Origin of the sequence: Natrinema salifodinae (assembly GCF_900110455.1) — an archaeon.
Taxonomy (GTDB): Archaea; Halobacteriota; Halobacteria; order Halobacteriales; family Natrialbaceae; genus Natrinema; species Natrinema salifodinae.
On sequence record NZ_FOIS01000002.1, the window covers coordinates 730,167 to 842,758 of the forward strand.

A 112,592-nucleotide genomic window follows, 5' to 3' on the forward strand; every position below is an offset into this window, starting at 1 on the left:
GAGCGCCTCCGGGTTCTCGATGCTGCTCATGTCGCCCAAGTCCTCGCCCGTGTAGGTGGCCTCGATGGCCCGGCGGATGATCTTTCCCGACTGGGTCTTCGGCAGTTCGTCGACGAACAGCACCTCGCGCGGGCGGAACGGCTTCCCCAGTTCCTCGCCCACCTGCGCGCGCAGTTCCTCGCGGAGGTCGTCGCTCTCCTCGGCGCCGTCGAGGACGACGTAGGTGACGACCGCGGTCCCGGTCGTTTCGTCCGGCGCGCCGATCGCGGCGGCCTGGTTGACCGCGTCGTGATCGATCAGCGCCCCTTCGACCTCGGCGGGGCCGACCTTGCGTCCGGCGACGTTGAGCGCGTCGTCGGCGCGGCCGTGGAGGAACCAGAAGCCGTCCTCGTCCTTCTGGGCCCAGTCGCCGTGGTTCCACAGGGGCGGGTCCTCGAAGGTCGACCAGTACTCGGTCAGGTAGCGCTCGTCGCCCGACCACAGCGACTTGGTCATCGACGGACAGGAGTCCCTGGCGACGAGGAAGCCCCGGCGGTGCTCCTCCGCGACGGAGGTCCCGTCGCGGTCGACGATGTCGATGTTCATCCCGAGCCCGGGGCCGCCGAGCGTGCAGGGCTTGAGCGGCTGGGTCGGCATCGGCATCAGGAAGCAGCCACAAATCTCGGTGCCCCCGGAGATGTTGATGATCGGCGCCTGGCCGCCGCCGACGTTCTCGTAGAACCAGCGCCAGGACTCGGGGTCCCAGGGCTCGCCCGTCGAGCCGAGTAGCCGGAGCGACGAGAGGTCGTGACCTTCGAGCCAGTCGTCGCCGTGCTTCCGTAACGCGCGGATCGCGGTCGGCGAGATGCCGAACTGGGTGAGGTCGTGTCGGTCGATCATCTCCCAGAACCGGTCGGGTTCGGGGTGGTCGGGCGCGCCCTCGTACATGAAGACGGTGCCGCCGAAAGTGTGGGTCCCGATCAGCGTCCATGGCCCCATCATCCAGCCGATGTCCGAGACCCAGAAGAACCGGTCGGCCGGCTTGAGGTCCATCCCGAAGTAGACCTCCTTGGCGCACTGGACCTGCACGCCCGCGTGGGTGTGGACGATCCCCTTCGGCTTGCCCGTCGTCCCCGACGAATAGAGGAGCATCGACTCCTGATTCGAGGGCAGCGACGCCGTCTCGTACTCGTCGTCTTGCGCCGCCACGGCGTCGTCCCACCACTCGTCGCGGTCGTCGGTCCAGGGGATCTCGGTCTCGCTCCGCCGGTCGCTCGAGCCGAGCCGATCGAAGACGATCGCGTGCTCGACGTGCCCCGCTTCCTCGATCGCCTGGTCGGCCGAGGACTTGAGGAAGACCGGATCGCCGCGTCGATAGAACCCGTCGCCGGTGAACAGCACCGCGGGCTCCGAGTCCTCGATCCGGGTCGCAGCCGCGTCGACGCCGAAGCCCGAGAAGATCGGCACCGCGATCGCGCCCACCTTGAAACAGCCATAGAGGATCGAGACGACCTCGGGTACCATCGGCATGTACAGTCCGACCGTGTCGCCCGCGCCGACGCCGCGTTCCTCGAGGGTGTTCGCGACCTGGTTCGCCTGGCGACGGAGTTCGTGATAGGTCACCTCCCGGACCTCGCCGTCTTCGCCCTCCCAGATGGTAGCGACTTTGTTGCGCCGCTCCTCGTCGCGGGCGGCGTGGCGGTCGACGACGTTGTGTGCGATGTTGAGTTCGCCGTCGACGTACCAGTCGGTGAACTGCGGCCCCTCGCTGCTGTCTCGGACCTCGTCGTAGGCCTCGTAGAACTCGATCCCGAGGTAGTCGACCAGCTCGTCCCAGAACCAGTCGAGGCCGCTCTCGGGTTCGCCCTCGACCTCGGTCGTCGTCCGCTCGATGAGGTCGTCGTAGTCGTCGATCCCGTACGTCTCCATGAAGTCGTAGACGTTGGTAGATTCGACGAACTCCCGGTCGGGTTCGTGGACGATCTCGTCGACATCCTCGAGACTGGGGCTCGTGTTCTCGGACATTGTTACTCGTAGGTAAGGGTCATGCCACCATCAAACAACAGGTCGCCGCCGTCGAGGTGCCGGCCCAGATCCGAGAAGCCGAGCAGGAAGAGGTTGGCGACGTCGACCGGCTCCATCATCTCCTTGACGCGGGACTGGCCGAGCATGACGTCCTCGATTACCTCGTCGACCGAGATCCCGCGCTGTTCGGCGGTGTCCTCGAGTTGGTCGGTCACGAGTGGCGTCTTCACGTAGCCGGTGCTGACCGAGAACGAGCGGATCGCCCCCTCACCCTCGGCGGCGATCGACTGGGTCAGGCCGCGCAGGCCGAACTTCGAGACGTTGTAACCGACCTTGTCGCTGGTGACGTAGTGGCCGTGAACCGAGCCCATGTTGCCGACACAGCCCTCCCCATCCTCGGTCTCTCGGAAGTGCGGGATGCACAGTTTCGAGAGGTACAGCGGCGCGCGGAGCATGATCCGGTGCATCGTATCGTAGGTCTCCATCGGAAAGTCCTCGATCGGGTCGATGTGTTGCATCCCCGCGACGTTCGCGAGGTACTTGATATCACCGAGTTCCGCGGCCTCGTCGACGATTCGCTCGAGGTCGCCGTCGTCCGTGAGGTCGCCGGGAATCGACTCGATCGTTCCCCCGAGGTCGAGTTCTTCGCCGCGGTCGACCGTCCCGTCGAGCCCCTCCTCGTCAACGTCCGTCGCCGCGACGGTGAGTCCGTTCCCCGCGGCCGCCAGCGCCGTCGCTCGACCGATACCCGAGGCCGCGCCCGTCACCAGGCAGACGTTGCGATCGGTGAACGAGTCGTCGTCGAAGTCGTGAATGTCCTCGCGCGCGACCGTCGGTGGGGTGACCTGATCCTGTGACATACTGTTATGAGACCAGACACCGAGGATCACGATAAAAGTGATCAGTGGCCGGCCCGATGTTCTCACTCCGATGAGTGTCACGGATACCGATCGATCGCACGATCGGTCGCTCCGTAGGGACGATCGATCGGCGCCGAGCAGGCCGATTTCCGCCGACGCGGCGCGATAATTGTAATCTAACTTATAGTCGTCTGACGTACGTTTATGTGGCCCGACGGCCCCATAGCGGATATGCCGAACAACCGCGTCGAGGAACTCGAATCGACGGTCGCGAAGCTCGAGTCGACGGTAGAGGGGCTGACAGATGAACTCATCGAAGCGAAGGAGCGCATTCGCGTCCTTGAGGCCGAACTCGACACCGAGACGCCGACGCGCGTCCCCGAGCGTCGGAGCGGCGAGCCCGCCGCGGCGGTCGACGAAGACGAAACGCCCGACGCCGAGTCCGACGACGTCGCCGAAGCGGCGGCCGACGCCGAGGACGACGGCGACGCTGCCGGCGACGAAGCGGAAGACTCAGGTAGCGACGACATTATTGTCGCATAACTGCGGCCGACGCCGTCGGCGAGGCTGGGGGAGCGCCGACGGAGCGATCGTCTCCGCTCTCGCTCCGCCCGGTCCCCACCCCCACCCCGCACCGACGGCCGACGCCGATTTCGCCCCGGAGGCCTCGCAAAGAGAATGTACATCAAGTCGCTCGTCTTAGACAATTTCAAGAGCTTCGGTCGGAAGACGAAGATACCGTTTTATGAGGATTTCACGGTCGTCACGGGCCCGAACGGCTCCGGCAAATCGAACATCATCGACGCCGTGCTGTTCGCGCTCGGCCTGGCCCGCACGCGCGGGATCCGCGCCGAGAAGCTGACGGACCTGATCTACAACCCCGGTCACGAGGACGGCGACGCGTCCGCCGGACCGCGCGAGGCGACCGTTGAGGTTATCCTCGATAACTCGGATCGGACCCTCGAGCGCTCGCAGGTCGTCAACGCCGCGGGCAGCGAGGACGTCGGCGACATCGACGAGGTCCGCATCCGCCGCCGGGTGAAAGAAACCGAGGACAACTACTACTCCTACTACTATCTGAACGACCGCTCGGTCAACCTCTCGGACATTCAGGATCTGCTCGCCCAGGCCGGCGTCACGCCGGAGGGGTACAACGTCGTCATGCAGGGCGACGTCACCGAGATCATCAACATGACCCCCCACGCCCGCCGGGAGATCATCGACGAGATCGCGGGCGTCGCGGAGTTCGACGCCAAGAAGGAGGACGCCTTCGAGGAACTCGAGACCGTCCAAGAGCGGATCGACGAGGCCGAACTCCGCATCGAGGAGAAGCGCGAACGCCTCGAACAGCTCGCGGACGAGCGCCGCCAGGCGATGCGCTATCGGCGCCTCCGCCGCGAGAAAGAGGAGTACGAGGGCTACAAGAAGGCCAGCGAACTCGAGGAGAAACGCGACGAACTCGAGTCGGTCGAGGCGACCGTCGACGACCTCGAAGACGAACTCCGCGAACTCCAGCGCGAACTCGACGAGCGCGAGGGGAAGGTAGTCCGCCTGCAGGAGGATCTCGAGGACTTAAACGCCGAGATCGAGCGCAAGGGCGAGGACGAGCAGCTCCGGATCAAAAGCGAGATCGAGGAGATCAAAGGCGACATCTCGCGGCTCGAGGACAAGATCGAAGCCAGCGAGGAGCAGATCGAGGACGCCGAATCCGAGCGCCGCGAGGCGTTCGTCCAGATCGACCGCAAGCAAGAGCAGATCGAGGAACTCGACGACGAGATCCGCGAACACAAGCTCGAGAAGGCCTCGATCAAGACCGAGATCCAAGAGCGCGAGGCCGAACGCGCGGACCTCGAGGCCGAAATCGAGGCCGTCGACACCGAGTTCGACGAGCTCAAGGCCGACCTGGCCGAGCGCAAGGACGACTTAGAGGCGGCCAAGACCCAGAAGAACGACCGCCAGCGCGAGCAGGACCGCCTGCTCGACGAGGCCAGGCGGCGCTCGAACGCCATCGACGAGAAAGAGGACGCGATCGAAGAGAAACGCGAGCAGCTCCCCGAGATCGAGAGCGAGCGCGGCGACCTCGAGCGGGAACTCGAGAAGGCCGAACAGAACCGCGACAACATCGCCGAGGTCGTCGACGACCTGAAGGCCGAGAAGCGCCGCCTCCAGTCCGACGTCGACGAGCTCGACGACGAGATCCAGGCCAAACAGCAGGAGTACGCCGAACTCGAGGCCAAGGCCGGCGAGAGCGGCGACTCCTCGTTCGGCCGCGCGGTGACGACGATCCTCAACTCGGGGATCGGCGGCGTCCACGGCGCGGTCGCCCAGCTCGGCACCGTTTCGGGCGAGTACGCGGTCGCCTGCGAGACCGCCGCCGGGGGTCGCCTGGCGAACGTGGTCGTCGACGACGACGTCGTCGGCCAGCAGTGTATCGAGCACCTCAAGTCCCGCAACGCCGGCCGGGCTACCTTCCTGCCGCTGACGGACATGAGCCGGCGCCGGCTCCCCAACGCCCCCAGCGATCCGGGCGTCGTCGACTTCGCGTACAACCTGGTCGATTTCGACGACCAGTACGCGGGCGTCTTCTCGTACGTCCTCGGGGACACCTTAGTCGTCGAGGACATCGAGACCGCGCGCTCGTACATGGGCGACTACCGGATGGTCACGCTGGACGGCGACTTGGTCGAGAAGAGTGGTGCCATGACCGGCGGCTCCGGCGGCGGCTCGCGGTACTCCTTCACCGGCGGCGGCGAGGGCCAACTCGAACGCGTCGCGAAGCGGATCACGGAACTCCAAGAGGAACGCGAGGAGCTCCGCGAGGAGCTCCGCGGCGTCGAGGAGCGTCTCGACGACGCCCGCGACCGCAAGAGCGACGCGGCCGACGAGGTGCGTTCGATCGAGTCCGAACTCGAGAAGCTCGACGAGCGGCGCGACCGCATCGAGACGGAGATCGAGGACTTCGAGAGCGACCTCGAGGAACTCCGTGAAGAGCGCGAGTCGGTCGACGAGCGGATGAACGAGATCGCCGACGAGATCGAGGCGAAGACGGCGACGATCGAGGAGATCGAGGCCGACATCGCGGACCTCGAGGGAGAACTCGCGGACTCGAAGATTCCCGAGCTGACCGATCAGATCGAGGAACTCGACGCGGAGATCGACGAGCGCGAGGCCCAGATTCAGGAGATCGACAACGAGCTCAACGAGTTGAACCTCGAGAAGGAGTACGCCGAGGACGCCATCGAGGACCTCCACGACGACATCGAGGCCGCCCAGAACCGCAAGGCCGAGCACGAGGAACACATCGAGGAGTACGAGACCGAGATCGAGGGCAAGCGCGAGACCCTCGCGGAAAAGCGCGAGGCCGTCGAGGAGTTGGAAGCGGAGCTCGCCGAACTGAAAGACGAGCGCAGCGATCGCAAGGAGGAACTGGCCGAGGCCAGGACGGCCCGCGACCAACAACAGGACCGGGTCAACGCTGTCGAGAGCAAACTCGAGGACGCCAGCGAGCGCGCGAGCAGCCTCGAGTGGGAGATCGAGTCCCTCGAGGCCGAGGTCGGCGACTACGACCCCGAGGACGTGCCCGATCACGACACCGTCCTCGAGATGATCGACCTCCTGCAGACCGACATGGAGGCGATGGAGCCGGTCAACATGCTCGCGATCGACGAGTACGACGAGGTCCGCAGCGACCTCGAGGAACTCGAGGACGCAAAGGCCACGCTGGTCGAGGAAGCCGACGGGATCCGCGACCGAATCGAACAGTACGAGACCCAGAAGAAACGGGCGTTCATGGACGCCTACGACGAGATCGCCGCGCACTTCACGGAGATCTTCGAGAAGCTCTCGGAGGGGACCGGCTCGCTCCACCTCGAGGACGAAGCGGACCCGTTCGACGGCGGGCTGACGATGAAGGCCCAGCCGGGCGACAAGCCGATCCAGCGCCTGGACGCGATGTCCGGCGGCGAGAAGTCGCTGACCGCGCTGGCGTTCATCTTCGCGATCCAGCGGCACAACCCGGCGCCGTTCTACGCGCTCGACGAGGTCGACGCCTTCCTCGACGCCGTCAACGCCGAACGGGTCGGCCAGATGGTCGAGGAACTGGCCGGCGACGCGCAGTTCGTCGTCGTCTCCCACCGCTCGGCGATGCTCGACCGCTCCGAGCGGGCGATCGGCGTGACGATGCAACAGGACAACGTGAGCGCGGTGACCGGGATCGACCTGAGCGACGGCGTCGACCCGAGCGGCGAGGAGGTGTCCGTGAGTGACTAGCGAGTCGCCACCCGACTCGGAGAACGCGAGCGCCGAAGGCGCGAGCAGGGAGTCGCGAAGTGATTCCGACTCACGAGACGCTGATCGCGACGAGTTCTATACCGACGGCGGGAGCGACGACATCCCGCTGAACATCGCCGGCCACGAGGACCGCGAGCGGCCGGGGAAATCGGACGCGAGCGAAGAGAGCAACTCGAGCGGCGAGCGCTCGCCGTCCGGCGAGGAGTCGGTCCTCGAGTTCTCCGAAGACGACGGTCTCGGCTCGAGCGCCGGTGACGACCCGGACGTGGACGCGGACGATGACGCCGAAGCGGACGAAGTCGAACCCGTCGAACTCCTCGTACAGCTCGCGAAGGACGGCGAGATCGATCCGTGGGACATCGACGTCGTCCGCGTCACCGACAAGTTCCTCGAGGCGCTGGACGACGCCGACCTGCGGACCTCGGGGCGGGCGCTGTTCTACGCCAGCGTCCTCTTGCGGATGAAAAGCGACGAGCTGTTCGCTCCCGACGAGCCCGAGGAAGAGGAGCTGCCGCCGTGGGAAGCGCCCTTCGCCGACGACGGGGCGATGGACGCGCAGGGCGACGACGGCGCCGGATCCCACCCGCCGGGGTTCGATCCCGTCGAGAACCTGGAGGCGGAGATGGAACGCCGGTTAGAGCGCAAGCACGCCCGCGGAAAGCCGGAGACACTCGACGAACTGGTCCGGGAGCTTCGCACCGCCGAGCGCGACAGCCGGTGGAAGGAGTCGCGCAGCTACGACACGAGCGACTCGCCGAAGGGGTACGACCGCGGCGTCCAGGAGCTGAACTACCACTCCGGCGACGACTTCCGGGTCGACGACGAGCCGACCAGCGACGACGTCACGCACACGACCCACGAGGAGGACATCGAGTCCGTTATCGACGACGTCGAGGCGGAGCTCGAACGCCACTACGAGAACGGGCGCGACGAGGTGCTGTACGCCGAGATCGACGAGGTCGGCGGCTCGCGCGTGATGACCTACCTCGCCTTGCTCTTCCTGGCCCACCGCGGGCGGCTCGTCCTCGAACAGGACGAACTGTTCGGCGACCTCTGGATTCAGGAGGCGACGGTGGACGCGGAACCGGACGAAGCCGACGAAGCGATCGCTGACTGAGCCGTCCCGGTTTCTCGCGGTTCGCGTCGAAACGGTTATTCGTCCGTCACGAGTACCGTTCGACGAATGACACGACCGGACCGCCGTCCGAACGCGGCGCGCGGACTGCGGCGCCTGGCGGACCACGTCGGGTTCGCGCTGCTGTGGTGTTGGATCCTCGTCTCCCTGTTTTTCGTCCCGACGTGGCTCGGGTACTGGTGGGTCGGCGCGCTCCTGTTTGTCGTTGGACTCGTCGTCTGCTGGCAGGCGGCCGGCGCGACGACCGACCCGGTCTACACCGTCGGCACCAAACGCGAGGTCCGGACCGGCCGCGTCGAGTCCGAACGCGTCGACTGCGACGAGTGCGGTCGGCCGGCCGCGGGCGGCGAGTACCGCCGCTACGAGCGCCGGCGCGTCCTGTTCGGCACCACCGTTTCGATTCCGGAATTGGGCGAGAACGTCTACTGCCAGCGGTGTGCGTACGATCCGCGCGATCCCGATTTGATCGCGGGTGAGGAAGCCGCTACCGGCGCGCTCGAGAGCGAGCGGCTAGGCGTCGGTCCGAGCGCCCCCGAGACCGACGGACGGTCGGCGCTCGAATCGGAGCGCCGGTGAGCCGCGCCGTCGACCGAAAGGGCGCGAGCGAGTCGGTGCGAGTAGCAGTAAGTCGAGGAGCCGGTCCGATCAGTCGTCCAAGTAGTCGCCGGCCAGCAGGTCGACGCGCTCGCGGGTCTCCTCGGGGATCGCCGCTTCGGGCGTGTTGATCGTCCCTTCGAGGGCGGACCAGGCGTCGCTCTCGAAGTCCTCGGGCATCGTCCGGATGGCGTGCTCGACGACCTCGTTGATCGCGTCCTGGTTGGCTTCGGCGTTCTCGAGGACCTCCTCCAAGGTGACCTCGTTGTCCGCCTTCCAGACGTCGTAGTCGGTGACGCCGGCGACGGTGGCGTAGCTCAGTTCGGCCTCGCGGGCGAGTTTGGCCTCCGGGATTGCGGTCATGCCGACGATATCCCAGCCCTGATCGCGGTAGAACTCGCTCTCGGCGCGGGTGGAGTACTGCGGCCCCTCGATGCAGACGTAGGTGCCGCCCTTCTCGGTCTCCGTGTCCTCGGTCACCTCCTCGGCTGCGGTCGCCAGGTGGTCGACCATCTCGGGACAGTAGGGGTCGGCAAAGCCCATGTGGACGACCATGCCGTCGCCGAAGAAACTGGACGTGCGGTGTTTGGTCCGGTCGAAGATCTGATCGGGGACGACGAGCGTCCGGGGCGGCAGGTCCTCGCGGAGGCTGCCGACCGCGTTCGTGGCGATGACCCGGTCGACGCCGACGGACTTGAGCGCGTAGATGTTCGCCCGGTAGGACGCGTCGGTCGGCGCGTGTTGGTGGTCCTCGCCGTGGCGCGGGAGGAAGGCGACCTCCTTCCCGGCGAGTTCGCCGAGGGTGACGGCCTCGCTGGGCTCCCCGTAGGGCGTCGAGATCTCCTCCGTGCGGGTGTTCTCGAGTGGCAGTGCCTCGTAGATGCCGCTTCCGCCGATAACGCCGATCGTCATGCGACTACCTCGGCGGACCAGTGCCGTAAACGGCCCGATTGTCTCTCGAATTCGGCGGTCGGTCCCGTCCGTAGGCGCCGGTCAAGCCCGGGAATCGGCGTCGCCTATTCCTGTTCCTCGTTATCACGGTTCACGAGGGCCCAAATAGCCCCGTCGTTACTGTTCGGTTATGGCAATCGGTGAACAGTCGGAGTCGACCGACGGGGACCTCACCGAGGGCAACCTGGTGCGACCGATGATCCGCCTGGCCTGGCCGCTGGTAGTCATCCAACTGCTGCAGGTCGCCTACAACGTCGGCGACACCTTCTGGCTCGGCGCGCTCTCGCCCGACGCGGTCGGCGCGGTGAGCCTGGCCTTTCCGCTGCTCTTTTTGCTGATCGCGATCGGCGGCGGGTTCACGACGGCCGGCGCGATCCTGATCGCCCAGCACACCGGCGCGGAGAGCGGCGAGGCGGGCCTGATCGCCGGGCAGACGCTGTCATTTGTCTCCATCGTCGCCGCGGGGTTGGGGCTGCTCGGGTTCGTCGCGACCGAGCCGATGCTCGCCGCCCTGCCGGCCGACCCCGAGACGCAGGCGGCGATCCTCCCGCTGGCCGCCGGCTACCTCAAGGTGTTCTTCCTCGGCCTGCCCTTCCTCTTCGGCTTCTTCGTCTTCGTCGCGCTCATGCGGGGCTACGGCAGCACCCGGGCGCCGATGCGGGTGATGGTCGTCAGCGTCGCGATCAACCTCGCGATCGACCCGCTGTTCATCTTCGGCGTCGGGCCGGTCCCCCGCCTCGAAGTGCAGGGGGCCGCCGTCGCGACGCTCATCTCGCGGGCGATCGCGACGGCGATCGGCGTCTACCTGCTGTACTACACCGACGTCGGTCCCGACATCCGGGCGGCCCACCTCCGCCCGCGACGCGAGTACATCGCGAAGATCACGCGCCTGGGCATCCCGACGGCCCTCGAACAGTCGATGACGGCGTTGGCGCTGGTTGCGATGACGGCCATGGTCGTGACCTTCCCGCCCGCGGTCGTCGCGGCCTACGGGCTCGGGAATCGGCTGATCTCGCTGGCCTTCCTGCCCGCGCTCGGCACGGGCCAGGCGACGGACACGATCGTCGGCCAAAACTTGGGCGCGGGCAAACCCGATCGCGCGGGGCGGGCGGTCCGGATCGCGGCGAGCGTGATCGCGGCGGTCATGCTCGCGGCGGGTGCGCTGGCGGTCCTCTTCCCGGAGCCGTTCGTCTCGGTGTTCGTCACCGCCGACGAGGCCGGGAAGGAGGCGACGATCGAGTACGGCGTCACCTACCTCCGGTTCGCCGCGGTCGGGTTCGCCTTCATGGGCGTACTCCAGGTGATCCAGGGCGCGTTCCGCGGAGCCGGAAACACGAAGACGGCGCTGGCCTTCGCCGTGCTCGGGCTGTGGATCGTCCGCGTCCCCGTCACCTACGGGCTGCTGTTCGTCGCCGACTGGGGACCGACTGGGATCTGGACGGGCGTCGTGATCGGTGACGTCGCCGGCGCGCTCGCGGCCCTCGCCTGGTTCACCCGCGGGACCTGGAAGAAGTCGATCGTCGACGAGGCGGACGCAGGGACGGAATCGGACGACGCGGATGCGGATGCTGACGCGGACGACCAGGCGGAACCGAACCGGATCGACGCGGATTCGACCGCCGAATAGGGACAGTGCGGAGGGATCGGAGAGAAAATAGCCGCGCCGCGCGACTCGCACTCGAATCGAATTCGATCGAACGCGGATTCGATCCGACTCGATCGGATGCGGTACCGTCTATCCGTCGGCGAGCGACCACTCGCCGGGCCCGGCCGAGACGATGACGTCGCGGCGTTCCATCTCGTTCAAGACCTCCGGCAGCCGGTCTGGCTGGGCGATCTCCATCTCGATGCGCTGGACGCCGTGGTACTCCGTGAGGTAGTGGCGAATCTCCTCCTGGGTGAACGTCGCCTGGTCGGCCTGGTCCATCACGCCGGAGATCAGGTCGACCATGTCCTCGATGAAGTTCCAGGGGTAGACGATCCAGGTCCACTCCTCGAGCTGCTCGCCGACGTAGTCGGGCTGGAACTCGCTGGTGCCCAATAGCTGGAGCGTCGCGGTGCGGACCTCGCCGGCCTCGCGGTCGTCGACGTACTCGTAGGCGCGCTTGATCGACCCGCCGGTGTCGGCGATGTCGTCGATGATGAGCACGTCCTTGTCTTCGACGCTGCCCTCGGGCATCGGGTAGCGGACGGTCGGCTCGCCGGACTTCTGGGCGGTGCCGACGTAGTGTTCCATCTTCAGGCTCGTCAGGTCGTCCAGGCCGAGGAAGTCACAGAGACACCGGCCCGCGAACCAGCCGCCCCGCGCGAGCGCGACGACGACGTCCGGTTCGAACTCGTCGTCGCGCACGTCGTCGCTGACGTCCCGACACAGGCTGTAAATGTACTCCCAATTGGTTATCGTACAGTCGAAATCGTCCGGTAGGTCGGACATCTGATGGCCACCTACGGGGTACCTGGAGCGCGGCCCTCTTAAGTTGGCTGAAACCCGTTTCACGTCCCGCGCCGGCGGGCCTCATAGAATAGTGAACAGTAATTTCTACCGGACTGTCGAACGGTCCGAACTGTAGATGCCCTCGACACGAGACTACGAGTACCTCCTCGAGTGCGAGAACGTGATCGGCGTGGACTACGACGAGGAGGTGGACCGGGTGACGGTGTTCGTTTCGCAGAAACGACCGCGGGACTGCCTCGACGACGCGGACGACGTGGAAAAGCGCGTGGCCGACGCGGGCGACGACGTCGACGTCAGCGTCGTCGACTCGGGGTACGACGAGAAGCGAGAGGGGTTCGACGCCCTCTCGACCCTCGATCCGATGCCCGAGGCCGCGGCGGGACGACAAGAGTGCCACCGCCCCGTCCCCGCCGGCGTCAGCGAGATCAACGCGAACTCGACCGCCGGGACCGGCGGCCCGTATCCGGCTCGCGTCGATCGCGCGAACGGCGACGGGAACGACGACGGCGACGCCACCGACGCTCGCTGGCGCGACGACGTCGCGGACGGCGACCTCGTCCGCCTGTCGAACAACCACGTCTACGCCCGCTCGAACGAGGCGGCGTTCGGAGAGTCGATCCTCCAGCCGTCGCCAGCCGACGGCGGCGACGCGGACGACGAGGTCGGCCAGCTCGTCGGCTACGTCCCGATCGAAGACGACGGCCTGGTCGACGTCGCCGCCCGCTCGGCCGATCCGGACCGGGAGTCCGCGATCTACTACGGGCTGGACGAGGCCTGGCCGACCGGCGTGCGCCGCGAGGGGTACGACGACCTCCGCGGCGAGACGGTCACCAAGACGGGGCGCACGACGGGCGTCACGAGCGCCGCGATCGAGGCGGCGAGCGCGACCGTCCGCGTGGAGTTCGGCGATCGAGGGACGGTCGAGTTCCGCGAACAGCTCGTCGCCGGCCCGATGTCCGAGCCCGGCGACAGCGGCTCGCCGGTCTTCCTCGCGGACGGCCGCCTGGTCGGGCTGCTCTTCGCCGGCTCGAGCCGACAGACGATCTGCAACCGGATCGCGAACGTCGAGCGGGAGTTAGGCGTCGAGATACTCACCGCAGCCCCGAGCGAAGCGCCGGACGACGACGATGACGCGGTCCCGGTTTACAGGACGACGATGGAGCACGCGCTGGCGGTCGAGTTCGACGCGCCGACCCTCTCGCTCGAGTCGATGACGTTCGAGGACGAACTCCGGCCAGGCGAGACCGTCGACGTCGCCGCGACCGTCGCCGCCGAACCCGGCACCTACTGGCTCTCGATCGGCGACCAGCGGGCGACGGTGTCGATTCCGGGCGGCGAGGAATCGGACGGCCTGGCGACGGTGACGCTTTCCGTCTCGGTTCCCGACGACGCGGCGTCGTCGCTTTCCGTCCGGATTCGGGGCGGTCCGGTCGCGACGCTCGAATAGATCGGTCAGTGGTCGAATCGCTCTCACTCTCTTCCGATCCCGGCGGTAACGACCGCCGTAACGGCGTCTCCGAGCGTCGATCGCTACCGTCGAGGTACGCAGTCAGTTATTTATAACTCGATCATACAACCTAGTTATCGATGGCACGAACGCAGATCCAGGCCGCCCGCGACGGAGCGATCACCGAGGAGATGGAACGCGTCGCCAAGCGCGAGAACCGCGATCCGGAGTTCGTCCGCGAGCAGGTCGCCGACGGCCAGGCGGTGATCCCGGCGAACGTCAACCACGACACGCTGGATCCGATGATCATCGGCCGCGAGTTCGCGACGAAGGTCAACGCCAATATCGGCAACAGCGAGACGACCAGCGACGTCGAAACGGAACTCGAGAAGCTCCACACCGCGGTTCACTACGGCGCGGACACGGTGATGGACCTGGGGACCGGAAGCGATCTCGACGAGATCCGGGAGGCCCACGTCGACCACTCGCCGGTCCCGCTCGGGACGGTGCCGCTGTACGAGGCGGTCAAACAGGCCGGCAGTCCCGAGGATATCACGAAAGACCTGCTGCTGGAGATCATCGAGAAACAGGCCGAGCAGGGCGTCGACTACATGACGATCCACGCGGGTATCCTCGCCGAGCACCTGCCGCTGACCGACGGCCGGAAGACCGGGATCGTCTCGCGGGGCGGCTCGATCATGGCTTCGTGGATGGAGGAACACGGGGAACAGAATCCGTTCTACCAGGTCTTCCCCGAGATCTGCGAAATCTTCGCCGAGCACGACGTCACCTTCAGCCTCGGGGACAGCCTCCGACCCGGCTGTCTCGCCGACGCCTGCGACGAGGCTCAGTACGCCGAACTCGACACACTGGGCGAACTCACCCGGATCGGCTGGGACCACGGGGTTCAGGTGATGGTCGAGGGACCAGGTCACGTCCCGATGCACAAGGTCGCCGAGAACGTCGAGCGCCAACAGGAGGTCTGCGACGGCGCGCCCTTCTACGTGCTCGGACCGCTGGTGACCGACGTCGCGCCAGGCTACGACCACATCACCAGCGCGATCGGCGCCGCGATGGCGGCCCAGGCCGGCGCCGCGATGCTGTGTTACGTCACGCCGAAGGAACACCTCGGGCTCCCCGAGGAGGAGGACGTCCGCGACGGCCTGGCGGCCTACCGGATCGCCGCCCACGCCGGCGACGTCGCGAACGAGCGGCCGGGCGCTCGCGACTGGGACGACGCGCTCTCGGAAGCGCGCTACGAGTTCGACTGGCGCGAGCAGTTCCGCCTGGCGCTCGATCCCGACCGCGCGCGGTCGTTCCACGACCAGACGCTGCCCGGCGACAACTACAAGGAGGCCCGCTTTTGCTCGATGTGCGGCGCCGAGTTCTGTTCGATGCGGATCGACCAGGACGCCCGTGCGGACGGCGAGATGGAGACGCTCGTCGACGACGAGGAGGGCACCGACCTCGAGTCCTCGCCCGCGGCGGAGGTCAACCGGCCGCCGGTCGGGACCCACGAGTCGGGCGACCTGCCACCGATGGCGGACCACGATCACGCGGACCCGCTCGAGGAACTCGGGGACAACTGATCGCCGGCGACACCCCCGAGACGGAGGGAGCGAAGTGGCGAGCCACCCCGACGACAGGTCGCTGGGCTTCGTATATCAAGATCGAATACAGTCACAGAGAATCGACCTCGTCTTTATCCGACAGAAGGTGGTCGGTCCGCTATCGATGGCACCCCGACGGCGGACCCTACTTGCGGCGGTATCGACGGCAGCCGCGTCGACGGCGGCCGGCTGCGCCGACCTACTCGCCGGCGACACCGACGAGGAAACTTCCGACCCGGTCGACGACATCGCGACGGCGCTCGTCGAGGACCTGGCGAACGGGCGATTCGAGGAGGCCGGTGAGCGCTTCGCGTCGAACGAACAGGCACGACGCGGCGATCCCGGCCGACTCGAGCGGCTCTGGATGGCCTACACGTCGGTCGGCGGCGACTTCGAGGAGATCGGCGGCACCGACGTCCGAACCGAGAACGGATACGAACTGGTCGACGTCACCCTCTCGTTCGACGGCGGCGACCACGGCTGCGGCGTCGTCGTCGACGGGGACTCGAACGTCGTCGACTGCGGCGTCACCGACGAGTACCAGCGTCCGTCGTACGTCGACTCGGACGCGATCACCGACGCGGACGTGACGCTCTCGGTCCCCGACTGCTCGCTCCCGGGCGTCGTAACGACGCCCGCGGGCGACGACGGGGACGGGGGCGGCGTCCCCGGCGTCGTCCTCGTTCACGACTCCGGGCCGGTGACCAAGGACTCCCCTAACGGCGGAACGAAGGCCTTCGCGGATCTGGCCGAGGGGCTCGCCACGCGGGGCGTCGCGACCCTCCGATACGACAAACGCATCCCCACGTGCGACGTCGCGCCCGGCGAATACACCCTCGACCGCGTCACCGTCGACGACGCGCTCGTCGCGGTCGATCGCCTCCGGGGCGTCGACGGCGTCGATTCGAATCGGATCGTCGTCGTCGGCCACGGCCTCGGTGGCCGGGCCGCGCCCCGGATCACCGCCCGAGACGGCGACCTCGCTGGCGTCGTCGGCCTGGCCGCGCCGGCACGGCCCTACCACGACCTGACCCTCGAGCAACTCGAGCACAAGGTCTCGATCGGCGACCACGAGTGGGACGACCTGGCGAACGTCCACGAGGCTTGGGCCGACCAGATCGAGCGTGTCCGCGAGGGTGAGTACGAAGCGGACGAACAGCTACTCGGTAAGCCGGGCGCGTTCTGGGACAGCCTGGCGGCCTACGATCATCTCGAGGCCGCGGCGGGTCTCGAGACGCCGAGTTACTTCCTGCAGGGTGAGCGCGACTTCCAGGTCTCCGTCGGCGACGACCTGGAGCTGTGGGAGGCCGAACTCACGGGTGATGCGAGCGTCGAGACCTACGAGGGACTCGATCACCTGTTCATGCCGGGCGAGGGCGAGTCCGTGGAGTTCGCGTACGCCCTCCGGAACAACGTAGCCGAGCGGGTCGTCGACGACCTCGCGGCCTGGATCGGGGAGCTGTAGTCCGTCGCTCCGCGAGACCGATAGCGGCGAGCCGTCGGTCCGACGGCCGCCGACACGACCGAGGATTGATACGTCGGTCGCCCCACCCACGCCGTATGGGAACGGAGACGATTCGAGTCCTCCAGGTCGACGCGTTTACCGACGAACCGCTGACGGGGAACCCGGCAGGAGTCGTCCCGGACGCGGACGGCCTCTCGGCCGACCAGATGCAGGCGATCGCGGCCGAGATGGCCGTCAGCGAGACGGCGTTCCTCCGATCGAGCGCGGACGCCGACCGCCGGGTGCGGTACTTCACGCCGACCCAGGAGGTCGACCTCTGCGGGCACGCGACGATCGGGTCCTTCGCTCACCTCGCCGACGAGGGGCTCGAGCCAGGGACGACGACCCTCGAGACGAACGTCGGCGTCCTCGAGATCGAGGTCGGATCGGACGGCACGGTCTGGATGACTCAGGACGAGCCGACGATCCGCGAGGTCGACGTCGGCTACGACCGCGTCGCCGACGCCCTGGGCGTCGACCGGGCCGCGCTCGAGGGTGCGAGCGCGGACATCCCGCTCGCGGTCGCCTCGACCGGCCTCCCCTTCCTGATCGCACCGATTACCTACCTCTCGGACGTCGGCGACGCCGACCCCGACATGGCGGCGATCGAGGCGCTCACCGACGACGTCGACGCGGCGGGCGTCTACCTCTTCACGTTCGACGCGCTCGACGCCGCGTCGACGCTGCACGGCCGCATGTTCGCGCCTGGCGCCGGCGTCCTGGAAGACCCCGTCACCGGCACTGCCAGCGGCGCCGTCGCCGCGTACCTCGACCGCTTCGGCGCGTTCGACGACGACCTCCCCGAGGAACTCCGGCTCGAACAGGGCCACTACGTCGACCGGCCCGGCCTGGTCCGCGTTCGCCTCGACGATTCGGTGCGGGTCGGGGGCCGCGGCGTGACGGTACTGGACGGGTCGATCGCCGTCCCCGCGGACGACGAGGACGAGATTCTCGAGGCCTGATCCGAATCGGAGTCGGCATCAGCGTCGGCGCCGGCGTCACACTCAGGCGAGTGGATCGTCGCGATCGTCGTCGGTACTGTGGCTGTCGACGCTGGCACCGTCAGCGCTGTCCCCGCCGTCGCCGCTACCGGCATCGGTGTCGGCGGCATCGACTGGCGCGTTCGACGGACTCGAGGGCGGCAACGGCGCCGTCTCGGACGATCTCGATTCCACCCCCGATTCTAACTCCGGCGTCTCGTTTCCGGCGGCCGCGTCCTGCACGCGGTCCTCGTCGAACGTCGCGACGCGCTCGTCCGTCTCGAGCGCGTCGACTGTTCGCCGAGTCGCTTCGACTTCGGCTTCCAGTTCGGCCAGGCGGTCGTCGAGACCGTCGCGGACCTCGCTCGCGAGCCGCGTCGAGTCGAGCTGCTGGGCGGCGGCCCGTCCCGTCGCGCGGGGAAGGGTCACGAACAGCGCGTAGGTCTTCCCGAGTTGCCAGACCACGACGCCGAGGACGGTGAAGGCGACGGTGATCGTCGGATCGGCTCGCTCGAGGGCCGGACCGGGGTTCAGCGGATCGGCGAGTAGTGCAGTGATCGAACTGCCGAAGCCGACGAGCAGTCCGACCGCGACCAGCGCCAGGCCGAGTCCCAGCGCGCCGACGGCGATTGCGCGATAGACGAGCGTCCACCTGAGAGGATTTCGAAGATCCATACCGGCGACAGATACTGGAATTGTATAATCGCTACGAACGACAAATCGGGAGCGTGAAACGTTCGACCGTTCGCGACGAGGTCGTCGTTTGCCAGCAGTTCACGGTGTGAGGCCGCGATTCCTTCGAAGTTACATTCGTCCAATAGTGCCCCGGGATGGCCGCGGACGGTAGAAACTAATTCACTTGTGAGTTGCGATTTCGCGCAATTGTTCGCAACCTTCTTTATTCGGTCCAGTGACCACGCAGGTAGAGATGGCTGTACTCTGGCTGGACGAGATCGGTGCCGGTGACCTGGAGAAGGTCGGCGGTAAAGGTGCTTCCCTGGGCGAGCTCACGGGCGCGGGGCTCCCCGTCCCATCGGGATTCGTGGTGACCGCTGGGACCTATCGATCGTTCATCGAAGCGGCCGAGATCGACGAGGAACTGTTCGAGGTCGTCGACGTCGACGTCGAGGACTCGGCCGCGTTGGCCGAGGCGGCCGACCGCGCGCAGGAACTCATCCTCGAAACGCCGTTCCCGGACGCGCTCCGCGAGGAGATCCTCGACTCCTACCACGAGATCGACACGGACGGGGCGAGGTCGTCCGATCGCGAGACGTCGTCCGGCGCAGGCGACGCGTTCGTCGCCGTGCGCTCGTCGGCGACGGCCGAGGACCTGCCCGATGCCTCCTTCGCTGGGCAACAGGAGACGTTTCTCAACATCACCGAGGAGGACTTACTCGACCGAGTTCGGGAGTGCTGGGCCTCCCTGTTCACCCAGCGAGCGATCTACTACCGCCAGGAGCAGGGCTTCGACCACTCTGCCGTGAACATCGCGGTCGTCGTCCAGCAGATGGTCGACGCCGAGAAGTCCGGCGTGATGTTCACGAGCCACCCCTCGACGGGCGATCCGACGATGATCATCGAGGCCGCGTGGGGGCTCGGCGAGGCCGTCGTCTCGGGGGCCGTCTCCCCGGACAACTACGTCGTCGACCGCCAGGACCGCGACGTCGACGTCACCGTCGCCGAGAAGAAGGTGATGCACGAGAAAGACGAGGAGACCGGCGAGACGGTCGAACGTGAGGTCCCCGAAGACAAGCGCAACGCGCGAGTCCTCGCCGACGACGAGATCGACGCCCTCATGGACCTCGGCGAGCGCGTCGAGGATCACTACGGCGAGCCCCAGGACGTCGAGTGGGCCGTCTTCGAGGGAGACGTCTACATGCTCCAGTCGCGTCCGATCACGACGATCGACGAGAGCGGCGACGTCGCGGTCGATGCGGACACCGGCAGCGTCGACGCCGCGAAGGGGCTGACCGACGGCAGCGGCGGCGTCAAGGCCGCTGACAGCGGGAGCGCCGACGCGGCCGACGCGGGCTCGAACGGCTCCGGCGAGGTCATCGTCGACGGTCTGGGCTCGAGCCCTGGCACCGTCAGCGGAGCCGCGCGGATCGTCACTAAGCTCGACGACCTCGACAAGGTCGGTGAGGGCGATATCATCGTCACCGAGATGACGATGCCCGACATGGTCCCCGCGATGAAACGAGCCTCGGGGATCGTCACCGACGAGGGCGGCATGACCAGCCACGCCGCCATCGTCTCGCGGGAACTGGGCGTTCCCGCCGTCGTCGGAACGACCAACGCCACGACCGTCCTGGAGGACGGCCAGGTCGTCACGCTCGACGGCGACAAGGGCCAGATACTCGAGGGCGCGGAGATCGAACCCGAAGAGGAGACCGAGCCGGTCGAGGAGGTCCGCCCGCAGTCGCCGGTCAAGCCGATGACCGCGACGGAGGTCAAGGTCAACGTCTCCATTCCGGAGGCCGCAGAGCGCGCGGCCGCGACCGGCGCCGACGGCGTCGGCCTGCTGCGTATGGAGCACATGATCCTCTCGCTGAACCAGACCCCGGCGAAGTTCATCGCCGAGAACGGCGAGGACGCCTACATCCAGGAACTCGTCCAGGGGGTCCGCAACGTCGCCGACGAGTTCTATCCCCGGCCCGTCCGCGTGCGCACCCTCGACGCGCCGACCGACGAGTTCCGCCAGCTCGAGGGCGGCGAGGACGAACCCAAAGAGCACAACCCGATGCTCGGCTACCGGGGGATCCGGCGCTCGCTCGACCGGCCCGACGTCTTCGCCCACGAGCTCGAGGCGTTCCGCCGGCTCTACGAGATGGGCTACGACAACGTCGAGATCATGTTCCCGCTGGTCAACGACGCCGAGGACATCTATCGCGCGAAGGACCTGATGAAGAAGGCCGGGATCGACCCCGAGAAGCGCAAGTGGGGCGCGATGATCGAGACGCCCGCCTCCGCGCTGTCCGTCGAGGAGATGGCCAAGGCGGGCATCGACTTCGCCTCCTTCGGCACCAACGACCTCACCCAGTACACGCTCGCGGTCGACCGCAACAACGAGCACGTCGCCGACCGCTTCGACGAACTCCACCCCGCCGTCTTGCGCCTGATCGGCGACGTCATCGAGACCTGCCGCGAACACGACGTCGACACCAGCATCTGCGGCCAGGCGGGCTCGAAACCGGAGATGGTTCAGTTCCTCGTCAACGAGGGCGTCAACTCCATCTCGGCGAACATCGACGCGGTCCGCGACGTTCAACACGAGGTCAAGCGGGTCGAGCAGAAGCTCCTGCTCGAGTCGGTTCGGTAACGGAACCGGTCTGCCCTCGTTCCCGGGTTCGGTTTTTCGCGGTTGCAGCGGTTGTACTCGCGTTCGCGTCCCTCATCGCCGCCTGCGACTACTGTAGCCACGGCGACGGCCACGTCCCAATCCCCGCACTCACCCCCGCCGACGAAACGATACCGATGAGGACCAGGCCGAGGCCGGTGAGCATGAGAATCGCCGCGATCAGTGCGGTCAACAGTTGCAGGGACCGGCGCGCCTCGGGTGGCACCTCGAGCCGGGGGTAGAGCCGGCGGCCGGCGACGAGAAACCCGATTCCGAGCGCGAGGGCCCCGAGCCCGAAGGCGAGAAGTTGCGCGTCCATGCCACCCGTCTACCAGCGGTAGTGTCAAAAAAGGGTACTGCGCTCTCGATCGGACGCGGACGCGAACGCGAACCCGACCGTGGACTCACCCGCTGGACGCCTGGCCCTCGATGCCGAGACCGGCCGGCGCCCCGACGGCGATCGTGCAGGCGTCGATTGCGACGACCGAGAGCGGGGCGAACGCGGCCGCCGAGGTTCAGGTTCCAGGCCAGCGCATTCGTTGGTCGGTCGCTCACCCATCCCTGCGGCCGGCACACGAGAGGGACAGGTGACGGGGAAAGGTCCATGATGCAGGCCGGCCTGCGTTCTGGTATGAGCGACCGTTCGGACGAGGTGACGCGGACCCGGGACCGAGAACCGGAGCCGAACCCGGACCGGGACGCCCCCGCCACCGACGACCTCCTCGAAGAGACGGATCGCCTGCTTTCCGAAACGGGGGCCGGGACGGATCCGGGAACGGGTGGGAGCACCGAACCCGGCGACGCGTCCGCCGCGTCCTCGACCGCCCCGAGTTCGGCCGGCGGAGATTCCCTGCTGGGTTCGAGTGCCGGTGCCGGATCCGAGTTCGAACCCGACTCCGGAACCGAGCGCGACGATAGCGACTCCAGCGGAAGTACCGTGCGGTCTCTCCTGTCCCCGCTTGCGTCGCGGCTCTCGCTCGGGCGGTACTTCTCGCCGAAGGCGTATTTCGCGCTCGTGCTCCTCGTCGGTGTCGGCTTACTCGTCGGCGCGACCGCGCTCCCGTTCGCCGGCCGCATGCTCGGCATGTTCGCCACCGCCTTCGCCGTCGGCCTGGTCACGTCGAAGCGGCGCTATCTCGAGATGAGCGCCGCCGGCCTCTCCGTCGGCGGCGTCGCCGCCGTGCTCAACCACCTCGTCTTCGCCGTCGCCGGCGCCGGCCAGGCCGTCGTCGCCGTCGGCGCAACGGTCGGCCTGGTCGCGTCCGTCGGGGGGTACTACTTCGGTCGCGACTTGCGGGACGGACTGCAACGAGATATCGATTGAGAACCGTCCGGTGCCCGGTGGTCGAAGTCCGCGGCTCGGCGTTCGGCTCAGCCGGTCATCGTCAGCTCCCAGCCGCGCTCGGTCCGGCGAACCACGCCGTTGTCGGCCATCACTTCGAGCAGTTCGGCGACGACCTCGCGGGGGGCGTCGACGTCCTCGCTGAGTTCGCCGACGGACTTCGGATCCGAGCGAACGCTCGCGAGCACGTCGGCGTAGATCCGGCTCTCCGGGCCGGCGCCGACGGTCTCCGAGACTTGATCGAGCACGTCGCAGAGCCGGCCTTGAACCCATCGCTGGGCCAGCGACAGTTCGTTCTCGAGCTGTTCTAACTCCTGTAACACGGCGAGTAATTCGTCGAGATCGTTGGTTTCGCCCCAGGAGATATCGAGCGAGAGATGGCGACACGTCGTGATGTCGAAACTGTTGTTGGCCGGGTAGGCGCTCTTGCTCGCGAACCCGTACGGCGAGACGGAGACCTCGAGTCGGATGTTGCGGGCGATATGGAAGTACTTCCGCCGCTGGTCGTCGACGCGGCTCTCGATCAGTCCCGCCTCCTCGAGTTTCCGTAAGTGTTCGATAACCGCCTTGGGACTCACGCCGAGATACTCCGAGATTTCGGTGACATAACAGGGTTTGCGGGCGAGTAACCGGAGAATCCGCCTCCGGTTTTCGTTCCCGAGCAAATCCAACAACGCGGCGGAGTCCATCGAGAGGCCGTTAGTGGTCGCCGCTGAAAAGCGTGTCTGCTCGTTGGAATTGGTGTGGGAGACGTCCGCAGAAGGTGTGAGGGCAGTCGTCCGCCGGTTATTCGTCGGCGTCGGAGTTGCCGGTTCCGCCGTCGTTTCCGTTCCCGTTATCGGTTCCGTCTCCACCGTTCCCGCTCCCGCTCCCGTTGCCGTTTGAGTGATCGCCCGCCGATCCGGAATCAGAATCGGAGTCGGCAGCCGGCGTTCCGGCTCCCGGCTCCGCCTTAGATCCGTTTCCCGGCGACGAATCGTCAGCGCGCGTCTCGTCGGTCGGTTTCTCGGTCGGCCCCTTCGGCCCGTTTCCCGGGTGTCCTTCGCCCTCGCCGACGCCAGGCGGGCCGCCGCCCGCCAGGCCGCGGGCGACCGCGGCGGCGTTCTCGCCGGCGTGGTCCGCGGCGCGTTGCCGGTCCGCCGTCGCGTGCTCGCGGAGTTCGGCGAGCCGGTCCTCGCCGACGCCGACCTCGGCGGCTCGGCGCTCGGTCCGCTCGATCGACCGCTCGAGACTGGCGATTTCGACCGTCAGCTTCGCCATCCGTGACCGGTAGGCACCCTGCGAGAGCTCGCCCGCATCGCGTCTGTCCTCGAGCGCGGTGCGCTCGGCCTCGAGGGCGTTTAACTGCGCCTCGAGGTCGTCCGTGCGCTCGCGGACGATCTCGTCTCGGTCGTCGTCGGTGCGCTCGTAGGCCGCTTCGAACATTCCGGACTCGACCGAACCCTTGGTCTCGGCCGCGCTCGCCTGCATCAGCGTCCCCACGGATGCGTTCGACGTTTCCGATTGGGCCGCGGCGTCGGTTCCGGTGCCGGCGGTGCCGGCCTCGGTAAACGGCGCGGCGACGGCACCGCTCGCGAGCGGTGCAACCGTGAGTCCGACGACGGCGAGCGTCACCAGAAGGGCGACCGACCGAGTGGCTGTCATCGTCTTTGTTGTCTACCCGAATATACTAAAAAGACTGACCTTCGTTCGGACCGTTTAATCGCTTCCGCCGACCGTTAAGATTCGTTTTGAGCGTTCAAGGCGGCCGCAGTTCTCGCGAAAGCGGGAGATCGGTCCGGATAATCGAGCCGATCGAATCGTGCGGTCGTGCGACCGTTCGCGACGGTTTCCGCGTCGACAACCGAATAAGAACCGTCTACCGCGCGCCCGCTCGTTCGAAGGGATCGGCACCGTCCGGTGAATTCGACGGCGCATAGATCGACCGGCGACGTTGAAAGCAATCTGATAGCGCGTCGGTTTAAACGTATCCGAAAACAGTTATATCGCTGCAGGCCGTGCTACTAGTTAGCATGTTCGAGGTGTTTTCGCGGAGCTACTATCTCGGACGACTCTACGTGGCCCCCGCCGACGGGGACCGCGCACTCATGCACCGCGAGCAACACGAGCGCATCAACGAGGAAGTCTACGCGACCGGCGACGGGCTCGAACGGCTCGATACCCCGCTGGTGATGAAACTCGAGACCCGGCACTTCCCGGTCCACGGGGCCGACGACGTCCCGACGAACACGCTCGCACTGCCGGAATCGATGCTCGAGGGGACTGACGTCCGGAACCCGCCCTCCCTCCGCGAGGTGTTCCTCGCCAGGCGCGAGCGCGCCCGCCAGTTGCTCGAACTCGCCGGCGGGTGGCGGTCCGAGGACCCGGATCCGACCGACGACGGGCCGCCGAACGCCGGAACCTAGAAGTAGGCTCGCTTCGCGTTTTCCGGCGGATGCTCGACGAGTTACTCGGCCGCGCGTCGCTCAAGGACCGCATCGACGAACTCGAGGACGAGAACGAGCGACTGCGCGAACGGTACGAGGCCGAATCCGAGCGGCGATCTGAAGCCGCCACCGCCAGGCAGGAGGCCGAAGAGCGGAGCAACCGGCTCGAGGACCGAATCGCCCAGCTCGAGGGCGAACTCGAGCGGGTCAACGACGAGGAAACCGGACTCGCCGTCTGCCGCCGCGACCAACTGCGAGGCACACGTCTCGACGCCGTCCTCGATCGGCTACAGTCGTTTCGGACCGGTCCCGAAGGCGCGCTGACGGTTAGCGTCGGCGAGGGCGGGCTCTCCGACGACGTCCGCGAGGACCTGGCCAATCCCCTCGGCGACCGCGCCGCGCTGGTCGACGACGCCGCGCCCTGCCTGTGTTGCGTCGACGACGCCGGCCTGGTCGCGGTAACGCTCGATCCGCCGGTCTCCCCCGACACCGAGGCGACCTGGGCCGACGCGTTCGCCCTCGAGCGCGAGTGGTTCCTGCCGACCGGTCAGCACGCGCTCGCGCTGGTCCGGACGGACCTGTTCGCCCTCGGGATCTACGACGGTGACGACCGCGTCGACTACCGGGGCTTCGAGAGCGACGTCAAGGGCGGCCACTCGAAGGGCGGGTTCTCCCAGGCTCGGTTCGAACGGATCCGCGACGAGCAGATCGACGACCACCTCGAGCGCTGTCGGGAGGCGCTGGCCGACTACGAGCGCGGGGGCGACCGGGCGGACGTGCCGCTGTATCTCGTCGGTCAGCGCGGCGTCGTCGACGCGCTCGTCGAGGAATCTACGCTCGAGCCGGCCGCGACGGCCGCCGTCGACGCGACCGGCGACCCGAAACCGGCGCTGGCGGACGCCGCGCGGTCGTTCTGGACGACGGAGCTGCGGGTCCTGTGACGCCGCGGTCGCTCCCGGTCGCGGCGCAGTCCGTCTCGACTATCAGTAGCCGTCGTCGTCAGTGAAACAGCGATCGCACCGATTCGCGTCGCCGTCGAGCGCCTGATCGACGGAGATCAGTCGGAGATGCTCGTGTGCGACGTGGGCGGTCGCCCCGCAACTCGTCTGGAAGTCCGAGCGGCCGGGTTCGCGCTTGTGGAGACTGTTTGTCGTCTCGTCCAACACGCCTTTCATGAGGCACGCTATCACGGAACTTCCACATAAACGCACCGACCGTTGCTGCCGTCCGCCGGGGCGGGCGCCGCGAGCGAAGTGACCCGATACCGCCGACGAAACGAGTCGAAACAGTCGGTTGGCGATCGGGAACTGTTTCGATACGGTTCCGAGACGTTTTCCCCTCCGAAGACGACGATTCAACCGAGTATGCCCGACTTCGAAACCGTCACGTGCGTGCAGTGTGGTTCGGAGTTCAAAGCGTCCCCCGACGCGAACGCGGCCCGGCGCGGGTTCTGCAGTCCCGCCTGCGCCCTCGACACGAACTGATCGTCGGCCGATCGATCGACGGCCGATCCTTTTTCGCGAGTGCGCGCCGTCCGAGAGCCCAGGAGCCAGGCCGATCGAATGACAGCGGAGTGATCGATCTCGGCGGCGCTGGACGGATATAAATACTCCCTCGCCCATGCTCCGCGTATGCGCATTGCGATTCTTGCACACGAGAAGTTCCCCGACCGGGCCAAGACCGCCCTGGGCGTCCTCCGGTACGGCGACCACGACGTCGCCGCCGTCCTCGACCGGGACACCGCCGGAAAGCGCGTGTCCGACTTCGTCTCCGACGTACAGGACGCGCCGATCGTCGCCGAGCTGGCCGACCTCGAGGACGAGGCCGACGAGCTCGACGCCCTGCTGATCGGCATCTCCCCGATCGGCGGCGAGTTCGACGAGAGCTGGCGCGACGACGTTCGGACGGCCCTCGAGTACGGCTGCGACGTCGTTTCCGGGCTGCACTACTTCCTCGCCGAGGACGAGGAGTTCGCCCGCCTGGCCGAGGAAAACGGCTGCGAACTCCGGGACGTCCGGAACCCGCCCGAGGACCTCACGGTCGCCGACGGCGTCGCCGGCGAGGTCGACGCCGAGGTGATCCTCACCGTCGGCACCGACTGCTCGGTCGGCAAGATGACGACGACGATGGAGTTGGCCCGCGACGCCCGCCAGGCCGGCTTCGACGCCGCGGTGATCCCGACCGGCCAGACGGGCATCATGATCGAGGGGTGGGGGAACCCGATCGATCGCGTCGTCAGCGACTTCACCGCCGGCGCGGTCGAGGAGATGATCACGGAGTTGGGCGACGAGTACGATTACCTCTTCGTCGAGGGACAGGGCAGCATCGTCCACCCAGCGTACTCGCCGGTCACGCTAGGCATCCTCCACGGCTCGATGGCTGACAAGCTCGTGCTCTGTCACGAGGCCGGCCGGGAGGCGATCCACGGCTACGAGTCGTTCTCGCTGCCGTCGATTCCGACCTACGTCGACCTCTACGAGAGCATCGCCGAACCGGTCGCAGAGGGGCGGGTCGTCGCCGGCGCGCTGAACACGGCCGGGCTGGACGACGACGCGGCCCGCCAGGCGGTCGACGAGTACGCCGAGACGCTGGGTGCGCCCGCGACCGACGTGATCCGCTTCGACACCGACGACGTGCTCGAGGCCCTGCGCTGAGATGACGCTCGAAACGACCGTCGAGCGGCGTTCGCTCCCGCTCGAGTACCCGTTCGGCATCTCCCGCGGGACGACGACCGAGACCGAGGTCGTGACGGTCCGCATCGAGGACGCGGACGGGACGACCGGCCTCGGCGCCGCCAGCCCGTCGCCTCACTACGGCGAGACCCCGGCCACGGTCGAAGCCGTCCTGCCCGACCTGCTCGCGGTCGTCGAGGACGTCGGCGATCCCCACCAGCTCGAGCGGATCGAGCGCCGCATGCGCGAGACCGTTCGGCGGAATCCGGCCGCCCGCACCGCGGTGAGCATCGCCGTCCACGACCTGGCCGCGAAACGACTCGACGTGCCCCTCTACCGATACTGGGGGCTCGATCCCGCGGAGACGCTCGAGACCTCCTACACCATCGGACTCGACGACGTCGAGACGATGCGCGAGAAGACCGAGACGGCCCTCGAGCGCGGCTTCGGCACGCTGAAGGTCAAGCTCGGGACCGACCGCGACCTCGAGATCGTCCGGACGATCCGGTCTGCCGCCCCCGACGTCGACCTGTTCGTCGACGCCAACGAGGCCTGGTCGCCCCGCGACGCCGTCGACAAGATCGATCGCCTGGCCGAGTTCGACCTCGAGTTCGTCGAGCAGCCGGTTCCCGCCGAGAACCCCGAAGGACTGAAGTTCGTCTCCGAGCGGTCGGCGCTGCCGATCGCGGCCGACGAGTCCTGTGTCACGCTCGCAGATATCCCCCGAATTGCCGACCGCTGTGACATCGCGAACCTCAAACTGATGAAGTGCGGCGGACTGCGGGAGGCCAGGCGGATGATCAGCGCCGCCCGAGCCCACGGGCTCGAGGTGATGTGCGGCTGCATGACCGAGTCGAACGCCTCGATCGCGGCGGCCTGTCACCTCGCGCCGCTGCTGGACTACGCCGACCTCGACGGCTCGCTGCTGCTGGCCGCGGACCCCGCCGACGGGGTCCCGATGCCCAACGGCCGGATCGATCTCGTCGGCCTCGACCGGCCAGGGACGGGTGCCGTCCTCCAGTCATAACCGCGTCCGCGCCCCGTTCTACCGCGAGTGACTGTCAGTCCCGTCCGGGATATGGTTTCATACCGGTCGTCGGTGTGGAACCGGTGATATGCACGACGGTGACGGCGACTCGAACGTGTCCCGCCGAGCGCTATTGCGGGCCTCGGCCGGGACGGTCGCACTCTCGACGGTCGGAAGCGCACGGGCAACCGGCGACGGGAGAACCGACGACGCCGCCCGACGGTTCGATCAGGACTGTCCCGACGCGACGATCGAGCCCGGAATGACCCACTGTGAAGGGACGAGCAGGGAGGGCTGTGCGGACGATCATCCCGCGACGGCCGAACTGCAGTCGGCGGTCGCGGAGTCGCTCGAAACCCAGTTTTCCGACGTCGACGCGCTGATCGACGCGGGGTTCAAACCGTACTTCGACACCCTCGAGGTCGGCGACGACAGCTGGTCCCACTGGATCCACCCGGAGTTCGTCGGCGACGACGCGACGCTCGACCCCGAACGGCCGGAATCGGTACTCGTCGACAACGAGACCTGGCGCGCGATGGGGGTCATGTTCGTCGCAACGCGCGACGGCGAGCCCGTCGAGCCGCCGGCGGTGTACGGCACCGACGCGGGCGACGGTGACGGCGACGACGCCGATGCCGACGCCGAAGACCTGTGTTCGCCCTGGCACGCCCACACCGGCCTCCCCGGCCGGTTCGCCTGGTGGTACTACCGCCAGGCCTACGAGCGCGACTACGAGGAGGGCGACCTCTCCTTCCCCTGTCAGACTCCCTGTATGCTTCACGTCTGGACGCTCGATCACCCCGAGAGCGTCTACGCACACGACGCGCCGCCGGCGGAGTATCGCGATCTGGACCCCGCCGACAAGCCGGACTTCGAGACCGACGCCGTTCCGGGCGAGGACACGCTCGGCTGGGAGGTTCTCCCGGACGACGTCGTCCCCGAGCGGCGGCCCGGAGACTTCTCGCTGCTCGATCCGTGGGGGATCGATCTGGCTCCGTAGGCCGCCGCCGACGACGGAACCGAAGGTGCCTGGCGCGGGGCGCAGCGCTCGAACCGCGGTCCGCGATTACGAGTCGAGCCAGGCGTCGATCGCGGCGACGATCCGATCGGTCGCTTCCGCGGGGCCGCAGCGGTCGGTGTCGATCTCGAGGTCGGCGTCGGGCTCGTCGAACTCCCGGTAGACGACGTGGACGCCTTGCTCGTCGATCGGATCCGCGCGATCCCGATTTCGCTCCAGACAGGTCTCGAGGCTCGCGGTCACGAGGACGAATCGGACGTCGCCGAGCGTCCGGAACTGCGTCTGCCACTCCCGGCGGTAGAAGGTGCCGTCGACGAGCGTGATCCCGGTATCGGGCCGGGTTTCGGTCCCGGACCCGGTCGGAGGTCCGTCGACGACCCGCTCGGCCAACTGCTCGTAGGTCCGACTCGAGAAGTCGTCGGAGTGAAACGACTCCACCCGCCGACCCCGTTCCTGAAGCCGGCGGCGGACGCAGGTCGCGATAGACGTTTTGCCCGCGCCTGGCGGCCCGCAGATGACGACGATCACGGTACCGGGTAGGAACTACGGCTACTTCCGTCGTCCGTTGTCGTCGCGAACCGACTGACGACTTCTCGGTGGAATATGGAATCTGCTCGGCATCCGCTTCGATCAACACAGGCGACGGAGGAACGTGCTGGTCCCGCGGGCGGAAGCGCGACTGGTCAGAGGCCCGTAATCGGGGCATTCCGTCACTCCCAGTCGATCTCCTCACCGCGGCTCGACTCCCGGAGGATGAACGGGCCGATCGCGAGCGTCCGCTTCGCCATCGTGGCGATCCGCAGGATGAAGGCGATCAACAGCAGGAACGGCATCACGGCGACGGTCGCCGCCACCGCGACGATCCAGACCATGTAGTCGAGCCCCAGCAGCGAGCCCGTGACCGCGCTCGGCTCGAAGAAGAGGATCATCGACATCGTGACTACAAGCGCGGGGACGGCGACGTACATCATCGCCCGCGAGAGGTTGATCAGCTCCCACTGGAAGTACAGCGTCTTGAAGTGCTCGCGGGCGAGACCGAACAGCTTCAGCGACTCGAGCAGGTCGTCGTAGGCCGCCTGGGCCTCGTCGGTGAAGGAGTCGGCGTGGGCGTTCCGGATGCGGCGGGCCCGGAAGATCTTCCACGAGTAGTTGTAATCCAGCGCCGCTTTGACGACGTCGTAGGTGCCGAACTGGGCGTCCGCGAGTTCGTCCCGGATCGAGTCGGCGTGGGTCGTGAGGTTGTCGACGAAGTCGTCGACGCGCTCTCTGAGTTCCTCGTCCTGACTGTCGGAGACCGCCTGGCAGAAGTCGGTCGCGCGGTCCTCGGACGACGCCACGATCGCCCGGACGAACGAGGACGGTTCCGGCGGGCTGATCGGCGCGTCGATCGACTCCTCGATGTCCGACCGGAACTCGAGCGCACCGTCGAGTCGCTTGCGCTGGTCCTCGACGGCGCCCAGCTCTTGGGAGAGCACCAGCGAGTTGATCGTCACGACGAGCGTGACGCCGGTAATCAGCGCCGTCGTCAGCGCCTGGAACAGCGTCTGGACCGGGTCTTTCACCCCCGTGAGCGCCCGGAGCGAGACGGGACTGAATCGGGCGACCGCGAGGAGGCCGACGAAGACGAACAGCATGAGCGCGCCCGCGACGACCCAGCGGTTGGCGCCCAGCAGCAGCCAATACTTCCACGTCGGATCCTCGCTTCGCTCGGCCATCGTGTCGCCTGGCTGGGTGCCGTCGCTCTCACTCATCACTCGAGGCCGACGATACCAGCCCGGCGGGGAAATAGCTCCGGGAGTCCGTCGTCGCCTGCCGTCGGCGGCCGTCGCTCAGCCCAGATCCTCGTCGCGCTCGGACTCCCGGAGGATGAACGGCCCCATCGCGAGGGTCCGCTTCGCGACGGTCGCGATCCGGAGGATATAGACGGTGAAAACGACGAAGGGCGAAATCCCGACGACGAAGCCCGCGCTGGTCACCCAGACCAGGTTGTCGATGCCCAGTACCGAGCCGGGTAGCGCTTGCCCGTCGATGTACATCAACAGGAGCGCCATCGCCGCCAGCGCGGGCACGGAAACGTACAGCAGCGCCCGCGAGAGGTTGATCAGTTCCCACTGGAAGTACAGCGTCTTGAAGTGCTCGCGGGCCGGCCCGAAGAACTTCAGGTTCACGATCATGTCGTCGAGTTCGTCGTCGGCGTCGTCGGACAGCTCTTGGCCGTGCTTGGCGCGGATCTCGCGGGCGTCGTAGATCTTCCGGGAGTAGTTGAAGTTGAGCGCGTTCCAGATCACGTCGAAGGTGCCGAACTGGGCGTTCTCGAGGTCGTCTTTCACGACCTGCGCGTTTTCGACGATGTCGTCAACGTAGTCGGCGATCTTCTCCTCGAGTTCGTCGCCGTGATCCCCCGTCACCGTCTCTTCGAGGTCGTTCGCTTCCTCTTCGACGCCGTCGACGAGTTCGTAGAGAAACGCCGCGGGCTCGGGCGGCGTCACGTCCTCCTCTGCGAGTTGCTCCTCCACGTCCTGTCGGAAGTCCATAGCGTCTTGCATGCGATCTCGCTGCTCGCCGACCGCGCCCAGTTCTTGCGAGAGGACGAGCTGGTTGATCGTGACGACGATCGAGGTTCCGGTGATGATCGCCCCGATAAATCCGGAGAAGATCCAGAAGGTGCCGTTGTGTTGCTCGACGATCGTCCGCAGGGGCGTGAGTCCGAGCAGGCTGCAGGCGACCAGCACAGTGAACACGATCGCGAGCACGGCAGCCGAGAACACCCAGCGGTTCAATCGAAGCAACACCCACAACCGCGGACCACCGACGCCGGCCCGCTGGCTCAATACGCCGTTCGAGTCCGAATCGCTCATTCCGATACGAAACGGACGACGGCGCCGAACAAAAAGCTCTCTCCGGGAGTGAGCAAACCGGGGGCGGGATCGCCGGTCGCTCCCGTCAGTGTGAGCGACAGAAACACTTGTCCGAACGGCCGTGGTACCCCGGAGACGAATGAGCGAGTCCGGTCGGAACGCGAGCGAGGAGACGGCCGACACCATGGTCGAACGTGTCCACGGCGGCCGTCCCGCGCTGTGGTTTCTGGTCAAGGGCAACCGAATCCTCGTGGCCGGCGCGATGCTTGCCGCCGCGTACGCCGTCCTCGTCGTCCTCGGCGAGTTCGGCCCCGGTTCGATCGCGAAACTGTTCGAACCCGATCCCGTCTTCGCGCTGTTCACGCCGATCATCATCGGGATCATCATGGGCGTCAGTCTGGTCCTGACTTTCAACCAACTCGTCCTCTCCGAGGAACTCGGCCCGCTCGGCGACCAGCGCGAACGCATGGTCGAAGCGATGCGCTTCCGAGAGGACGTCGAGGCGGCCGTCGGCCGCAATACCAGCCCGCCGGAGCCCTCCGTCTTCCTCCGCGGCCTGGTGGAGGCGACCGGCGAGCGGGCGGAGGCGCTCATAGTGGCGCTCGAATCCGAGCCGGGAATGGGCGAGACCGCCCGACGAGAGATCCGCGAGTACGCCGAGGGGCTCGCCGCCGACGCCGATCGGGTCGCCGGTGATCTCGAAGGCCAGCAGTTCGGCCAGTTCGAGGTCGTCCAGTCCGCACTGGAGTACAACTACTCCTGGAAGATCTATTCCGGACGGCGCGTGCGAAACCGCTACGAGTCGACGCTGCCGGCGCCCGTCGCCGAGGAGTTCGACGGGTTGCTCGACATTCTGGAGTTTTTCGGCCCAGCCCGCGAGCACTTCAAGACGCTGTACTTCCGCTGGGAGATCATCAACATCTCGCGGGCCCTGGCGTACATCGCGCTGCCCGCGCTGGCGGTCGCGGCCTACATGATCCTGGTCTTCGAGACGGGCGACGTGGCCGGGACGACCGCGGGGATCGACCACGGGTTGCTGGTCGTCGGCCTGGGATTCGCCGTCGGTGTGACCCCGTTTGCGATCTTCCTCTCGTACATCCTCCGGATCGTCACCGTCGCGAAGTGGACGCTCGCGATCGGTCCGTTCGTCCTCCGAGAGACCGACCGAGGGAACGATGTCGAGTGGGAGTGACGACCGTAGTGACTCCTATCTCGAGTTCCGTTCGCCGGCGGTCACGTCGAACGGGCCCTCCTCGGGGTCCTTCTGTGGAATCATCGGTCCGATCGACACGGTGCGGCGCGTGACGGTCGCGGTTCGGAGGATGTAGGACACGAGGAGGGCCAGCGGCGACAGTCCGACGACGATTATGACACTCACGAGATAGGGGAGCACGGTGGCGCTGACGGTCGGTCCGGTGACGTCGGCATAGAGGAGGCCGAGCAGAATCACTGACAGGATCGACGGGACGCCACAGTAGATCGTCAGCTGCGAGAACCTGGTGAGTTCGCGCTGTAGGTAGGTCGTCTTGAACTGCTCGCGGGCCACGCTGAACAGTTGGAGGGAGTCGATCAGCTCGTTGAGGCGCTCTGTCGCGGCCGGCGACAGCGCGTCGTCGTACTCGCCGCGTAGGTGGGTCCCGGCGTAGAGGTGCCAGGCTTCGTCGTAGTTGATCGCCGCCGAGACGGCCGTAAACGACCCGAACTCTGCCCGCTCGAGCGTCTCGTCGACGCGCTCGGTCCGCGATTGCACGTCGTTGGTGTACTTCATGATCGTCTCTCGGACCTCGTCGTCGTGATCCGCTACGGCGTCGGCGAGGGCGTCGGCCTCGTGGCGGATCGACTCGACGATCAGTTCGAGTACTCGCGTGGGGGTGGCCGGGCTCGCGGGGACGGCCGCGTCCTCGGCCACGTCTCGCCGGAATTCGATGACGCCTTCGAGCTGGTCACGGGCCTTGCCGGCCGCGCTGAACTCCTGAGAGAGAATGAGCTGATTGACCGAGACGACCAGGGTGACCAGCGAGAACGTTCCCGCGATCATGCCGCTTGCCACGCGGGTCACGGAGTTCGGGTTGGTAAAGGAGACGACGCCGAACTGGAGGAGAACGAGCAGCAGCGCGAAGACGAGGACGGACAGGAGCGCCGCGACGACGATGCGATTGCCTTCGACCACCACCCACTCGCGAACCCGGGGCAGCACGCCCGATTGCGCGCCGATATCGGCCCCGTAGGACTCGAACGTTTCGTCGGTCTCGGAGGACCCCATAGCGATACGTTCCACGGACCCGGCAATAAGGGCCTGCGTTGCACACATCGTCGGCGGGACGTGACACGCGAGAACTGTCGCTTCAGGGCCTACACTGAAATGCGTCCGCGGTGTCGATCCGACATATGTCCAGTGACGGAACCGACCCACAGACGGAGACGGGGTGCCGGCGGCGATGACTCGGTCGACGACGAGCCGGCGGCGCGTGCTCGCGTCGCTGGGTGCGGGCATCGCGGCCGCGGCCGCCGGCTGTACGGGCAGCGGGGGAATCGACGGTAAGCCAGCCTACGAGGACGGGAACATGGGCGAGGTCAACGCCAGCAACGCCTCCAACCGCACGGCGGCCGAAATGTCCGCGGCGGAGGCGCTCGCCGAACAGGAATCCAACACCTCGGTGACGCCGCTTAACTCCCTCTCGGTGGCCGACCACGAGTTCGTCGTCGAAGACGGCTACCTCGGTGCGACCGTCCAGGGGACCGTCGAGAACACGGGATCCGACCGTATCCAACTCGCCGAAGTCCGGACGCGCGTCTACAACGATGCCGGCGACATGCTCGGCCAGTATCTCGCGACGACCGGCGACCTCAACGGCGGCTCGACCTGGGAGTTCCAGGTAATCATCCTCGAACCGCCCGCCGACGTCGCCGACTACGACATCACCGTTCTCGGGACGCCCTCGTGACCGCCGACGGCCGCGACTCGCTCCCCGTCCCGGCCGCGTCGCCGCCCCCGCCGACAAGGCTGACTGGCTGACTATCGGTCCGGCGCGAAGCGTCCGGATCCCGTCGAATTGACCTGCCTCAGTCCGGATTCCCCATCCCGTCGCGGAGTTCGCCAGGGACCCCCTCGTAGACCGTGTCCGGGTCCACGGCGAGCGTGTACGCCGGCCGCCCCTTCCCCGTCGGCGACGTCTCCGTCGGGTCGACCTCCTCGACGAGCTCCGCGGCCTCCAGTCGATACAGCGACCGGATGACGTCCGCCTCGGTCAGCGTCCCGACGACCTCTGTGTCCGAGTCGCCGAGTCGCCGTTGGCAGTGCTTGCGAACCTCGTGGGTCTGGATCGGCGTCTCGCCCTCGCCGGCCAGGTGGGCCACGCCGAGGAGAACGGCCTGGTCGGTCAACGAAATGGAGTCGAGCGGTGCGGCGTCATCCATATGTGATACCACACCACAGACAACGGTAATTGTTTCTCCGAGTTGGCTCGGGAAAATCGGCGTCTGGCCCGACGATCGCGAGGACGCGGATGAAAACGGTGACGGCTCTACAGGTGGAACAGGCCGAGGGAGTCGCGGGCGTATCCGGTTCCGCCACGGAAAGCTTCGAGGTCGAGCGGTTCGAGAGGCCAACGGTCGCTCGGTATCGCGGAAATAGTTGATTACCGTCTGACCCCGCGGCGGGTCACGCGTTTTCTTCGTCCTGCAATTCCGCAAGTTCGGCCTCGACGTCCGCCTGGTCGTCGTCTTCGAGTTCGGTCAGTTCCTCCTCGTCGAGTTCGGCGGCCTCGGCTTCCTCCTCGGCGTCCGAGTCGGCTTCCGTCTCGGTCTCGCCGCCGACCTCGGACCTGAGCGTCTCGAGTTCGGCCTCGACACCGCTGTCGGTCGAGAGCTGTTCGAGTTCGCGGTCGATGTTGTCCTTATCGGAGAGGACGTCCTCGAACGCGCCGGACTCGTGGAGTTCATCCATCGCGGCGGCACGGGCCTCCATGTCTTCGGTCTGCTCCTCGGCGCGTTCGATGGCGCGGCCGACGTCCTCGAACTCCTCGCCGGTGGCCGTGATCGCTTCCGAGACCTGCGAGCTCGCTTTGGCGGCCTCGTGGCGGGCCTTCATCGTCTCCTTCTTGGTGCGGAACTCCTCGATGCGGCTCTGAAGCTCGTTTTTCTGGTCGATCAGCTGGTCCTGTTGGCTCTGCAGATTCGAGATCTGGCGCTCCATGTCCTCGATCTGGTTCATCTTCGTCTTCTTCTTCTCCAAGGCGCGTCGCGCCAGATCCTCTCGGCCCTGCTGGACGGCGGTCCGGGCCTGGTCGTTGTGTTTCTCGACGTTGTCCTCGAGGCGGCGTTTCCGCATCTCGAGGCGCTTTTTCTGGGTGGTGAGATCGGCGATGCCGCGTTTGACCTGCTGGAGCTGATCGCGCATCTGCTCGTAGGAGTAGTCCAGCGTGTCGGTCGGGTCCTCGGCCCGGTTGAGCACCGAGTTGAGCTTCGACCGGATGACGTAGGAGGTCCGAGAGAGGATGCCCATACTCGCTACGTATCGTTCGCCGGCCTTAAAAACATCACCTCGGCAACAGTCGGCGACGAACGCACCGCGGTTTCGCCACAGCGCGCGTCTCGCGGTCGATTCAGCTCGACGAATCGACCGAGCACCGTCGCCGCCCGAGCGGTTCGCCTGGTCGATCGCGAGACGGGGCGGCTCGGCGACGGGGACGAATCACTAACTTCGGCGGCCGAGAACGGACGTACCATGACCGACACCGATATCGACCTCACCATCCCGGAGGGGTGGACCGAGGGCGACGTCGCGGTCAACGGCGTCCGACTGCACTACTACCGCAGCGGCGGCGCGGGCCGCCCGCTCGTAGTCGCCCACGGGATCACCGCCGACGGCCGCTCGCGGATTCCGCTGGTCGAGCCCCTCGCCGACGAGTACGACGTCGTGACCTACGACGCCCGCGGCCACGGCCGCTCGGCGGCCCCCGACGGGGGGTACACATATTCCGACATGGCGGCCGATCTCGTCGGCCTGGTCGACGCGCTCGGACTCGCGGGGCCCGACGCCGACCCCGATCCGGTGCTGTACGGCCATTCCATGGGCGGGACGGCCGTCGCCGTGGCGGCCGCCGAGAACCCGGCGCTCCCGCACGCGGTCGTGCTGGAGGACCCCGAGTTGCTGCTGCCGCTGGACGGCGAGACGGACGACGCCGACGACGCGCCCGGCGACGAGAGCGACGACGTCGACGTCTCGGCCATGATCGAACGCATCCGCGGTCGACCGGCTCCCTCCCGCGAAGCGCTGCTGACCGCCGATTCCGAACTGCAGGCCTTAGTCGACGCGGGCCGCGAGCGCCTGGCGACGCTGCTGGCGGACGCGTACCTGGACGTCGATGCCGCCGTCGAGGGGGTGCTGGCGGCCGAGCGGGTCGATCCGGCCGACGTCTTCCCCGAGATCGAGGCGCCGACGCTGATCCTCAAGGCCGACGCCGATCCCGAATCCCGGACGCGCCACCGCGAGGCCGCGTCGCACCTGCCGGACGGCAGGCTGGTCCACGTCGACGGCGCCGGCCACTGCGTGCTCCGTGAGGAACCCGACCGGGCTCTCGAGATCATCGAGGAGTTCCTCGACGAGCGGTGAGAGCGCGCCTTGACCGCGGCCAGTCCGGGTCCCGACCCGGGTTCGGGCCCGAACCCGGAACCGGCCCTTGATTACCGGCCGCGTGCAACGACCGCCCATGAGCGACGTGTTGGTTCCCGGCGCCCGCGACGTCCGCGGAACGCTCGACGAACCCGAGGGCGACCCGAGCGCGATCGTCGTCGCCTGTCCGCCCCACCCCCAACAGCGGGGTTCGCGAAGCGATCCGCGCCTGGTCGCCGTCGGCGAGGCCCTTCGGGAGGTCGGCATCGCCTGCCTGCGCTTCGATTACGGCGCGTGGGACGAGGGCTACGGCGAGCGGGCGGACGTCCGCAACGCGGTCCGGTGGGCTCGCGACCGGGACGATACTCTCCCGGTCGGCGTCTTCGGCTACAGTTTCGGCGCCAGTCTGGCGCTGCTGGCCGCGGCGGACTCCGAAGCCGTCGACGCGGTCGCCGCCCTCGCGCCGACGGCCCGCCTGGCCGCGGATCTCGACGCGGTCGACGCGCTGGACGACCTCGCGGTCCCCGTCTGCGTGCTCTACGGCGAGCGGGACGCGACCGTCGACTGGGAGCCGGTCGTCGACCGCGCGAGCGCGCGCGGCGACGAGGTGACTGCGCTGTCGGGCGATCACTTCTTTGTCGGAAAACACGACGCCATCGCGGACGACGTCGCGGCGTTCTTCGAGCGGACGCTCAGCGACCCGGCGTGACCCGATCGCTGGTCCGCTGCGAACCGGTCGACGCGCTCCGCGATGGGTGATCCCGTCCGCCGCGGCGGAGAGAAGCGCAGGTGCTATCGACCGCGAAGCCAGACTTCGGCGTCGGGCCTGTTATCGAACATGTGTGACGTGACGTTCGATCCGACCTCCTGAACGAGGTCGTCGACCGAGAGGTTCGTAATAACGCTTTTCGGTTGGACGATCGCCATGTTCGCGAGCGAGGTTTCGAACGCCCGGGGGTGCCAGACGTCTTGCGTCCACTGCTGGTCTTCCTGCGTGACGGTGCCGAGGTCCCGGAGATCGGCGAGCCAGTTGCTGGCCTCCTTTTCGACGACGAGCTTCAACCCTTGGTTCAGTCCGTTGCGATAGACCTCACTCTGGGCGAAGTCGTGCCAGTTCATCACGACTGCCTCGAGTTCGGGGTCCCACTCGACCGTCAGCACGTCCGAATCGTAATAGTTCATTACGTGTCCGTGGGCCGTCTTCGCTGTAACTACTTTCGATTATAAGATATGATAATTAGACCAGTAACAATGCCCATGCGACGCTATTACATCACTAACGAAAGCAGACATATCGTTCCGAAACACTACCTATATCCGCCGAGGGAGAGTGGATGTACACGATGCAGTTAGTCGAGAACGATGTCGCAGTCATCACAGGCGCAGCGTCTGGAATCGGACGAACGACGGCGAAGACGTTCGCCGATCACGGTGCATCCGTCGTCGTCGCCGACGTAGACGCCGACGCCGGCGCGGAGACGGTCGCGGAGATCACCGATGCGGGCGGGGACGCGACCTTCGTTCGCACGGACGTTTCCGACCCCGACGACGTCGAAGCGATGATCGAAACCGCGGTCAGCGAGTACGGTGGACTGGACGTCCTCTACAACAACGCGGCCATCGAGGGGCCGGTCGCCCGACTCGGCGAGTACGACGACGACGCCTTCGAACAGGTCATCGACGTGAACCTGAAAGGCGTCTGGTACGGGATGAAGTACGGTATCGACGCGATGTTGGCGGACGACGGCGGCTCGATCATCAGCGCCTCGTCGATCGGCGGCGAGGTCGCGGTCCCGCAGTACGGCGGCTACGGGGCGGCGAAGGCGGCCGTCAGTCACCTCACGAAGTACGCGGCTATTGAGTACGCAGAAGAGGGAATCCGCGCGAACGCCGTCGCACCGGGTATCGTCCGCACGGACATGATCGAGCGGACGATCGAAGAACATCCCGAGATGGAGGAACAGTTCCTGAACACCGAGCCGATGGCGGGTCTCGCGGATCCGCAGGAAATCGCGAACGCAGTTCTCTTCCTCGGCTCCGACCTCTCGTCGCGCGTCACCGGCGTAACACTGCCCGTCGAAGGCGGCTACCTCGCGCAGTAACGCCCAGTGGGTGACGCGGACGAACCCCGTCTCGCAATCGGTCGGTCGTCCGACGCGGGTAATCGTTTTCCGCACGCCCCGACTACCCCGAGACGTGGGATCGACGCACGACCGAGTCCGGCGTTGCCGCAGGCACCGATGACCAATGACCGCTGAGCACGCGCCTACCGTTCACCGCGCCGAGACGTGGACCGAACTCCAGGAACTGCTCTCCCGGGAGATGTGGATGCCGGATATCGAACGCCACCGCTCGCGGTACGTGTTCCGCGGGATGCCCGACAAATCGTTCAGCCTCGAGACGCCGATCAAACGGTTCGTCGGCGACTCCGGCAAGTGGAACCTCGAGCCGCTATTGCTCCGGAACTTTGCCCAATACGCGATGAGCGAACTCGACGATCCCCGCTCGGTCTGGCACCTGGTCTCGATCGCCCAGCACTACGGGCTGCCGACCAGGCTGCTCGACTGGTCGTTCTCGCCGCTGGTGGCAGCCTATTTCGCCACCCAGACCGGCGACACCGACTACGACGGGGTGATCTGGGCCGTCGACTACCAGAAGCTCCACGCCGATCTGCCCGACTACTACCAGGAGGTTCTGGAGATGACGGAGACGCACATGCTCGACGTCCACCTCCTCTCGAACGCGACCCTCGAGTACGAGCTCCGCGAGGACCGGATCGGCGACGAGGGCCTGGCGCCGGCCCGGAACCTCAACGACGTCTCTCGGATCACCGAGCTCTGGCAGGAGTTGTGGGCACCCGACGACGATGATCCGGCCGACCAGTACACCATGTTCTTTCGGCCGCCGGCGATCGACGACCGCATCGTCAACCAGTCCGCGGTCTTCTCGTTTCAGTCGGATCCACGCCTCACACTCGACGAGTGGCTCGAAGACCGACCCGACTGCTACCGAAAGATCGTCATTCCGGGCGAGCGCAAGCTCGAATTCCGCGACAAGCTCGATCAGATGAACGTCAACCACCGGACGCTGTTCCCCGGGCTCGAGGGGTTGACGACCTGGCTCAAGCAGTACTACAAGCCGAAATCTGGAGAGTAACCGGCGCTCGATCGATTCGCTGCAAAGCGCACACGACGGCGGAACTGCGCGCCGCCGGCTCGCGGCGGCTCAATCTCGGCCGTGCCTGGTCAGGCACTTCGGGAGGCCGATCAGTTCGACCGGCTCGGAGTTGTCGGGCGAGTAGACGACCATCTGGCCCTTCTCCATGTACGGGACCTTCGATTCGAGGTTGCTCGGGATGTTGACGCTCTTGATCGCGTCCTCGTCACCCAGGTTCAGGACGACGGTGGTGTTGAGCTGCTTGAAGACGGCGTCGTGGATGTCCTGGGGGTCCTGCGTGATGAGGAACAGGCCGAGTCGCTCCTTGCGGCCCTGTTTGGCGGCCTCGGTGAACTTCGTGATCACCTTCCCCGCCTGAACCGAGTCGGCGTCGGTCAGGAAGTTGTGAGCCTCGTCCATCCCGAGCACGAGCGGGGTCTCCTTGATCCGGTCGTAGGTCGGGTCGTTCGAGAGCTTCTGGTCGATAATGAGCGACGAGACCGCGAGCACGATCGCCTCGGTCGCCCGGCTGTCGTTGATGTGGTAGGTCGGGACTACCGTGAGCCCGCCAGGCCGGACGAACTCGTGGACCAGGTCGGTGATCGGCCGGGCGTCCTGGTCGAAGACGTGGTCGAAGCCGAGCACGCGCCGGCGGACGGCGTCGAAGGTCGCCTCGTGGACCCGACCCGATTCGTCGAGTTCCTCGCGCAGCGCGGGATCGTCGAGGAAGGAGGTGAATTCGTCGTAGGTACCGTCCGCGCCGTACTGCTTGCGGAACCGCGGCAGGAGCACGCTGACGAGCGCGCCGTACTGGTTATCGTTCAGTCCGCTGCCAGCGACCAGCCACGGGTTGTCGTGGACCATCGAGAACGGGATCGTGAACTCGACCTGCTTCGCGCGGTGGTGGCCCGCCGCGTACGACGACGACCCCACCTTCGGCACGAACGCGGTCGTGTCGTCGTGGCCGCCGTAGGCGATCCCCTCGCGCTCGAGTCGGCGCGCGAACTCGTCGTCCAGATCGGGGTTGTCGTCGTGCATCTGGGCGTACTCGTCCTGCGGATCGAACTGGACGACGGCGGGGCTGACTTCGCGGCCGTCGTCCATCGGGTACGCGCGGTCCTCGGCGAGGTACTGCCGCAAGATGTTCTTCGCGCCGTGGGTCTTCCCCGATCCCGTCCCGCCGGCGATCAGCGTGTGCCGGAAGACGAGCGGATCGCCGGCCTCGTAGTCGTCTTTCAGCCGGTAGTCGATCGTCGGCGGCGAGGCCGCGGTCTTGACTTTCTCGCCGCCGACCGAGAGGTGCCCCAGGAAGACCCCGTCGTCGGGCATCTTCAGTCCGGTCTTGATCTCCTCGGTGTCGTCGGCCTGGCGGATCACCGTCTGGGGTTTGGGCACCCGGTCGGTCATCCGCCGTTTGAGTTCGCCGTCATCCTCGTAGAGGACGGCGACGGGTTCGAGGCTCGCGACGAACTTGTAGTCGGACTCGTCGATCCCGTCGCGTCGCATCGCCCGCCTAGCGTGGATCTCCGTCGCGTCGTCGGCGTGGTACTGCTGGGCGTACTCCAGGCCCGTGATGCGACAGAACAGCGTCTCGCCGTCGGGGTAGGGTGCAAGCAGATAGCTTCCGATGCGGATCGACGAGCGGTTGCCGCGGGTGACGTAGGCCCGCAGGGTGGTGTCGTCCTCCTCTTCGCCGACGCGCAGGCCCTGGGAGACGCAAACCGTCCCGATACCGACGTCTTCGCCGCGGGGTTCGACGGGCGTCGATTCGAAGTCGTCGGTCGTTCCGTCTGTCGTCGAACGGCGGCTCGCGGCACGGTCAGGGTCTGATGAGGCCGTCGACGAGTCCGCCGAATCGGCCGCCGCGCCGTCGTCGGAGCCGGCGTCGGCGTCGAAATCGCCGAAGTCTCCCAGATCGGTCATATCAACGCAATTCAGCCGGGTCCTAAAACGCGTTTCCCTCCACCCGTCCGGACTGTTTATTTGGAGTGACCGTCGCGGCGGACCGCGAGCCAGAGGCTGCCGAGCGCGACGGCGGCGAGCGCGGGCCCGGCCGTAAAGCCCGGGACCGTCTCGTCGTCGTCGCTCCCGTCGGTTCCGTCGCTCTCGTCATCTGCCGTCTCCCCGTCCGATTCCGAGAGATCGAGGTCTAGCTCGTCGGGATCGGTGTGGTCGAACGAGTCGAGCGACTCGTCGCCGCCGTCGATCGCGACGGTCGCGGACTCGTCGCCGACGGCGATCGGCCAGTCGCCGGTGACGTCGACGTCGCTCTCGGCGAAGGAAATCGTCGTCGCGCCGGCCGGCGCGTCGTCGGCGATCCGAACGGTCAGCGTCGCGACGGTCCCCACGCCGGCCGTCCCGTTGGCCGCCGGCTCGCGGCGCTGTTCGAGCACTGCCGTCCCTTCCTCGTGGGCGATCGCGTCCGCGGTTCGGACCTCGGTGTCGTCGCCCTCGAGCCACGGGCCCCGTTCGACGGCGACGATCTCGACGTATTCGGGATCGTACTGCGCGACCAGCGTCACCGCTTCGATCCCCTCGTCGCCGTGCCCACCCTGGCTCTCTAAGACGACGTCGACGTCGACCGTCTCGCCGGGGTCAGCCTCGACCGGCGACCGATCGGGCGAGAAGAACGCGACCTGATCGATCGCGGCGACCGATCCCGCGGCGCCGACGATCGAGACGGCGAGCAACACGGCCGCGCCGGTAACCAAGAGGGCGGTCCGGATGTCGATCGAGGCGGCCTGGCGGCGGTGACGCGGGTCGTCGTCACGTGGCGGCGTCATACGGGTTCGTTTCCGTTGTCGGACCGGAGCGTCCTTACCGTTTCGTGAACGGAACGCGAACCGCGACCGGTCGACCGAACCGGTCGGACGGTAGAGCGTAGAAAAGTAGGGCGGCGATTCGGCTGGATGGCCGGCACCGGGCCGAGGCCCGGTCGGACGGTGTCGGTACTCACGTCGCTCTGCGCCCGGGTCGATCGCGCCGTTACTGGACGATCGAGACGGCGTGGTCGTATCGAGTGACCAGGCCCGAGTCGTGATCGTAGCTGAGGACGCCGACGTCGGCCAGTGCGGGCAGGTGGGAGTGGTGCAGCGCGATCTTCGCCTGGTTGGGGTCGGAAAGCGGGCCGTCGCGGGAGCCAAGTTGCGCCGCGAGCTGGTCGATCGACAGCGGCCGATCCTCGTTCTCGAGGAGGAGGAGCAGGCGCATCCGGACGGGGTCGACGACCGTCTCGAGCAGGCGTTCGGCGTTCTCGCTGTCACACAGCTCGAGCAGTACCGAGATGTCGGCCGGGTGGACCGGCGGCTCGTCGACGAGCGCGATGCCCTCGTCGGTCCAGTCGACGATGTCGTAGTCGTCGAGTCGCGGGAGGTGGTTGTGGGCGAGGGTGATGCGAATCTCCTGGCGCGCCTGGCCGTTCGAGCTGTCGCCGGTCGTCCGCTCGAGGAGTTCCGTGGTCAGTTCCGACAGGTCGAGCCGCGTCTGTCGAGTACCCAGGACCTCGAGGATGCGGAGCCGACGGGGGTGACGGAGGATCTCGTAACACTCCGTCGGGACGTCGGCCAGTGGGTCGGGGGTGCTGTCGCCGCCGAGGTGAGCGTCCGAACTCATTACACACACCAACCCCTGCATTGGGGATAAGCCCGTTTCCAAAACGATTTGGCTCCAGAATCGGCTGTTACTCGCGTAATCTCGTTGTAACCCGCTATCGGTGCCGAAAACCGCACAGAGAGGTAATTACCTGTGGAAACATGAGTTTCGGCGGCTCGAAACCGTCGCTCGAAATTGACGATTCACCGCCGGTTCGAAGGTGGCATCGGGTGGTGATCGCCGCGGACAGCGGACGACCGCCCTCGCCGCCGATCCGTCGCGGGCGGTTTGCGTCCGTTCCCGGCGTCCGTGGCTGCCGCCGTTTTCACGCGCTACACGGCGCCACGCCCTTTTTGCGTGTGCGCGGCATACGGTAGCTCATGCTTATGGTACGCGGTCGTGCTGGCGGGACGGAGCTCACCGGCACACTGTACGAACGGGGCGAACGGGCCCCCTCGTTCCGCGGCGCGCCCGACGAGGACGCCGCGTACGTCTGGGTCTGTGATGAGTTCTACGAGGTCGACAGCGGGGGGTCGACCCAACGGGTCGACGGACGGGAGGTCAACCTCGCGTTCGAGTCGCCCATGCCGCGAGGGTTCGATACGCGAGAGCAGGCCCTCAAGGGGGCAAAGGAACACGTCCGGACGCAGTTCGCCCGAATCGGCGTCGATCCGACCGACGTCGTCCTCGAGGTCGAGAAGAACGACGTCGATAGCGCTCGCGGGATCGAGCGCTAGTAGGGCTGGTCCTCCCAGCGGTGGTCGTCGTAGGATCGGTCCTGGGCCGCGTCGAACCGTTCTTCGAGCGTCTCTCGCAGCGATGCCTTCTCCGAACGGCCGATCCGGGCGAGTTCGTCGGCCTTCTCGACGATCGTCGGCGGGCCGTGCGCGACGGCGACGTCCTGTAACAACTGCATCGTCAGCCGCTCGCGGATCTCCGGGTCCTTCGTGAACGCGTAGGGCGCCTCGATCCGGTAACAGAGGTCGTCGCGCGGATCGTAGACGACGAAGAACGTGACCTCGTAGGCCTCGCGATCGAGCCGACGGTCGACACCGAGCGCGTCGCCCTCGACGGAGAGCGGCCGGTCGACGCCGCCCCGCGAGCGGAACCAGTTCGTATAGGTTAGCGCCGAAGTGTCCCGCTCCCAGCGCTCGCCGTCGACGTCGTCGACGTACTCGCCGCGCTCGAGCAGCCGGGTGAACAGCGCCGAGTCGTCGGTCCACGGGGCGTCGCCGTCCTTCTCCTTGAGCGTTCGAGTGATCACGCGCGTCGCGGGGTTCTTGACGAAGCCCACTAGCGGGACGTCCCGGTCGACGAAGTCCTCGACCAGGCGGACGTAGTTCTCGAGTACCGTCGTCGGTCGAGGGTCCTCGAGCAGGAAGTCCGCGAGGTCGGGGTGTTGATCCGCCCAGCGCAGCAAGCCGCGTGGATACAGCGGTCCGTCGAGCACCAGGAGATCCTCGACGTCGTCGCCGTGCTCGCGGGCGTGTTCGCTCTCGGCGAGGTACAGCGCCAGGGCGTGGACGACACCCTCGGCGAAGCGGGGCAGCGGCGGGACCTTCACTGCACGGCTCCGGCTGTACCCCTCGTCGAACCGATCCCACTCCTCGTGGACCGTCGCCGTCTCGTCGTTCGAGTGGACCGTCGCCACCACGGTCCGCGAGCGGTGGAGGTCGAGGTCGCTGGGGGTCGCGCTCATCGCCGCCTGCGCGACGTCGATGACGAGCCCGTTCTTGAACGTCGTCGGGTTGATCGTCCCCGCGTCCAGGCCGTGTTCGGTCGGAAACGGTCGATCCCGAAGGGCGACGTCCTCGCAGTCGACGAGCTGGCGCGCCTGGTCCCCGAGCGGGTCGACGAGGGTCCGCCCCTCGTGAACCAGCGGGTCGAGGAATCGCTCCCAGACGGTCTCGGCGAAGGCGCGGCGATCGCGCTCGTCGGTCCCGTGATCGATCCGCCTGGCGAGTCGCGCGATCCCCTCGAAGTGGACCGGGTCGAGCGTCATGCAGGGAGGCTCCCACCCGATCCGCAAAAAGCCAGTGGTCGCGGCGCAAGCAGACGTTAACTCGGGGGCGGGTAAATAACTATCAGAAAACGTATATGTGGGAACGTTGTGGCTGCGGATAGCCCGATGTCGAAGCGAGAAACGAGGGTCGACGACCGCGACGATCGCGTCATTAACTGGCGACAGAATAGTTCCGGCGTCACCCTCTACGACGAGCGCAATCCCGACGCCTGGATTCACGCCGAATTCGAGGCCGGCGTCGCCCCTGAGAACCGACTCTACATGATCTGCGACGAGTGCGGCGCGGTGTTCGCCCAGCGAGTCAAGCCGGGGAAGGGATCCGTCTGTGGCGACTGCGGGGCGACGTTCGAGCACGACGAGGACGCGAGGCGGTCGTCGCACTGACGGCGCGCAAAACTCACTCGCTTTTTTGACACTATTCGGAGTTGTTGCGGTGGGTGCAGCCTCGACAAGTGTCTCCCGGTCACGGTTCAGTCGTCCTTTCACCATACAACAAACTTATGCCGAACGACACGAGAGCGAGAGCCGAACACGCGGGCACAGACGATGAACCAGGAAACCCCCACCGCACGAGATCGGCTATCAGAGACGCTGGATCGGGCTTCGCACGCCGTCGAGCGCCGGTTCGCGATCGATCTGCGAGCGCTGGCCGCGTTCCGCGTCGCGGTCGGGACGCTGTTGCTCGTCGATCTCCTGTTGCGATCGCGGAACCTCACGGCGTTCTACACGGACGACGGCATCCTCCCGCTGGAGGCGCTGTTTTCCGACTACTCGTCGGTCTACTCCCTCCACGCCCTCTCCGGTGAGGCGTGGGCACAAGCGCTGCTGTTCTGTGTCGCGGGCGCGTTCGCGCTCGCCCTCCTCGTCGGCTACCGGACCAGGCTCGCGACGATTGCGTCGTGGCTCCTGCTGGTCTCGCTGCACATCCGGAACCCGATGATCCTCAACGGCGGGGACGTGCTGTTGCGGATGCTGCTCTTCTGGGGGATCTTCCTGCCGCTCGGAGAGCGGTGGTCGATCGACGCCAGGCGGATCGATCGGGACCGCGCGACGGTCTCCTCGGTCGGGACGATGGCGATCCTCCTGCAGGTCGCGTTGATGTACGTGACAAACGCCGTCCACAAAACCAGAAGCGACGCCTGGCTGTCCGGGGACGCGGTCGTCGGAATCTTCCAGGCCGACCAGTTCACGATCCTGCTGGGCAACGTCCTCGCGGACTACGTCGGCCTGTTGCAGGCGTTTACGTACGTCTGGATGGCGCTCATCCTGCTGTCGCCCCTGCTGATCGCGCTGACCGGCTATCGGCGGGCGCTGCTCGCCTCGCTGTTCGTCGGCATGCACCTGGGCATGTTCGTCACGATCCAGATCGGCATCTTCCCCCTCGTCTCCGTCGCCGGCCTGGTCCTCTTCACCCCGCCCGTCGTCTGGGACGGCCTGGCGACGGTCGCGACGCGCGTCGGGATCGCGTCCCAACTCCGAGACGGCCTGGCGGGCCTCCAGCGAACCGCCCCGCGGCTCTCGCTGCCGCTGCCCCTGACCCTCCCCCGGTCCCTTCCCCTCCCCCGACTCCCGTCGGAGCGCGGGGACGTTCCCTCGCCGACCGCCGTGGCGGCCCGCTCTCGCGTCCTGCTCTCGACGCTCGTGCCGTGGCTGTTCCTCGTCCTCATCGTCCTCGCGAACGCCCAGGCGGTCGACTACACCGAGGTCCCCGATCCCGGCGAGGAGGTACTGGATACGGTCAAGGCCGACCAGAGTTGGCGGATGTTCGCGCCGAATCCGATCTCCAACGCCCGCTGGCTCGTCGCGCCTGGCGAACTCGAGGACGGACGGGAGGTCGACGTCTATCACGACGGGGCGGTCGACTGGGACCGGCCCCCGTCGGTCGACGAGACCTACGAGACCTCCCGGTGGCGCAAGTACGTCTCGAACATGCGCTACGCCGGCAACGAGAACCACCGGTCGTACTACGCCAACTACCTCTGTGGCCGCTGGAACGCCACCCACGATACGGGCGTCGAACGGGTCAGCGTCTACGGGCTGACCGACCGAGCCGAGCCGACCGACGACGAACCGGACATCGCCGAGTACGAACTGCTCGAGTACGACTGTTCGGGCGAGTTCGTACAGAACGACTGATCGCCCCGCGCCACGAGGTCACGAGGAACAACGACAGCTAGTTAGGCCGGGCCGGCGACCGGCCACACATGGAAGCTGCGCTGATCGTCCTCGACGGCTGGGGACTCGGTGACGGCGGCAGGGATGCAGTTGCGGCGGCCTCCACGCCCGTTTTCGACCGGCTCGCCGATGCCGGCGCGTACAGCACGCTCGAGGTGGCGGGCCGGCGCGTCGGCCTCCCGGACGGCCAGATGGGAAACAGCGAGGTCGGCCACCTGAACATCGGCGCCGGCCGGGTCGTCTACCAGGAGTACACTCGCATCTCCGACTCGATCGCGGACGGCTCCTTCCGGGAGAACGACGCCATCAACGCGGCCTTCGATCGCGCGAGCGAGAACGACGGTCGCGTCCATTTCCTCGGACTCGTCAGCGACGGCGGGGTCCACTCCGATCACGAGCACCTCCACGCGCTGATCGAGCTGGCGGCCGACCGCGGCGTCGAGGCTGTCACCCACGCCATCACCGACGGGCGAGACACCTCGCCGACGGGCGGTCGGGACTATCTCTCGACGCTCGAAGACGTCGTCGACGAGCACGGGACGGGCCACGTCGCGACGGTCTCGGGCCGGTACTACGCGATGGACCGCGATCAGAACTGGGAGCGGACGAAACGGGCCTACGACGCGATCGTGAACCGCGAGGCCGAGCACTCTGCGGAATCTGCCGTTGCTGCCGTCGAAGAATCCTACGAGCGGGACGTAACCGACGAGTTCGTGGAACCGACGCTCGTTGAGGGCGAGGCGCACGGCGCCTCGGAAAGCGAACGGCGACGCCGTGAGCGGGGCGGGCCGGCCCTCGACGACGGCGACTCCGTCGTCTGGTTCAACTTCCGCTCGGACCGGGCTCGTCAGCTGACCCGCATGCTCGCGGACATTCGGAGCGAGGACTGGGCTGACGAGTTCGAGACCAGGCCGCCCGAGGCGGAGGTCGTGATGATGACCCAGTACGACGAGACCTTCGACCTTCCCGTGGCCTACCCGCCGAACCAGCCCGAACAGGTGTTCGGCGAGGTCTTGGCCGACGCGGGCCGGACGCAGCTGCGGATCGCCGAGTCCGAGAAGTACGCCCACGTCACCTACTTCCTGAACGGCGGCCGCGAGGTCGAGTTCGACGGGGAGATCCGCGAGATCGTCGAGAGCCCGGACGTGCCGACCTACGACCGGCAGCCGGAGATGAGCGCGCCCGAGGTGACCGACACCGCGATCGACGTCATCGAAGCGGACGATCCCGACGTCCTCGTGCTCAACTACGCGAATCCGGACATGGTCGGCCACACCGGCGACTACGAGGCCGCGATCGAGGCGGTCGAAGCGGTCGACGAGCAACTGGGCCGACTCGTCGAGACGCTCGAGGACGCCGGCGCACACGTTCTGGTCACCGCCGACCACGGCAATGCCGACGACATGGGAACCGAGGAGGACCCCCACACCGCCCACACCTACAACGACGTGCCCCTGATCTATCTAGCGCCCGACGGCACGGACGGCGGGCGGACGGTCCGCGCGGACGGCACGCTCGCGGACGTCGCCCCCACGCTGCTCGAAGTAATCGACCTCGACCAGCCGCCGGAGATGACTGGCGAGTCGCTGCTGGAGTAGGGACGCTCGTCGGGAACCCGGCCGGAAACGGGGACGCGACCCGGACCGGACGGTAGCGGTACGACCCGTTCACGAGCGCAATATAGATCTCATATACACGTTCAATACCGCGACGGGTCCGCGTACTGGCAGAGAGGCTCATGTCCACGTCCGACACCGCCACCGACTCCGATCTCGACGGCCGCGTCGTCGACGAATACGTCCTCGGCGTTCGCATCGTCGACGACGAGACTGACGAGCCCGGCGAGCGCTACCGGTTCGAGGCTCCCGAACACACCGATATCGCGTTCGACACGCTCGAAGACGCGCGGCTCTACGCCGACGTCTACTTCGACGTCAACGGCTTCGTCGAGGAGGGCACCGGCGAGCGCGGCGTGCCGCCGGAGGTCGTCCAGTCCGGGAAAGACACCCTCGCCGCGTACCTCATCACGTGCCCCTGGGCGGACGTCAACTGGGTCGCCTCGTTCTACGGGACGACGCCGACCGAGATCGAACGCTACTGCTCGTGGGTCCGCGACCGCGCCGACGAGATCCGATCCGAAGCGAAGCGACGCGGGCACGACTAGGACGACCGTCGCCCCCTGATCGTCTTCGAACCATCCCTATTCTCCCGTCGTCACACCCCGACTCCGGTTCTCCCGTCGCCACGACCGCGTTTCCTCGCGCCGTCCGGGGCCGTTCGGTCGTCGGTATGGCTACGTCCCTCACACACGACTCTTTTCGTCAGTATAGCTATATCACGTTCCGTTTCTAGAATTTATCCTATAGTATACTATTATAAATCCTGACTATACGGCGGTGGGATCCTCCGCCCGCATGGTCGAATTCACCAGGCGAACGCTGATCGCGTCGTCGGCAGCGGCGGCGATGGGCATCGGAGCGGTCGGGGCAGCGAGCGCGAACGACCGACCTGACGAACACGACACGCCGGCGGCACCGTACATCGAGGGATCGATCGATAGACTCTCGACGACGGCCTTCGGCGCGGAGGTCACCGGCCCGTTCGTCTTCGAGACGGGCGAACTCCTCTATAGCCTCCAGGGGCCGAGCGACGACAATCCCGAACCGTTTAACGAGGGCGGCGTCGGCGTCATCGACGACTTCCAGTTCACGTTCAACGGGAAGAACGACGAGTTCGACGAGCTGGAACCGCCGCGAACCAACGCGGAACAGGGCGAAGTGCAGTCCGCCGTCGGTCAGTACCGACTCCTCGTACAGACGGGCGACGAGATCAACGGCGGGACCGAGCGGTTCGGTCACCCGCAGACGCCGGCCGGCGAGGACCTCGCTGACGTCGTCGAGGAGAGGTACGAAGGGGTCGGTGACCAGGCCGACATGAACTTCTTCGTCCCGACGAACGACGAGGGGACCGAGGGCTACCTCTTCACCAACAACGAGACGCGGCCAGGCGCGATTTCGCGGACGCCCCTGTCCCGCGACGAGGACGGGTACTGGCAGGCCGACCTCGAGAACGCGATGGAACTCGAGAACACCGCGGCGTTTCGCGAAATCGGCGGGACGAAGGTCAACTGTTACGGCGATCTGAGTCCGTGGGACACGCCGCTGTCGGCCGAAGAGGAGTACGGCCACCCGCGGGTCGGCGGCCTGGCGACGGTGAGCGACATCGTCGAGCGCGGCAGCGGCGTCGGTCTCCGCGGTTCGAGCGAGTTCTGGAACCGTCCGAATATACTGGGTATCGAGCACGCGCTCGCGGAGATCTTCGGCGAGGCGGACAGCTGGTACCCGATGGGGCTGAGTAACAACAGGGGCACCGAGAAGATGGCTTACCACCTCGGCGCCGAGCCGGTCGACATCGCCGACGGCGAGGACACGCCGCAGCCGATCGCCGACGAGGCGTTCCCCAACCGCTACCGCTACGGGAAGATCGTCGAGATCACCGAGCCGACCGCCGACGAACCGGTCCCCGTCAAACACCACGTCTTCGGGCGGGCCGCCTGGGAGTGTCCCGAGGTGTTGCCCGACGAGCGGACGGTCTACCTGGCCTCCGACGGCGGCGCGAAGGGCATCTACAAGTTCGTCGCCGAGGAGCCGATTCCGAGCTACGACGACCGCACGGACGTCCGCGGGACGCTGTACGCGATGAAGGCCAGCGAGGTCGGCGAGGGGCCGGTCGCCGAAACCGATCTCAAGGTCGAGTGGGTGCCGCTGGGAACCGCAAGCAACGCCGAGGTCGAGTCCTGGATCGCCGACTACGACGACGTCACCCAGGTCGACTACCTCGAGACTCACGCCGAGACCGACTGGAAGGACGACCTCGACCGGGCGCTGCGCGAAGCGGACGAGGAGGTCGCGATCAACGGGAACCGGGATTACGTCACCGACGAAGAGGTCGTCGAGTGGGCCGCGCAGTACGAAGAACGCGGCCCCGCCGGCGTCGACGAGGACCTCCGCCGGATTCCGTTCCTCGAGACCCGCGCCGCGGCCAAGGAGGTCGGCGCCAGCGTCGAGTTCAACAAGGCCGAAGGGATCGACGCCCGCGACGACGCCGAGCCCGGGGACTTCATCTACTTCGGCATCTCCGCGTTGGGCGGGTACATGACCGACGACGAGGGCGACCTCCAGTTCGATCGGGTCGACACCGGTGTCGTCTACCGGGCGGAACTCGAGTCCGGCTACGACGTCTCTCGGCTCGAACCGGTCGTCGTCGGTCCGAACGACGGCGACCCCGAATCGATCCTCGACGAGTCGCTCATCAACGTGGACAACGTCATGGTCATGGACGACGGTCGCGTGCTCCTCTGCGAGGACAAGGGCTCCTTCGGTCGGTCCTACCCTAACGATGCGCTGTGGGTCTACGAGCCCCCGACGTCGTTGCACGTCGATTCCGTGGCGGTCAGCCACGGCGGGACCGGGACGGCGGACCTGACGCTGTCGTCGGTGCCCGACGGCCTGGCGGGCGGTCGCGTCACCGTCTCGGTCGAACACGCCGACGTCGCCGCGATTACCGACGCGAGCTACCACGACGCGCTCGAACTCACCGCCGGCCCGACGATCGCGGACGACGGGTCGACCGTCGAATTCCGGTTCGCCGATCTCGACGCGGAGATCGAACCCGGCGCGATGGACGTTCGCCTGGCGTCGATCGAACTCGAGGGAACCGGAACGGGGACGACGGATATCACGGTCGACGTGCACGCCTTAGACGCCGACGACGGCACCGCCATCGAACCGCAGGCCCGACCCGGCGTCGTCGTTACCGGCCCGCCGCCGATCGGCGGTGGTTCCGGCGGCCGCGCGCCGACCGATCTCGACGGCGACGGTAAATTCGAGGACGTCAACGGGAACGGCCGACTGGACTACGACGACGTGGTCGCGCTGTTCGATTCCATCGAGGACGAGTCGGTGATGTTGAACGTCGATGCCTTCGACTTCAACGAGAACGGACGCATCGACTACGACGACGTCACCGTCCTTTACGACGAGATCTGAGGTTCGACGACGAACCGTGGTCCGTGGTCGGATAGACGCGCTCGGACGGCACCGAACTCGCTTTCGGCCGGCTATTTTTGCAGACCGTCAGTCACTCGGAGCGACGGCGGCGCCGACGGACCTCTCGGTAGCGCTCCGGACGGCTACATAGCCACCATACCGGTACGTTCGCCTAGGACCGCTACAACCCACCCACCTTGGATTCCGTCTTCTTTGTACGAATATTATAAAATCTGACTATACGACGATGGGTTCATCCGCCCGCATGGTCGAATTCACCAGGCGGAAGCTGATGGCGACCTCGGCGGCGGCCGCCATCGGGATCGGAGCGACCGGAGCGGCGAGCGCACGGGACGGCGTCGACGACCCCGACACGCCCGGGGCGCCGCGGATCCGTGGAGACATCAAACGGCTCGCGACCACGGCCCACGGCGCGGAGGTCACCGGGCCGTTCGTGTTCGAGACCGGCGAGGTGCTGTTCAGCCTCCAGCACCCGAGCCGGGACAACCCGGCGCCGTACGACACGGCGGCGGTCGGCGTCCTCGCGGGCCATCAGTTCACGTTCAACGGGAAGAGCGACGAGTTCGACGAGCTGGAAGCGCCTCGATCGACCGCGGCCCAGGGCCGGGTGCAGGTCGCCGGCGGCGAGTACGACATCCTCGTCCAGGAGGGCGACGCGATCAACGGTGGCACGGAGCGCTGGGGACACCCCCAGACGCCCGACGGCACCGACATCGCGGACTTCGTCGGGAGCCGCTACGGCGACGTCGGCTACAACCCCGACATGAACTTCTTCGTCCCGACCGACGACGAGGGGCTCGAGGGCTACCTGTTTACCAACAACGAGACGAGTCCGGGTGGCATCAGCCGGACGCCGATCAGCCGCGGCGAGGACGGCTGGGAGGCCGACCGCGAGAACGCGATGGAACTCGAGAACCGCGATTCGTTCCGCGAACTCGGCGGCACCCGGATCAACTGTTACGGCGACCTGAGCCCCTGGGGAACGCCGCTGTCGGCCGAGGAAGACTACAGTCACCCGCGCGTCTCCGGGCCGGCGACGGTGAGCGACGTCGTCGAGGCGGGCAGCGGCGTCGGCGTCCGCGGCGCGGCGGCGTTCTGGAACCGCCCGAACCCGGCCGACGTGTCGGGCGCGCTGAGCGACCTGTTCGACGATGCCTGGTCCCCGCAGGGGAGCTGGGCGCTGGGCGGCCTCGAGATGCAGGCCTACTACCTCGGCGCCGAGCCGGTCGACCAGGCCGTCGGCGAGGACGGCGAGACCGAAAACACGCTCGACCCCATCGGCGAGGGGTATCCCAACCGCTACCGGTACGGCCACATCGTCGAGATCGCCGAGCCCGCGAGCGAGGAGCCGACGCCGGTCAAACACTACGTCTTCGGGCGAGCAGCCTTCGAGTGCCCCGAGGTCATGCCGGACGAACGGACCGTCTACCTCACCTCCGACGGGGCGAGCAAAGGCTTCTACAAGTTCGTCGCCGACGAGCCGATTCCGAGCTACGACGACCGGATGGACGTCCGCGGCACGCTGTACGCCGCCCGCGTGACCAACGACCAGGCCGCCCGAAATACCCCGCCGGCGGCGGTCGACCTCGAGATCGAGTGGCTCGAACTCGGGACGGCGAGCAACGCCGAGATCGAGTCCTGGATCGCCGACTACGACGGGATCACCCAGGTCGACTACCTCGAGACCCACGCCGAGACCGACTGGGAAGCGGACCTCGAGACCGCCCTGGCGGAGGCCGACGAGGAGGTCGCGATCAACGGCAACCGGGACTACGTTACCGACGCGGAGATCGTCGAGTGGGCCGCCCAGTACGAGGAACGCGGCCCCGACGGCGTCGACGAGGACCTCCGCCGGATTCCGTTCCTCGAGACCCGTGCCGCGGCCAAGGAGATCGGCGCCAGCGTCGAGTTCCGAAAGGCCGAAGGCGTCGACGCCCACGACGAGGCCGAACCCGGCGACTTCCTCTACGTCGGCATCTCCGAACTCAACGACGGGATGAGCGACGACGAGGGCGACATTCGGCTCGAGCGCGTCGACGGCGGCGTCGTCTACCGCGCCGAACTCGAGGCCGGCTACGACATCTCGACGCTCGAACCGGTCGTCGTCGGCCCCGACGCGAGCGACGCGGAGTCGACCCTCGATTCGGCGCCGATCAACGTGGACAACGTGATGGTGCTCGACGACGGTCGCGTCCTCCTCTGCGAGGACAAGGGATCCTTCGGTCGATCCTACCCCAACGACGCGCTGTGGGTCTACGAGCCCCCGACGTCGCTGCACGTCGACTCCGTCGCGGTCGACCACGGCGGGACGGCGGCCGTCGATCTGACGCTGTCGTCGGTCCCGGACGGCCTGGCGGGCGGTCGCGTCACCGTCTCGGTCGAGCACGCCGACGTCGCCGCGATCACCGACGCGAGCTATCACGACGCGCTCGAACTCACCGCCGGCCCGACGATCGCAGACGACGGCTCGGCCGTCGAGTTCCAGTTCGCCGATCTCGACGACGAGATCGAACCCGGCGCGATGGACGTCACGCTCGCGTCGATCGAACTCGAGGGGACCGGCACCGGAACGACGGATATTACGGTCGACGTCCGCGCGTTGGACGACGACGACGGCGCCGCCATCGAACCGCAGTCCCGGCCAGGCGTGGTCGTCACCGGTCCGTCGCCGATCGGCGGGGGCTCCAGCGGCCGTCCGCCGACCGACCCCGACGGCGACGGCCTGTACGAGGACGTCAACGGCAACGGTCGGCTCGACTACGACGACGTCGTCACCCTGTTCGACCACATGGACGACGACTCGACGACCCTCGCCGTCGACTACTACGACTTCAACGAGAACGGGCGTATCGACTACGACGACATCACCGACCTCTACGACGACCTCTGAGCCGATGGCACGGCACGACGCTGCTTCGGCGACTCGAGGGCAAACGCGGACGACCGAACCCGACTCGGACCCGGACCGTCGGCGACGAGCGCACGACCGTCGATCACGATCCCGGTCGCGACGGTGGCGCCGGCCCGCCGCGGCGCTGCTCGTCGCGCTCGCGGTCGGTCTGGCGGCCGTCCCGATCGGTCCGGCGGCGGCCGCGAGCGGCGGTGCGGACACCGACGCCGCGGGAGCCGTGACCGCGACCACGACGGCCACCGAACCAAGCCTCATCGTCGACGACGCGACCGTCGAACCCGGTGAGACGGCGACCCATCGGCTCGCGCTCACCGACGCGCCGGACGGGTTGGCCGGCTTCGAACTCACCGTCGAGCTTTCAGGCGACGACGGAACCGCAACCGTCGCGAACGCCAGCTACCCCGACGAGTACGGGATGACGACCGATCCCATCGTGAGCGCCGACGAGCATCGATCACCGTCGAAGCCGTCGACCTCGGCGACGAGGTGACGCCTGGCGCGACCGACGTCACGCTCGCGACGGTCGAGGTCAACGCGACCGATGCCGGCTCGGCGACGCTGGACGTGACGGACGTCCAAATCGACGACGACAGCGGCGACGCGGTGGTCCCGTCGATCGAGGCGGGGACGCTGACCGTCGGCGACGGCGGAAACGGATCGCAGAGCGACGGCGCGGAGTCGGACGACGGAGCCGACGGTGACGGCGGGGCCGATGCGGAGTCCGTTCCCGGCTTCGCCGCCGGCGCTGCACTCGCCGCGCTCGCGGCCCTCGTGATCACCCTGTTCGCGCGGCGCTAACTCGCTCCGCACGCTCCATTTTCTCCGAGCCGTTAGTCCCCGGCGACGGCGTTCGCGTACCCGGCCGCCCGACTGCCACCGATACCGGCGCGCGTTCAGGGAAATTTACAGTTCCGCGCGGGAAGGAGACGATCGTGGACGAACCGAGCACGCGGCGGCGGGATCGAATCGCCGGCGAAGGCACGCGGTCGGAACCCCGTAGCGATCCGCCATGATCGAGGTTCTCGGACTGCTCGCGCTCGCCGCCGCCGGTACGGCGGTCGTCTGGAAGGGCAGCGTCTGGCTCGAGGACTCCGCGAACGCTCTCGCGGCCAGCTACGGCCTGCCGATGGTCGTCCAGGGAGCGGTCGTCGCCGCCGCGGGCTCGAGCATGCCCGAACTGGCGAGCGTGCTGCTCGCGACGCTGCTGCACGGCGAGTTCGAGCTCGGCGTTGGGTCGATCGTCGGCTCGGCGGTATTCAACCTTCTCGTGATCCCCGGCATGGCGGTGGTCTACGGCGGCGGGATCGACACGACTCGCGAACTAGTTTACAAGGAGGCGCTGTTCTACATGCTCGCCGTCGCGACGCTGCTGTTGACGTTTTCGCTGGCGGTCATCTACAACCCGGTCGACCGAGCCGACACACTCGTCCGCGGGACCGTCTCGCGACAGCTCGCGCTGGTCCCGATCGTACTGTACGGGCTCTACCTGTTCACCCAGTATCTCGATGCCAGGGGCGCCGACGTGACGGCCGATACCTCGGTCGACCGCGCTCGCTCCTGGCTCTGGTTCGGCCTCGGCCTGGTGTTCATCATCGGGGGCGTGGAGGGCCTGGTCCGGGCGGCGATCGGACTCGGTGACGCCTTCGGGACGCCCTCGTTCCTCTGGGGGATGACTGTCGTCGCGGCCGGCTCGAGCCTACCCGACACGTTCGTCAGTATGGCGGCCGCGCAGGCCGATCGGCCGACGGTAACGTTGGCGAACGTCTTGGGAAGCAACACGTTCGACTTACTCGTCGCCATTCCCGTCGGGGTGCTCGCAGCGGGGTCGCTGACGGTCACCTTCTCACACGTCGTCCCGATGATCGCTTTCCTAATTGCCGCGACGATCTTCTTCTTCGCGATTTCGCGGACCGGAATGTATCTCTCCCGCCGGGAGGGGTGGGCGCTGCTCGCGCTGTACACGGCGTTCGTCTGCTGGCTGCTCCTCGAGAGTCTCCGGATCACCAGCGTCCTCGAACTCTGAGGGCGGGTCCAGCTATCGATACTCGACTCGGACCCGGACCCGGTTCGCCTCATGGCGTCGAAGAAGAAGTGACGGCACCCGATACGTGCCAGCGAGAGCGATCTGTCGTACCGATCAGGGATCGGCGGGAGTCGGACGGTCGACGTCGCGATCGTCCGCGACGGCGTCTCGGTCGTCCTCTTCGTCGGTATCAGAATCGCCATCGGCACCGGTGCCGGCGATCGGCAGCCCGGTACCGTGGTCGCCGTCCGTTCCGAGGAGGCGAGCGAATCGACGACGTTCCGCGGCGTGTCTGTCCAAACTCATACCCCAAAACGATGGCCGTGTCCCTTGTAGTAATAGAGCTCATTTACGGTCGAAACCCATCGCTTCCTCGCGAAACGGTTCCGATGCCGGACCCGAAATTCCCGTCATTGACCGCGCTCTCGTCGAATCGCTCGAAACCGATCCCGAACCGGGCCGGACGCTGTCAAAACAACGTAACATCCTTTTCCGTCACGCCCCTGTGCCGCTATAATGACCGACCTTCCAACCCCCGTCGAACGCGAACTCGAGTCCCACGACGCGTTCGCGCGGACCGACGAGGGATACGACCTCACGACGACCGTTTTCGACACGACTGTCACGGCCGATGACGCCGACGGGAAGCGCGACGGCCGATTTCGCGTCACCGTCTTCCTCCCGACGCTCGACGCCGCCGTCGCCGACGAAGTCGTCGCGAACGTCGTCGAGGACGGCTGGTTCGAGACCCTCGAACGCCGCCTGCAGGATGTCTTCGGCGTCGCCCACACGAGCACCCACGACGACCCCGTCGTCGAACGCGACACCGACGAGGTCCGCGTCCGCCTCGAGTACACCGCCTGGGACGCCGGCGAGGGCGCCGAGGACGCCAAGGCTCTCATCGAGTTCGTCGAGGGAACGTTCGCCCAGGGGATCATCCCTGGCTACGAGTACCGCGGCCCGGCGGCGACGCTGCTCGAGAACGCCCAAAACCGGGGCCAGCAGGCCGCGGACGGCGACGGACACAGCGGCGGCATGCCGATGTGAACCGAAATTTTCCACCGCGGGCCAGCAAGGTTCTCCGTCGGTGAAATCTTCGAAAGAACGCTTTGCATCGCTGCCATCACGTGTTTCGTTCCGCTCAGTTTCAGTCGGAAGACTCCACACTCCCCTCCGTTCATTTCGATCAGTCGTCGGCTCGCTGTGCCTGCGGCCTCTCTCTGCAGGGGGTATCCTCGACTGAACTGTCGTTCGAAAACACCAGTTAGGGATGGCCGAGAGAGGGACGCGAGCAGACGCGAGCGTCGCTCGACCCGGGAAGAGGCAGGGCGTAACTGATACCAACCGCGAGCGAACCGAAGTGTGAGCGAGCGGGCCGACGACTGACGTGGAGAGCGCGCCGCGCTCGGAACGGACGAAGGAGTGCTTTTGGTCCACAGCTTTTACCGAGGGACGCCGCGCTGTGTGGCAGCTATGCTGCCGTCAGCGCGACAGACCGCAGCGTAAAAGGTGGGTTTTAGTCCATCGCGATGTACGTCTGCGTGTCCTCGACGCCCTCGATGGACTGGATGCGGGTGGCTGCGATCTCCTTGACTTCGGCGGGCGTCTCGACCCGCGCCTTGGCGATAAGATCGACGTCGCCGGCGACGATGTGGGCCGACTGAACGCCCGCGATGGATTTGATATTGTCTCTGAGCCGATCCGCCTCGCCGGTGTTCGCTTTGATCATAACGAATGCCGTAACCATCAGTTGACACCTCCGGAATCGGAGTTCGAATTCGAATTGGAGTCGGAGTCAGTGCTGGAATCGGTATCGGAGTCGGAATTAGACGGCGAAGCGGCGTCCGAACCCGCATCCGCCTCGAGCGTCAGTTCCGTCGCCGCCGACCCCGGCCCCGATCCCGTCCCCGCTCCGCCCGTCCCTGCGTTGGCGGCCGCCTGGTCGGCCGACTCGCCGACGAGCAGTTGGCGGACGTCGCTCAGGACGTCGAAGTCCGCGAGGACGACGAGTCGGTCGCCGTCCTCGATCGAGAGGTCTTCGGTCGGGATCTCGAGGGTCCGCCCGTCCTTGCCGAAGGCGAGGACGGTCGCGTCGGCGGGCAGTTGCAGTTCGCTGATCGTGTAGCCGTTGACCGGGGCCGCGTCGGTAATCGTGAGTTCGACGACCTGCAGGTGGGGTGCGACGTCGGCGATGGCGCGGATCGTCCCGCCCAGGAGGGCGTTTTTCGCGCCGATCGCGCCGAGGCGCTCGGGGTAGATCACTTCGTTCACCTGGTCGGCGTACTTGCGGTAGATCTCCTCGCGGTAGGCCTCGTCAATGCGCATGACCGTCCGACAGCCGTAGTGGTTAGCGATCATGCACGCGGTAAAGTTGACGTTGAGGTCGCCGGAGAGCGCGCCGACGGCGTCGGCCGACGCGACGCCGGCCTCCTCGAGGACGGTCTCGCGGGAGCCGTCTCCCTCGACGACGGAAAACCCCTGATCGCGGGCGCGCCTGATCGTCGGCTCGTCGCGTTCGACGAGCGTCACCTCGTGGTCCTCGTCGCGCAAGACCCGCGCCGTCCGTAGGCCGACCCGTCCAGCCCCGATAATCACGAACCGCATGGACGCGAGTACGCCGGCGTCGGTGAATAAGTTTGTCCCCGTTTACCACGGTAGTGACTAGCCGGATGCGACCGGAACGGAACCGCGGACGAAAAGCGCAGCTGCGATCGCAGCGACGGAGATCGAAGAGAAATCACGACCGCCGTCGACGGAACGGCGCCGCCGGATGGCGTTGCTGGGATGGTGTCGACGGCCGCACCGGGCCCTAATCGCCGCCCCCGCTCGTGTGTTATCCCATCGCGATGTACGTCTTCGTGTCGGTGACGCCGTCGAGTCCCTGCAGTCGCGAGGAGACGGTTCGGAGCACCTCGTAGACCTCCGATGCGTCGATCTCCGCGATGATGTCGTAGTTGCCCGCGACGATGTGGGCGTCGGCTACCGACTCGAGATCACCGATCTCTGCGAGCAGGCCCTCGGACTTTCCGGCGGCCGTCTTCACCATGATGAACGCGTGGACCATCGGGGGCGTGGTACACCGTGACACGACTAAAGCCTTTGCCCGAAGCGAGCGACTCGTGGAAACAACCATCGGGCGGGACCGTCGGCGGTCCGGCGCTCAGTGGCTGTGCGGTCCGTCGGTTCGTGAAGCTGTGCGCAGCGGTTATCGGGACGCCGACACCGCCTCGTCCAGGGCGTCGGTCACCGCGTCGAGAACGTCGGCCGGCGACTGCATCGCGTCGACGCGGACGAACCGGTCAGGGTCGCGCTCGATGAGTCGCTCGTAGTTGTCCCGTACCGACGCGAGGTACTCGGCCCGTTCGAACTTGTTCGTCGTCCCCGCGCGGGTCGCGGCGGTCTCCGGATCGAGGTCGAGGTAGATCGTCAGATCCGGCGTAATCGAGAACGGCTCGTGGATGTCGACGACGTACTCGAGCGGGTCCGCGAGATCGTGTTCCTCGGCCGTCTCGAGGGTCGCACCCTGATAGGCGAACCGGGAGTCGGAGTAGCGGTCGGAGATCACGAGGTCGCCGCGCTCGAGGGCGGGTTCGATCACCCGCGAGAGGTGATCGGCGTGGTCGGCGGTGTAGAGGAACAGTTCCGCGAGCGGGTCGGCATCGTCGTCCTCGATCGAGCGGTAGACGGCGTCGCCGTACCAGGAGTCGTTCGTGGGTTCGCGGGTGAACTCCGCGTCGGGATAGCGCTCTTGGAGTGCCTCCCAGACCGTCGTCTTGCCGCTGCCGTCCAGTCCCTCGAGCGTGACCAGCATGCTCACACCTCGTCGTGACGGCTACTACAATCTGTCGAGAGGGACGGGCGGCCTTACGGCATCGCCGTCCACCTATTTATCGCTGGGCGATCACATTCCGCGTATGGACGTTCTCGTCGCCGGCGGCACCGGCTTCATCGGCACGAACCTGTGTGCGGAACTGGCCGAGCGCGGCCATCGAGTGACGGCGCTCTCGCGGTCGCCGGACGACGGCGACCTCCCCCCGGGCGTCGAGGCGGCGATGGGCGACGTCGGCGCCTACGACTCGATCGTCGACACGGTTGCGGGCCGCGACGCCGTCGTCAACCTCGTCTCGCTCTCGCCGCTCTACCAGCCCCGCGGCGACAAGAGCCACGAGGAGGTCCACCTCGGCGGCACCGAGAACCTAGTCCGCGCGGCCGAGGAGGGCGGCGTCGACCGCTTCCTCCAACTGAGCGGACTGGGTGCCGATCCAGATGGCGACACCGCTTTCATCCGCGCCAAGGGCAAGGCGGAAGCTGTGGTCCGCTCGGCGGATCTCGACTGGACGATCGTCCGTCCATCCGTCGTCTTCGGCGACGGCGGCGAGTTCGTCGAGTTCACGAAGACCCTGACGACGCCGTACGTGACCGGCCTGCCAGGCGGCGGGAAGACGCGGTTCCAGCCCATCTGGGTCGGCGACCTCGTCCCCATGCTGGCCGATGCGCTCGAGGACGACGCCCACGTCGGAGAGATCTACGAACTCGCCGGCCCGCAGATCCTCACCCTCGCCGACGTGACGGAACTGGCCTACGCGGCCGAGGGGAAAGACGTCACGATCGTGCCGATCCCGATGGGCCTGGCCAAACTCGGTCTCTCCGCGATCGACTCAGTGCCCGGCGTTCCGTTCGGCGCGGACCAGGCCAGGTCGCTCGAGTTCGACAACACGGTCGCCGACAACGACATCACCGCGTTCGGGCACGAGCCGGCGGCGTTGACGACGTTGGGGGAGTATCTCGGGTTCGAGGGGCGGCGTTCCCACGAGCGAGCGAAGGGAACGGCCTGACACCGTCCCGGCTCATCGCTCGGCGTCGATCCCGAGTGTCGGACGCCTAATATAAAGGAGTAGGTCTTTCGGAGTAAAAGGATCTTACTGGTGGCGAATACACCGCCGTAAACCGCCATACGCGGCCGAATCGAGCTAATATTGAATTAGTCGGGAAATTCAGCTTAGCACAAGACTTATATCCTCTATCGCTCTGTACCAATCCAACGGAGCCCCCTGACAAACAATGAAGCTGGCGATGATCGGATTCGGACAGGCCGGTGGCAAGATCGTCGATCGATTCCTCGAATACGACGATCGGACGAACAGCGGAATCGTCCGCGCGGCGATCGCTGTCAACTCCGCGAAAGCGGACCTCATCGGTCTCGACAACATTCCACAGGAGAATCGCGTACTCATCGGCCAGGCCCGAGTAAAGGGCCACGGCGTGGGTGCTGACAACGAACTCGGCGCGGAAGTCGCCGAGGAGGACATCGACGAGGTCCAAAACGCCATCGACTCGATCCCGACGCACGAGGTTGACGCCTTCCTCATCGTCGCCGGGATGGGGGGCGGTACCGGCTCGGGCGGCGCGCCGGTCCTCGCGAAACACCTCAAGCGTATCTACACCATTCCCGTCTACGGTCTCGGTATTCTGCCCGGTACGGACGAGGGCGGTATCTACACGCTCAACGCCGCTCGATCGTTCCAGACGTTCGTCCGCGAAGTGGACAACCTGATGGTCTTCGACAACGACTCCTGGCGGCAGACCGGCGAGTCCGTCGAAGGCGGCTACGAGCAGATCAACGAGGAGATCGTCCGCCGCTTTGGCATCCTCTTCGGCGCCGGCGAGGTCGGCGACGGCCAGGAGGTCGCCGAGAGCGTCGTCGACTCGAGCGAAATCATCAACACGCTCTCCGGCGGCGGCGTCTCCACCGTCGGCTTCGCGAGCGAAGACGTCGAGCTAAACACGGGCGGCGGCCTCCTCTCGCGCTTTACGGGCGACGGAGCCGGCGACGACGACCTCGACGCCGCCAACACCACGAACCGCATCACGAGCCTGGTCCGCAAGGCCGCACTCGGCCGGCTTACCCTCCCTTGTGAGATCGAAGGCACCGAGCGCGCGCTGCTGGTCCTTTCCGGTCCCTCGGAGTACCTGAACCGGAAAGGCATTGAACGCGGGCGGAAGTGGCTCGAAGAAGAGACCGGCAGCATGGAAGTCCGCGGCGGCGACTACCCGCGCGAGGAGCCGGAGGTCGCCTCGGCGATCCTGCTCTCGGGCGTGACCAACGTCCCGCGGATCAAGCGCCTCCAGCAGGTCGCCATCGAGGCTCAGGACAACATCGACGACATCCAGGCCGAGAGCGAGGAGAACCTCGAGGAACTCGTCGAAGACGACGAAGACGAACTCGAGCCGCTCTTCTAGGCCCACTTTCTTTCGCCGATCGACGCCGCAAGCGCCGCGCTTCGCGTTCGTTCCCGGTTCCCGTCTTCGTGTCGGGGGGCAGACTGACCACACCGAGCACCCGGAGAGCGTTCGCGACGCTCGAAACGTGAGCTCTCGCGGTGCACTCCGGACTCCGGACCCCGAACCTCGAACCCCGAACTCCGACGTACTTTTGACCGCGCCGGAACTATCGCAATCAGATCCAGATGCGCGTCGTGGTCCCGTTCGCCGCCGAGACGCCCAAGACCCGCCTCGAAGCCGTGCTCTCGCCGTCCGAGCGCTCGACGGTCGCCCGCGCCATGCTCGCGGACGTCCTGCGCGCGATCGTCGAAGCGGGCCACGAACCGACGGTCGTCTCGACCGCGCCGCTCGACCTCGCCGCCCTCGACCTCCCAGGCGAAGTCGCATCTGCCGCATCGGTCACCGTCGACGAGCGAGCGCTCACGACGGCGGTCAACGCGCGCCTGCCGGGCGGTGACGACGCTAATTCGGACGGCGACGCCGATCCGGACGCGGTCGCCGTCGTCATGGCCGACCTGGCGCTGGCGACGCCGGACGCGATCGAGCGGCTGCTGACCGCCGACGCCGACGTCGCGATCGCGCCGGGACGCGGCGGTGGAACCAACGCGCTCGCCGTTCGCCACCCCGAATTCCGCGTCGACTACCACGGCACCTCCTACCTCGATCACCGCGAGATCGCCCGCGAGATCGGTGCGACGGTTTCGACCGTCGACTCGTTCCGCCTGGCGACCGACGTCGACGAACCCGAGGACCTCGTCGAGGTGCTCGTCCACGGCCGCGAGCAGGACCGCGCTCCCGACTGCCTGCGGGCGTTCGGATTCGAACTCGACGCGACGGACGGACGGGTGGCGATCGCCCGCGACGACGGCGACGCCGAGACGGACTCGGACTAACGCGGGCACGGTGGTCGCGGTTCGCGGGGTGAGCCGCGGGTCGCCACCGTCGACGGTGGCGGCCACCGCGAAGTGAAGCCCTTATGTGCCGAGCGACGACACACCGAGGTAATGTTTCCCGGGGCGAGCGAGTACGGCGTCGATATCGCGGTCGACGACGCGGCCGTCGAGGACCTCCTTCAGGTCAGTCCGACCGACGTGGACGCGCCCGCGGCGCTGACCTTCGCGCGAAACGTCTTCATCCCGCTCACGACGGCCTGCCGGTACACCTGCACCTACTGCACCTACTTCGATCCGCCCGGCCAGGCATCGCTGCTCTCGCTCGAGGAAGTCCGTGAGATCTGTCGGCGCGGCGCCGACGCGGGCTGTACGGAGGCACTGTTTACCTTCGGCGACGACCCCGACGACCGCTACACCGAGATCCACGACCAGCTCGCGGCGTGGGGCCACGACTCGATCCACGACTACCTGCGTGAGGCCTGCGAGGTCGCGCTGGAAGAGGGGCTGCTCCCCCACGCGAACCCGGGCGACCAGACCCGCGAACAGATGGCCGCCGTCGCGGACGTCAACGCCAGCATGGGCGTGATGCTCGAGACAACCGCGGAAGTCGGGGCCCACGCCGGCCCGCGGCGCAAGGTCCCCGGCCAGCGCCTGCGGACCCTCGAGAACGCGGGCGAACTGGACGTCGCCTTCACGACCGGCATTCTCGTCGGCATCGGCGAGAACTGGCGCGACCGCGCGGAGAGCCTGCTCGCGATCCGCGAACTCCACGAGCGCTACGACCACATCCAGGAGGTCATCGTCCAACCGGTCGTGGACAACGAGCGCTGGGCCGACGGCTCGCCCGACCTGGCGACGATGCGCCGCGTGACGGCGATGGCCCGCGCCGCCCTCCCCGAAGAGGTGTCCGTGCAGGTACCGCCGAACCTGGCGCCCGCGAAGGATCTGATCGACTGCGGCGTCGACGACCTCGGCGGCGTCTCGCCGGTCACCGACGACCACATCAACCCCGACTACAAGTGGCCCGCGCTGCGCGAACTCGAGGAGATCGCCGCCCACGCGGGCGTCCCGCTGGGCGAGCGGCTGCCGGTCTACGAGCGGTTCCTCCCCGCGGACCTGCGGACCGACGAGTTCGACGGCGCGGCCGCCGACGGAACCGAAAACGGCGCGGGCGCTGACGGCGAGTCCGACCGGCAGTGGATCTCCTCGACGATCAGGAACGCGCTCGCAGCCGACGACGACGCGGGCAGCCGGTATCGTGCGGTCCTCGCCGGCGACGGCTACTGACGCTGTCACCGGCGACAGCCACAGGCGCTCGCTTTCTCGGAAACGAAGAGGCGCAGAGCGAATCGAAGCGAGGGTGCGGGCGGTTGGTGTCCGTTACGACGTTACGACGCGAGCAGGATGCCCGCGACGAGCACCGCGAAGAACGCAGCCCACATCCCGAGCGACCGCATCGTGTCGCTTCGATCCTCGAGCGGCGCGACCCCCGAGGCGGTGGCCTCCTCGTCGTCGAATCCCTGGGTGACGAACCAGTAGACGACCAGCGAGCCGAAGGCGAGTTCGGAGAGCCAGAACACCGCGATCGTCGCGATGAAGGCGGTCTCGCTCATCATTCGCGATCACCTCCGTCCGCACCGGTCGCGCCGCCGTCCGGCCTGACCGCCGCGTCCGCGGGGCCGGCGCCGGCAGTCGGCTCGCGCGCGATGGAATCGAACTCGAAGTCGTCCGGCGACGCCGCGGAGAGCGTCGCGGTCAGGGCGGTCGCGACGAGGTGGCCGACGGCCATAATCTCCCAGAGCTTCAGCGTCGGCGCGGTGACGACCACGTCGTAACTGGCCGCCAGCAGGTATCCCGTCACCAGCTGGGAGCCGACGACGCCCGTGACGAACCCGAGACTCGAGGTCTTCGACCAGAACAGCGACAGCGCGAACGGGCCGACGAGCGCCGTCGCGCCGATCCCGCCGATCAGCAGCAACTGCGTGAAGCCGAGGGTGTCGAGCGCGACTACCGTCGCGCCGAAGATGACCGCGGCGAACGCGACCGAGGCGAGTCGAGCGACGCGAAGCTGCTGCGCGTCGGCGGCGTCGGTCGCGACGTGCCGGAAGTAGATGTCCCGCGAGGTGAGACTCGCGATCGCGGTCAGGTAGGAGTCGACGGACGAGCCGAGGACCATCAGCGCGATCACCAGAAAGAGGACGGTCGCCCAGCCAGGCAAGAGTCCGAGCGCCTCGATCGAGAGGTCGGCCGGGCCGACCTCCGGCACCGCCGCGAGCCCGACCAGGCCGATGACGCCGTACATGGCGATCGTGGTGAAGACGCCGATCCCGCCGGCGGTAAGAAACCGCGAGGTCTTGTCGCGGCGCACGGCGAAGATCCGCTGCCACGTCGACAGCGAAACGACACCCCAGACGCCGAGGCCGAGGGCGTAGGGCAGGAACAGGTCTTCGATCCAGTCGAGGTTCGACGCGGTCAGGAACGGCGCCGCGTCCGATCCGAGGTTCTCGAGCAGCCCCTCGTAGACGCCGGACGGGCCGCCCGCCTCGAAGAGCAACAGCGGCACAAAGACGACCGTCAGGACGATCGCGCTGACGAACTGGACCAGATCCGTGGTCATCGATCCCCAGAGGCCGCCCAGCAGGATGTAGATCCCGATCGTTCCCATCAGAACCGCCATCACGACGTTCGGATCGATGCCGGTCAGGCCCCCGATGACGGTTCCGCCGACGTAGAGCTGGATGACGCCGCCGAGGACCATCGTGTAGAGGATGACGGCGATCACGGCGAGGTGGGCCCGCTTCCCGAACCGTTCGATGAAGTACTCGCTGTAGGTCAGTCCCTGGGGGAACAGTCTGCGCATCCGCAGCGCGAACGGAATGACGACCAGCGAGGAGAGCACCGCCGGGGCGGCGTACATCCAGATCCCGGCGACGCCGGTGAGACCGACGTACTCCGGGACGCCGAGGATGTCCCCCGCCCACATCCACGTCACCGCGAACGACGCGGTCGTCAATCCCACCTGCGCGCGACCGCCGGCCGTGATGAACTCCCGCGTGTCGTCGACGTCCTGCCGACGGAAAATGAGATAGCTCAGTCCGATCATCCCGAGCGCCCAGAGACCGAGGAGCGCGTATCCGATGCCCGGACTACTCATCGCCGATCACCCCGGGAGCGGAGCAATCCGGCGGATCCGTCTGTCCCGTACACCGGGTGGAAATGTGTTGCCATATCATACCCAGCACATGAGTGGTATCAGCAATAAATATTGTGGCGAGCGGTATCACGTATCGTTATATCACTTCGCACACGGGGAGTGGATATGCACGTCGACCTGAGTCAGCCGATCGAGACCGGCATGCAGACGTATCCCGGCGACCCCGCCGTCGCCGTCCGCTCGCACGCTACCCACGACGAACACGGGGCCCGCGTCGACGCTATCGAATGCGGGAGCCACACCGGCACTCACGTCGACGCGCCCGCGCACACCGTACCGGGCGGTGAGACCCTCGACGCGTACCCGATCGACCGGTTCGTCTTCGACGCCGTTCGCGTCGATTGCCGCGATCTCGGCGCTCGCGAACCGATCCCGGCCGCTCGGGTTTCGGAGCCGGACCCGAAACCTGGCTCGGCAACGGGAACCGAGCCCGACCTGGTCGCGTTCTGGACGGGCTGGGACACCCACTGGGGGACCGACCGCTATCTCGACCATCCGTATCTCTCGCCGGAGGCGGCCGAACGCTGCGCCGACCGGGGATTCGACGTCGCGGTCGATTCGCTCAATCCCGATCCGACGCCGACGGCCAACGCCGGCGACGACGAACCCGAGGGGTTCGCGGCCCACCAGGCGCTGCTCGGCAACGAGCAATTGATTATCGAAAATCTCACGAATCTCGAACGGACCGGAGAGCGATTCGAACTCCGAGCGTACCCGATCGCTCTCGAAAGCGACGGTGCACCGGTTCGCGCCGTCGGAGTCGATTCGGCGGACCGGTCGGAGAGGATGGAATAGCTATGCCACCCCGACATGATGGCAGGGGCCTCGGGCTCCGGCGGACCCGACCGAGAGGCCTCAGTCGTCCGCGGGCGTCGTCTGCGTCCTGCGGGCGTCGCGCTCCTCGCTCGTGAGCAGCGGCGTCCCGTCGGCCTTCGGACCGAGCTGCGGGCCAATCGGCTGCTCGTCCGGATCGACGACCTGGCGCTTCTCGTAGTCGGTCGAGCGCTCGACCGGAACCCGGCCGATCGAGGTGATCATCTCGGCGTACTCCTCGAACGAGCGGTACTCGCCGAAGCCGCCGCCCGCGCGTTTGGTGATCTCTTCGGAGAGGATCGTCCCCATGTAGTCGTCGGCGCCGCAGTTGAGCATCTTCAGCCCCTGCTCGTCGCCGTACTTGACCCAGGACGATTGGATGTGATCGATATTGTCGAGGAAGAGCCGCGAGACGGCGATCATCAGTTCGTCCTCGTCCGCGCTCGCGCCGCTCGTGACGACGTCGTGTTCGAACAGCGGCGTGTTCTGGTGGATAAAGGTGAGTGGAACGAACTCCGTGATGTTGTCGGTCCGGTCCTGCAGGTCGCGGATCCGCTCGAGGTGCAGCGCGCGGTGGGCCTCGTTCTCGACGTGACCGTACATGATCGTCGCCGTCATGTCGAGGTCGACGTTCGCGGCGGCCTCCATCGCCTCGAGCCAGTCGTCGGTGCCGATTTTCCCGGGACAGATCACGTCGCGGACCTCCTCGACGAGGATCTCGGCCGCGGTCCCGGGGACCGTGTCCAGACCGGCCGCCTTCAGCCGGCGGTAGACCTCCTCGTAGGACCAGTCGGTGCCCCGTCGGGCGTGGTAGGCCTCCTCGGGCGTCATCGAGTGGACGTGGACCCCGTCGACGCTCATCGCCGCGATCTGGTCGGTGTAGGTCCCGGGGCTGGTCTCGTAGACCGCGGGCGGCTTGTAGTTGACCTCCTTCGGGTTCGGATGCGCGTCTAAGATCTCCCGGTGTTCCTCGTCGAGCGCAAACGCGGGGTGGAGTCCGGAAACCGAGGTGACCTCGTAGATACCGCGTTCGACCGCGTCCGCGACGATCTCGCGGGACTCCTCGGGCGTCTTCGTGAAGCCCGCGGTCTCGATCTCCGTCTCGCGCTCGAAGGTGTGTGCGGCATCCTTAAAGTTACAGAATAGACAGCCCACGTTACAGGCCGTCGTGACGTTGTTGTTCAGGTTCGCGATGAAGGTGACCTCCTCGCCGACCATCTCAGCGCGACGGCGGTCGGCCGCCTCGAGGACGCGTTCCTTGCGCGTCCGGTCGATCCCCTCGGCGTCCGTCCCGGTCGTGAGTAACTCGATGGCGTCGTCGACCGTGAGTCGATCGCCGTCGCGCGCCTTCGCCAGTGCGTTCTCGAAGGCCTGGTCGGTCTCGGGAACGTGCTCGAACGTGAGGTCGTCCTCGGTCACCGGTCGCTCCATCGAGGTAACGATACCCGTACAGTGAGAAAAACGTAGTGGAACAGGAACTCGACTAATAGTCCGGCGGGAAGTCGCTGGAACCGTCGGCCGTCGAACGCGAGGCGATCGGGCACGTAGCACGCAGGTCACGGAACTATTGCGACGGGTCGCTAACGGCCGCCCATGAGTTCCCGGACGCCAGCGGAGTGCATCGACCTCGCGCTCGACGACGCGGCCACCGACGAGGCCCGGACCGACGCGATCCACGAACTGAAAACGGCAAACGAGTGCGACGAGCTCGCGGCGCTCGTCCGCCGCGACGAACTGGACGACCGGTATCGACGGCAAGCGCTGCAGTCGTTAGCGACGGGCCAGTGCGATTCGATGCTTCGTAAACTCACCGAGGACGAGGACGTACCGCAGTCGCTGCGGGAGGAGGCCGAGGAACTGTTTGCGGCGATCGACGACAACTGAACGGAGAGATCGCAGTGATCCCACGAGATATTGAAACCTTCTTACGGTCCGACCACGGCAACTGGGGTATGAACCGCGGCGGCGGCCACGTCCGGGGGTGTCTCGAATGACTACACTCACAGCGAAGCTGTTCGTACGTCACAGAACCCGCGCGAGGTGGATTCTATGACGAGCGTCAAAGAGTTTCGAATCGAGGAGGAAGCGACCGCCGAGGACCTCGGGCGGGGCTCGTTCGTCTTCACCGACGACTACTCGGTGTTCGACTGGGGGAAGATGCCAGACCAGATTCCCCAGAAGGGCGCGAGCCTCTGTGCGATGGGCGCGTTCAACTTCGAACTGCTCGAGAGCGAGGGCGTTCCGACCCACTACCGCGGGGTCGTCGAGAACGGCGACGTCGTTCCGCTCGACGAGGTCTCCCACCCGCCCTGGGAGATGGCCATCGACCTCACGCAGGTCCCCGACCTTCCCAACGAGGGCCGGGAGTACGACTACGAGCACTACCACGACGCGGCCGGCGAGAACTACCTCGTCCCGCTCGAAATCGTCTTCCGCAACCGCGTGCCCGTCGGCTCGAGTCTGCGGAGTCGGACCGACCCCGCCGACCACGACCTCGACTTCGAGCGCTGGCCCGACGAAGCCGTCGACTTAGACGAGCCGATCGTCGAGTTCTCCACGAAGTACGAGGAGGGCGACCGCTACCTCGACCGCGAGGAAGCCGATCACATCGCCGGCGCGGCGGCGATCGAGGACCTCGAGTCGCTCGCCCGCGAGGTCAACCGGATCGTCACCGACCAGGCGGACGCGGCCGGCCTGGTTCACGAGGACGGCAAGATCGAGTGTCTGTACTACGACGGCGAACTCCGCGTCGCCGACGTCGTCGGCACGTTCGACGAGAACCGCTTTAGCTACGAGGGGACCCAGCTCTCGAAGGAAGTGCTGCGTCAGTACCACAAGCGCACCCAGCCCGAGTGGGTCCAGGCCGTCGAGGAGGCCAAGGCCGAGGCGAAGCGCAAGGACGTCGCGGACTGGAAGTCGCTCTGCGACGAAGCCCCCGAGTCGCTCGACCAGGCGGTCGTCGATACCGCCCGCGATATGTACTGCTCCGGTGCGAACGCCTACACCGGACGGGAGCTGTTCGACGCACCGCCGCTCTCGAGCGCGATCGGTGCGGTTCAGCGGCTGTAGCGTCCGATCCGTCCGTTTCGTGCCGTCTTCGATCGATCGGTCACCGATCGCGAGCCGACAGCTCAGGGGATCGATCGCAGGTCTCGACCGCCCACGTTGGGCAGTGGTAGCGATCCTCGCTCGGAGCCGGATAAGTAACCCTCATATTGCGTGATCCGCCACGTTCGGACGAGCGCAAATGACCCTCGCCACGAGCGGAATCGCACTGAGTATCGTCCTGTTCAACCTCACGACCGGCTTCGCGACCGTCGCGAGCGCCATGCTGGGTCTGATCGTCCTCGCGATGCTCTTCCTCGCGGTCGCGTCGGCGTTCTCGTCGGACTGGGTCGGCCAGGGGGACACGGCGTCGACGACCGCGGCCGGCGCCGAGCCCAGCGACGACTGAGGACGGACACCCGACGACCGCTCCGACGCCGATTCTCGCGACCGCCGTCGGCCCCTGCCGGGTGCCGCCGCTCGCGGATCCGACGGGTAGGACCGAATTCAATGGCGGACGCTCTTCGTTTATATCCGTCCGGCCGACGAGAGACGAGTATGGAAACCGACGTCACGGTCTACGGACCGCTCCGGAGCGCGACCGGCGCGAAAACCGTCACGATCGAGTGGCCAGGCGGCACCGTCGCCGACGCCGTCGCGGCCCTGGTCGACGCGTATCCCGCGCGGAGGCGCACCTCTCCGACGGGGACGCGGTGCGGCCGAGCGTCAGAGCTTCGATCGACGGGGAGCGCGCGACGCTCGACGAGCCGGTTCCCGACGGCGCGTCGCTGACGCTGGTTCCGGCGGTACGAGGCGGGTCTCGGTAGCCGCCGACCGGAACCAGATCACGGCCGTGGCGACGATCCGAGCATCGTTCGCACGGAAAAAGACGGAACGCGCGGGCGGCGCCGCGCCTACGGCCCGTACTGCTCGCGCACCAGACCGGCGATGCCGCGGTCCTCGAGCACGTCCATCGGCGCGAGCATGTCGAGTTGGACGACGCCCGGCAGCCGGCCGATCTGGACGCCGCCGGTGAACGTACACCGCGAGCGGACCTCGCCCTCGCTCATGTCCAGCAGGCTCGTCGCGCGGTCGAAGGCGTTCTGCGTGGCGTCGTTGACCGTCGCGCCGGAGCCGATCACTTGAATCGGTCCCATGTCGTCGTCGAGGTCGACGCCGTGGTCGGCCGCGAGTTCTCGGCCCGCCTGGCGTTCCTCGTCGCTGTACGGTTTGCTGATGAACGGGAGATCCTCCTCGTTCGGGAGGAGGACCGGGCCATCGAGATCGAGGTCCGGAATGACCTCGACGTCCATCCGGACGGTGCCGCTTACGTCGGTCGTGTGCAGGGAGAGTTCGCCATCGCCCTGGTTGGCGTGGAGGTCGCCGACGTAGACGCCGGCGCCGTCGACCTTAACGGGACAGACGAGGATCGCGCCGGGCCGGACCTGCGGGATATCCATGTGCCCGTCGGTCCGAGCCTCGAGGTCGTCCTCGTTCTCGAGCCCGTAGTCGTGGTCGGCCCCGATGAGGTACTGGCCGAAGTCGCCGGCGTTGTGCGAGTCGGGCATCGTGACTGACGGCGTCGTCCCGACGTTTCCGATGAACGGGCGCAGTCGTCCCAGGGTGCCGGGCATTTCGCCGGGCTCGTACAGCAGGATGGGATGCTGGCGAGAGTTCTCCGGGATGTCCATGACCTCGTCGGCGTCCTCCGCGAGTTCGTGGGCTCCTTCTTCGTCGAGCGTGATCCCGACGGTGCGGTCGTCGTCGAAGGCGACCGTGTAGCCGTACTCGAAGCCGAACGAGGAGGCGTTGGCGCCGCACTCGGCGCATTTGATCGCCTCTTCGCCGGTGCCCTCGACGACCGTCTCCGGCCACTCGGTGCCACACTCCGGGCAGCGGTGGTCGACGAACGGATCGTCGTAGAAGGCGTCCTCGCGTTCGGCCATCGAACCCGTGCTCGTCGCCATGCTCGTCACCTCGACGTCCCGGATGTGCAGGGCGACGGCGTCGCCGACCTCGGCGCCCTCGACACGAATCGGCCGCGTAACCTCGTGGCCGCCGCGGAACTCGGGCGTGACCATCGGCCCCCAACAGCCCGGCGGCGTGTACGTCTCGATCGTCCCGCCGTCCGCGACGGTTCCCGCCCACTCCTGATCCGGACCGACCAGGCCGAGCGTGTACCGGTCGACGTATAACTCCTGTTGGACTTCTTGCTGTGCCATACCATATCAATGTTCGATGGTGCCGGCGATAAGCCTGCCGCTCACGAACTCTGCGCGACCCGTCCTTCCAGTCTCCGGCACAGAAGGGAGCAGCGCGGCCGCCGTAGCGCCGTTCGGTGGTGTTTCCGCATGGACGAAGTCGAGTTCGACCGGGTATCCCAGTCGGGCCCGGTCGACGGCCCGAACCGATCGCGGCGGCTCTCGAGACGTTCGCCGACGGCAGTAACCTAACAGTCGGGAGCCGAATCAGCTTGCAACTGAGGGCCCAACCCCGATGCCGATCACCGGCGAAATCCCGCCCATGCAGGAAAACGAGTTCTACGGACTGGTACAGGAAGCGGGCCACCTCGACACGACGGATCGCGCGCAGGCCGCGACCGAGGCCGTCCTCGCCACGCTCGGCGAGACCCTGACCGGCGGCGAGGCCGAGAACGTCGCCGCCCAGCTTCCGGACGGCCTGGCGTCGATCGTCGAGGACGCCGATCACGACGGCGCCGGCTACGACCGCGAGGACTTCGTCGAGCGCGTCGGCGAGCAGCTCCGCGGGACAGACGTCGAGCCCGACGATGCCGAACAGTTCGCCGACGCGGTCACCGACGCGCTCGCGGTCGCGCTGACCGACGGCGAGCTTCAGGATCTGAAGTCCCAGCTCGACGACGACCTCGATCCGCTGTTCGAGGGCGTCACGATCGATCAGGAGAACGTCTGACCGGCCGCGGTTCGCCCCGACGCGGCGACGGACCGCCGTGGGTCTCGAACCGGCAGCGGACGGCGACTCGAGCCGCTCGGTCAGCGGCCCGTTTTTCGCCGCGTGTCGTATCGAGCCACCGAATTCGGCCGGCCGTGGCTGATACCGCCGCAATAGATTCGTTCAAGTGCGTCTCGTCCCACCTGTGGACCGATGACCGATTCGACGGCCGAGGACGCACCCGAGTGTCGACAGTGTGGTAGCTCCGTAGGATCGACCGCCGACCGACGCGTCGTGCCGACGGTCGAGGACGGCGAAGCCGTCTACCGCCACTTCTGTAGCGACGACTGCCTCGAGATCTGGGAGGCGGCGAACTAGGTCGCGACCGACGCGGCGGCTCGCGTCGGCCCGCCCGCGCTCATGCGCACAGCCACCCCAACAGTCAATCCCGTGCGCGGTGGACCGACCGACATGCCGTCCGACGGGTCACACACCGACGCTGACACTGACACTGGCATCGGCACCGTTACCGACATCCCGGTCGACGACGTGACACTCGAGGGCGAACTCGCCGTGCCGCCGGACGCGACCGGCCTGGTCGTCTTCGCCCACGGGAGCGGGAGCAGTCGGCACAGCCCGCGAAACAACTTCGTCGCCGAGCGGCTGCGCGAGCGCGGCCTTGGCACGCTGCTGTTCGACCTGCTCACCGAGGCCGAGGATCGGAACCGAGAGAACCGGTTCGACATCCCGCTGCTGACCGATCGCCTGGTCGCGGTCACCGAGTGGGCCCGCGAGCGACCGGCCGCGAGCGCCCGGTCCGTCGGCTACTTCGGCGCCAGCACGGGCGCCGCGGCGGCCCTCCGCGGGGCGGCCAGGCCGACGACGGAGATCGACGCGGTGGTCTCGCGCGGCGGGCGGGTCGACATGGCGGCCGAGGTTGTCGACGACGTGACCGCGCCGACGCTGCTCGTCGTCGGCGGCGAGGACGACTCGGTCCGCGAACTGAACCGCGAGGTCTACGACGCCCTGACCTGCGAGCGGGAGCTCAGGATCGTCGCGGGCGCGGGCCACCTCTTCGAGGGGCCAGGCGAACTGGAGGCAGTCGCCGACCACGCCGCGGACTGGTTCGCGACACACCTCGAGTGACGTCTCTCACGGTCTCGAACGACTTACGGCCACGAAACGAGAACCGAAAACGAAAGCGGAAGAGAACGGTCCGATCGCGACGCCTACGAATCGTCGGCGATCGCACTGCCGATCCCGTCGACCGGCCGGTCCGGCGTGACCTCGTCGACCTTGTCGGGCAGGCCCAGCTGATACTGCGTGCCGTTCTCGCGGACCGACGTCCGGCCGCGGTGGACCGAGACGTCGCCGTTGAGGTGGAGTTTGACCGCTTCGAGCAGGGCGTCGGCCTCCAGGGGCTGGCCGCGGCGTTTCATCTCGTCCAGGTCGGCGTCGTCGGGAACGTCGAACGCGCGCTGGGTGATGATCGGCCCCTGATCCAGATCGGTCGTAACGTAGTGGGCCGTAACGCCGGCGACGCGGACGCCTTCCTCGAGCGCCTGGCGGTAGGCCTCGGCGCCGGGGAACGCGGGCAGCAAGGAGGGGTGGACGTTGATGATGCGGTCCTCGTAGCGGAAGACGACGTTCGGGCTGAGGATGCGCATGTACCGCGCGAGGACGATCAGGTCGACGTCGTACTCGGCGAGGCGGTCGAGGAGTTCGTCCTCGTTTTGCTGGCCCTTCTCGTCGCCGATATCGTGGAAGGGGACGTCGTAGTGTTCGGCTAGCGGCTGAAGGTCGTCGTGATTCCCGATGACGACGCCGATGTCCGCGCCGAGTTCGTCGTTGGCCCAGGCCTCGAACAGCGCCTCGAGGCAGTGGCTCTCCTTGGTGCCGAGGACGGCGATTTTCTGGGTCTCGCGGTCAGCGGGGAACCGCACCTGGACGTCGAGTCCGAGGTCGTTCCCGAGTTCGTGGAGGTCCTCGCGAAGCGTCCCCTCCGTACAGACCATCTCGGAGGTGTCGACGGCGAGATACATCCGGAAGACGTCGTCGCGGACCGCCTGGTCCATGTCCTCGATGTTGACCCCGCGCTCGAACAGGAGGCTGGTCACCCGGGCGACCAACCCGGTATCGTCGTCTCCAATCACCGTAATTTCGGTCACGTCGGTCGTCAACGGTGCCACCTCCGCTCGAGCGAATGTCGATTCATCACGACGGATCACAGTCTACGAACGGCTAAAAGTCCTGCTTTCCGTGGATGCCCGTGAGAATCGACCGCATCGTTACGCGATTGCCGGAATTCGCGCCGCGATCGGATCGTCGGGTCACGTCACCGGAACGGATCGCGGTTGACCACCTCTCGCCAACCGGTCGCCGGATCCCCGATCGATCGTCCGACGCCCGGTCGGTGCGGATTCGCCACCTATTTATTTCGCCACACATCCGAATGAATCGCGTCTGACAGGGTTTTATACATCCGATTGTGGAACGTCAGATCAGTCACAATCAGTGACAGTCCCCAGGCGATAGGTGAATACAATGACCGCGACACCACACGACCACGGCCGCCCACGGATCGACCCCGACCGGAAGACCGCGTTCGTCTCGCACGACTGGACGGGCGCCGACTCGCTGACGAACACGATCGTTTCGACGGTCGCCGAACTCTCGGGGACCGACCCGATCGAGCTGGACCGGCTCTACGACCGAATCGATCCCGAAAGCCTCGAGACGCTCTTCGCGCCCGCGAACGGGGCTGCCGGCCGGAACACCGGCCAGGTGTCGTTCCGGCTGGACGGCTACACCATCACCGTTCACGCGACGGGCGACATTGTCGTCGAGCGCGCGTCGTAAGCGTCCGGTATCGGACGAGCTGCGGAGCGATCGGGACGAAGCCGAAACCGGACGCCGTTCCGGGGGAGACGCGAGCGGACGACGAGCGCGGCACCGTATCCGACCAGTACCCACGAACGTGCATTACGGGGCCGAGCCGAAAGCGTTTTTGAGCACGGTTACGGGGTATCAGGTGATGACCGCCTACACCGCGACGGTGACGGTTCGACTCAAACGCGGCGTACTCGATCCCGAGGCCGAGACCACGAAGGGCGCCCTCGAGCGCCTGGGCTTCGAACTCGAGGACCTGCGCTCGGCCGACCGCTTCGAGATCGACCTCGAGGCCGACTCCGCGGACGGCGCCCGCGAGCGCGCGAGCGAGATGGCCGAACGGCTCCTGGCGAATCCGACCATCCACGACTACGACGTGGAGGTCGCCGAACGGTAGATGACGGTCTCTCACACACTGATCGAAACCGTCTGTCGCAACACCAGGGGGTGGCGACTGTGACGGTTTCGATCATCAGATTCGGCGGTTCGAACTGCGACCGCGACGCCGAGCGCGCCCTGGAACACCTCGACGTCGACGCCGAGATCGTCTGGCACGAGGACGGCCTTCCGGACGACGCGACCGGCGTCGTCCTCCCCGGCGGGTTCTCCTACGGCGACTACCTGCGTGCGGGCGCGATGGCCGCCCGCTCGCCGATCATGGAGGACGTCCGCGCGGCCGCGGCCGACGGCGTCCCCGTCCTCGGCGTCTGCAACGGCGCCCAGATCGGCTGCGAGTCCGGCCTCACCGAGGGGGCGTTCACGACCAACGAGAGTGCCCGCTTCCAGTGCGAACACGTCTACCTTCGCGTCGAGCGCGCGGACACTCCCTGGACCGCCGCCTACGAGGAGGGCGAGGTAATCGAGATTCCCATCGCCCACGGCGAGGGTCGCTACGAGATCGGCGACGACCGCCTGGCCGCCCTCGAAGACGAGGACCGGGTTCTCTTCCGGTACTGCGACGAGGACGGTGAGACGGACCCGGATGTGAACCCGAACGGCTCGAAACACAACATTGCGGGCGTTCTCGGGGAGCGCGAGACCGTCGCGGTGTTGATGCCCCACCCCGAACGGGCGACCCTACCCGACGTCGGCCCGACGGACGGCCAGGGGATTCTTCGCGGGTTCGAAGCGGCAGCGAACGACGCATAGACAGAACACGGCTGTTTCGACGGACTCGTTTTTCACCACCGAGGACGCTCAGTCGCTGCGTCGAAAGGAGGGAGTGTCCCGCGGTGCCCCGGGCCAACGCGGAATCGGCCGAGGTGGCTTCGGCCGAGATGGCTCCGGCCGAGGCGGCCGCCGGGCAGACGGTCTCGAATCCGCCGCCCGCTATCGACCCCATTCGTAGAACCACCAGCTGATTCCGAACAGCATGAGTCCCGCGCCGAGCGCGGAGGTCGCGGGCTCGGGGAAGACGAACAGGACGAAGCCCACGAGGATCACGATCGTGGGTTCGATCTCGTTCCAGTAATTCGAGAGCGTCGGAGTCGGAAGCGCCATACGATCCGTTCCCGGACCGAGAAGAAAGGCGTTGGTCCTGAATACGCCGTTTCGGCGGCTCCGTCTCCGGAGCAACCGAAGTGAAGCGCGGAGTCGCTGCTATCTGCTATCGCGTCAGCGGCTGATTGAACCCGCGCTCGCGCTCCATAACGGTCTCCCAGGTTAGTTCGCACTCGCAGGAAACCTGCTTGAAGACGGTGGGGTCCTGCCGAAGGTCGAAGTCCTTGATGGCCTTCTGGACGAGGTCGTCGCACTCGCCGCAGTTGTGCGGCCCCCGATCCGAGCCGTGTCCGACCGGGTCCGAGACGACGATGGCGTCGACGTCGGCGGTCTCCTCGAGCACGCGAGCGACCGACCACAGCCACGGCGGTCGGTAGCCGTCGTCGAAGTAGAGTTCGTCGACCATCGTGTAACGCTGGACGTTACACGGGTTCATCGAGACGGTGTGACAGCCCTCGACATCGGCGCAGCGCTCGATCGAGGAGATCATGTCGTCGGCGGCCTCGGACTCCGTGAGGAAGGGCGGCTTCATCAGGAGGTAGGCCTTGATCCCCGCGGCGGCGTCGCCGGCGTCCTCGTCGGCTGCTGCGGCCTCCGCGCAGGCGTCCTCGAAGTCGGCGAAGTCGAAGTACTTGTTCACGCAGTCGTGGCGCACGCGGTCAGTAGCCGTCTCGAGGCCGATCGCGACGTCGGTGTCAAGTCCGCGGTCGGTGAAGTCGGCGATCTTCTCGCGGTCGACGAAGTCGGGCAGCGACTCGACGACGATCCGGTCGCGGTCGGCGAAGGTCTCGGCGATCGCGTCGCGCGTCTCGGCGCCGACCTCGCGCTCGTCTAAGAACGAGCCCGACGTGTAGATCTTGATTAGTTCCGCGGGCTCGTCGGCGTTCTCGCGTTCGTGATCGAGACAGACCTCGATCTGGTCCATCAGGGCCTCGTGAGAGACCGAGCCACCGTCGACGCTCTCGGCGACGTAGCCGCACATCGTACAGCCGCCGGCGCGGGCCCACCGACAGCCGCCCGTGTTTAGGATGATCGTCAGGCTCTGTTTGACGCCGTCGGGCGTGTTGTCCTCGTCGAGCCAGACGCGGGTGGGTTCGTGGGGATCGTAACTGGCCTCCTTGCGCGACCGGATCTCACGCATCGCCTGGTTGTGGGCGTCCATGCCCTTGCCCTGCTCGTAGACCTCGGGCGTGGGTTTACTCATTAGGAGACGCAAGCGGGCCAGCGCGTAAAGCGCCTTCGTCTGTCATCGGGACTCGCGTTCGATCCGCTCGTCTCGCATCACGACGGTTCAACGTCGGTGCTGTCGCTGCGCTGGGACGCGAGCTGAGAAAATGAGAGTCGGTCAGCGACAGTGCAACTGGCGCTGTCGGACCGCAGGTCGCGTTAGATGTCGGACTCGTTGTCCTCGTCTTCACCGAGCTCGGAGTCGGTCTCGTTGTCCTCCTCGTCCGTCTCGTTCATCTCGTCGTCCGACTCGGTGTCCGTGGTCTCGCCGCTGCTGACGTCGTCGAGTTCGCTCGCGTCGCCGAGCGTGAGCGTGTCGGCGGACGCGTTCTCGATGGTAATCGACGACGCGGAGAGACTGGAGATCGTCTCGCCGGAGCTCTCGGTCTCCATCTCGTCGGATTCCGTCTCGATCTCAGTCTCGGACTCGTTGTCCTCGGTCTCCGTCTCGTTGTCCTCGGTTTCGGTCTCGTTGTCCTCGGTTTCGGTCTCAGTTTCGGTGACGTTGTCCTCGGTTTCGGTCTCGTTGTCCTCGGTTTCGGTCTCAGTTTCGGTGACGTTGTCCTCCTCGTCCGTCTCGTTCATCTCGCTGTCCTCGGTCTCCATGGCGTCGTCGCCTTCCTCGACCGAGTCGACGGACATCGACTCGATGGTTATCTCCTCGACGTCGAACTGCTCGATCGTGAGTTCCTCGATCTCCTGGGACTCGTTGTCCTCAGTTTCGGTTTCAGTCTCAGTCTCCGTCTCGTTGTCCTCAGTCTCCGTCTCGTTGTCCTCGTCCGTGGCGAGTTCGTCCTCGCTGTCGTTCGATTCGTTGTCCTCGTCCTCACTGATGTTGAAGCCCTCGTCTTCACTATCGGACTCGTTGTCCTCGTCGTCCATCGCGAGACCGTCGCTCTCCTCGGTCTCGTTGTCGTCCGTCTCGGTTTCGTCGGCGTCCTCACCGGCCGTCAGCTCTTCGATGGTCAGCGTCTCGACGTCCATCGTCTCGATGGTGAGGTTCTGAATCGTGACCTCGCTGGCGTTCTCGTCGATCAGCTGCTCGCTCTCGGTTTCGGACGTGGCGTTGTCCTCTTCGGTCGCGTTATCTTCGGCGGTGTCAGTCTCGAGACTGTCTTCGGTCTCGTTGTCCTCTTCGGTCTCAAGACTGTCTTCAGTCTCGTTGTCCGCTTCAGTCTCAAGACTGTCTTCAGTCTCGTTGTCCTCTTCGGTCTCAAGACTGTCTTCAGTCTCGTTGTCCGCTTCAGTCTCGTTAGTCGACTCGTTCATCCCTGCGTCCGAGACGTTACCGCCGTCTTGCTCGAGGTCCTCGAGCGATACGCCCTCGAGCTCGAGCTGCTCGAGCTGGATGTCAGAGAGGGTGACTTCCTCACTGGCAGTCTCGTTGTCCTCTTCGGACTCAAGACCGTCTTCGGTCTCGGATTCGTTATCTTCGGTATCGAGGCCGGTCTCAGTCTCTGATTCGTTATCTTCGGTATCGAGGCCGGTCTCAGTTTCGTTCTCGCTGTCAGCGGTGTCGCCCTCGTCGAGTTCGTCCTGCAGTTCCTCGACGTCAGCGTCGAACTCCTCGACGTTCAGTTCCTCGATCGTCGCGTTCTCAACGGTGACGTTATCGAGTTCGAGTGTCTCGACCTGAACGTTCTCCAGTGTCGCACTCGATTCCGTTTCCGCTTCGTCGCCCATGTCTCCGGCATCGTCGCCCGCACCCGCTGTGGCACCCGCGAGGGCAGGACCCCCCGAGAGTGCGACCAGCAGTGCGACCAGTACGACGCCGAGTTTCTGCGGTCGTGAAACCATGCGCTCTCGGATACCGGCGGATCGGGGCTAAAACGAGGCGACTGTTACGGGATTACCTCGCCGAAAACCAGTGTTGGAATCGTGCAACGGTCCTCAATCTCCGGTTCATCTGTCGAGCTTGCTGACGGTACCGATCATCGGAGGCGAACGATCGACGGATTATTACGCGACTACGAGCGCTCGAAACGAGCGTTGTGCTTGCGATTGCCTGTCACATAGCGGCGGACGGCCCGGAACGGAACGTTTACCGGCACGCTCGTCAACACACGGTCGATGCGCGAGTGCTTCGAAGTCCAGGACACCGACGCCGGCGGCCGCATCGGCGACCTCACCGTCCCGCGTGCTGACGTCACCGTCGAAACCCCGGCGTTGTTGCCGGTGATCAATCCGAACCTGGACACGATCAGTCCCCGCCGGCTCGCCGACGAGTTCGGCGCCGAAATTCTCATTACGAACTCCTATATTATCCACGGCGACGACAATCTCCGCGAGCGGGCCCGGGAGCAGGGCCTGCACGAACTCCTGGATTTCCCCGGCGCGATCATGACCGACTCCGGCTCCTTCCAGCTCTCCGAGTACGGCGAAATCGACGTCACGACCGAGGAAATCCTCGCCTTCCAGCGCGAGATCGGCTCTGACATCGCCACGCCCGTCGATATCCCGACCCCGCCGGATGTTCCCCGTGATCGTGCCGCGGCCGACCTTGAGACCACCCAGGAACGCCTGGCCGTCGCCGAGGACGCCGACACCGGCGAGATGCTCGTCAGCGCACCCGTCCAGGGCTCGACCTACCCGGAGCTCCGCGAACGGGCCGGCCGCCACGCCGACGAAACCGATCTCGACGTCTTCCCGGTCGGCGCGGTCGTCCCCCTGATGAACGACTACCGCTACGACGACATGGTCGACGTCGTCGCCGCCGCCAAGCGCGGTCTGGGTGGCGACGCGCCCGTCCACCTCTTCGGCGCCGGCCACCCCATGATGTTCGCGCTGGCGGTCGCGATGGGCTGTGATCTGTTCGACTCGGCGGCCTACGCGCTGTACGCCCGCGACGACCGCTACCTGACGGTCCGGGGCACCCGGGCGCTCGAGGACCTCGAGTACTTCCCCTGCTCGTGTGCCGTCTGTACCGCCCACTCGCCCGATGAACTCCGCGCGCTCCCCGACGACGAGCGCGAGTCGGAACTGGCCGCCCACAACCTCCACGTCACCTTCGCCGAGATCCGCCGGATCAAGCAGGCTATCCGCGCCGGCAACCTGCTGGAACTCGTCGAACAGCGCGCCCGCGCCCACCCGACGATGCTTGACGGCTACCGCACGCTGCTCGACCACGCCGCCCAGCTCGAACGCTCGGACCCGGTCTCGAAGGGCGCGTTCTTCTACACCTCCCACGAGAGCGCCCGCCGGCCAGAAGTCGTCCGCCACCACCAGCGCCTCGAACGGCTCGACGTTCCCGATACGCTCTTGCTCACCGTCGACCGATCCGCGCCCGACGCCGAGTTCGACGCCGCCTGGCGCGTCGAGCCGCCGTTCGGCCCCTTCCCCCGGGCGCTCTCGAAGAGCTATCCGCTGACCGCGGAAGTGCCCGACCGGACCGACCGGGCCGCCCTCGAAGCCGCCGCCGACGGCGTCGCTCGCCTGGTCGCGGCGAACCCAGAGGCCGACGTCACACTCGCCCATCGCGAGTGGCCGGCGGACGCCCTCGAACGCGTCCCCGACGACGTCGAACTCGTCGATCTCACCGCGGAACGGGCGTGAGCCGCGGCTCTCCGAGGCCTGTACGAACAGTGAAAAGGTGCCCTCTGCGGGACAGCGGGTCGGACGAACCGGTCGAACCGTCTCTCAGGCGTCCGTCACGGGACCACGGGGACTGGCGGCGATGGCGTCGGCCATCTGCGTGCCGTCGACCGTGATCGTCACCTCGTCAGTGTAGTCGACGACGACGGTGTGGCCGTCGTACGGAAATTCGAGGCGGCCGCGTCGGGGCCCGCCGGTCCGCGTCGGCTCGAAGAGCGAGTCCAGCGCGTCCGGGTCGATCCACTCGTAGAGCGTTGGGAGTTCGACCGGATCGACGTCTCGATGTGCCGCGACCGCGTTGACGACGGCGAGGCTCACCGACTGCTGGGCACCGTCGCCGGACGACCCGCTGAATGTGTTCTTCACGACCGGTCCAAACGGTCGAGTACATAAAAGAGTGACGGGCGTAATTCGGATTTCGAAATGAAAGCCGCATAGATCTCGCTTTCCTAAATCCCCTCCCCTCGCGGACCGGCCGCCGGATCACTATCGCGCTGTGGCGGCTCGACGGAGCTCGCCGGGCTGGACGATGAATTCGCTCAGGAGCCGGATTCGGACGCGAAGTGGTCGAACGGCTGCAGGTGTTCCGCTTTGAGCAGTTCCTGTTCCTCGACGTCCATTCCCTGTTTCTGGAGGCGGCTCACCGCCGCCGTGATCTCGTCGGTATCCTCAGCGACGAGGTCGATCCGAAGGTTTCGGTGCCCGGTCATCACCTCGCGGACGCCGACGACGCCGCGGATTTCGAGAGCCGTCTTCGCGTAGTCCCCCCGTTCGTCGATCGGGACCGTACACTGGACGACCATGTGCATCGCCTTGGCTGTCTGTTCGTAGTCGATGATCGGCAGATAGCCCGCGATGACGCCTTCCTCCTCGAGCCGCCGAATCCGATTCCGGACGGTGTTCGCCGTCACGTCGACGTCTTCGGCGATGTCGGTCGCCGTGTTGTGCCGAGCGTCCTGTTGCAGCGAGTGTACGATCGCCTTATCGACCTCGTCGAGCTCGATCCCCATGGCACTCCCTTGCGCCGTCGGCGGAAAGCGCTTCCGACCCGCAGCTCGCAGCGACGCGCCGTCGATCGGAACACGGAAGCCCGCGGCGGCGTCGGATTCCGATATGCTCGGTCCAGTCGTGCTCGGTTTCGTCCTGCTCGTCGCCGTCGGCCTTGGCTCGTGGCTGTTCAGACGCCGTCGCGGTCGATCCCGTTCCGACGCGGAACGTCGTTCCCGAGAGCGCCACGAAGCGGCGCAGAACCGCGAGCCGCCGGTCGATATCGGCGACGTCGTCGACGTCGGAATCCACGAGTTCACCGACCACCACTCCGGCGAGCGGCGCGCGGTCGGAAAGGTCGAGGGATTCGTCGTCTTCGTCGAGGACATCCCCGACGACTGCGAGCCGACGGACGTGATCCGGATCAAGATCCTCTCGTTCAACCGCGGGCACACGTCGGCGACGGCGACGTACCTCGAGACTGTGTAGACCGAGCGATACCGCTCGACGGTCGGCGTGTGGCACGCCGGCGAAAAAGACGATTCGAGTTGCAGCGATCGTAGGCTGCGACGGTATTCTGTACGCGCTATTCCTGCGCCTGGCGACGGAGCACGAGCGTCGTCAGCAGTCCCGCGATGACTGTGAGGCTGACACCGACACCGAAGCCGGGGATGCTGTCGCCATCGTCGGCTTCGTCTTCCTCCGCGGCTTCTTCGCTCTGGCTGCTGACGTCGAGGTAGTCGCTCATGCCGGCGGTGTCGGGCTCGGAGAATTCCTCGTCCCAGTCACCGGCCGCGTGAACGGTCGTCTCGGAATCGACGACGCCGAGGTGTTCGACGTCCGACTTGGTTGCCGTCTCGGTATCGACGCCGGCCACGTCGTCGACGTAGACGTAGATCGACGACGTCTCGTCGGCGTGTTCGCTCGCGATTCCGCTGATAGCCAGGCTGTCGCTGAACGTGTCCGTCACCGCGCTCATGTTCGCGAACTCCGCCCCGCCCTCGACGCGCACCGTGCCGTCACCGATGTCGGCGTCGACGCGGGCGACCTCGAGTTCGGACTCGGAGAGCGCCGTCACGAACTGCTCGGTGTCCGAGGACATCGTCGTCGTGGTCGGATCGTTCTGGATCGACTCGGCCCACGCGTTGATCGCGTCGCCGGCCAGGTCCTCGGCCTCGATATCGAACTGGCCGTTGACCGTGAGTTCCTCGCCGTCGGTCTCGGCGGTCAGGCTGAAGCTGACGTCGTTTTGCGTGTCGACGCTCCGTGCCTCCAGTTCGTCGATGTAGGCGGCCCAGTTGTCAGTCTCGCTCGTGATCTCGGCGTCGAGTTCCATCTCACCGGTCGACGTCCCCTCGACGGCGACGTCCCACTCGAGTTCGGTGGTGAGATCGGCGGCCTGCTGCGCTTCGATGCCCGCGCGGGCATCCTCGAAGTCCGCCTGGTCGAACTGCTCGCTCATGGAGCTCGCTTCGGCCAGGTCGATCAGCGCGACGGTGACCTCGTCGTAGTTCGTGAGCGCGATATCCCACTCGGCCTCCATCGCTGCCCCCTGCTCGGTCATCGTGAACTCGAACGTCTCGATCCCGATGTCGGTGACGCTCTCGGCGATCGTCTCGGCGTCCGACCGAGTCAGGTCGCTGGACGGATCGTTCGCCAGCTCGTCCGTGAGCTGTCGTTCGATCCCGTCGTCGATTCCGGTGTACTCGACCGAGAACTCGAGTTCGAGCCGGTACTGTCCGTGGTCGCGTTCCTCGAAGTCGTAGTGGTCGATCTGAATGTCGCTCGTTCCGCCCAGGTTCGACGCGAGGGTTCCGTACTCTTCCTGAAGCGTCTGTTCGGCCTGATCGCGCGTCTCCCACCGGTCGGCCGACCAGTCGTAGACCGTTTCCTCGCGGGTCACGTCGACCGCGTAGCCGTCGGTCGTGTCATCCAGGGAGACGTCGAGGGTCGTCCCTTCGTCGTCGGCCCCCATGCCCATCGCGTAGTCGACCGTGGCGGTGCCGCTCGTCTCGAGCCGATCGGCAGTGGCGGTGACGTGTCCGTCCGTGCTGATCTCACCCGGAGCTGCGGTTCCGGAGCTCTGGAACGTGCCGGTAGCGGTCGCGTCGAACTCGTTGGTCTCGTCGGTCACCTCGCCGGTGACATCGACGGAGAGGTCCTCGACGTCCGCCGGCTGCTGCATGACGAGCGAGCCGTCGCCGGTGAATCCGTTCTGGTCGAGGACCGCCGAGAAGTTCGCTTCCTCGAAGTCGTCGTCCTGATCGTACTCGTCGACGACGAGCATATGGACCAGGCCTTCGCTGACGTCCATCCCCAGATCGAACTGGTCGACATCGGCGTCGTCGTCATCGTACTGGAGAACGGCGCTGCCGTCCTCACGGAGATAGACGTGATCGGCCGGATCGAGTTCCGATTCGGCCTGCGAGATGGTTTCGTACGATTCGACGTCGGCGTCCGCCGCTTCGGCGGTCGCCGTCGGGCCCCCGTAGGCGACTGGGAGTCCGATGGTCGCAACCCCGACGGCCGCGACCATGAGGACGGCCATAAACGCTCTGACGCCGGCCTCCGATCGCAATCTGGATCCTCTCTCTGATGCCATGGTTCGACCTCCAACTCAAACAACATAAGTATTAACTTTCTCTAATTTTTCGTGATGTATTCAATCCATAGTAGTACGCAGACAGTAATTACCAGCAACAGTGAACGACGGGAAACGGCAGTTGCGACCCGGTCGTCGGCGACCGACAGCCTCTTTCACCAGCCCCGGCCATATCGAGTATGACCGACTACTTCGAAGTGCACGAGCGCGACGGGGCCGCGCGCGTGGGCGAACTCCGCCTCTCCTCGCCCCAAACGACGCCGGCGCTGGTCGACGACGTCCTCGAGGACGCGGGGTCGCTCTGGAGCGCCGACCGCGAGATTCCCGAGGGCGACGAGTCGACGCTTACGGTGCTCCCCCACCGAGCGTTCCCCGGTGGTACCGCCGACGAAGTCCAGGAATCGTTCGCCGTCGAATACCCCGACGTCGACTATCCGAGCGTCGCCGTCGTCTCGAGCGACCACGTCGAGGATCACGGCACCGACGCGTACGCCCTCTCCGACGTCCAGTCGGTGATCGGCCACGGCGCAGCGCTGGTCGAGGCCGTCGTGTCCGTCCGCCAGGCGATCCCGACGGACACCGCCCTCCTGTTTTCCGGCGTCGCCACGCCGCGCAACGTCGCCCTGTTGGCCTACGCCGGCGTCGACCTGTTCGACGAGACCGCGGCCGTCGTGAAGGGGACCGAAGGTCGATACCTCACGACCGACCAGGCGTACTTCCTCGAGGACCTCGAGGAACTGCCCTGCTCGTGTCCGGCCTGCCAGCAGCCCCGCGAGGAGTTCACCCGCGAGGACTGCGCCGAACACAACCGAAACGCCCTCCGGTCCGAACTGGCGATCGTCCGCCGGCGGATCCGGGACGGCCGCCTCCGGGACTACCTCGAAGGCCAGGCCCGCCACGATCAGTGGCTCACCGCGGCCATGCGCGAACTCGACTCCGAGTGGGGATACCTCGAGGAGCGCACGCCGATCCTGCGGGACGCCCAGATCAACGCCGCGACGGCGGACACCCTCCGCCGCGTCGAGATTCAGCGCTTCGCCGACCGGGTGACGACGCGGTACCGAAACCGGTTCCAGAACCCGCTCGTGCTCGTCCCCTGTTCGGCGGCGAAACCCTACAGCGAGTCCCAGAGCCACCGGCAGTTCCACGACGCCGTCCAGTGGCGCGCCCACCTGGTCTCGATGACCAGCCCGATCGGCGTCGTGCCCCAGGAACTCGAGACGACCTATCCGGCCCAGCACTACGACACCGTGGTGACGGGTCGCTGGTCCGAGGACGAAAAGCAGTTCGTCAGCGAGGTCCTGCGACGGTATCTCGAGCGCAACGAGTACCCCGAGATCATCGCCCACGTCCCCGACGAGGGCTACCGCGACATCGTCGAACGGGTCGAGAAGTCGCTCGACCTCGATATTACGTACACCGTCGCGGAGCACCCGACCGACGACGAGTCGCTCGCGAACCTCTCGGAGGCGCTGTCGGGCGAACTCAAGTACTCCAAGCGCGAACGGGAGCACAACACCGTCCGCGCGATCGCGGACTACCTGCTCGGCGACGGGGCCGGCGACGAGCTATTCGAGACCATCCAGACCACGAGTCGCTATCCCAAGATTCAGGTCCGCGACGACGAGGGCACCCAACTCGCGACGATGGTCCCCCAGTACGGCACCCTGTCGTTCACGCTCGCGGGCGCTCGTCGCTGGATCGAGAGCGATGCACCGGTCAAGCGCGTCGAGATCGACGGCTTCGTTCCCCACGGCAGCGTGCTCGCGCCCGGTGTCGTCAACGCCGACGAGGACATCCGCGTCGGCGACGAGGTGATCGTCGAGGGGCCGCGGGCGTTCGCGGTCGGTCGCGCCGAGATGTTCGGTCGCGAGATGGCCGAGAGCACCCGCGGGGTCGCGTGCGAGATTCGCCACGTCGAGGAGACGTAGACACGAGCGGCGGATCAAGCGCCACCTCACGCCCGAGTCCGTCCGCCTACACGCAGTCACAGGCGTCCGGCATCTCTTTGCGACAGGACGGACACCGACAGCCGTTCACGAATCCGTTCACGGACCGACCACACTCCGGACACTGCCAGAGAGTCGAATTTCGGATCTCCGCCATTGTCGCGAACCATTACTAACGGAGTAAATAGGTGTTTTCCCTCTTTTCGAACGGCGAAACGGATCGAAAGTGAAAGGTCGCCCGTACCCCGTCGAGACGGGGACTCAGTCGCCCGGACACTCCTTGAGCAGGTGCTCGTGATAGACCGCCGCGGGGACCAGTTCGCCGCAGAGTTCACACTCGTGTCGGTCCCCATCGCTATCGTCGGTCACGATTCGTGCTGGTACTCGAGGAGAAATAATAGTCGCGTTTCACCGGTCGACTGGTCCCGTTCCTCCCTCGGGCGATCCGGCCCGTGACCGCTCGAAGATCGCGTTCATCCCGTTTCCGGACCGGTCCATTCGCCTGAGCTACTGTCAAATCGTATATTTGTATTATATACGTACACGACGTACTGTATACCTGTGGTTCCGATGACCCGAAACCAAACAACTACTGAACACGCCGAGGGATACTCCCTCGAGAACGGATGGCGAATGCTCGCGCTCGCGGGCGCAGCGGTAGGCGTACTCGGACTGCTCGCGATAGCCCTCCCGGTCGCGACGGGACTCTCGATATCGATCGCGCTCGGTATCCTCCTCGTCGTCGGCGGGATCGTCCACGGCGTCCACGCGTTCGCCGCCCGCGGCTGGCGCGGGTCGGCCTGGCAACTCGCACTCGCGATCGTCTCGGTGGTCGCGGGCCTGGCCGTACTCGCGGCCCCCGTCGTCGCACTCGTCACGCTAACGCTGGCGCTGGTGGCGTACCTGATCGTCGACGGCGTCGCCGAACTGTGGACGGCGATGCGCCTAGCTGGGACGCCGGGCCGGACCTCGATCGCCGTCAGCGGCGTGGCCTCGATCGTCCTCGCCGCCCTCCTCTGGGCGGGGTTCCCGGCCGACGCGATCTGGGCGATCGGCCTGCTCGTGGGCGTGAACCTCCTCGTGACCGGGCTCTCTATGGTGGCCGTCGCCATCGCTGCCCGACCGATGGACGATGTGGCCCCGCCCGCGACCGAACCGCGCAGCACGTAATCCTTTTTGACCGACCCGCGGCCGTTTCGTCCACCGCGCCCGAGACGGACGGAACGAACGGTTATTCAGCACTACGTCCCAACCGAGCATTGATATGGATCTCTCCATCGTCGACCTCGCGCCCGTCCGGGACGGCGAGAGCGCGACCGAGGCGTACGACAACACGGTCGAACTCGCCCAGCGGGCCGAAGCGTTGGGATACTCTCGGTTCTGGGTAGCCGAACACCACGGGATGGCCGACTCGATCGCGAGCACAACCCCCGAAGTGCTGATCAGCCACCTGGCGGCCGAAACCGAGACGATCCGGATCGGGTCGGGGACCGTTCTGCTCAACCACTATCAGCCGTTCAAAGTCGCGGAGACGTTCGCGTCCTTGGACGCGCTGGCACCGGGCCGCGTCGATCTCGGCCTCGGACGGGCGACCGGGATTCCGGCCGCCGACCGCGCGCTGGGGACCGATCGACAGAAGCGCGATCCGGACGAGGACCACGCCGAAAAGATCGAGGCGACGATCAATCACCTCTACGACGGATACCCGGACGGTCACTCCTACGACGAGTTGCAGTTACCGCGGTCCGACGACGACGTTCCCGAGCCCTGGATCCTCGGGTCCAGTCCGTCAAGCGCAGAAATCGCCGGCGAACTCGGCCTGCGTTACTGTTTTGCCGCGTTCATCCGGCCACATCTTGCCGAGGCCGCCTTCGAGACCTACCGGGAGCACTTCGAACCCTCGCCGCTGGGTGCCGGCCCGGACGAACCCGCAGGGATGCTCGCAGTCAACGCCGCCTGCGCCGAGACCGACCGCGAGGCGGCAAGGCTACGGGCGACCGCCGAGGCGTCCTACCAGCGGATGCGACGTGGCGTCGTCGGCTCCCTGCCGCCGGTCGAGGAGGCGATCGACGAGCTCGGCGGGGTTCCGGAGCCGACGCCGAACCCGCTTCCGGACGGCGAGTGGCCGCGGTCGATCTCTGGAAGCCCGGAGACGGTGGCCGACCTGCTCGACCAGCTCACCGATCGGGTCGGCGTCGACGACGTGATCGTCCAGAACCTGATCGCGGACCACGACGACGTCCTGCGCTCGCACGAACGCCTGGCGGAGGGCGTTGGTCTCTAAGAACAGCGCCGGAATCGGCCGCCGAAGGCGGAGTAGCTACTCGCCGAAGACCGATTCGAAGAACTTCCGCTCGGCCGTTCGGAGGTGCTGGTTGAAGGTCGCCGGCGCGATGCCGAGGCGATCGGCGATCTCCTCGCCGGTGCTCTCGCGGGGCCAGTCGAAGTAGCCCGCGAAGTAGGCCGTCTCGAGGGCCGCCCGCTGTTTATCAGTCAGCTCGTCCTGGAGTACCGACGACGAACCCGAGTCGCTGCGATCGCTTCGCTCGGTGGTCCGCTGGGCGAGGTAGGTGGCGTCGTCGCGCTGGGACTTGATGAGCTCGATCATCCGGCGAGTGTCGCGACCCCGCGGGAGTTCGACGACGAAGCGGAACTCGTTGTCGGCGATCGTCGCCGACGCGACGTGGCCGCCGTGGGTCGCGATCGTCTCGAACAGGGAGACGGCCGCGGGAGCCACGAGTTCGAACTCGAACTCGTCGCGCCTGGCCGCGAGGAAGCGGACGTCACCGATCCCCTCGGTCTCATCGATGGTCTCGCTGAACGTCTCCTGTGAGACGCCGCGTGCCGATCCGTACGCCAGCAGTGTCTCGTCGCCGCTGACCAGTTGCTCGAACTCGATCGTACACGACTCGTCGGCCGAGAGTTCGACCAGCGGTTCGGCCAGTTCCTCGACGCGGAACTCGAGTTCGACGACGGCGTCGCTGACGAGGGCGTCCCGGCGCTCGATCGCGGTAATTGCGTGGGCGATGACGTCGCCGATTCGGGCGAGGACGGCGGTTTCCGGGCCCGTAAACGTCCGCGACGACGACGAGTAGACGTTCAACACGCCGTAGACGAGGTCCTCGTGGATGATCGGGATCGCCGCCGACGATCGGTAGCCGCGGGCGCGCGCCGCTTCCTTCCACGGGCCGAACTGGGGGGCGGTCTGAACGTCGTTCGTGACCTGGACCTGGCCGGTCCGGATCGCCGTCCCGGCCGGCCCCTGGCCGGTCGCCTCGTCCTCGTCGGCGGAGATCTCGATCTCGTCGAGGTAGCCGTCTTCGACGCCGGCCGCGGCCTGCGGAACGACGCGATCGCTCCCGGGGTTGACCGCGCCGATCCAGGCGAATCGATAGGCGTCGGAGGCGGCGAGCCGATCGCAGACCTCCTGTTCGAGTTCCGCGCGCGTCTCGGTCGTGATCACCGCGTGGGTGATGTCGTGGCCGATCCGGTTGAGCCGATTGAGCGCCTCGAGTTGCTCGCGTTGCTGGCGGCGCTCGCGCTGCTGGCGAGCGCGTTCGATCGCGTGGTGGATCGTCCGCACCAGCAGTTCGCTGGTCACCTCGTCCTTGACGAGGAAGTCCTGGGCGCCCCGCTGGATCGCCTGGACGCCGACCTGCTGATCGCGGACGCCGGTCAGGACGACGATAGGCGTCTCCGAGGTTTCCTCGTGGACCGACTCGAGGGTCTCGAGCCCCTCGCTGTCGGGGAGGTTCAGGTCGAGCAGGACGATGTCAGTCGACTCGGACGAGATCGCATCGAGCCCCGCTTCGAGGCGGCTCTCTCGGGTGATCTCGGGCGTCTGTCCCGTCGCCTCCGACGGACTCACCCGCTGGGCGAGTTCCTCGGTCCCCTTGAGCATCTCCTGGATCAGCCTGGCGTCGCCGGGATTGTCCTCGATCAGGAGAATGCGGAGCGCGTCGTCCGCTTCGGTCTCGGGCCCGTGTTCGCGCTCGGTCTCGGTTCGGGCGTCGGTGCCGCTCATCAGTTATCGACCTCCGGTGGCAGCCGGACGACCGAGAACCAGAACTTCTCGAAGGCTCGGACCGTCTCGATGAACTCGTCGGGATCGACCGGCTTCGTGAGGTAGGCGTTGGCGTGGAGCTCGTAGGACTTGACGACGTCCTCCTCCGCGCGCGAGCTCGTTAGCACGATCACCGGGATCGATCGGAGCGTCGGGTCGTCCTTCAGTTCCTCTAAGACCTCCTCGCCGTCCTTGCCCGGCAGGTTGAGATCGAGCAGGATGAGGTCCGGTCGCGGCGCGTCCTCGTAGTCGCCGCGCTGAGAGAGGAAGTCCAGCGCCTCGACGCCGTCGGAGACGACGTACAGATCGTTCTCGATTCGCCCCTGTTTGAACGCCTCCTTGGTCAGGCGGACGTCCCCCGGGTTGTCTTCGACTAAGAGGATCTGTGCCGACTCGGGTTGTGAGGTACCAGACTTACTCATTGGTCGGTGGTTCTGTAGCGCCATCGCGTCCCGCCGCCGCGGCCGAGATCAGTGTCGCTGCGCCGGTCGCGTCTGCGGTCGTCTCCGCAGCCGATCGAAGACCTGAAAGATCCGGTCTCCGTCGGCCGGGTCGATTCCAATTCCCCCGATCGTACACTGAGATAATCCACGTTGGTTCCGTATTGGCTGTGAACACGGATATACGTGGGGTTCCGTCGCCGGAATAGGGACTCGCGTCGTCGATCACGTTGTGGACCAGCTGGCGGCGCTGACTCGGATCGCCGTCGACGCGGGACGGCGACTCGACGTCGCGCGAGGACCAGGCGGCCGAGCGCTGCGGCGGTCGCTCGAGACCTGTGCCGCGCGCAGCGCTCGCCCGGCGAATCGGGGCAGCCATATTGTACTCCACAACATCAGCGACCGGTGTAAACTTAGCGTTGAACGGTCCCTCGAATCGATCCCTCTCGTCGGGCCGACGGGCGTGCTCGAGCGGCGACTCGTCACCCCATCGGCCGGATTCGAATCTCGATCCCGTCCGGATCCGTCACCTCGATGCCGCCGCCGTCGGTGCGCTCGTCGACCGTTGCGCCGCCGTCCCGGTCGGCCAGGCGCTCCCGGATCCCATCGATCGCCCGGGCGTCTGGCACGAGCAGTTCGAACCAGGCCAGGCCCCGGGCCCGGTCGTCGGCCGGCTCCGAGCGCCGGTTCCAGACGTTCGTTCCGACATGGTGGTGGTAGTCGCCGGCCGCGAAGAAGCGCGCACCGGGCGCGTACGACATCGTGACGTCGAACCCGAGCGCGTCCGCGTAGCACTCGCGGGCCGTCTCGAGCGAGGTCACCTCGAGGTGGACGTGTCCGACGGTCGTTCCCGCGGGTACCGTTCCATCCTCGCTCGCCGCGGAATCTCCGTCGGCGGCCGCGGTTGCGGTCGTGAGATCGTCGAGATCTAGCGGCCCGCCGGTCGCCCGGATCGAGCCGTCGTCGGCCCGCGGCCAGACGTCCCGCGGCTTGTCGCGATAGATCTCGACGCCGTTGCCCTCGGGGTCGGTACAGTACAGCGCCTCGCTGATCCCGTGGTCGGAGGCCCCGTCGAGCGTCCATCGGTCGCGAATCCGGCCGAGCGCGGCCCCTAACGCCTCGCGCGAGGGAACTCGAAACGCGGCGTGGTAGAGCCCCGCCGCCCGTTCGTCCCGGGGCTCGGCGGTCGGCTCGTCGAGCAGAACGAGCAGCGGCGTTTCGTCGACGCCGAGCACAACCTCGGTCTCGTCGCGCGAGACCACGCGAAGCCCGACGACGTCGCGGTAGAACTCGGTCAGCCGTGCGCGGTCGGCGACGCGAAGCGCTGTCCGACCGATGCGAGTGTCGTCCGGAAGGTCCGGAGCGCGGTCCATACGACTTGTACGAGCGCAACCCTCGTAAGTGGCCCCTTCGACCGGTACGCTCCGCCGCGACGGGTTCGGACGGCCCGGCTCAGTGACTGCCGTCCGCGTCGTCGGCGTCGTCCGCGTCGACCAGGCGGTAGGTCCGGCCCCGGCGCTCGCCGACGGCCTCGATCAGGTCGTAGTGGACCATCTTCGTCAGGTAGTTGCGCAGCGTGCGGTTCGTCTTCGGCTCCTCGACCCGCCGTTCGTATTCTTCGTAGAGTTCGCCGGGTTCGATCTCGCCTTCCTCAGCGATCACGTCGTACAGCACCCGCTGGTGCTCGATCAGCCCCTCGACGGTCTTCCGGCGGATCGCCGTTCGCGCGTCCGGGATCGCCGCCTCGAGCGCCGCGTCGGTGATTGACGCCAGGCCCTCGCGCTCCGCCCGGCGAGCGGCCGACCGGAGGATGCCGATCCCCACGCGGGCGTCCCCCGACGCCGCGTCGGCGATCGTCCGCAACTGCGCGTCGCTCACCGCGCCCGGTTCGAGCGCCTGGTCGGCCCGCTCGGCGAGGATGGCCGCAAGTTCGTCGGTGCCGTAGCGGTCGAACCGAACGCGGGTGCCGGCGTGGAGCCGCGAGCGCACGCGGTCGTCGAAGCTCGCGAACAGTTCCTCCTCACGGTTGGCGATCAGGACGGGCGAGACGTGGGGCAGCCGATGGAGGTCGTACAGCGCGCCCGTCTCCTCCAGTTGGTCGACCTCGTCCAGAATGGCGACGATCGGTCCCTCGTCCGCGCGGGCGAGCCGCTCGAACAGTTCGTCCTTCGGCGTCGAGCGGTGGACGTCGACCGCCCGATCGATCGCGTCGAGGACGCTATAGAGGACCCGAAAGCGCGTGTACTCCTGCCAGCAGTTGACGTACGCGACCCGAACCGCCGGCGCCTGGTCGCGCAGTTGGGCCAGCGCGTAGCGGGCGATACAGGTCTTGCCGACGCCGGTCGGGCCGAACAGGAAGGCGGGATCCGGCCGCCCGTCGTACAGCAGCGGCTCGAGAGCCTCCGAGAGGAGGTTCACCTCGTCGTGGCGGTGGACCACCTCGCCGGGGACGAAATCCTCGCGCAGGACGCGGGCGTCGACGATCACACCGGACCGATTCGTCCGCGATCGCCTTAAACGACGGCGGGTGGGTTCCGAAACTTCCGAAACGATCCGACGAATTCGGTATAGCGCTTTTTGGTTCATTATCGCTGCTGTCGGGAGAGACGATTCCTGCCCGAAACACGAGCAGCGCCGCGCACGAACTCGAGACTCGACTGGCCAGGCGAGCGCGGAAACCCGGGAAGCGGAACGTGGTTGCTGGCGATGCGGTGCGTCCCGTGTACCGACCCCGGCGATCGATCACCGTCGATCTCGTCCCGAAATCGGAGATTCGGAGACCGGACACGGTGTTCCCTGGACTCGCTGCTGATACGGCCGTCGCTCTCGGAACCGTGCTGTCGTACTCGGCCACCAGTGGAAACGGCAGGCGGTCGTCGGTTTGCGCGGTGAATGAATGCCACTGCCGCGAACTCAAACGTACCTCGAACGAATCGCGACGAGACCATCGACGGCCGGACCGCAACTGCCACGAACTGGACCGCGAGCGGGTCGATCGACTCGTCGTTCGCGGCCGGACCAGCGATGGATTCACGCGCTCGATCGACGGCCGATGCGAGAGGATCGTGGCTCCGACGGCGCCCCTTAGGACGGGATTCAGTGTGAACGGGAGCGAATTTCGGTCGACCACTCGAACTCCCGCTCCCGAACGGCACGTCTCGGAATCCTCACCATGGGTGTACAATGCCGACACCGGCTTGCACCTCGGCAGTCGAATGCGCGGGTCGTCCGTCGACGGCGACTTTTCGACTCGCGTGCGCGACGCGCGACTTGGTCGACGCGGCGGAGTACAGCGGCACGGCGGAATACGACGGCCCTCGAGTCGGTTCGGAAACACATTCCGCTGCTCATCGTTGGCCGGATCATTCTCAGTTCTGCCGCAGTAGCGGATAGCGCGATTTCGCAAGTCCGATCGACTTGGGACGAACACCCGATAGCCGCGCCAGCGGTGGCTCCCGACCAACTTCCGAGTGGGCGCCTGGCTGTGCGTGATAGATCCGGACGGTGCCGTGCGGTTACGGCGTCGTTCCCAAAGCGGCCCGAGAGACGGTGCCGATCAGTTCTGTCCCCGCCATAAATCAGATGGTGCGATATGAATTTCTGCGAGTCGACCTCCCCGTTCTTCGATCGGAGCGACGATCGCTAACAGGGAATTGGCCGGACGTCGCGACGCCGAGCGGGGTTCGAAACGGTTCGCCGTCGCCCCTAATCGGTCGCTTCGCCACGGTAAGTTCCCGGCGGCGCTCGATACGGGTCGCATACTAATGGCGGCGGTCGGTGGGTGCGTCCGTATGAGCATGTATCCGTCCGGCTCGTTCGAGGACGACGTCCAGCGGCGCGTCTACGAGTACGTGGAGCGTAACGGCGCCGCGACGCCGGCCGAGCTGGCGCGGTCGATCGAACTCGACGGCGGCCGTCCCCACTCCAAACCCGCTAGGTCGGGCACCTACACCGAGACCGTCGCGCCCGAACCGGACGAACTCCGCTCGTGTATCGAGGCGCTGCAGGCGGAGGGGTATCTGACCGAAGTCGACGGCAAGCTGCGAGTCGCGCTCGAAGCGACGACGACCGATCTCGAGTGCGAGGGCTGCACGGTCACGATCCGGCCAGCCCGTGAGGAGGATCGGGACGGCGTCGTCGAGACGATGCGGACGGTCGCCGAGGAGGAAACGTACGTCGTCGCCGAAAACGTCGCGACGGAACTCGAGCGCGAACCGGCGCTCGTCCGGGCCAACGAGGAGCGTTCGCGGATCTTCTTCGTCGCTGTCCGCCGAGAAGAACCCACCCACGAGGAAACCGGCGAGAGCAACGCGTCCGAGACGACCGAGGCGAACGACGAACCGACGACGGGGAACGGCGAGGTCGTCGGCTGGCTCCACGTCGACGCGCCGACGCTCCCATCGCTGCGCCACACCGCGGAGATCACCGTCGGCGTCGATCCCGCCAGCCGTCGCCAGGGGATCGGCTCGTCGTTGCTCGAGTACGGCCTCGAGTGGGCGAGCGACGCGGGCTACCAGAAACTCTACCAGAACGTCCCCGCGACCAATCAGCCCGCGATCGAGTTCCTCGAAGAGAACGGCTGGCAGCGCGAGGGCGAACACGAGGGCCACTACTGCCTCGACGGCGAGTTCGTCGACGAAATCATGCTGGCGATCTGGCCGTGAGGCCGGCGGCCGGTCGAACGATCACCGTCCGCCGCGAACCGACCGACGCCGCGACGGCGCTGGGCGGTGGTACGCGGGAGGTGGCGGCTCCTCGCCAGATGGAGCCAATTCCTGAGAGGATCGACCCGCAGTCTCCAGTTCACGGACCGCATTCTCGATCGGTCCCGAAAGTGGAATCACTGCACGAAATTCGCCGAACCGTACTTTCTTGAGAGTGACTGGCATATCTCGAATCATGACGACCGTCTCACTCGGCGTTCCGGAACCGATCCTCGATCGACTGCCCGCCGACGACGAGACCGCTGCGGCGGACATGCAGCAAACCGTCGCCGACTGGGAACAGCGGCTCAATCGCGCGATAGAGGACGCCGACGACGACCGCGAGGCGGCCGGTCGCGTCCTGGAGGCGATCGATCGCTTCGAGGAACGCTACGAAACCTACGACGAACTGGTGCCCGAACTGCGTGCGTGGGGGCAGTCCCCGATCTACGCGATCGCCTGGCGGACCCTGTACGCCGACGTCATCGCGCAGTTGTACGACCACGACGATCTCACAGACCACCTCGAACGGGAGCGAAACGCGCGGTTAGTACAGGACGGGATTCGACTGCAGGACCTGTAGAGGCCGGGACCGACACCAGTCGGCAACTAGCAAACGTATCATATTGGAACATAATGCTAAATAGCACTATATTCTATTTAGGAGCAATTATACATCGATTTCCCATCCAATCCACATAATTGAAATAAATATAACAGTAATGATTTTGTAGTCGTGCCGGAGAGGATTACCTGTGGCGACCAATGGGACGACGACGGACGGCACCGACGCGATCGACCTGACGACCCACGTTCGCCGCCGCATCCTTCCGGCGCTTCACCGAATCAAGGAACCGCTCGGCGGCTACGCCATCTGCAGGCAACACCCCAAGGAATACGTCGGGACCGTCAAGCGCGATCTGGGCGCGGTCCGAGACGCGCTCGCGGACCTGGCGTTCGAACCGGAGCCGATCGCATCCCTGAAAGTCCACGACGACGGTCGGCTCTCGGCCGGGAGTTGGGTTCGCCGACCGTCGGCATTGGCGACCTGGCAGCTGCACGTCACCCTCTTTCGGAGGGGTGAGGGAACCGTCGAGCTGTTCGCTCACCGCGAGTACTCCTGGCTCCGCCATCCCTACAAACACTATACGCGCGAAGGGTGGGACACTGAGAGCGGCGTCGAACGAATGCGATCCTTGCTGTCAGCACACGGGATACCCTTCTGGGTCGAGTGAGGACAAGCAGTAGTAAAGTGACAGGAGAAGCGAGTCGATCGTTCACGGCCCGAGATCACGGTCGTAATTAGTTCGTAACGGTGTGCCGAACGGCGACGGTTTCGGATTCCGATTTTGCGGTTAGTGGCCTCACGCGGTTAACGCAGCGTAGGAGCGGGGGGACCGTCATTTTCCGAGGAGAAATACGGCGTCAGCGACGTCGTGTTTCTCGGCTGGTTCCAGGAAAGATTCTGTAAGGCCGGTCGCTACCGATGATCGGTGATCCGAATCGCGGTTTCATCGTTCAGGACGTGATCCGAAGATTCCCGTTCGCGGACCAGAGATCTGCTTCTAGATCAAGCCGTGAACTGCGTTTCGTGATCGGTGTCACCGAACTCCTACTCACCGAACTCGTGGGAAAATTGAAACTCGTGCGCCTGGTCTGCGTCTGATTGTGACGAGGTCTTGAATTGATCGAGGGTGGTATGAAGCGACTGCGCCTCGCCAGCGAGTTGATTTGCGCTTACCGTAACTTCTTGGAGCGACCCGGTCTGTTCCTGTATGGCCCCTGAAACTGTTTCAGTTTCTGCAGTAACTCGGTCGCTTAGCTCCGTTGCATTGGTGATCAACCGGCTCACGTCCTGGGTTGACTCGGATTGCTGTTGAGTGAGTGACGCGATCTGCTGGACACCGTTCGATGTAGATTCAGTGTAGTCGGCAATATTTTCGAGCGCAGACACGGTGTCCCCGATAACTTTTTTACTCTCGTCGATTTCTTCCTGCGTCATTTGAACCTCCGCCGTCGTGCGGTTGAGTTGCTTTTGGAGAGAGGTGACGGTGGTGTCGATCTCTTCTGCGGTCGCTTTTGTTGCCCTGGCCAGTTCTTTTACTTCGTCGGCAACAGTGCCGAATTCGGTCGTTTCGTCTTCCTGTCGCGATGCTTCGATATTCGCATTGAGTGCAAGGAGATCCGTCTGTTCTGCGTGCTCTGTAATAACGTCCGCCATTTTCTCGATTTGCTCCATTTGGTGTTGGAGCTTTTCGATTTCCTGAAGCGTGTTCCGAGACTCGGAATCGATCCGTGACATCGCCTCCTTTGCATCCTGGGCAGTGGACCGGCCGGCATCACCGGCCTGAGCGGTTCGTGACGCCGACTGGCTGACCGTTTCAGAAAGTGAGGCAATATCGTCGATCATGCGTGCGATCTCTTCCATCTCGGAGGCCGCCGATTGGAACATGACGTGCTGTCGTTCGATATGAGACGAAATATCCTCCATAGACGCTGTCACCTGCTCGCTCGCGGCTTGCACCTCTTCAACATTCGCGGTGACTTGCTCACTGTGAGCCGCCACATCAGCGGCGAAGCGTTTCGGCTCTTCTATCGTCGTCTCGATATCTTCGATCATCGTGTTGTACTCCTGCTCGACCCGTTTTATCGCCTCGTTCCCCTCATCGACGTCCATCCGCTGTGTAAGGTCGCCGTCAGCGGCCTGCTCCATCACCTCGCTTGCTTCCTGTTCGAGTTGTTGGACCAGCGTTTCGAGTGTTTGCTGTCGCTCCTCGGCTTGCCGTTTCGCGGTTTCGGCCTCCGTGATCGTCTCTTGAAGCGAATCCCGCATATTACTGAAGGCAGTGTAGAGATCTCCGATCTCGTCGTCTCGGTTCGAAGCGAGCGTCGTCTCTAAATTACCTCTCTCTACCTCGCGGGCCTTCTCCGAAAGTTGAGTTAATGCCCGAGACGTGTTTCGACCGACAACAACTCCGATCGTCCCTAACCCGAACAGCGAGACAAGAATTAGCGCGATCACCGATCGAGTAACGTCTCGGTGAAGCGCGTAGGCGGCTTCCTTGGGGGTATGGGCCATGATCACCCAATCAGTGCCCTCGACCGGCGCATACCCCAGTGCCATCTCCGTTCCATCCACAGTCGTTTCGAGATACCCTGTCTCACCCGCGAGACCGCGCTCCACGGCCGTCGATCGGTCATCGTCCGGCGCACTCATCGTGAACTGTTCGTCGGACGCCTTGGTATCGTAGCGTAGCACGACGTCTCCATCGGCGTTGACGACCTGCGTGAACACCGCATCCTCCAGAGAAGGAGTTGCCAGTTCGGCCGCGTGGTCATCTAGGTCGATAACGAAGATAACGCCGCGATCCGGATCCTCGGGAACGGCGCTTATAATGGCGAGAGATGACTCGTCGGTCACCGGATCGTGATACGGATCTGTTAGATGGATATTAGATTGGTTGTCACGAAGGATATCATCCTCGGCCCAATCGACACTGTGATCGCGAAAGCTAACTCCCGTTGCATTTTCGTCGCTACTGCTGAGAATTTCGTAGTCGTCCGTCTCGACGTAGTGTGCTGCAACGACGCTATCCGGGGCCGAGGAAACTTCGTTTAACAGCGTTACCTGGATCTCGTCGTCCGTCCCGCTGTTGATCACGTTCGACGCCGCCAGCGTCCGAACGTGGTGTTTGTAGCGGTCGATTCGCTCGGCCAACGTGTTCGATTGCAACTGCGTCGATTGCTCGAGTTCGTTCTCCGTTTCCGTCTCGAGAGCACTGCCAGTCTGGAAGTAAATCACGCCGCCGATAGTAGTAATAAATAGTAGTATCACTGCAAAAAGGACGAGCATTTTTCGCGAGTACGACCGTCGAATTCGGTCGGGGAGACGGTCGGATAGAGCAGTCATAGTGACAGGGAGGAAGATTGACATCGGTAAAAAGATACCGAGAAGATTTGTCTCTTTCAATGATGATATCATATATCACAATATTCAGAGAAGCCGGACTAGCATACAGATTGCGTACTGCCGTACAGATTGCGGTGTACCGGTATATCAGACGAATCTCGGCAAATCACACGGCTAATTCCGGCAGTGGACGATATGAGGTCTCACCGACAGAAGATGTGTCAGTGGTTGTGTATTATACCGGAAACGAAGAGGTGAAACAGGATGATTTATCTTGCCGGAGTTAACTGGTCTCGTGTAATGAACGGATATTTGATGCGTGTCTCGGGGCTGTTGGGCTTCGGGGCGTGGTTTGCGCTAGAACTGTATCGACAACTGATTCAGGATCCCATCTTCTTCGGCGGGCAGGGTATTCCCCCGGAATTTGTCGTGACGGCCCAACAATCGTTACTCGTCGGGTCGATCGTCGTAATCGTTTACGGCCAGATCCTCGCGCAGGGATCGGCGGCTAAATCGCCAGGATCGCTGCGTTCGCTCGCAATCGGAGTCCAGTGGGGTGTGCCAGTGTTGTTCGCACTCGATGCGATCGTTGATGGAATCACGTCCCTCGGGTTCTTCGCACTGGTTGCACTCTTCGCAGGGGTTATTGTCCCGATCGGGATCGTTTCTATCGATCGACCAAAGTAGAGTATTGTTCGCGGCGGAAGCGAAAGTCGAGTTGGGGCGGCCCTGAACTAACGGGTCTGTTGCCAGGGAGGGAACGAATTTAGTACCGTTCAATATTACCTGTTCCATTTAGAAACATTCTTCAATAAAGAAAACTCCAACCAACATATTAAAACAATAATACATTAGTGAATACGATATTCTTGAACGAAAGGCTTATCATACCTGATACAAATTACTGGGTATCAACCCTACCAAGTGGTTGAAATACAACACATGACAGAGAACAACAAATTTCTGACACGTCGGACAGTACTCAGATCAGGTGCCGTCACCGCAACGGTCGGTGCAGTCGGTGCCGGTGCGGTAGTCTACGGCTCACAGCCCGCGTTAGCGGCTGATACCACGTTAGGTGATAGTGGTCAAGAAGTCAGCATTCAAGCTGACGAAAATGGAGATATTAGTGCTGTTGACATCGAGCCAACGTTTGATATCTCGTGGGAAAATTTTGACAGCACTATCAGCACGGCAAACGTCGAAGTCAGCGTTACCGTTACTTCTCCAGAGCGATCTGACTCGACTGGGGAAACGATCACCTCAACATTAACGAGCGGTAATACAGTAGATCTAGACGGTTCATCTGGCGAGATCCTCGGAGCCGAAACCAACGCTAATATTGGCGTCCTAAATATTATCGGTGCAACGGATGACGAGGACGGGACAGAAATTACGAGCGCGCATTTCCCAGAGACGGAAGAGGAGAACGGCTTCACTGACCCAACTACAGTAGACGTGTCTATCGTTGTGAGCGTCGATGGGTCTGAAGACAACTATATTAGCAATAGTCTTAGCAGTATTACTGATGGTACGATCAGTGTGCTTGTAGAGCCGGGTTCTGAGATCACGGTTAGTGGTGATTCGAACCTAAGTGCTGACTCTGATGTTGACAACAATAGCACGAGCACATAACGTAATCGCAGTGCTGCGATTACTATCGTAGATGCGGTTACGAGCGCGAATCGGAATTTAACCGTTTTATCCGGTAGAATACCGATGCGGGAGGGGGACGAACAGCCAATTTCAACATGTTGGGATAGACAGCATCACTAACCACTCCAGTAAGACTGTCACGACATACTGAAACCTGTTTGCATACCCTCACAATGGGATCAAAGACACGTCACCTCGCCGTATTTGCGCTATTCGGAGTGGTGGTTGTGTCAGGGCTCATCGTTGGAACGAGTACAGCGATCACATCCCTCAGTAGTGATGAGCCGACGATTGAGTTCAATAACAGAAGCATCAATTTTTCTGTCGGTTCACCCATCGATGAAGTGAATGGGTCGCTCGAATCCGATTCCAGTTCGAATGACTCAGGTCCCGGCGGCGGGCTACAACTCCCACCACTGGGCCCGGGTTCGAGCACGGATTCGAGTTCATCCACCAACACGGTCGGCTCCGCGCCGAGCGACGTCACCGTCCTCGAGTCTGAGTCGGGAATCGTCACGACGACCGAACCAGTCGCCTTCAGGCAGACGGCCGTCAAGTCGCTCGAGTTCGACGACCCCGATCCCACGTGGTCCGTCACGGTTCGCGACTTCGACACGGAACCGTCCGCGAACGGACCCGCACCAGGCGAGACGCTCAGCGTCAGCCAGGTAAGCATCTCCGACGAAGCGACGGACGAGTCCGCGACGATCCGGATCGCGGTCGATCCCGCGCAACGTACGGACAAGCGTCCCGACAATCTCCGGATCATGGTTGCGACCGACGACGGCTGGACGCAACTCGAGACAGCGGTCGTCAAAGACGGCACCGAGGACGGCGCTGCAGTCCTTCTCGAGGCTGACACGCCGAAAGTCGGCCGTTTCGTCGTGAGCGACGTCGGCCAGCCGACGGCAGCCGTTGAACTCGAGTCCGGGACGATTACCGCCGGAGACGAGATCGAACTCTCCGGCAGTCGATCGATCGATAGCAACCTGGCCCTCGAATCCTTCGAGTGGATGGTCGGTAACACGACGTTCGAAGGAGAAACGATCACAGCAACGATCGACGAACCGGGAGAGTACACGGTCTGGCTCACAGTCACGAACGACGCTGGTGAAACCGACACGACAACGGCGACGCTCACCGTCACAGACGACACCAGACAAGCGAGCGACGACGATCTCGTCGATGGCAGCCTGGTCTGGGCTGGACTCGCCGCAGTCGTCGCCGCGGTGGTCGGCGGCGGAGCGTACTGGTTCCGCCGGGAGCAGTAGAACGACGACGGCAGCGACCCGCGGTCGCGGTTCTCGTCAATTCGACACCGCGGCTCATCGCTGCACTCCATCGGCACGAGGTCCGATTGTGACGAAATTCTGGAACTCGAAACGCCGTCGAGTGCCGCTGCCAAGGGAGAAACTGACGGCCTTCTCCGGTTTGGAGACTGCGGTAGAGCTGCCAATCCAGCGACCGCCGAAACAGGGCACCGGAGCGACGCGTACTAGTGGCAGCAATTGTGCTGACCGATACCGACCGTACCCCAAGCGTTCAACTAGTGGGACTGAGTAACACAAATATGGAGTTCGCTGTGTCCCGCGACGGGACGACACTCGTAACCCTCCACGGGGGGTCCGATACGACCGCCTGCGAGGAAGCGACGTCGGACCTCGCCGACAGCCTCGAAACCCTCGCGGCGGCGGAAACGGTTACGGCCTGGGAAATCACTGACGCGGACGTGTACGAACACCCGACTGCGCCGTTTGATCCGTACACGATCGCCGTTTCGTTTACGGTAACGGTCACCGTCGACGCCGCCGACGCCGACCAGGCGACCGAGATCGGCGCGGACGCGATCGACGACGCGCTCGCGAACGCCGGCGTCGAGTCCGTCACGTATACGTCGTCGCCGGCGGCGTCGGCGGCCTGAGTCGACTCGTTTCGGACGCGCCTCGACGTTGACGGCCCGACACGGCGGACGCGCTGCCGAATCGACCGCCCGGACTTATGTCATCCGCTCACGAGGCTAGCGTATGGAGATCGATCTCCGATTCTTCGCCACCTATCGGGACGCCGTCGGCCAGAAGGAGCGCACGCGGACGGTCGCGGACAGGGCCACCGTCGGCGACGTCCTCGCCGATCTCGAGAACGACTACGACGGACTCGACGAGCGATTGCTCGCGGACGGAACGATCCGGCCGCAACTGAGCGTGCTGAAAAACGGCCGCAACGTGATGCATATGGACGGCGCCGAGACGACGCTGGACGACGGCGACGTGGTATCGGTGTTCCCGCCGGTCGCCGGCGGCTGAGTCGGACCCGGTGACGGACTCACAGGACAGGGGGGAGGGGGTGATACCGTCCGATAAAAGCGAGAGACGGCCGTCGACGGTATCGCGGGCGCGACTCCTGTTGGTCGGTAATCGGACCGCCGCCGTGATCGACCGACGACCGCGACGGCCGCGGACGATTCGAGAGCGATTTACGCGTCGTTCGATTGGGAACGAACGTGGCAGGTACTGACGGCAATCCACCCGACCCCGACCGGACCGATCGGCCGACGGACGCGATATCAGGCGACGAGCCGACGCCGACGGACGCGGAGCCCGAGACGGTGACGTTCGAGCGGGAGGGCATCCGGGCCGGCTTCCTGACCTGTCTCCCGGTCGCGCTGGGCGTCGGGGGGTACGGGATCGCCTTCGGGATGCTCGCCCGTCGAGCCGGGCTGAGCGTCGCGGAGGCGGCGCTGATGAGCGCGACCGTCATCGCCGGCGCGGCCCAGATCGTCGCCGTCGAGCTCTGGACGGAGCCGCTCCCGGTCGCGACGATCGTCCTCACGACGCTGGCGATCAACCTGCGCTACTCGCTGATGGGCGCCGCGCTGGGGCCGTGGCTCGCGCGGCTCTCGCCGCTGCGGAGCTACGGGAGTCTCCTGCTGATGGCCGACGAGAACTGGGCGTTGACGATGCGGGAACTCAAATCCGGCAGCGGTCGGGGCGCGTTCCTTCTGGGCACCGGGATCGCGATCTGGCTCTTCTGGGTCGGCTCGACGGTGCTCGGAGCGGCCGCCGGCGGCGTGATCGGCGATCCGGAGCAGTACGGCTTCGACTTCGTCCTCGCGGCGGTGTTCGTCGCGCTCGCGGCCGAACTCTGGGAGGGAAAGCCGACGCTCGTTCCCTGGCTCGTCGCGCTCGCGACGGCGCTCGTGACGGCGGCGTATCTCCCCGGCCGGTGGTACATCCTGCTCGGCGGGGTCGCGGCCGCCGTCGTCGAGGTGATCCGCCATGGTCGGTGAGGGGGTCCTCGCGCTCGATCCACTCGTGGTCGGCGTCATTGTCGCGATGACGGTCGTGACGGCGCTCACGAAGGTCGGCGGCCTCTGGCTTCTGCGCCGGATCGACGTCAGCGAGCGCCTCGAGGCCGGGCTCTCGGTCCTTCCGGGCGCGATCGTGATCGCGATCCTCGGGCCGGAGCTCGCGGAGGGCGGCCCGGCGGAGTGGGCCGCGGCCGGCGTCGTGCTGGTCGTCATGTGGCGCACGGAGAGCATCCTGGCGTCGCTGTGTGCCGGGGTCGGGGCCGTGGTCCTGTTCCGGACGGTCGTCTGAGGGCCGACTCGCGCCGCCGCTCTCACCGTTACCGACGAACGCGAATTTATCCGTCCGGCGGTCGAACGCGAAGGTATGACGACTCGTCTAGAGCGTTCCTTTCGCGGCATTTCCGAGCGACTTGCGATCCGGTATCTGACGAAGCTCGGCGGCGATCGCGTCGGCGAGAACACCGTCGAGGGCGACGGCTGGACCGCGACGCTCTCCTCCGAAAAGGTCGACATCGGCCCCACGATGCAACTGACCGAGGTAACGGTCGTTTTCGAGGGCGAGGAAGACACCCTCGAGCCGCTCGTCGAGCAGTTCGCCCAGAAGGCGATGCGTGCAGGTGGCTGAGATGGCAGGCGAGCCGATCGATGGCCAGGTGCTCGTGCTGACGGCCGCCAAGGCGAGCGTGTCGCCGACCAGGCTGCCCGACCTGGTCGAGCGTGCCCAGCTGGTACTGGAATCGGAGTGCGAGCGCTATCGCCGGGAGTACGAGCGGCTGTACGCGGACGACGACCTCAAGATCTTCCTCGTCGAGTGGGGCCACTGGGACGAGATCGGTGCGGAGTTAGGCGTATCCGACCGCGAGCTGTCGGCGATCCGCCGCGCCCACGAGGAACAGTTACTGCGGATCGGCCGGCGGACGGACCGCGAGGACGAGTTCGAGACGGCGCTGGAGATTCGGGAACCGGTGGTCGTCGGAACCGGGGACGAGTCCGAATCCACCGAGACCGGATCCGGAATCAGGGTCGCGGGCGAGGACGTGAACGAAAACGAAGACGAAATCGGCGGCTGAGGGACACATTCCGCCAGTGTCCGGAGTATTTTGAGCAACGATAGCTAGCAACGTGATTGGAAGGGGACGGCGCGGCGGCGGGTCGCTGCCGTCAGCCGCCGTATCGGGGCCGGCGATCAGTCGTCGCCCGCGGGATCGGCCGGCTCGCCGAGCGGTTCGACGTCGACGTCGATCTCCGCGGCGGCGGCCTTGTACTCGGGAATCTTCGCCCGCTCGTCGAGTACGTGGTTCGTGAGCTTGTTCGCCGAGGCGGCGGCGAAGTGCGGCGTCGTCCAGACTACGCCCTCCTTGGTGTCCTCGGTGACGTGGGCCTCGAGCGTGATCTCGCCGCGGCGGGAACTGAGCCGGACGTACTCGCCGTCCTCGATGCCGTACCGGTCGGCGTCTGCGGGGTGGACGTCGACGAAGTTCTCCGGGGTCTGGCGGTTGAGCGTCGACGACCTGGTGCTCATCGTCCCGGTGTTGTAGTGTTCCTCGAGTCGCGCCGTCGTGAGGATCAGCGGGTACTCCTCGTCCGGCGTCTCCGCCGGGGGCTGGTGCTCGACGCCCTCGATGTGCCCGAGCCCGCTCTCGGTGTCGAACTCCTCGGCGTAGAGGTACGGATCGCCCTCGTCGCCGGGCTCGTAGCAGGGCCAGTGTAGGCCCCCCTTGCCGAGGCGGTCGTAGGTCATCCCGTGGTAGATAGGACAGACCTGGCGAAGTTCCTCGAAGACCGCTTCGGGATCGTCGAAGTCGAACCCACCGCCGGACCCCGTCCGGCTCTCCGAGGAACCTCGGTCCTCGCTCTCGTCAAAGAGACGCGTCCCGACCTCGCTCAGAATTTCGAGGTCGTGCTTGGTGTTCTCGTGGACTTTCCCGACGCCGCGCATCCGCTGGACGCGGCGGTCGGTGTTGGTGACGGTGCCGCCGCGCTCGGCCCAGGTCGTCGCCGGCAGGATCACGTCGGCGTACTCCGCGGTCTCGGTGGGGAAGATGTCCTGGACGACCACGAACTCGAGATCCTTGAGCCGCTCGGCGACGCTGTTGGCGTCGGGCTCGCTCATCACGGGATTCTCGCCCATGACGTACAGCCCCTTGATCGAGTCGCCGGCCTCGTAGGAGATCTCGACGTTCGTGAGCCCCGGCTCGTCGGGGACCTCGAAGCCCCAGACCTCCTCGACGGACTCGCGAGCCTCGTCGTCGTCGACGAGCTGGTAGCCGGGGAGTACGTTCGGCATCGCGCCGACGTCGCTGGTCCCCTGGACGTTGTTCTGGCCGCGCAGCGGGTTGACGCCGGTGCCGGGCCGGCCGAGGTTGCCCGTGATCAGCGCCAGGTTGATCTCGTTTTGCACGTTGTCGACGCCGCAGGCGTGCTGGCTCATCCCCATTCCGGTGAAGATGGCCGCGTTGTCGGCCGTGGCGTACTTCTCCGCGGCCAGTTCGATGTCCTCGAGCGGGACGCCGCACTCCTCGGCCGCGGCCTCCTTGTCGAAGCCCTCGAGGGTCTCTACGAGGTCCGCGAACCCCTCAGTGCGCTCTTCGATGAACGCCTCGTCGATCCAGCCCTCGTCGGGGTTTTCCTCGTGTTTCTCGAGGATCGTCTTGAGGACGATGTTCAGCAGCGGGATGTCCGTCCCCGGATTCAGCTGGAGGTGCATGTGGCGGTCGCTGTCGTCGATCCCGAACGACCGCGTCGTCTTGTTCGCGTGCGGGTCGACCTGGATGACCGTCGCGCCGTCCAGCACCGCCTGGCGGAAGTACTGGCTGTTGGCGATCGGGTGTTGCTCGCCCGGGTTCGCCCCCTGAATCCAGAAGACGTCGGCCTCCTCGCGGAGGTCGCGCATGCTGTTGGTCATCGCGCCCGCGCCGAGGCTGGTCCGCAGCGCCCAGACCGTCGAGGCGTGGCACATCCGCGTGCAGTTGTCGACGTTGTTGGTGCCGTAGCGCCTGGCGAGCTTCTGGAGGAGGTAGTTCTCCTCGTTCATCGTCTTCGAGGAGCCGAAAAAGCCCATCGCGTCCGGGCCGTACTCCTCGCGGATGCGCTCGAGTTCGTCGACGACGTACTCGAAGCACTCCTCCCAGGTGGCCTCGCGGAACTCGCCGTCCTCCTTTAGCAGCGGGTCGGTGAGCCGATCCTCGTGGTCGATCACCTCCGTCGCCGCGCCGCCCTTGATACAGACGCGCCCCTCGTTGACCGGCGCGTCGCCCCACGGCATAAATCGGACGTCGCTCGGTTCCTCGCCCTGTTGGATCTGGATGCCGCACCCGACCCCGCAGTACGGACAGATCGTCTTGACTGGATCTTGCTGATCACTCGACATTGGCTATTGATCCCCGTTAGCACAACCCACTACGTTATCGTGTATGAGGTTTTCTACCGTACTCGCGGTATGTAGCGGCGAGCGATGGATCGCTCCGGCGGAGTGCGACGAGAATCGCCGCTCGCGGGAGGAGAATCGGGGAAACGCTGACGACGGTCCGTGCGAGATA

At 66.1% G+C, this 112,592-nt stretch carries 106 protein-coding genes and 1 pseudogene (1 of these 107 only partly in view); 65 read left to right on the forward strand and 42 right to left on the reverse strand.

All coding sequences use genetic code 11. The annotated features are described in order from the left end of the window. A protein-coding gene (locus BMY29_RS09000; RefSeq protein WP_049988982.1) for an AMP-binding protein crosses the window boundary here: on the reverse strand, positions 1-2,004 show its 5' portion. 24 nt of this gene lie to the left of the window's left edge; the window shows 2,004 of its 2,028 coding nt (coding positions 1-2,004); its start codon is at positions 2,002-2,004; its stop codon lies off the left edge, out of view. 2 nt (positions 2,005-2,006) lie between these two features. Beyond that, on the reverse strand, positions 2,007-2,864 hold the full coding sequence (locus BMY29_RS09005; RefSeq protein WP_049988981.1) for an SDR family oxidoreductase: 858 nt from the start codon (positions 2,862-2,864) through the stop codon (positions 2,007-2,009). Between the two features lie 231 nt (positions 2,865-3,095). On the opposite strand from BMY29_RS09005, the gene BMY29_RS09010 reads away from it, so the two are divergent. The 4 genes from BMY29_RS09010 (at position 3,096) to BMY29_RS09025 (ending at position 8,865) form a co-directional block, all read left to right on the forward strand. Beyond that, positions 3,096-3,407: a DUF7518 family protein gene (locus tag BMY29_RS09010; RefSeq protein ID WP_049988980.1), complete on the forward strand. Its 312-nt coding sequence runs from the start codon at positions 3,096-3,098 to the stop codon at positions 3,405-3,407. A 135-nt stretch (positions 3,408-3,542) separates the two neighbouring features. Next, on the forward strand, positions 3,543-7,133 hold the full coding sequence (smc, locus tag BMY29_RS09015; protein WP_049988979.1) for a chromosome segregation protein SMC: 3,591 nt from the start codon (positions 3,543-3,545) through the stop codon (positions 7,131-7,133). Next, positions 7,126-8,271: a segregation/condensation protein A gene (locus BMY29_RS09020; RefSeq protein WP_049988978.1), complete on the forward strand. Its 1,146-nt coding sequence runs from the start codon at positions 7,126-7,128 to the stop codon at positions 8,269-8,271. Before smc ends, BMY29_RS09020 begins: the two co-directional genes overlap by 8 nt. A gap of 66 nt (positions 8,272-8,337) precedes the next feature. Beyond that, a complete protein-coding gene (locus tag BMY29_RS09025; RefSeq protein ID WP_049988977.1) occupies positions 8,338-8,865 on the forward strand; it encodes a DUF8108 domain-containing protein in 528 nt (175 codons plus the stop codon). Positions 8,866-8,934: 69 nt separating this feature from the next. Here BMY29_RS09025 and mtnP read toward each other — a convergent pair whose 3' ends face one another. Then, a complete protein-coding gene (gene mtnP, locus BMY29_RS09030; protein WP_049988976.1) occupies positions 8,935-9,795 on the reverse strand; it encodes an S-methyl-5'-thioadenosine phosphorylase in 861 nt (286 codons plus the stop codon). A 169-nt stretch (positions 9,796-9,964) separates the two neighbouring features. Between mtnP and BMY29_RS09035 the strand changes: the two genes are divergently transcribed. Then, on the forward strand, positions 9,965-11,461 hold the full coding sequence (locus BMY29_RS09035; RefSeq protein WP_049988975.1) for an MATE family efflux transporter: 1,497 nt from the start codon (positions 9,965-9,967) through the stop codon (positions 11,459-11,461). 108 nt (positions 11,462-11,569) lie between these two features. On the opposite strand, the gene BMY29_RS09040 is transcribed toward BMY29_RS09035, so the two are convergent. Then, complete coding sequence (locus tag BMY29_RS09040; protein WP_049988974.1) at positions 11,570-12,268, reverse strand: phosphoribosyltransferase; 699 nt, start codon at positions 12,266-12,268, stop codon at positions 11,570-11,572. 136 nt (positions 12,269-12,404) lie between these two features. Between BMY29_RS09040 and BMY29_RS09045 the strand changes: the two genes are divergently transcribed. The 4 genes from BMY29_RS09045 to BMY29_RS09060 all read left to right on the forward strand — a co-directional run bounded on the left by BMY29_RS09045 (position 12,405) and on the right by BMY29_RS09060 (position 17,812). Then, positions 12,405-13,736, forward strand: a complete 1,332-nt coding sequence (locus BMY29_RS09045; protein WP_049988973.1) for a chymotrypsin family serine protease — start codon at positions 12,405-12,407, stop codon at positions 13,734-13,736. 140 nt (positions 13,737-13,876) lie between these two features. Then, positions 13,877-15,325 (forward strand): phosphomethylpyrimidine synthase ThiC, encoded by a 1,449-nt coding sequence (thiC, locus tag BMY29_RS09050; RefSeq protein ID WP_049988972.1) that lies wholly within the window; start codon positions 13,877-13,879, stop codon positions 15,323-15,325. A gap of 145 nt (positions 15,326-15,470) precedes the next feature. Then, positions 15,471-16,811 carry an alpha/beta hydrolase gene (locus BMY29_RS09055; RefSeq protein ID WP_049988971.1) on the forward strand — a complete coding sequence of 447 codons (1,341 nt, stop codon included), beginning with the start codon at positions 15,471-15,473 and terminating at the stop codon, positions 16,809-16,811. Positions 16,812-16,906: 95 nt separating this feature from the next. Next, positions 16,907-17,812, forward strand: a complete 906-nt coding sequence (locus tag BMY29_RS09060) for a PhzF family phenazine biosynthesis protein (protein WP_049988970.1) — start codon at positions 16,907-16,909, stop codon at positions 17,810-17,812. Between the two features lie 42 nt (positions 17,813-17,854). Here BMY29_RS09060 and BMY29_RS09065 read toward each other — a convergent pair whose 3' ends face one another. Further along, the gene (locus BMY29_RS09065; RefSeq protein ID WP_049988969.1) at positions 17,855-18,505 is read right to left on the reverse strand and encodes a hypothetical protein; all 651 of its coding nucleotides are present in this window, start codon (positions 18,503-18,505) and stop codon (positions 17,855-17,857) included. 253 nt (positions 18,506-18,758) lie between these two features. On the opposite strand from BMY29_RS09065, the gene ppsA reads away from it, so the two are divergent. Next, positions 18,759-21,149 carry a phosphoenolpyruvate synthase gene (gene ppsA / locus BMY29_RS09070; RefSeq protein WP_049988968.1) on the forward strand — a complete coding sequence of 797 codons (2,391 nt, stop codon included), beginning with the start codon at positions 18,759-18,761 and terminating at the stop codon, positions 21,147-21,149. An 88-nt stretch (positions 21,150-21,237) separates the two neighbouring features. On the opposite strand, the gene BMY29_RS09075 is transcribed toward ppsA, so the two are convergent. Continuing rightward, positions 21,238-21,486 (reverse strand): hypothetical protein, encoded by a 249-nt coding sequence (locus BMY29_RS09075; RefSeq protein WP_049988967.1) that lies wholly within the window; start codon positions 21,484-21,486, stop codon positions 21,238-21,240. 312 nt (positions 21,487-21,798) lie between these two features. On the opposite strand from BMY29_RS09075, the gene BMY29_RS09080 reads away from it, so the two are divergent. Further along, complete coding sequence (locus BMY29_RS09080) at positions 21,799-22,491, forward strand: hypothetical protein (RefSeq protein ID WP_049988966.1); 693 nt, start codon at positions 21,799-21,801, stop codon at positions 22,489-22,491. A 47-nt stretch (positions 22,492-22,538) separates the two neighbouring features. On the opposite strand, the gene BMY29_RS09085 is transcribed toward BMY29_RS09080, so the two are convergent. Both BMY29_RS09085 and BMY29_RS09090 read right to left on the reverse strand, forming a co-directional pair. After that, positions 22,539-23,198: a metalloregulator ArsR/SmtB family transcription factor gene (locus BMY29_RS09085; RefSeq protein WP_049988965.1), complete on the reverse strand. Its 660-nt coding sequence runs from the start codon at positions 23,196-23,198 to the stop codon at positions 22,539-22,541. Between the two features lie 97 nt (positions 23,199-23,295). Beyond that, positions 23,296-24,153 (reverse strand): hypothetical protein, encoded by an 858-nt coding sequence (locus BMY29_RS09090; protein WP_074854680.1) that lies wholly within the window; start codon positions 24,151-24,153, stop codon positions 23,296-23,298. Positions 24,154-24,521: 368 nt separating this feature from the next. Between BMY29_RS09090 and BMY29_RS09095 the strand changes: the two genes are divergently transcribed. Next, positions 24,522-24,914: a DUF5802 family protein gene (locus BMY29_RS09095; RefSeq protein ID WP_049988963.1), complete on the forward strand. Its 393-nt coding sequence runs from the start codon at positions 24,522-24,524 to the stop codon at positions 24,912-24,914. Between the two features lie 29 nt (positions 24,915-24,943). Continuing rightward, entirely contained in the window at positions 24,944-25,876 is a 933-nt protein-coding gene (locus tag BMY29_RS09100) for a Vms1/Ankzf1 family peptidyl-tRNA hydrolase (protein ID WP_049988962.1), read from the forward strand. A gap of 42 nt (positions 25,877-25,918) precedes the next feature. Here the strand turns inward: BMY29_RS09100 and BMY29_RS09105 are convergent, their stop codons facing one another. Then, the gene (locus BMY29_RS09105; RefSeq protein WP_049988961.1) at positions 25,919-26,110 is read right to left on the reverse strand and encodes a hypothetical protein; all 192 of its coding nucleotides are present in this window, start codon (positions 26,108-26,110) and stop codon (positions 25,919-25,921) included. A 456-nt stretch (positions 26,111-26,566) separates the two neighbouring features. Between BMY29_RS09105 and BMY29_RS09115 the strand changes: the two genes are divergently transcribed. The 3 genes from BMY29_RS09115 to BMY29_RS09125 all read left to right on the forward strand — a co-directional run bounded on the left by BMY29_RS09115 (position 26,567) and on the right by BMY29_RS09125 (position 29,634). Then, positions 26,567-27,589, forward strand: a complete 1,023-nt coding sequence (locus BMY29_RS09115; protein ID WP_049988959.1) for an N-acetyltransferase DgcN family protein — start codon at positions 26,567-26,569, stop codon at positions 27,587-27,589. Position 27,590: 1 nt separating this feature from the next. Next, positions 27,591-28,634, forward strand: a complete 1,044-nt coding sequence (locus tag BMY29_RS09120; RefSeq protein ID WP_049988958.1) for a dipeptide epimerase — start codon at positions 27,591-27,593, stop codon at positions 28,632-28,634. An 88-nt stretch (positions 28,635-28,722) separates the two neighbouring features. After that, the gene (locus BMY29_RS09125; RefSeq protein ID WP_049988957.1) at positions 28,723-29,634 is read left to right on the forward strand and encodes a hypothetical protein; all 912 of its coding nucleotides are present in this window, start codon (positions 28,723-28,725) and stop codon (positions 29,632-29,634) included. 66 nt (positions 29,635-29,700) lie between these two features. Here BMY29_RS09125 and BMY29_RS09130 read toward each other — a convergent pair whose 3' ends face one another. From BMY29_RS09130 to BMY29_RS09140, 3 genes are all read right to left on the reverse strand, one after another. Further along, positions 29,701-30,180, reverse strand: a complete 480-nt coding sequence (locus BMY29_RS09130) for an AAA family ATPase (RefSeq protein ID WP_049988956.1) — start codon at positions 30,178-30,180, stop codon at positions 29,701-29,703. 182 nt (positions 30,181-30,362) lie between these two features. Beyond that, positions 30,363-31,403, reverse strand: coding sequence for a DUF7972 family membrane protein (locus BMY29_RS09135; RefSeq protein ID WP_049988955.1), 1,041 nt, complete (start codon positions 31,401-31,403; stop codon positions 30,363-30,365). A 78-nt stretch (positions 31,404-31,481) separates the two neighbouring features. Beyond that, positions 31,482-32,510: a DUF7972 family membrane protein gene (locus BMY29_RS09140; protein WP_049988954.1), complete on the reverse strand. Its 1,029-nt coding sequence runs from the start codon at positions 32,508-32,510 to the stop codon at positions 31,482-31,484. A 139-nt stretch (positions 32,511-32,649) separates the two neighbouring features. Between BMY29_RS09140 and BMY29_RS09145 the strand changes: the two genes are divergently transcribed. Next, entirely contained in the window at positions 32,650-33,702 is a 1,053-nt protein-coding gene (locus BMY29_RS09145) for a DUF7972 family membrane protein (protein ID WP_049988953.1), read from the forward strand. 15 nt (positions 33,703-33,717) lie between these two features. Here the strand turns inward: BMY29_RS09145 and BMY29_RS09150 are convergent, their stop codons facing one another. After that, the gene (locus tag BMY29_RS09150; protein WP_049988952.1) at positions 33,718-34,773 is read right to left on the reverse strand and encodes a DUF7972 family membrane protein; all 1,056 of its coding nucleotides are present in this window, start codon (positions 34,771-34,773) and stop codon (positions 33,718-33,720) included. Positions 34,774-34,948: 175 nt separating this feature from the next. On the opposite strand from BMY29_RS09150, the gene BMY29_RS09155 reads away from it, so the two are divergent. Continuing rightward, positions 34,949-35,455 (forward strand): FxLYD domain-containing protein, encoded by a 507-nt coding sequence (locus tag BMY29_RS09155; RefSeq protein WP_049988951.1) that lies wholly within the window; start codon positions 34,949-34,951, stop codon positions 35,453-35,455. A 118-nt stretch (positions 35,456-35,573) separates the two neighbouring features. Here BMY29_RS09155 and BMY29_RS09160 read toward each other — a convergent pair whose 3' ends face one another. Continuing rightward, positions 35,574-35,927, reverse strand: coding sequence for a hypothetical protein (locus BMY29_RS09160; protein WP_049988950.1), 354 nt, complete (start codon positions 35,925-35,927; stop codon positions 35,574-35,576). 244 nt (positions 35,928-36,171) lie between these two features. Next, complete coding sequence (locus BMY29_RS09165) at positions 36,172-37,014, reverse strand: PspA/IM30 family protein (protein WP_049988949.1); 843 nt, start codon at positions 37,012-37,014, stop codon at positions 36,172-36,174. Between the two features lie 222 nt (positions 37,015-37,236). Here BMY29_RS09165 and BMY29_RS09170 point away from each other — a divergent pair, with 222 nt between their 5' ends. Beyond that, positions 37,237-38,124, forward strand: a complete 888-nt coding sequence (locus BMY29_RS09170; protein ID WP_049988948.1) for an alpha/beta fold hydrolase — start codon at positions 37,237-37,239, stop codon at positions 38,122-38,124. 97 nt (positions 38,125-38,221) lie between these two features. Further along, positions 38,222-38,833 (forward strand): alpha/beta hydrolase, encoded by a 612-nt coding sequence (locus BMY29_RS09175; RefSeq protein ID WP_049988947.1) that lies wholly within the window; start codon positions 38,222-38,224, stop codon positions 38,831-38,833. A gap of 83 nt (positions 38,834-38,916) precedes the next feature. Here the strand turns inward: BMY29_RS09175 and BMY29_RS09180 are convergent, their stop codons facing one another. After that, the gene (locus BMY29_RS09180) at positions 38,917-39,306 is read right to left on the reverse strand and encodes a hypothetical protein (protein ID WP_049988946.1); all 390 of its coding nucleotides are present in this window, start codon (positions 39,304-39,306) and stop codon (positions 38,917-38,919) included. A gap of 161 nt (positions 39,307-39,467) precedes the next feature. On the opposite strand from BMY29_RS09180, the gene BMY29_RS09185 reads away from it, so the two are divergent. Both BMY29_RS09185 and BMY29_RS09190 read left to right on the forward strand, forming a co-directional pair. After that, the gene (locus BMY29_RS09185) at positions 39,468-40,226 is read left to right on the forward strand and encodes an SDR family NAD(P)-dependent oxidoreductase (RefSeq protein WP_049989081.1); all 759 of its coding nucleotides are present in this window, start codon (positions 39,468-39,470) and stop codon (positions 40,224-40,226) included. Positions 40,227-40,371: 145 nt separating this feature from the next. Next, the gene (locus tag BMY29_RS09190; RefSeq protein WP_049988945.1) at positions 40,372-41,280 is read left to right on the forward strand and encodes an FRG domain-containing protein; all 909 of its coding nucleotides are present in this window, start codon (positions 40,372-40,374) and stop codon (positions 41,278-41,280) included. A 69-nt stretch (positions 41,281-41,349) separates the two neighbouring features. Here BMY29_RS09190 and BMY29_RS09195 read toward each other — a convergent pair whose 3' ends face one another. The 3 genes from BMY29_RS09195 to BMY29_RS09205 all read right to left on the reverse strand — a co-directional run bounded on the left by BMY29_RS09195 (position 41,350) and on the right by BMY29_RS09205 (position 44,892). Further along, entirely contained in the window at positions 41,350-43,203 is a 1,854-nt protein-coding gene (locus tag BMY29_RS09195; RefSeq protein WP_049988944.1) for an ATP-binding protein, read from the reverse strand. Positions 43,204-43,259: 56 nt separating this feature from the next. Beyond that, entirely contained in the window at positions 43,260-44,063 is an 804-nt protein-coding gene (locus tag BMY29_RS09200) for a cohesin domain-containing protein (protein ID WP_049988943.1), read from the reverse strand. A 202-nt stretch (positions 44,064-44,265) separates the two neighbouring features. Then, complete coding sequence (locus BMY29_RS09205; RefSeq protein ID WP_049988942.1) at positions 44,266-44,892, reverse strand: DUF7344 domain-containing protein; 627 nt, start codon at positions 44,890-44,892, stop codon at positions 44,266-44,268. Positions 44,893-45,251: 359 nt separating this feature from the next. On the opposite strand from BMY29_RS09205, the gene BMY29_RS09210 reads away from it, so the two are divergent. Beyond that, a complete protein-coding gene (locus tag BMY29_RS09210; protein WP_049988941.1) occupies positions 45,252-45,608 on the forward strand; it encodes a DUF7113 family protein in 357 nt (118 codons plus the stop codon). Here the strand turns inward: BMY29_RS09210 and BMY29_RS09215 are convergent. After that, the gene (locus BMY29_RS09215) at positions 45,605-46,873 is read right to left on the reverse strand and encodes a DNA double-strand break repair nuclease NurA (protein ID WP_049988940.1); all 1,269 of its coding nucleotides are present in this window, start codon (positions 46,871-46,873) and stop codon (positions 45,605-45,607) included. The genes BMY29_RS09210 and BMY29_RS09215 overlap by 4 nt on opposite strands. Positions 46,874-46,999: 126 nt before the next feature. Between BMY29_RS09215 and BMY29_RS09220 the strand changes: the two genes are divergently transcribed. From BMY29_RS09220 to BMY29_RS09255, 9 genes are all read left to right on the forward strand, one after another. Next, positions 47,000-47,278, forward strand: a complete 279-nt coding sequence (locus BMY29_RS09220) for a hypothetical protein (RefSeq protein ID WP_049988939.1) — start codon at positions 47,000-47,002, stop codon at positions 47,276-47,278. 162 nt (positions 47,279-47,440) lie between these two features. After that, a complete protein-coding gene (locus BMY29_RS09225; RefSeq protein ID WP_049988938.1) occupies positions 47,441-49,030 on the forward strand; it encodes an HTTM domain-containing protein in 1,590 nt (529 codons plus the stop codon). Positions 49,031-49,098: 68 nt separating this feature from the next. Then, positions 49,099-50,667, forward strand: coding sequence for a 2,3-bisphosphoglycerate-independent phosphoglycerate mutase (gpmI, locus tag BMY29_RS09230; protein ID WP_049988937.1), 1,569 nt, complete (start codon positions 49,099-49,101; stop codon positions 50,665-50,667). 140 nt (positions 50,668-50,807) lie between these two features. Then, positions 50,808-51,233, forward strand: coding sequence for a hypothetical protein (locus tag BMY29_RS09235; RefSeq protein ID WP_049988936.1), 426 nt, complete (start codon positions 50,808-50,810; stop codon positions 51,231-51,233). A gap of 250 nt (positions 51,234-51,483) precedes the next feature. Beyond that, a complete protein-coding gene (locus BMY29_RS09240) occupies positions 51,484-54,117 on the forward strand; it encodes an alkaline phosphatase PhoX (RefSeq protein ID WP_049988935.1) in 2,634 nt (877 codons plus the stop codon). Positions 54,118-54,382: 265 nt separating this feature from the next. Next, complete coding sequence (locus BMY29_RS09245) at positions 54,383-57,028, forward strand: alkaline phosphatase PhoX (RefSeq protein WP_049988934.1); 2,646 nt, start codon at positions 54,383-54,385, stop codon at positions 57,026-57,028. Positions 57,029-57,032: 4 nt separating this feature from the next. Then, a complete protein-coding gene (locus BMY29_RS21670; RefSeq protein WP_338141405.1) occupies positions 57,033-57,539 on the forward strand; it encodes a hypothetical protein in 507 nt (168 codons plus the stop codon). Continuing rightward, on the forward strand, positions 57,536-57,847 hold the full coding sequence (locus BMY29_RS21675; protein ID WP_338141404.1) for a hypothetical protein: 312 nt from the start codon (positions 57,536-57,538) through the stop codon (positions 57,845-57,847). Before BMY29_RS21670 ends, BMY29_RS21675 begins: the two co-directional genes overlap by 4 nt. 211 nt (positions 57,848-58,058) lie before the next feature. Then, positions 58,059-59,072, forward strand: coding sequence for a sodium:calcium antiporter (locus BMY29_RS09255; protein ID WP_074854681.1), 1,014 nt, complete (start codon positions 58,059-58,061; stop codon positions 59,070-59,072). Positions 59,073-59,186: 114 nt separating this feature from the next. On the opposite strand, the gene BMY29_RS09260 is transcribed toward BMY29_RS09255, so the two are convergent. Further along, a complete protein-coding gene (locus BMY29_RS09260; protein WP_049992088.1) occupies positions 59,187-59,378 on the reverse strand; it encodes a hypothetical protein in 192 nt (63 codons plus the stop codon). 210 nt (positions 59,379-59,588) lie between these two features. Between BMY29_RS09260 and BMY29_RS09265 the strand changes: the two genes are divergently transcribed. Next, positions 59,589-60,119 (forward strand): DUF5813 family protein, encoded by a 531-nt coding sequence (locus BMY29_RS09265; protein ID WP_049992087.1) that lies wholly within the window; start codon positions 59,589-59,591, stop codon positions 60,117-60,119. Positions 60,120-60,588: 469 nt separating this feature from the next. On the opposite strand, the gene BMY29_RS09270 is transcribed toward BMY29_RS09265, so the two are convergent. From BMY29_RS09270 to tmk, 4 genes are all read right to left on the reverse strand, one after another. Beyond that, positions 60,589-60,819: an Lrp/AsnC family transcriptional regulator gene (locus BMY29_RS09270; protein WP_049992086.1), complete on the reverse strand. Its 231-nt coding sequence runs from the start codon at positions 60,817-60,819 to the stop codon at positions 60,589-60,591. Beyond that, a complete protein-coding gene (locus BMY29_RS09275; RefSeq protein WP_074854682.1) occupies positions 60,819-61,676 on the reverse strand; it encodes a potassium channel family protein in 858 nt (285 codons plus the stop codon). Before BMY29_RS09275 ends, BMY29_RS09270 begins: the two co-directional genes overlap by 1 nt. Positions 61,677-61,905: 229 nt before the next feature. Further along, entirely contained in the window at positions 61,906-62,136 is a 231-nt protein-coding gene (locus BMY29_RS09280) for an Lrp/AsnC family transcriptional regulator (protein ID WP_049992085.1), read from the reverse strand. Positions 62,137-62,277: 141 nt separating this feature from the next. After that, complete coding sequence (gene tmk / locus BMY29_RS09285) at positions 62,278-62,883, reverse strand: dTMP kinase (protein ID WP_049992084.1); 606 nt, start codon at positions 62,881-62,883, stop codon at positions 62,278-62,280. Between the two features lie 103 nt (positions 62,884-62,986). On the opposite strand from tmk, the gene BMY29_RS09290 reads away from it, so the two are divergent. From BMY29_RS09290 to cofG, 4 genes are all read left to right on the forward strand, one after another. Further along, positions 62,987-63,907, forward strand: a complete 921-nt coding sequence (locus BMY29_RS09290; RefSeq protein ID WP_049992083.1) for a complex I NDUFA9 subunit family protein — start codon at positions 62,987-62,989, stop codon at positions 63,905-63,907. Positions 63,908-64,133: 226 nt separating this feature from the next. Next, complete coding sequence (locus BMY29_RS09295; protein ID WP_049992082.1) at positions 64,134-65,312, forward strand: tubulin/FtsZ family protein; 1,179 nt, start codon at positions 64,134-64,136, stop codon at positions 65,310-65,312. A gap of 227 nt (positions 65,313-65,539) precedes the next feature. Next, positions 65,540-66,247, forward strand: a complete 708-nt coding sequence (gene cofC / locus BMY29_RS09300; RefSeq protein ID WP_049992081.1) for a 2-phospho-L-lactate guanylyltransferase — start codon at positions 65,540-65,542, stop codon at positions 66,245-66,247. A gap of 111 nt (positions 66,248-66,358) precedes the next feature. After that, positions 66,359-67,534: a 7,8-didemethyl-8-hydroxy-5-deazariboflavin synthase subunit CofG gene (gene cofG, locus BMY29_RS09305; RefSeq protein ID WP_049992080.1), complete on the forward strand. Its 1,176-nt coding sequence runs from the start codon at positions 66,359-66,361 to the stop codon at positions 67,532-67,534. A 101-nt stretch (positions 67,535-67,635) separates the two neighbouring features. On the opposite strand, the gene BMY29_RS09310 is transcribed toward cofG, so the two are convergent. Both BMY29_RS09310 and BMY29_RS09315 read right to left on the reverse strand, forming a co-directional pair. Beyond that, on the reverse strand, positions 67,636-67,860 hold the full coding sequence (locus BMY29_RS09310; protein WP_143067678.1) for a hypothetical protein: 225 nt from the start codon (positions 67,858-67,860) through the stop codon (positions 67,636-67,638). Beyond that, a complete protein-coding gene (locus tag BMY29_RS09315) occupies positions 67,860-69,401 on the reverse strand; it encodes a sodium:solute symporter family protein (RefSeq protein ID WP_049992078.1) in 1,542 nt (513 codons plus the stop codon). The genes BMY29_RS09310 and BMY29_RS09315 overlap by 1 nt, the downstream gene beginning before the upstream one ends. A 165-nt stretch (positions 69,402-69,566) precedes the next feature. Here BMY29_RS09315 and BMY29_RS09320 point away from each other — a divergent pair, with 165 nt between their 5' ends. Beyond that, complete coding sequence (locus BMY29_RS09320) at positions 69,567-70,256, forward strand: cyclase family protein (RefSeq protein WP_049992077.1); 690 nt, start codon at positions 69,567-69,569, stop codon at positions 70,254-70,256. 60 nt (positions 70,257-70,316) lie between these two features. Here BMY29_RS09320 and cofH read toward each other — a convergent pair whose 3' ends face one another. Beyond that, positions 70,317-71,705, reverse strand: coding sequence for a 7,8-didemethyl-8-hydroxy-5-deazariboflavin synthase subunit CofH (cofH, locus tag BMY29_RS09325; RefSeq protein WP_049992076.1), 1,389 nt, complete (start codon positions 71,703-71,705; stop codon positions 70,317-70,319). A gap of 162 nt (positions 71,706-71,867) precedes the next feature. Here cofH and BMY29_RS09330 point away from each other — a divergent pair, with 162 nt between their 5' ends. The 4 genes and pseudogenes from BMY29_RS09330 (at position 71,868) to BMY29_RS09345 (ending at position 74,146) form a co-directional block, all read left to right on the forward strand. Then, positions 71,868-72,158 carry a hypothetical protein gene (locus BMY29_RS09330; protein ID WP_049992075.1) on the forward strand — a complete coding sequence of 97 codons (291 nt, stop codon included), beginning with the start codon at positions 71,868-71,870 and terminating at the stop codon, positions 72,156-72,158. Positions 72,159-72,323: 165 nt separating this feature from the next. Next, entirely contained in the window at positions 72,324-73,343 is a 1,020-nt protein-coding gene (locus BMY29_RS09335) for a phosphoribosylaminoimidazolesuccinocarboxamide synthase (RefSeq protein ID WP_049992074.1), read from the forward strand. 178 nt (positions 73,344-73,521) lie between these two features. Beyond that, positions 73,522-73,728 (forward strand): hypothetical protein, encoded by a 207-nt coding sequence (locus BMY29_RS09340; protein ID WP_049992073.1) that lies wholly within the window; start codon positions 73,522-73,524, stop codon positions 73,726-73,728. Positions 73,729-73,877: 149 nt separating this feature from the next. Beyond that, a pseudogene (locus BMY29_RS09345) lies at positions 73,878-74,146 on the forward strand (MoaD/ThiS family protein). An 87-nt stretch (positions 74,147-74,233) separates the two neighbouring features. On the opposite strand, the gene BMY29_RS09350 reads toward BMY29_RS09345, so the two are convergent. Then, positions 74,234-75,541 carry an acetamidase/formamidase family protein gene (locus tag BMY29_RS09350; RefSeq protein WP_049992072.1) on the reverse strand — a complete coding sequence of 436 codons (1,308 nt, stop codon included), beginning with the start codon at positions 75,539-75,541 and terminating at the stop codon, positions 74,234-74,236. Between the two features lie 301 nt (positions 75,542-75,842). Between BMY29_RS09350 and BMY29_RS09355 the strand changes: the two genes are divergently transcribed. From BMY29_RS09355 to BMY29_RS09360, 3 genes are all read left to right on the forward strand, one after another. Beyond that, the gene (locus BMY29_RS09355; RefSeq protein ID WP_049992091.1) at positions 75,843-76,250 is read left to right on the forward strand and encodes a DUF2267 domain-containing protein; all 408 of its coding nucleotides are present in this window, start codon (positions 75,843-75,845) and stop codon (positions 76,248-76,250) included. 192 nt (positions 76,251-76,442) lie between these two features. Then, the gene (locus BMY29_RS21000) at positions 76,443-76,607 is read left to right on the forward strand and encodes a DUF7576 family protein (protein WP_173424953.1); all 165 of its coding nucleotides are present in this window, start codon (positions 76,443-76,445) and stop codon (positions 76,605-76,607) included. Between the two features lie 93 nt (positions 76,608-76,700). Continuing rightward, on the forward strand, positions 76,701-77,375 hold the full coding sequence (locus BMY29_RS09360) for a dienelactone hydrolase family protein (protein ID WP_049992071.1): 675 nt from the start codon (positions 76,701-76,703) through the stop codon (positions 77,373-77,375). Positions 77,376-77,458: 83 nt separating this feature from the next. Here BMY29_RS09360 and BMY29_RS09365 read toward each other — a convergent pair whose 3' ends face one another. Beyond that, the gene (locus BMY29_RS09365) at positions 77,459-78,409 is read right to left on the reverse strand and encodes a formyltetrahydrofolate deformylase (protein ID WP_049992090.1); all 951 of its coding nucleotides are present in this window, start codon (positions 78,407-78,409) and stop codon (positions 77,459-77,461) included. Positions 78,410-78,773: 364 nt separating this feature from the next. Here BMY29_RS09365 and BMY29_RS09370 point away from each other — a divergent pair, with 364 nt between their 5' ends. The 3 genes from BMY29_RS09370 (at position 78,774) to purQ (ending at position 80,267) form a co-directional block, all read left to right on the forward strand. Beyond that, the gene (locus BMY29_RS09370) at positions 78,774-79,088 is read left to right on the forward strand and encodes a HalOD1 output domain-containing protein (RefSeq protein ID WP_049992070.1); all 315 of its coding nucleotides are present in this window, start codon (positions 78,774-78,776) and stop codon (positions 79,086-79,088) included. 175 nt (positions 79,089-79,263) lie between these two features. Then, positions 79,264-79,515, forward strand: coding sequence for a phosphoribosylformylglycinamidine synthase subunit PurS (gene purS / locus BMY29_RS09375; RefSeq protein ID WP_049992069.1), 252 nt, complete (start codon positions 79,264-79,266; stop codon positions 79,513-79,515). 59 nt (positions 79,516-79,574) lie between these two features. After that, positions 79,575-80,267, forward strand: coding sequence for a phosphoribosylformylglycinamidine synthase I (purQ, locus tag BMY29_RS09380; RefSeq protein WP_049992068.1), 693 nt, complete (start codon positions 79,575-79,577; stop codon positions 80,265-80,267). 180 nt (positions 80,268-80,447) lie between these two features. Here the strand turns inward: purQ and BMY29_RS21005 are convergent, their stop codons facing one another. From BMY29_RS21005 to BMY29_RS21010, 3 genes are all read right to left on the reverse strand, one after another. Then, entirely contained in the window at positions 80,448-80,618 is a 171-nt protein-coding gene (locus tag BMY29_RS21005; RefSeq protein ID WP_173424952.1) for a hypothetical protein, read from the reverse strand. Positions 80,619-80,724: 106 nt separating this feature from the next. Next, positions 80,725-81,822 (reverse strand): archaeosine biosynthesis radical SAM protein RaSEA, encoded by a 1,098-nt coding sequence (locus BMY29_RS09385; RefSeq protein WP_049992067.1) that lies wholly within the window; start codon positions 81,820-81,822, stop codon positions 80,725-80,727. A 182-nt stretch (positions 81,823-82,004) separates the two neighbouring features. Further along, entirely contained in the window at positions 82,005-83,642 is a 1,638-nt protein-coding gene (locus tag BMY29_RS21010) for a midas domain-containing protein (RefSeq protein WP_074854683.1), read from the reverse strand. Positions 83,643-83,915: 273 nt separating this feature from the next. Here BMY29_RS21010 and tgtA point away from each other — a divergent pair, with 273 nt between their 5' ends. Beyond that, complete coding sequence (gene tgtA, locus BMY29_RS09395; protein ID WP_049990201.1) at positions 83,916-85,397, forward strand: tRNA guanosine(15) transglycosylase TgtA; 1,482 nt, start codon at positions 83,916-83,918, stop codon at positions 85,395-85,397. Positions 85,398-85,481: 84 nt separating this feature from the next. On the opposite strand, the gene BMY29_RS09400 is transcribed toward tgtA, so the two are convergent. Both BMY29_RS09400 and BMY29_RS09405 read right to left on the reverse strand, forming a co-directional pair. Further along, entirely contained in the window at positions 85,482-85,802 is a 321-nt protein-coding gene (locus BMY29_RS09400; RefSeq protein ID WP_049990200.1) for a DdfA family disk-determining factor, read from the reverse strand. A 173-nt stretch (positions 85,803-85,975) separates the two neighbouring features. Beyond that, a complete protein-coding gene (locus BMY29_RS09405) occupies positions 85,976-86,446 on the reverse strand; it encodes an Lrp/AsnC family transcriptional regulator (protein WP_049990199.1) in 471 nt (156 codons plus the stop codon). 103 nt (positions 86,447-86,549) lie between these two features. Here BMY29_RS09405 and BMY29_RS09410 point away from each other — a divergent pair, with 103 nt between their 5' ends. After that, positions 86,550-86,912: a TRAM domain-containing protein gene (locus tag BMY29_RS09410; RefSeq protein ID WP_049990198.1), complete on the forward strand. Its 363-nt coding sequence runs from the start codon at positions 86,550-86,552 to the stop codon at positions 86,910-86,912. A gap of 97 nt (positions 86,913-87,009) precedes the next feature. On the opposite strand, the gene BMY29_RS09415 is transcribed toward BMY29_RS09410, so the two are convergent. Continuing rightward, on the reverse strand, positions 87,010-89,025 hold the full coding sequence (locus BMY29_RS09415) for a hypothetical protein (RefSeq protein ID WP_049990197.1): 2,016 nt from the start codon (positions 89,023-89,025) through the stop codon (positions 87,010-87,012). A gap of 179 nt (positions 89,026-89,204) precedes the next feature. Here BMY29_RS09415 and arcS point away from each other — a divergent pair, with 179 nt between their 5' ends. From arcS to BMY29_RS09430, 3 genes are all read left to right on the forward strand, one after another. Continuing rightward, positions 89,205-90,956, forward strand: coding sequence for an archaeosine synthase subunit alpha (gene arcS / locus BMY29_RS09420; RefSeq protein ID WP_049990196.1), 1,752 nt, complete (start codon positions 89,205-89,207; stop codon positions 90,954-90,956). A gap of 588 nt (positions 90,957-91,544) precedes the next feature. Then, complete coding sequence (locus BMY29_RS09425; RefSeq protein WP_049990195.1) at positions 91,545-92,144, forward strand: HdeD family acid-resistance protein; 600 nt, start codon at positions 91,545-91,547, stop codon at positions 92,142-92,144. 94 nt (positions 92,145-92,238) lie between these two features. Next, positions 92,239-93,258 (forward strand): LLM class flavin-dependent oxidoreductase, encoded by a 1,020-nt coding sequence (locus BMY29_RS09430; protein ID WP_049990194.1) that lies wholly within the window; start codon positions 92,239-92,241, stop codon positions 93,256-93,258. 36 nt (positions 93,259-93,294) lie between these two features. Here the strand turns inward: BMY29_RS09430 and BMY29_RS09435 are convergent, their stop codons facing one another. From BMY29_RS09435 to BMY29_RS09450, 4 genes are all read right to left on the reverse strand, one after another. After that, positions 93,295-94,998: a bacterio-opsin activator domain-containing protein gene (locus BMY29_RS09435; RefSeq protein WP_049990193.1), complete on the reverse strand. Its 1,704-nt coding sequence runs from the start codon at positions 94,996-94,998 to the stop codon at positions 93,295-93,297. Then, on the reverse strand, positions 94,998-95,459 hold the full coding sequence (locus BMY29_RS09440) for a response regulator (RefSeq protein WP_049990192.1): 462 nt from the start codon (positions 95,457-95,459) through the stop codon (positions 94,998-95,000). The genes BMY29_RS09435 and BMY29_RS09440 overlap by 1 nt, the downstream gene beginning before the upstream one ends. A 500-nt stretch (positions 95,460-95,959) precedes the next feature. Then, complete coding sequence (locus BMY29_RS09445; protein WP_049990191.1) at positions 95,960-96,850, reverse strand: VOC family protein; 891 nt, start codon at positions 96,848-96,850, stop codon at positions 95,960-95,962. Positions 96,851-96,929: 79 nt separating this feature from the next. After that, positions 96,930-97,964 carry a Cdc6/Cdc18 family protein gene (locus BMY29_RS09450; RefSeq protein WP_049990190.1) on the reverse strand — a complete coding sequence of 345 codons (1,035 nt, stop codon included), beginning with the start codon at positions 97,962-97,964 and terminating at the stop codon, positions 96,930-96,932. Positions 97,965-99,268: 1,304 nt separating this feature from the next. Between BMY29_RS09450 and BMY29_RS09455 the strand changes: the two genes are divergently transcribed. The 3 genes from BMY29_RS09455 to BMY29_RS09465 all read left to right on the forward strand — a co-directional run bounded on the left by BMY29_RS09455 (position 99,269) and on the right by BMY29_RS09465 (position 101,415). Then, the gene (locus BMY29_RS09455; protein ID WP_049990189.1) at positions 99,269-100,141 is read left to right on the forward strand and encodes a GNAT family N-acetyltransferase; all 873 of its coding nucleotides are present in this window, start codon (positions 99,269-99,271) and stop codon (positions 100,139-100,141) included. Between the two features lie 235 nt (positions 100,142-100,376). Beyond that, positions 100,377-100,763 carry a DUF7971 family protein gene (locus BMY29_RS09460; RefSeq protein ID WP_049990188.1) on the forward strand — a complete coding sequence of 129 codons (387 nt, stop codon included), beginning with the start codon at positions 100,377-100,379 and terminating at the stop codon, positions 100,761-100,763. 172 nt (positions 100,764-100,935) lie between these two features. Continuing rightward, on the forward strand, positions 100,936-101,415 hold the full coding sequence (locus tag BMY29_RS09465; protein WP_049990187.1) for a hypothetical protein: 480 nt from the start codon (positions 100,936-100,938) through the stop codon (positions 101,413-101,415). A 377-nt stretch (positions 101,416-101,792) separates the two neighbouring features. Here the strand turns inward: BMY29_RS09465 and BMY29_RS09470 are convergent, their stop codons facing one another. Continuing rightward, entirely contained in the window at positions 101,793-104,090 is a 2,298-nt protein-coding gene (locus tag BMY29_RS09470) for a methyl-accepting chemotaxis protein (RefSeq protein ID WP_160290098.1), read from the reverse strand. 300 nt (positions 104,091-104,390) lie between these two features. Between BMY29_RS09470 and BMY29_RS09475 the strand changes: the two genes are divergently transcribed. The 9 genes from BMY29_RS09475 to BMY29_RS09510 all read left to right on the forward strand — a co-directional run bounded on the left by BMY29_RS09475 (position 104,391) and on the right by BMY29_RS09510 (position 110,123). Next, positions 104,391-104,777 (forward strand): hypothetical protein, encoded by a 387-nt coding sequence (locus BMY29_RS09475; RefSeq protein ID WP_143067679.1) that lies wholly within the window; start codon positions 104,391-104,393, stop codon positions 104,775-104,777. 255 nt (positions 104,778-105,032) lie between these two features. Then, complete coding sequence (locus tag BMY29_RS20600) at positions 105,033-105,725, forward strand: hypothetical protein (protein ID WP_143067680.1); 693 nt, start codon at positions 105,033-105,035, stop codon at positions 105,723-105,725. 365 nt (positions 105,726-106,090) lie between these two features. Then, the gene (locus tag BMY29_RS09480) at positions 106,091-107,017 is read left to right on the forward strand and encodes a PKD domain-containing protein (protein ID WP_049990184.1); all 927 of its coding nucleotides are present in this window, start codon (positions 106,091-106,093) and stop codon (positions 107,015-107,017) included. A 299-nt stretch (positions 107,018-107,316) separates the two neighbouring features. After that, positions 107,317-107,667 carry a hypothetical protein gene (locus tag BMY29_RS09485; RefSeq protein WP_049990183.1) on the forward strand — a complete coding sequence of 117 codons (351 nt, stop codon included), beginning with the start codon at positions 107,317-107,319 and terminating at the stop codon, positions 107,665-107,667. A 103-nt stretch (positions 107,668-107,770) separates the two neighbouring features. Beyond that, entirely contained in the window at positions 107,771-108,049 is a 279-nt protein-coding gene (locus BMY29_RS09490) for a ubiquitin-like small modifier protein 1 (RefSeq protein ID WP_049990182.1), read from the forward strand. A gap of 257 nt (positions 108,050-108,306) precedes the next feature. Next, positions 108,307-109,032 carry an AzlC family ABC transporter permease gene (locus BMY29_RS09495; protein WP_241471279.1) on the forward strand — a complete coding sequence of 242 codons (726 nt, stop codon included), beginning with the start codon at positions 108,307-108,309 and terminating at the stop codon, positions 109,030-109,032. Beyond that, positions 109,022-109,342 (forward strand): AzlD family protein, encoded by a 321-nt coding sequence (locus tag BMY29_RS09500; protein WP_049990180.1) that lies wholly within the window; start codon positions 109,022-109,024, stop codon positions 109,340-109,342. Before BMY29_RS09495 ends, BMY29_RS09500 begins: the two co-directional genes overlap by 11 nt. A gap of 75 nt (positions 109,343-109,417) precedes the next feature. Then, positions 109,418-109,678 carry a MoaD-like domain-containing protein gene (locus BMY29_RS09505; protein ID WP_049990179.1) on the forward strand — a complete coding sequence of 87 codons (261 nt, stop codon included), beginning with the start codon at positions 109,418-109,420 and terminating at the stop codon, positions 109,676-109,678. A 1-nt stretch (position 109,679) separates the two neighbouring features. After that, entirely contained in the window at positions 109,680-110,123 is a 444-nt protein-coding gene (locus tag BMY29_RS09510) for a DUF8048 family protein (RefSeq protein WP_049990178.1), read from the forward strand. A gap of 116 nt (positions 110,124-110,239) precedes the next feature. Here the strand turns inward: BMY29_RS09510 and fdhF are convergent, their stop codons facing one another. Further along, the gene (gene fdhF, locus BMY29_RS09515) at positions 110,240-112,423 is read right to left on the reverse strand and encodes a formate dehydrogenase subunit alpha (protein ID WP_049990177.1); all 2,184 of its coding nucleotides are present in this window, start codon (positions 112,421-112,423) and stop codon (positions 110,240-110,242) included. Positions 112,424-112,592 lie beyond the last annotated feature (169 nt).

What these genes read in the sequence shown, in the direction of transcription:
- BMY29_RS09005 (WP_049988981.1), bottom strand. Translation starts at nt 2,864, where the DNA reads ATGTCACAGGATCAGGTCACCCCACCGACGGTCGCGCGCGAGGACATT.
- BMY29_RS09010 (WP_049988980.1), top strand. Translation starts at nt 3,096, where the DNA reads ATGCCGAACAACCGCGTCGAGGAACTCGAATCGACGGTCGCGAAGCTC.
- smc (WP_049988979.1), top strand. Translation starts at nt 3,543, where the DNA reads ATGTACATCAAGTCGCTCGTCTTAGACAATTTCAAGAGCTTCGGTCGG.
- BMY29_RS09025 (WP_049988977.1), top strand. Translation starts at nt 8,338, where the DNA reads ATGACACGACCGGACCGCCGTCCGAACGCGGCGCGCGGACTGCGGCGC.
- mtnP (WP_049988976.1), bottom strand. Translation starts at nt 9,795, where the DNA reads ATGACGATCGGCGTTATCGGCGGAAGCGGCATCTACGAGGCACTGCCA.
- BMY29_RS09035 (WP_049988975.1), top strand. Translation starts at nt 9,965, where the DNA reads ATGGCAATCGGTGAACAGTCGGAGTCGACCGACGGGGACCTCACCGAG.
- BMY29_RS09040 (WP_049988974.1), bottom strand. Translation starts at nt 12,268, where the DNA reads ATGTCCGACCTACCGGACGATTTCGACTGTACGATAACCAATTGGGAG.
- BMY29_RS09045 (WP_049988973.1), top strand. Translation starts at nt 12,405, where the DNA reads ATGCCCTCGACACGAGACTACGAGTACCTCCTCGAGTGCGAGAACGTG.
- thiC (WP_049988972.1), top strand. Translation starts at nt 13,877, where the DNA reads ATGGCACGAACGCAGATCCAGGCCGCCCGCGACGGAGCGATCACCGAG.
- BMY29_RS09055 (WP_049988971.1), top strand. Translation starts at nt 15,471, where the DNA reads ATGGCACCCCGACGGCGGACCCTACTTGCGGCGGTATCGACGGCAGCC.
- BMY29_RS09060 (WP_049988970.1), top strand. Translation starts at nt 16,907, where the DNA reads ATGGGAACGGAGACGATTCGAGTCCTCCAGGTCGACGCGTTTACCGAC.
- BMY29_RS09065 (WP_049988969.1), bottom strand. Translation starts at nt 18,505, where the DNA reads ATGGATCTTCGAAATCCTCTCAGGTGGACGCTCGTCTATCGCGCAATC.
- ppsA (WP_049988968.1), top strand. Translation starts at nt 18,759, where the DNA reads ATGGCTGTACTCTGGCTGGACGAGATCGGTGCCGGTGACCTGGAGAAG.
- BMY29_RS09075 (WP_049988967.1), bottom strand. Translation starts at nt 21,486, where the DNA reads ATGGACGCGCAACTTCTCGCCTTCGGGCTCGGGGCCCTCGCGCTCGGA.
- BMY29_RS09080 (WP_049988966.1), top strand. Translation starts at nt 21,799, where the DNA reads ATGAGCGACCGTTCGGACGAGGTGACGCGGACCCGGGACCGAGAACCG.
- BMY29_RS09085 (WP_049988965.1), bottom strand. Translation starts at nt 23,198, where the DNA reads ATGGACTCCGCCGCGTTGTTGGATTTGCTCGGGAACGAAAACCGGAGG.
- BMY29_RS09090 (WP_074854680.1), bottom strand. Translation starts at nt 24,153, where the DNA reads ATGACAGCCACTCGGTCGGTCGCCCTTCTGGTGACGCTCGCCGTCGTC.
- BMY29_RS09095 (WP_049988963.1), top strand. Translation starts at nt 24,522, where the DNA reads ATGTTCGAGGTGTTTTCGCGGAGCTACTATCTCGGACGACTCTACGTG.
- BMY29_RS09100 (WP_049988962.1), top strand. Translation starts at nt 24,944, where the DNA reads ATGCTCGACGAGTTACTCGGCCGCGCGTCGCTCAAGGACCGCATCGAC.
- BMY29_RS09105 (WP_049988961.1), bottom strand. Translation starts at nt 26,110, where the DNA reads ATGAAAGGCGTGTTGGACGAGACGACAAACAGTCTCCACAAGCGCGAA.
- BMY29_RS09115 (WP_049988959.1), top strand. Translation starts at nt 26,567, where the DNA reads ATGCGCATTGCGATTCTTGCACACGAGAAGTTCCCCGACCGGGCCAAG.
- BMY29_RS09120 (WP_049988958.1), top strand. Translation starts at nt 27,591, where the DNA reads ATGACGCTCGAAACGACCGTCGAGCGGCGTTCGCTCCCGCTCGAGTAC.
- BMY29_RS09125 (WP_049988957.1), top strand. Translation starts at nt 28,723, where the DNA reads ATGCACGACGGTGACGGCGACTCGAACGTGTCCCGCCGAGCGCTATTG.
- BMY29_RS09135 (WP_049988955.1), bottom strand. Translation starts at nt 31,403, where the DNA reads ATGAGTGAGAGCGACGGCACCCAGCCAGGCGACACGATGGCCGAGCGA.
- BMY29_RS09140 (WP_049988954.1), bottom strand. Translation starts at nt 32,510, where the DNA reads ATGAGCGATTCGGACTCGAACGGCGTATTGAGCCAGCGGGCCGGCGTC.
- BMY29_RS09145 (WP_049988953.1), top strand. Translation starts at nt 32,650, where the DNA reads ATGAGCGAGTCCGGTCGGAACGCGAGCGAGGAGACGGCCGACACCATG.
- BMY29_RS09150 (WP_049988952.1), bottom strand. Translation starts at nt 34,773, where the DNA reads ATGGGGTCCTCCGAGACCGACGAAACGTTCGAGTCCTACGGGGCCGAT.
- BMY29_RS09155 (WP_049988951.1), top strand. Translation starts at nt 34,949, where the DNA reads ATGACTCGGTCGACGACGAGCCGGCGGCGCGTGCTCGCGTCGCTGGGT.
- BMY29_RS09160 (WP_049988950.1), bottom strand. Translation starts at nt 35,927, where the DNA reads ATGGATGACGCCGCACCGCTCGACTCCATTTCGTTGACCGACCAGGCC.
- BMY29_RS09165 (WP_049988949.1), bottom strand. Translation starts at nt 37,014, where the DNA reads ATGGGCATCCTCTCTCGGACCTCCTACGTCATCCGGTCGAAGCTCAAC.
- BMY29_RS09170 (WP_049988948.1), top strand. Translation starts at nt 37,237, where the DNA reads ATGACCGACACCGATATCGACCTCACCATCCCGGAGGGGTGGACCGAG.
- BMY29_RS09175 (WP_049988947.1), top strand. Translation starts at nt 38,222, where the DNA reads ATGAGCGACGTGTTGGTTCCCGGCGCCCGCGACGTCCGCGGAACGCTC.
- BMY29_RS09180 (WP_049988946.1), bottom strand. Translation starts at nt 39,306, where the DNA reads ATGAACTATTACGATTCGGACGTGCTGACGGTCGAGTGGGACCCCGAA.
- BMY29_RS09185 (WP_049989081.1), top strand. Translation starts at nt 39,468, where the DNA reads ATGCAGTTAGTCGAGAACGATGTCGCAGTCATCACAGGCGCAGCGTCT.
- BMY29_RS09190 (WP_049988945.1), top strand. Translation starts at nt 40,372, where the DNA reads ATGACCGCTGAGCACGCGCCTACCGTTCACCGCGCCGAGACGTGGACC.
- BMY29_RS09195 (WP_049988944.1), bottom strand. Translation starts at nt 43,203, where the DNA reads ATGACCGATCTGGGAGACTTCGGCGATTTCGACGCCGACGCCGGCTCC.
- BMY29_RS09200 (WP_049988943.1), bottom strand. Translation starts at nt 44,063, where the DNA reads ATGACGCCGCCACGTGACGACGACCCGCGTCACCGCCGCCAGGCCGCC.
- BMY29_RS09205 (WP_049988942.1), bottom strand. Translation starts at nt 44,892, where the DNA reads ATGAGTTCGGACGCTCACCTCGGCGGCGACAGCACCCCCGACCCACTG.
- BMY29_RS09210 (WP_049988941.1), top strand. Translation starts at nt 45,252, where the DNA reads ATGCTTATGGTACGCGGTCGTGCTGGCGGGACGGAGCTCACCGGCACA.
- BMY29_RS09215 (WP_049988940.1), bottom strand. Translation starts at nt 46,873, where the DNA reads ATGACGCTCGACCCGGTCCACTTCGAGGGGATCGCGCGACTCGCCAGG.
- BMY29_RS09220 (WP_049988939.1), top strand. Translation starts at nt 47,000, where the DNA reads ATGTCGAAGCGAGAAACGAGGGTCGACGACCGCGACGATCGCGTCATT.
- BMY29_RS09225 (WP_049988938.1), top strand. Translation starts at nt 47,441, where the DNA reads ATGAACCAGGAAACCCCCACCGCACGAGATCGGCTATCAGAGACGCTG.
- gpmI (WP_049988937.1), top strand. Translation starts at nt 49,099, where the DNA reads ATGGAAGCTGCGCTGATCGTCCTCGACGGCTGGGGACTCGGTGACGGC.
- BMY29_RS09235 (WP_049988936.1), top strand. Translation starts at nt 50,808, where the DNA reads ATGTCCACGTCCGACACCGCCACCGACTCCGATCTCGACGGCCGCGTC.
- BMY29_RS09240 (WP_049988935.1), top strand. Translation starts at nt 51,484, where the DNA reads ATGGTCGAATTCACCAGGCGAACGCTGATCGCGTCGTCGGCAGCGGCG.
- BMY29_RS09245 (WP_049988934.1), top strand. Translation starts at nt 54,383, where the DNA reads ATGGTCGAATTCACCAGGCGGAAGCTGATGGCGACCTCGGCGGCGGCC.
- BMY29_RS21670 (WP_338141405.1), top strand. Translation starts at nt 57,033, where the DNA reads ATGGCACGGCACGACGCTGCTTCGGCGACTCGAGGGCAAACGCGGACG.
- BMY29_RS09255 (WP_074854681.1), top strand. Translation starts at nt 58,059, where the DNA reads ATGATCGAGGTTCTCGGACTGCTCGCGCTCGCCGCCGCCGGTACGGCG.
- BMY29_RS09260 (WP_049992088.1), bottom strand. Translation starts at nt 59,378, where the DNA reads ATGAGTTTGGACAGACACGCCGCGGAACGTCGTCGATTCGCTCGCCTC.
- BMY29_RS09265 (WP_049992087.1), top strand. Translation starts at nt 59,589, where the DNA reads ATGACCGACCTTCCAACCCCCGTCGAACGCGAACTCGAGTCCCACGAC.
- BMY29_RS09270 (WP_049992086.1), bottom strand. Translation starts at nt 60,819, where the DNA reads ATGGTTACGGCATTCGTTATGATCAAAGCGAACACCGGCGAGGCGGAT.
- BMY29_RS09275 (WP_074854682.1), bottom strand. Translation starts at nt 61,676, where the DNA reads ATGCGGTTCGTGATTATCGGGGCTGGACGGGTCGGCCTACGGACGGCG.
- BMY29_RS09280 (WP_049992085.1), bottom strand. Translation starts at nt 62,136, where the DNA reads ATGGTCCACGCGTTCATCATGGTGAAGACGGCCGCCGGAAAGTCCGAG.
- tmk (WP_049992084.1), bottom strand. Translation starts at nt 62,883, where the DNA reads ATGCTGGTCACGCTCGAGGGACTGGACGGCAGCGGCAAGACGACGGTC.
- BMY29_RS09290 (WP_049992083.1), top strand. Translation starts at nt 62,987, where the DNA reads ATGGACGTTCTCGTCGCCGGCGGCACCGGCTTCATCGGCACGAACCTG.
- BMY29_RS09295 (WP_049992082.1), top strand. Translation starts at nt 64,134, where the DNA reads ATGAAGCTGGCGATGATCGGATTCGGACAGGCCGGTGGCAAGATCGTC.
- cofC (WP_049992081.1), top strand. Translation starts at nt 65,540, where the DNA reads ATGCGCGTCGTGGTCCCGTTCGCCGCCGAGACGCCCAAGACCCGCCTC.
- cofG (WP_049992080.1), top strand. Translation starts at nt 66,359, where the DNA reads ATGTTTCCCGGGGCGAGCGAGTACGGCGTCGATATCGCGGTCGACGAC.
- BMY29_RS09310 (WP_143067678.1), bottom strand. Translation starts at nt 67,860, where the DNA reads ATGAGCGAGACCGCCTTCATCGCGACGATCGCGGTGTTCTGGCTCTCC.
- BMY29_RS09315 (WP_049992078.1), bottom strand. Translation starts at nt 69,401, where the DNA reads ATGAGTAGTCCGGGCATCGGATACGCGCTCCTCGGTCTCTGGGCGCTC.
- BMY29_RS09320 (WP_049992077.1), top strand. Translation starts at nt 69,567, where the DNA reads ATGCACGTCGACCTGAGTCAGCCGATCGAGACCGGCATGCAGACGTAT.
- cofH (WP_049992076.1), bottom strand. Translation starts at nt 71,705, where the DNA reads ATGGAGCGACCGGTGACCGAGGACGACCTCACGTTCGAGCACGTTCCC.
- BMY29_RS09330 (WP_049992075.1), top strand. Translation starts at nt 71,868, where the DNA reads ATGAGTTCCCGGACGCCAGCGGAGTGCATCGACCTCGCGCTCGACGAC.
- BMY29_RS09335 (WP_049992074.1), top strand. Translation starts at nt 72,324, where the DNA reads ATGACGAGCGTCAAAGAGTTTCGAATCGAGGAGGAAGCGACCGCCGAG.
- BMY29_RS09340 (WP_049992073.1), top strand. Translation starts at nt 73,522, where the DNA reads ATGACCCTCGCCACGAGCGGAATCGCACTGAGTATCGTCCTGTTCAAC.
- BMY29_RS09350 (WP_049992072.1), bottom strand. Translation starts at nt 75,541, where the DNA reads ATGGCACAGCAAGAAGTCCAACAGGAGTTATACGTCGACCGGTACACG.
- BMY29_RS09355 (WP_049992091.1), top strand. Translation starts at nt 75,843, where the DNA reads ATGCAGGAAAACGAGTTCTACGGACTGGTACAGGAAGCGGGCCACCTC.
- BMY29_RS21000 (WP_173424953.1), top strand. Translation starts at nt 76,443, where the DNA reads ATGACCGATTCGACGGCCGAGGACGCACCCGAGTGTCGACAGTGTGGT.
- BMY29_RS09360 (WP_049992071.1), top strand. Translation starts at nt 76,701, where the DNA reads ATGCCGTCCGACGGGTCACACACCGACGCTGACACTGACACTGGCATC.
- BMY29_RS09370 (WP_049992070.1), top strand. Translation starts at nt 78,774, where the DNA reads ATGACCGCGACACCACACGACCACGGCCGCCCACGGATCGACCCCGAC.
- purS (WP_049992069.1), top strand. Translation starts at nt 79,264, where the DNA reads ATGACCGCCTACACCGCGACGGTGACGGTTCGACTCAAACGCGGCGTA.
- BMY29_RS21005 (WP_173424952.1), bottom strand. Translation starts at nt 80,618, where the DNA reads ATGGCGCTTCCGACTCCGACGCTCTCGAATTACTGGAACGAGATCGAA.
- BMY29_RS09385 (WP_049992067.1), bottom strand. Translation starts at nt 81,822, where the DNA reads ATGAGTAAACCCACGCCCGAGGTCTACGAGCAGGGCAAGGGCATGGAC.
- BMY29_RS21010 (WP_074854683.1), bottom strand. Translation starts at nt 83,642, where the DNA reads ATGGTTTCACGACCGCAGAAACTCGGCGTCGTACTGGTCGCACTGCTG.
- tgtA (WP_049990201.1), top strand. Translation starts at nt 83,916, where the DNA reads ATGCGCGAGTGCTTCGAAGTCCAGGACACCGACGCCGGCGGCCGCATC.
- BMY29_RS09405 (WP_049990199.1), bottom strand. Translation starts at nt 86,446, where the DNA reads ATGGGGATCGAGCTCGACGAGGTCGATAAGGCGATCGTACACTCGCTG.
- BMY29_RS09410 (WP_049990198.1), top strand. Translation starts at nt 86,550, where the DNA reads ATGCTCGGTCCAGTCGTGCTCGGTTTCGTCCTGCTCGTCGCCGTCGGC.
- BMY29_RS09415 (WP_049990197.1), bottom strand. Translation starts at nt 89,025, where the DNA reads ATGGCATCAGAGAGAGGATCCAGATTGCGATCGGAGGCCGGCGTCAGA.
- arcS (WP_049990196.1), top strand. Translation starts at nt 89,205, where the DNA reads ATGACCGACTACTTCGAAGTGCACGAGCGCGACGGGGCCGCGCGCGTG.
- BMY29_RS09425 (WP_049990195.1), top strand. Translation starts at nt 91,545, where the DNA reads ATGACCCGAAACCAAACAACTACTGAACACGCCGAGGGATACTCCCTC.
- BMY29_RS09430 (WP_049990194.1), top strand. Translation starts at nt 92,239, where the DNA reads ATGGATCTCTCCATCGTCGACCTCGCGCCCGTCCGGGACGGCGAGAGC.
- BMY29_RS09435 (WP_049990193.1), bottom strand. Translation starts at nt 94,998, where the DNA reads ATGAGCGGCACCGACGCCCGAACCGAGACCGAGCGCGAACACGGGCCC.
- BMY29_RS09440 (WP_049990192.1), bottom strand. Translation starts at nt 95,459, where the DNA reads ATGAGTAAGTCTGGTACCTCACAACCCGAGTCGGCACAGATCCTCTTA.
- BMY29_RS09445 (WP_049990191.1), bottom strand. Translation starts at nt 96,850, where the DNA reads ATGGACCGCGCTCCGGACCTTCCGGACGACACTCGCATCGGTCGGACA.
- BMY29_RS09455 (WP_049990189.1), top strand. Translation starts at nt 99,269, where the DNA reads ATGAGCATGTATCCGTCCGGCTCGTTCGAGGACGACGTCCAGCGGCGC.
- BMY29_RS09460 (WP_049990188.1), top strand. Translation starts at nt 100,377, where the DNA reads ATGACGACCGTCTCACTCGGCGTTCCGGAACCGATCCTCGATCGACTG.
- BMY29_RS09470 (WP_160290098.1), bottom strand. Translation starts at nt 104,090, where the DNA reads ATGACTGCTCTATCCGACCGTCTCCCCGACCGAATTCGACGGTCGTAC.
- BMY29_RS09475 (WP_143067679.1), top strand. Translation starts at nt 104,391, where the DNA reads ATGAACGGATATTTGATGCGTGTCTCGGGGCTGTTGGGCTTCGGGGCG.
- BMY29_RS20600 (WP_143067680.1), top strand. Translation starts at nt 105,033, where the DNA reads ATGACAGAGAACAACAAATTTCTGACACGTCGGACAGTACTCAGATCA.
- BMY29_RS09485 (WP_049990183.1), top strand. Translation starts at nt 107,317, where the DNA reads ATGGAGTTCGCTGTGTCCCGCGACGGGACGACACTCGTAACCCTCCAC.
- BMY29_RS09490 (WP_049990182.1), top strand. Translation starts at nt 107,771, where the DNA reads ATGGAGATCGATCTCCGATTCTTCGCCACCTATCGGGACGCCGTCGGC.
- BMY29_RS09500 (WP_049990180.1), top strand. Translation starts at nt 109,022, where the DNA reads ATGGTCGGTGAGGGGGTCCTCGCGCTCGATCCACTCGTGGTCGGCGTC.
- BMY29_RS09505 (WP_049990179.1), top strand. Translation starts at nt 109,418, where the DNA reads ATGACGACTCGTCTAGAGCGTTCCTTTCGCGGCATTTCCGAGCGACTT.
- BMY29_RS09510 (WP_049990178.1), top strand. Translation starts at nt 109,680, where the DNA reads ATGGCAGGCGAGCCGATCGATGGCCAGGTGCTCGTGCTGACGGCCGCC.
- fdhF (WP_049990177.1), bottom strand. Translation starts at nt 112,423, where the DNA reads ATGTCGAGTGATCAGCAAGATCCAGTCAAGACGATCTGTCCGTACTGC.